At 72.6% G+C, this 95,647-nt stretch carries 83 protein-coding genes and 1 tRNA gene; 24 read left to right on the forward strand and 60 right to left on the reverse strand.

The genetic code is table 11. The features are described from left to right. Positions 1–315 precede the first annotated feature (315 nt). Positions 316–2,091, reverse strand: a complete 1,776-nt coding sequence (locus IG88_RS0120295) for a S9 family peptidase (protein WP_051851988.1) — start codon at positions 2,089–2,091, stop codon at positions 316–318. Between the two features lie 260 nt (positions 2,092–2,351). On the opposite strand from IG88_RS0120295, the gene IG88_RS0120300 reads away from it, so the two are divergent. Continuing rightward, a complete protein-coding gene (locus IG88_RS0120300; protein ID WP_199807478.1) occupies positions 2,352–3,206 on the forward strand; it encodes an SURF1 family protein in 855 nt (284 codons plus the stop codon). Positions 3,207–3,264: 58 nt separating this feature from the next. Here IG88_RS0120300 and IG88_RS0120305 read toward each other — a convergent pair whose 3' ends face one another. The 4 genes from IG88_RS0120305 to IG88_RS0120320 form a co-directional block, all read right to left on the reverse strand. Beyond that, on the reverse strand, positions 3,265–4,251 hold the full coding sequence (locus IG88_RS0120305) for a hypothetical protein (protein WP_107452237.1): 987 nt from the start codon (positions 4,249–4,251) through the stop codon (positions 3,265–3,267). 404 nt (positions 4,252–4,655) lie between these two features. Beyond that, entirely contained in the window at positions 4,656–5,228 is a 573-nt protein-coding gene (locus IG88_RS0120310) for a SigE family RNA polymerase sigma factor (RefSeq protein WP_030401374.1), read from the reverse strand. A 519-nt stretch (positions 5,229–5,747) separates the two neighbouring features. Next, positions 5,748–6,833, reverse strand: a complete 1,086-nt coding sequence (locus IG88_RS0120315; RefSeq protein WP_031042981.1) for an aspartate-semialdehyde dehydrogenase — start codon at positions 6,831–6,833, stop codon at positions 5,748–5,750. Then, positions 6,833–8,110, reverse strand: coding sequence for an aspartate kinase (locus IG88_RS0120320; protein ID WP_031042983.1), 1,278 nt, complete (start codon positions 8,108–8,110; stop codon positions 6,833–6,835). Before IG88_RS0120320 ends, IG88_RS0120315 begins: the two co-directional genes overlap by 1 nt. Positions 8,111–8,411: 301 nt before the next feature. Here IG88_RS0120320 and IG88_RS0120325 point away from each other — a divergent pair, with 301 nt between their 5' ends. Next, positions 8,412–10,595: an FG-GAP repeat domain-containing protein gene (locus IG88_RS0120325; RefSeq protein WP_031042984.1), complete on the forward strand. Its 2,184-nt coding sequence runs from the start codon at positions 8,412–8,414 to the stop codon at positions 10,593–10,595. A gap of 283 nt (positions 10,596–10,878) precedes the next feature. Here the strand turns inward: IG88_RS0120325 and IG88_RS0120330 are convergent, their stop codons facing one another. From IG88_RS0120330 to IG88_RS0120340, 3 genes are all read right to left on the reverse strand, one after another. Next, positions 10,879–11,538 carry a DUF5063 domain-containing protein gene (locus IG88_RS0120330; protein WP_031042986.1) on the reverse strand — a complete coding sequence of 220 codons (660 nt, stop codon included), beginning with the start codon at positions 11,536–11,538 and terminating at the stop codon, positions 10,879–10,881. Continuing rightward, entirely contained in the window at positions 11,531–12,130 is a 600-nt protein-coding gene (recR, locus tag IG88_RS0120335; RefSeq protein ID WP_031042987.1) for a recombination mediator RecR, read from the reverse strand. Before recR ends, IG88_RS0120330 begins: the two co-directional genes overlap by 8 nt. Before the next feature lie 98 nt (positions 12,131–12,228). Further along, on the reverse strand, positions 12,229–12,573 hold the full coding sequence (locus IG88_RS0120340; protein ID WP_063760631.1) for a YbaB/EbfC family nucleoid-associated protein: 345 nt from the start codon (positions 12,571–12,573) through the stop codon (positions 12,229–12,231). A 295-nt stretch (positions 12,574–12,868) separates the two neighbouring features. Between IG88_RS0120340 and IG88_RS0120345 the strand changes: the two genes are divergently transcribed. Continuing rightward, positions 12,869–13,624: an SLATT domain-containing protein gene (locus tag IG88_RS0120345; protein WP_031042989.1), complete on the forward strand. Its 756-nt coding sequence runs from the start codon at positions 12,869–12,871 to the stop codon at positions 13,622–13,624. 37 nt (positions 13,625–13,661) lie between these two features. Here IG88_RS0120345 and IG88_RS0120350 read toward each other — a convergent pair whose 3' ends face one another. Next, the gene (locus tag IG88_RS0120350) at positions 13,662–15,920 is read right to left on the reverse strand and encodes a protein kinase domain-containing protein (RefSeq protein ID WP_031042991.1); all 2,259 of its coding nucleotides are present in this window, start codon (positions 15,918–15,920) and stop codon (positions 13,662–13,664) included. 192 nt (positions 15,921–16,112) lie between these two features. On the opposite strand from IG88_RS0120350, the gene IG88_RS0120355 reads away from it, so the two are divergent. The 3 genes from IG88_RS0120355 to IG88_RS0120365 all read left to right on the forward strand — a co-directional run bounded on the left by IG88_RS0120355 (position 16,113) and on the right by IG88_RS0120365 (position 19,053). After that, positions 16,113–17,468, forward strand: a complete 1,356-nt coding sequence (locus tag IG88_RS0120355; protein ID WP_031042993.1) for an aspartate aminotransferase family protein — start codon at positions 16,113–16,115, stop codon at positions 17,466–17,468. Between the two features lie 125 nt (positions 17,469–17,593). After that, entirely contained in the window at positions 17,594–18,286 is a 693-nt protein-coding gene (locus tag IG88_RS0120360; protein ID WP_031042996.1) for a GntR family transcriptional regulator, read from the forward strand. 116 nt (positions 18,287–18,402) lie between these two features. Beyond that, entirely contained in the window at positions 18,403–19,053 is a 651-nt protein-coding gene (locus IG88_RS0120365; RefSeq protein WP_031042998.1) for a hypothetical protein, read from the forward strand. Positions 19,054–19,122: 69 nt separating this feature from the next. On the opposite strand, the gene IG88_RS0120370 is transcribed toward IG88_RS0120365, so the two are convergent. The 3 genes from IG88_RS0120370 to IG88_RS0120380 form a co-directional block, all read right to left on the reverse strand. Beyond that, positions 19,123–19,323 carry a hypothetical protein gene (locus IG88_RS0120370; RefSeq protein ID WP_031043001.1) on the reverse strand — a complete coding sequence of 67 codons (201 nt, stop codon included), beginning with the start codon at positions 19,321–19,323 and terminating at the stop codon, positions 19,123–19,125. A 59-nt stretch (positions 19,324–19,382) separates the two neighbouring features. Beyond that, positions 19,383–19,874, reverse strand: coding sequence for a DUF3515 family protein (locus IG88_RS0120375; RefSeq protein WP_031043003.1), 492 nt, complete (start codon positions 19,872–19,874; stop codon positions 19,383–19,385). 145 nt (positions 19,875–20,019) lie between these two features. Then, a complete protein-coding gene (locus IG88_RS0120380) occupies positions 20,020–21,303 on the reverse strand; it encodes an adenylosuccinate synthase (RefSeq protein ID WP_031043006.1) in 1,284 nt (427 codons plus the stop codon). 185 nt (positions 21,304–21,488) lie between these two features. Between IG88_RS0120380 and IG88_RS0120385 the strand changes: the two genes are divergently transcribed. Continuing rightward, positions 21,489–22,379, forward strand: a complete 891-nt coding sequence (locus IG88_RS0120385; RefSeq protein WP_031043008.1) for a diacylglycerol kinase family protein — start codon at positions 21,489–21,491, stop codon at positions 22,377–22,379. A 6-nt stretch (positions 22,380–22,385) separates the two neighbouring features. Here IG88_RS0120385 and IG88_RS0120390 read toward each other — a convergent pair whose 3' ends face one another. Both IG88_RS0120390 and IG88_RS0120395 read right to left on the reverse strand, forming a co-directional pair. Continuing rightward, positions 22,386–22,979, reverse strand: coding sequence for a Uma2 family endonuclease (locus tag IG88_RS0120390; RefSeq protein ID WP_031043011.1), 594 nt, complete (start codon positions 22,977–22,979; stop codon positions 22,386–22,388). Positions 22,980–23,058: 79 nt separating this feature from the next. Further along, positions 23,059–23,565 (reverse strand): GbsR/MarR family transcriptional regulator, encoded by a 507-nt coding sequence (locus tag IG88_RS0120395; protein ID WP_031043015.1) that lies wholly within the window; start codon positions 23,563–23,565, stop codon positions 23,059–23,061. Positions 23,566–23,653: 88 nt separating this feature from the next. On the opposite strand from IG88_RS0120395, the gene IG88_RS0120400 reads away from it, so the two are divergent. From IG88_RS0120400 to IG88_RS0120415, 4 genes are all read left to right on the forward strand, one after another. Beyond that, complete coding sequence (locus IG88_RS0120400; RefSeq protein WP_031043021.1) at positions 23,654–24,571, forward strand: ABC transporter ATP-binding protein; 918 nt, start codon at positions 23,654–23,656, stop codon at positions 24,569–24,571. Continuing rightward, positions 24,568–26,187, forward strand: a complete 1,620-nt coding sequence (locus IG88_RS0120405; RefSeq protein WP_031043023.1) for an ABC transporter permease — start codon at positions 24,568–24,570, stop codon at positions 26,185–26,187. Before IG88_RS0120400 ends, IG88_RS0120405 begins: the two co-directional genes overlap by 4 nt. Positions 26,188–26,365: 178 nt before the next feature. Beyond that, the gene (locus IG88_RS0120410; RefSeq protein WP_031043025.1) at positions 26,366–26,830 is read left to right on the forward strand and encodes a cupin domain-containing protein; all 465 of its coding nucleotides are present in this window, start codon (positions 26,366–26,368) and stop codon (positions 26,828–26,830) included. Between the two features lie 108 nt (positions 26,831–26,938). Next, positions 26,939–27,226: a hypothetical protein gene (locus IG88_RS0120415; RefSeq protein WP_037836301.1), complete on the forward strand. Its 288-nt coding sequence runs from the start codon at positions 26,939–26,941 to the stop codon at positions 27,224–27,226. Here the strand turns inward: IG88_RS0120415 and IG88_RS0120420 are convergent. The 21 genes from IG88_RS0120420 to IG88_RS43790 all read right to left on the reverse strand — a co-directional run bounded on the left by IG88_RS0120420 (position 27,209) and on the right by IG88_RS43790 (position 49,978). Beyond that, the gene (locus IG88_RS0120420) at positions 27,209–28,450 is read right to left on the reverse strand and encodes a cytochrome P450 (RefSeq protein ID WP_031043028.1); all 1,242 of its coding nucleotides are present in this window, start codon (positions 28,448–28,450) and stop codon (positions 27,209–27,211) included. The genes IG88_RS0120415 and IG88_RS0120420 overlap by 18 nt on opposite strands. 196 nt (positions 28,451–28,646) lie before the next feature. Continuing rightward, positions 28,647–29,330 (reverse strand): response regulator, encoded by a 684-nt coding sequence (locus IG88_RS0120425; protein ID WP_031043031.1) that lies wholly within the window; start codon positions 29,328–29,330, stop codon positions 28,647–28,649. After that, positions 29,327–30,754, reverse strand: a complete 1,428-nt coding sequence (locus tag IG88_RS0120430; RefSeq protein ID WP_031043033.1) for a sensor histidine kinase — start codon at positions 30,752–30,754, stop codon at positions 29,327–29,329. Before IG88_RS0120430 ends, IG88_RS0120425 begins: the two co-directional genes overlap by 4 nt. Before the next feature lie 17 nt (positions 30,755–30,771). Next, positions 30,772–31,458 (reverse strand): response regulator, encoded by a 687-nt coding sequence (locus IG88_RS0120435; protein WP_031043044.1) that lies wholly within the window; start codon positions 31,456–31,458, stop codon positions 30,772–30,774. Next, positions 31,455–32,867 carry a sensor histidine kinase gene (locus IG88_RS0120440; RefSeq protein ID WP_031043047.1) on the reverse strand — a complete coding sequence of 471 codons (1,413 nt, stop codon included), beginning with the start codon at positions 32,865–32,867 and terminating at the stop codon, positions 31,455–31,457. Before IG88_RS0120440 ends, IG88_RS0120435 begins: the two co-directional genes overlap by 4 nt. Continuing rightward, positions 32,860–34,065: an acyltransferase family protein gene (locus IG88_RS0120445; protein WP_031043049.1), complete on the reverse strand. Its 1,206-nt coding sequence runs from the start codon at positions 34,063–34,065 to the stop codon at positions 32,860–32,862. The genes IG88_RS0120440 and IG88_RS0120445 overlap by 8 nt, the downstream gene beginning before the upstream one ends. Next, a complete protein-coding gene (locus tag IG88_RS0120450; RefSeq protein ID WP_031043051.1) occupies positions 34,058–35,047 on the reverse strand; it encodes an alpha/beta hydrolase in 990 nt (329 codons plus the stop codon). Before IG88_RS0120450 ends, IG88_RS0120445 begins: the two co-directional genes overlap by 8 nt. 536 nt (positions 35,048–35,583) lie before the next feature. Beyond that, complete coding sequence (locus IG88_RS0120455; RefSeq protein ID WP_031043053.1) at positions 35,584–36,489, reverse strand: alpha/beta hydrolase; 906 nt, start codon at positions 36,487–36,489, stop codon at positions 35,584–35,586. 221 nt (positions 36,490–36,710) lie between these two features. Then, positions 36,711–37,952 (reverse strand): kynureninase, encoded by a 1,242-nt coding sequence (gene kynU, locus IG88_RS0120460; RefSeq protein WP_031043056.1) that lies wholly within the window; start codon positions 37,950–37,952, stop codon positions 36,711–36,713. Beyond that, positions 37,945–38,760 carry a tryptophan 2,3-dioxygenase gene (locus IG88_RS0120465; RefSeq protein ID WP_031043059.1) on the reverse strand — a complete coding sequence of 272 codons (816 nt, stop codon included), beginning with the start codon at positions 38,758–38,760 and terminating at the stop codon, positions 37,945–37,947. Before IG88_RS0120465 ends, kynU begins: the two co-directional genes overlap by 8 nt. Before the next feature lie 145 nt (positions 38,761–38,905). Then, positions 38,906–39,319: a DUF3151 domain-containing protein gene (locus IG88_RS0120470; RefSeq protein ID WP_031043062.1), complete on the reverse strand. Its 414-nt coding sequence runs from the start codon at positions 39,317–39,319 to the stop codon at positions 38,906–38,908. A gap of 218 nt (positions 39,320–39,537) precedes the next feature. Beyond that, complete coding sequence (locus IG88_RS0120475; protein WP_031043065.1) at positions 39,538–41,007, reverse strand: MFS transporter; 1,470 nt, start codon at positions 41,005–41,007, stop codon at positions 39,538–39,540. A 74-nt stretch (positions 41,008–41,081) separates the two neighbouring features. Then, positions 41,082–42,113, reverse strand: a complete 1,032-nt coding sequence (gene fbaA, locus IG88_RS0120480) for a class II fructose-bisphosphate aldolase (RefSeq protein WP_031043068.1) — start codon at positions 42,111–42,113, stop codon at positions 41,082–41,084. A gap of 235 nt (positions 42,114–42,348) precedes the next feature. After that, on the reverse strand, positions 42,349–42,897 hold the full coding sequence (gene pyrE / locus IG88_RS0120485) for an orotate phosphoribosyltransferase (protein ID WP_031043070.1): 549 nt from the start codon (positions 42,895–42,897) through the stop codon (positions 42,349–42,351). 10 nt (positions 42,898–42,907) lie between these two features. Next, positions 42,908–43,705: an aldose epimerase gene (locus IG88_RS0120490; protein WP_031043072.1), complete on the reverse strand. Its 798-nt coding sequence runs from the start codon at positions 43,703–43,705 to the stop codon at positions 42,908–42,910. Positions 43,706–43,881: 176 nt separating this feature from the next. Next, positions 43,882–44,706: an SRPBCC domain-containing protein gene (locus tag IG88_RS0120495; protein WP_031043074.1), complete on the reverse strand. Its 825-nt coding sequence runs from the start codon at positions 44,704–44,706 to the stop codon at positions 43,882–43,884. A 52-nt stretch (positions 44,707–44,758) separates the two neighbouring features. After that, entirely contained in the window at positions 44,759–45,499 is a 741-nt protein-coding gene (locus IG88_RS0120500; protein ID WP_051851986.1) for a response regulator transcription factor, read from the reverse strand. Continuing rightward, on the reverse strand, positions 45,496–46,656 hold the full coding sequence (locus tag IG88_RS0120505; protein WP_031043080.1) for a sensor histidine kinase: 1,161 nt from the start codon (positions 46,654–46,656) through the stop codon (positions 45,496–45,498). Before IG88_RS0120505 ends, IG88_RS0120500 begins: the two co-directional genes overlap by 4 nt. Positions 46,657–46,914: 258 nt before the next feature. Beyond that, entirely contained in the window at positions 46,915–48,558 is a 1,644-nt protein-coding gene (locus IG88_RS0120510; RefSeq protein WP_031043083.1) for a polyamine aminopropyltransferase, read from the reverse strand. A 177-nt stretch (positions 48,559–48,735) separates the two neighbouring features. Then, entirely contained in the window at positions 48,736–49,272 is a 537-nt protein-coding gene (locus tag IG88_RS0120515; RefSeq protein ID WP_031043086.1) for a DUF2617 family protein, read from the reverse strand. A 397-nt stretch (positions 49,273–49,669) separates the two neighbouring features. Next, entirely contained in the window at positions 49,670–49,978 is a 309-nt protein-coding gene (locus IG88_RS43790) for a hypothetical protein (protein ID WP_199807479.1), read from the reverse strand. A gap of 199 nt (positions 49,979–50,177) precedes the next feature. Here IG88_RS43790 and IG88_RS0120520 point away from each other — a divergent pair, with 199 nt between their 5' ends. Further along, on the forward strand, positions 50,178–51,368 hold the full coding sequence (locus IG88_RS0120520; RefSeq protein ID WP_031043088.1) for a pyridoxal phosphate-dependent aminotransferase: 1,191 nt from the start codon (positions 50,178–50,180) through the stop codon (positions 51,366–51,368). Positions 51,369–51,446: 78 nt separating this feature from the next. On the opposite strand, the gene IG88_RS0120525 is transcribed toward IG88_RS0120520, so the two are convergent. The 3 genes from IG88_RS0120525 to IG88_RS0120535 all read right to left on the reverse strand — a co-directional run bounded on the left by IG88_RS0120525 (position 51,447) and on the right by IG88_RS0120535 (position 55,351). Further along, positions 51,447–51,983: a YbjN domain-containing protein gene (locus IG88_RS0120525; protein ID WP_030401418.1), complete on the reverse strand. Its 537-nt coding sequence runs from the start codon at positions 51,981–51,983 to the stop codon at positions 51,447–51,449. Between the two features lie 168 nt (positions 51,984–52,151). Beyond that, a complete protein-coding gene (gene clpB, locus IG88_RS0120530) occupies positions 52,152–54,749 on the reverse strand; it encodes an ATP-dependent chaperone ClpB (RefSeq protein ID WP_031043094.1) in 2,598 nt (865 codons plus the stop codon). A gap of 266 nt (positions 54,750–55,015) precedes the next feature. Beyond that, positions 55,016–55,351 (reverse strand): hypothetical protein, encoded by a 336-nt coding sequence (locus IG88_RS0120535; protein ID WP_031043097.1) that lies wholly within the window; start codon positions 55,349–55,351, stop codon positions 55,016–55,018. A 252-nt stretch (positions 55,352–55,603) separates the two neighbouring features. On the opposite strand from IG88_RS0120535, the gene IG88_RS0120540 reads away from it, so the two are divergent. After that, positions 55,604–56,617: a hypothetical protein gene (locus IG88_RS0120540; protein ID WP_063760632.1), complete on the forward strand. Its 1,014-nt coding sequence runs from the start codon at positions 55,604–55,606 to the stop codon at positions 56,615–56,617. 20 nt (positions 56,618–56,637) lie between these two features. Next, on the forward strand, positions 56,638–57,630 hold the full coding sequence (locus tag IG88_RS0120545) for a helix-turn-helix transcriptional regulator (RefSeq protein ID WP_031043102.1): 993 nt from the start codon (positions 56,638–56,640) through the stop codon (positions 57,628–57,630). On the opposite strand, the gene IG88_RS0120550 is transcribed toward IG88_RS0120545, so the two are convergent. The 6 genes from IG88_RS0120550 to dnaK form a co-directional block, all read right to left on the reverse strand. Continuing rightward, positions 57,593–58,624: a helix-turn-helix transcriptional regulator gene (locus IG88_RS0120550; RefSeq protein ID WP_031043105.1), complete on the reverse strand. Its 1,032-nt coding sequence runs from the start codon at positions 58,622–58,624 to the stop codon at positions 57,593–57,595. The genes IG88_RS0120545 and IG88_RS0120550 overlap by 38 nt on opposite strands. A gap of 148 nt (positions 58,625–58,772) precedes the next feature. Then, positions 58,773–59,864, reverse strand: coding sequence for a sugar ABC transporter substrate-binding protein (locus tag IG88_RS0120555; RefSeq protein WP_420712092.1), 1,092 nt, complete (start codon positions 59,862–59,864; stop codon positions 58,773–58,775). A gap of 287 nt (positions 59,865–60,151) precedes the next feature. Beyond that, on the reverse strand, positions 60,152–60,607 hold the full coding sequence (locus IG88_RS0120560) for a heat shock protein transcriptional repressor HspR (RefSeq protein WP_031043111.1): 456 nt from the start codon (positions 60,605–60,607) through the stop codon (positions 60,152–60,154). A gap of 5 nt (positions 60,608–60,612) precedes the next feature. Beyond that, positions 60,613–61,806: a molecular chaperone DnaJ gene (dnaJ, locus tag IG88_RS0120565; protein ID WP_031043114.1), complete on the reverse strand. Its 1,194-nt coding sequence runs from the start codon at positions 61,804–61,806 to the stop codon at positions 60,613–60,615. Positions 61,807–61,848: 42 nt separating this feature from the next. Beyond that, the gene (gene grpE / locus IG88_RS0120570) at positions 61,849–62,523 is read right to left on the reverse strand and encodes a nucleotide exchange factor GrpE (protein WP_031043116.1); all 675 of its coding nucleotides are present in this window, start codon (positions 62,521–62,523) and stop codon (positions 61,849–61,851) included. After that, positions 62,520–64,373 carry a molecular chaperone DnaK gene (gene dnaK, locus IG88_RS0120575; RefSeq protein WP_031043118.1) on the reverse strand — a complete coding sequence of 618 codons (1,854 nt, stop codon included), beginning with the start codon at positions 64,371–64,373 and terminating at the stop codon, positions 62,520–62,522. Before dnaK ends, grpE begins: the two co-directional genes overlap by 4 nt. A 356-nt stretch (positions 64,374–64,729) precedes the next feature. Here dnaK and IG88_RS0120580 point away from each other — a divergent pair, with 356 nt between their 5' ends. From IG88_RS0120580 to IG88_RS0120590, 3 genes are all read left to right on the forward strand, one after another. After that, a complete protein-coding gene (locus IG88_RS0120580; protein WP_031043119.1) occupies positions 64,730–67,012 on the forward strand; it encodes a (Fe-S)-binding protein in 2,283 nt (760 codons plus the stop codon). Between the two features lie 160 nt (positions 67,013–67,172). Then, the gene (locus IG88_RS0120585; RefSeq protein ID WP_051851989.1) at positions 67,173–68,498 is read left to right on the forward strand and encodes an FG-GAP repeat domain-containing protein; all 1,326 of its coding nucleotides are present in this window, start codon (positions 67,173–67,175) and stop codon (positions 68,496–68,498) included. Positions 68,499–68,649: 151 nt separating this feature from the next. Next, positions 68,650–69,591 carry a Yip1 family protein gene (locus tag IG88_RS0120590; RefSeq protein WP_031043126.1) on the forward strand — a complete coding sequence of 314 codons (942 nt, stop codon included), beginning with the start codon at positions 68,650–68,652 and terminating at the stop codon, positions 69,589–69,591. A gap of 90 nt (positions 69,592–69,681) precedes the next feature. Here IG88_RS0120590 and IG88_RS0120595 read toward each other — a convergent pair whose 3' ends face one another. Next, entirely contained in the window at positions 69,682–70,179 is a 498-nt protein-coding gene (locus IG88_RS0120595; RefSeq protein WP_031043129.1) for a phosphoribosyltransferase, read from the reverse strand. A gap of 28 nt (positions 70,180–70,207) precedes the next feature. Beyond that, a complete protein-coding gene (gene dcd / locus IG88_RS0120600; RefSeq protein ID WP_030401434.1) occupies positions 70,208–70,783 on the reverse strand; it encodes a dCTP deaminase in 576 nt (191 codons plus the stop codon). A 523-nt stretch (positions 70,784–71,306) separates the two neighbouring features. On the opposite strand from dcd, the gene IG88_RS0120610 reads away from it, so the two are divergent. After that, positions 71,307–71,377 (forward strand) — tRNA-Gly (locus IG88_RS0120610). A 116-nt stretch (positions 71,378–71,493) separates the two neighbouring features. Here the strand turns inward: IG88_RS0120610 and IG88_RS0120615 are convergent. Both IG88_RS0120615 and IG88_RS0120620 read right to left on the reverse strand, forming a co-directional pair. Then, a complete protein-coding gene (locus tag IG88_RS0120615) occupies positions 71,494–72,099 on the reverse strand; it encodes a lytic polysaccharide monooxygenase auxiliary activity family 9 protein (protein ID WP_031043151.1) in 606 nt (201 codons plus the stop codon). A 717-nt stretch (positions 72,100–72,816) separates the two neighbouring features. Beyond that, a complete protein-coding gene (locus IG88_RS0120620) occupies positions 72,817–74,085 on the reverse strand; it encodes an MFS transporter (RefSeq protein WP_031043153.1) in 1,269 nt (422 codons plus the stop codon). A gap of 97 nt (positions 74,086–74,182) precedes the next feature. Between IG88_RS0120620 and IG88_RS0120625 the strand changes: the two genes are divergently transcribed. Continuing rightward, entirely contained in the window at positions 74,183–74,563 is a 381-nt protein-coding gene (locus IG88_RS0120625) for an ArsR/SmtB family transcription factor (RefSeq protein ID WP_031043156.1), read from the forward strand. 120 nt (positions 74,564–74,683) lie between these two features. Here the strand turns inward: IG88_RS0120625 and IG88_RS0120630 are convergent, their stop codons facing one another. From IG88_RS0120630 to IG88_RS0120645, 4 genes are read right to left on the reverse strand one after another with little or no spacing between them, the layout of a single operon-like run. Beyond that, positions 74,684–76,033: a DUF4407 domain-containing protein gene (locus IG88_RS0120630; RefSeq protein ID WP_031043159.1), complete on the reverse strand. Its 1,350-nt coding sequence runs from the start codon at positions 76,031–76,033 to the stop codon at positions 74,684–74,686. Then, complete coding sequence (locus IG88_RS0120635; protein ID WP_037836307.1) at positions 76,023–77,522, reverse strand: hypothetical protein; 1,500 nt, start codon at positions 77,520–77,522, stop codon at positions 76,023–76,025. The genes IG88_RS0120630 and IG88_RS0120635 overlap by 11 nt, the downstream gene beginning before the upstream one ends. Before the next feature lie 5 nt (positions 77,523–77,527). Beyond that, entirely contained in the window at positions 77,528–79,774 is a 2,247-nt protein-coding gene (locus IG88_RS0120640; protein ID WP_031043164.1) for a hypothetical protein, read from the reverse strand. A 28-nt stretch (positions 79,775–79,802) separates the two neighbouring features. Continuing rightward, entirely contained in the window at positions 79,803–80,561 is a 759-nt protein-coding gene (locus IG88_RS0120645) for a hypothetical protein (protein WP_031043166.1), read from the reverse strand. A gap of 328 nt (positions 80,562–80,889) precedes the next feature. Here IG88_RS0120645 and IG88_RS0120650 point away from each other — a divergent pair, with 328 nt between their 5' ends. Next, positions 80,890–81,423, forward strand: coding sequence for a Pycsar system effector family protein (locus tag IG88_RS0120650; RefSeq protein WP_031043167.1), 534 nt, complete (start codon positions 80,890–80,892; stop codon positions 81,421–81,423). 10 nt (positions 81,424–81,433) lie between these two features. Here the strand turns inward: IG88_RS0120650 and IG88_RS0120655 are convergent, their stop codons facing one another. Together IG88_RS0120655 and IG88_RS0120660 are read right to left on the reverse strand one after the other, a co-directional pair. After that, on the reverse strand, positions 81,434–82,132 hold the full coding sequence (locus IG88_RS0120655; protein WP_031043169.1) for a Crp/Fnr family transcriptional regulator: 699 nt from the start codon (positions 82,130–82,132) through the stop codon (positions 81,434–81,436). Between the two features lie 165 nt (positions 82,133–82,297). Beyond that, positions 82,298–83,206 (reverse strand): ion transporter, encoded by a 909-nt coding sequence (locus IG88_RS0120660; RefSeq protein ID WP_031043170.1) that lies wholly within the window; start codon positions 83,204–83,206, stop codon positions 82,298–82,300. Between the two features lie 285 nt (positions 83,207–83,491). On the opposite strand from IG88_RS0120660, the gene IG88_RS0120665 reads away from it, so the two are divergent. The 4 genes from IG88_RS0120665 (at position 83,492) to IG88_RS0120680 (ending at position 88,965) form a co-directional block, all read left to right on the forward strand. Then, positions 83,492–84,703, forward strand: coding sequence for a serine hydrolase domain-containing protein (locus IG88_RS0120665; protein ID WP_031043171.1), 1,212 nt, complete (start codon positions 83,492–83,494; stop codon positions 84,701–84,703). Then, entirely contained in the window at positions 84,700–86,268 is a 1,569-nt protein-coding gene (locus tag IG88_RS0120670; RefSeq protein WP_031043172.1) for an alpha/beta hydrolase, read from the forward strand. Before IG88_RS0120665 ends, IG88_RS0120670 begins: the two co-directional genes overlap by 4 nt. 135 nt (positions 86,269–86,403) lie before the next feature. Beyond that, entirely contained in the window at positions 86,404–88,017 is a 1,614-nt protein-coding gene (locus tag IG88_RS0120675; protein WP_051851987.1) for a hypothetical protein, read from the forward strand. Positions 88,018–88,188: 171 nt separating this feature from the next. After that, complete coding sequence (locus IG88_RS0120680) at positions 88,189–88,965, forward strand: polysaccharide deacetylase family protein (RefSeq protein ID WP_031043174.1); 777 nt, start codon at positions 88,189–88,191, stop codon at positions 88,963–88,965. 19 nt (positions 88,966–88,984) lie between these two features. Here the strand turns inward: IG88_RS0120680 and IG88_RS0120685 are convergent, their stop codons facing one another. The 6 genes from IG88_RS0120685 to IG88_RS0120715 all read right to left on the reverse strand — a co-directional run bounded on the left by IG88_RS0120685 (position 88,985) and on the right by IG88_RS0120715 (position 95,562). Further along, complete coding sequence (locus IG88_RS0120685; RefSeq protein ID WP_031043175.1) at positions 88,985–89,650, reverse strand: potassium-transporting ATPase subunit C; 666 nt, start codon at positions 89,648–89,650, stop codon at positions 88,985–88,987. A gap of 5 nt (positions 89,651–89,655) precedes the next feature. Further along, entirely contained in the window at positions 89,656–91,788 is a 2,133-nt protein-coding gene (gene kdpB / locus IG88_RS0120690; protein ID WP_031043176.1) for a potassium-transporting ATPase subunit KdpB, read from the reverse strand. Continuing rightward, positions 91,785–93,449, reverse strand: coding sequence for a potassium-transporting ATPase subunit KdpA (kdpA, locus tag IG88_RS0120695; protein WP_031043177.1), 1,665 nt, complete (start codon positions 93,447–93,449; stop codon positions 91,785–91,787). Before kdpA ends, kdpB begins: the two co-directional genes overlap by 4 nt. 7 nt (positions 93,450–93,456) lie before the next feature. Further along, positions 93,457–93,546 carry a K(+)-transporting ATPase subunit F gene (gene kdpF, locus IG88_RS38820; protein ID WP_007451765.1) on the reverse strand — a complete coding sequence of 30 codons (90 nt, stop codon included), beginning with the start codon at positions 93,544–93,546 and terminating at the stop codon, positions 93,457–93,459. Between the two features lie 220 nt (positions 93,547–93,766). Beyond that, a complete protein-coding gene (locus tag IG88_RS0120710; RefSeq protein WP_031043178.1) occupies positions 93,767–94,555 on the reverse strand; it encodes an ABC transporter permease in 789 nt (262 codons plus the stop codon). Further along, complete coding sequence (locus IG88_RS0120715; protein ID WP_199807480.1) at positions 94,552–95,562, reverse strand: ATP-binding cassette domain-containing protein; 1,011 nt, start codon at positions 95,560–95,562, stop codon at positions 94,552–94,554. The genes IG88_RS0120710 and IG88_RS0120715 overlap by 4 nt, the downstream gene beginning before the upstream one ends. Positions 95,563–95,647: the final 85 nt, after the last annotated feature.

Below are 95,647 nucleotides of genomic sequence, written 5' to 3' on the forward strand. Positions count from 1 at the left end.
CCCCTCCGCCCCCTGGACCCCCGGCCTATGCCCACCCACCACCCGACTCGGTCGGCCAGGAAGCCACCCCCGAAGACCGGCCCGGACGCCCGAGAAGGCACCCCGAACCGACTCGGGCGGCCAAGCCCCGTCCCGGCTCGGGCGTCCGAATGACGCCCCCAGCCCCGGGCCCCGTCAGCCCTGCGGTGCGCCTGTTCCCGGCTCGGGCGATCGAGCGGCAGCGCCGTCGCGGGTCGGGGGGTCGAGTGGCGTGGCCGGTTTTGGTGGGGGGAAGGGGGGAGGGGCTTGCGGAGCTGGTGCCGGGAGCCGGGAGGGCTAGCTCTGCGGCAGGTGTCTCCTTGCGAAGTCCAGTTCCAGGGACACCTGCTTGATGCGTTCGTCGACGACCAGGGAACCGTGGCCCGCGTCGTAGCGGTAGACCTCGTGGACGGCGCCCCTGGCCTTGAGGCGGTCCACGTAGTTCTCCACCTGGCGGATCGGGCAGCGGGGGTCGTTGACGCCGGCGGAGATGTACACCGGGGCCTTGACGTCGTCGACGTAGGTCAGCGGGGAGGACGCCTCGAAACGCTCGGGGACCTCCTCGGGGGTGCCGCCCAGCAGGGTGCGGTCGAGGGCCTTGAGGCCCTCCATCTCGTCGTGGTACGCCGTGACGTAGTCCGCGACCGGCACGGCCGCGATCCCCAGCGTCCACGCCTCGGGCTGGGTGCCGATGCCGAGCAGCGTGAGGTAGCCGCCCCAGGAGCCGCCGGTGAGGATCAGTCGCTCGGGGTCCGCGAGGCCCGAGGTCACCGCCCACTCGCGCACCGCCGCGATGTCCTCCAGCTCGATGAGGCCCACCCGGTGCTTGAGGGCGTCGGTCCAGGCGCGGCCGTACCCGGTGGAGCCCCGGTAGTTGACGCGGACCACCGCGTACCCGTGGTCCACCCAGGCAGCCGGGCCCGCGGCGAAGGCGTCGCTGTCGTGCCAGGTCGGGCCCCCGTGGATGTCGAAGACCGTCGGGAGCGGACCAGCCGCCCCCGCCGGCTTCTGGACCAGGGCGTGGATGCGGCCTCCGGGCCCCTCCACCCACACGTCCTCCACCGGGACCGAGCCGGGCGACTTCAGGCCGGGCGGGTCCAGGACGACGTGGCCGGTGGTGGAGCGGACCGCCGACGGCTCGGCGGCCGAGGACCACAGGTACTCCACCGTCCCGTCGGGGCGGGCCGTGGCCCCGGAGACGGTGCCCGCGGGGGTGTCGATCTGCGTCAGTCCGCGCTCGGCGAAGTCGTAGCGGAACAGCTCGCTGCGGGCCTCGAAGCCGTGCACGATCAGCAGGGCGGAGCCGTCCGGGTACCACTCGGCGCTGACGTCGCCGGGCAGTTCCAGGGCGAGGTCGGTCTGCTCGCCCGTCGCCACGTCCCACACCAGGGGCTCCCAGCGGCCCCGGCGCTGGTGGCCGATGAGCAGGCGGGTGTCGCCGTCGACCGGCGCGAAGCCCAGGACCTCAAGGCCCAGCTCCTTGCTGCCGCCCTCGGTGTCGTCCAGCTCGGCGACCTTGCTCCCGTCGGGACGCAGGACGCGCAGCGCCGAGTGCATCGCGTCGCCGTGCTCGGTGTGCTCGATCGCGATCAGGGAGCCGTCGTGGGAGAGGTCGCCGACGCCCGCCGACTCGCGGTGCCGGTAGATCTCCGCCGGAGGGCCGCCCGCGTACGCGAGGTGGATCGTCGTACCGTCCTCGTCCGTCGAGCGGCCGATCACCGCGGTGCGCCCGTCCCGGCCGAGGGCGAGGCCCGCCGGGTAGGAGGGGGCCAGGCCGGGCACGGCCGGCTCGTCCGCGCCGCCCGCGAAGGGCTGGCGCCGCCAGACGCCGAACTCGTCGCCGTCCTTGTCGTCGAACCACCAGATCCATTCGCCGTCGGGCGCGAGCACCCCGTCCGTCGTGCCGTTGGGCCGGTCCGTGACCTGGCGCTGCTCGCCGCTCGCCCGGTCCCAGGCGTACAGCTCGTACGTCCCCGTCGCGTTCGACACGAACAGGGAGCGGTCCGGGGCGTCCTCGGCCCAGTCGGGCAGCGACACCCTCGGCGCCCGGAACCGCTTCTCCCAGTCGGGCATCGGCCCGTCGTCCCGCGTGCGCCGCCCGTCCGCGCCCCGCTCGTCCCCGTTCCCGTCCACGTCCATGTCCACGGCCGCGTCCACGTCCGGCGGCACGGGCCCGTTGCTCTCAGTCATGGCCCCATACTGCCCCGACCGGGCGACATCGCGCTGAAGAGATCCCCAGCCTGTGGACAACCCCCTCCGCCCGCCCCTCCTCCCCCCACGTTTTCCACAGCCCCGCTGCGGGGCCACGCGGCGCGCACCGTACCGTGGTAGGCGTGTACCGGTTTCTGCTGACGCCCCGATGGTGGGGGATCAACGTCTTCGTCGTCCTGGCCATCCCCTTCTGCATCTTCATGGGTTCCTGGCAGCTCGGCCGGTTCGAGGACCGGGTGCAGGACCACGAGACCGCCACCACCCAGCAGGAGTCCGGCCGCCGGGAGGCGGCGCGCCCGCTGGCCGAGATGCTGCCCGTGGACAAGGCGACGGTCGGCAGGCAGACCACGGTCACCGGCCGGTACGACGATCAGTTCCTGGTCCCCGAGCGGAAGCTGGACGACCGCACGGGCTTCTACGTCCTCACCCTCCTGCGCACCGACGGCGGCGAGGCGCTGCCCGTCGTGCGCGGCTGGCTGCCCGGCGAGCCCGACCCGGCCAGGGCCCCCGCCCCGCCCGCCGGCGAGGTCACCGTCACCGGATCGCTCCAGGCCGCCGAGTCACCCGGCAGCAACGGCGTCAGCGGACGCTCGGGCTGGCCCGACGGGCAGACCGGCTCGATCAGCGCGGCGACCCTGCTGAACCTGGTGTCCTACGACGTCTACGACGCGTGGGTCACGCTGAACGAGGGCGACTCCGGGATGCGGGCCGTGCCGGTGAGCGCGCCGCAGAACACGGGCCTCGACCTGAAGGCGTTCCAGAACCTGGGCTACACCGCCGAGTGGTTCGCCTTCGTCGGCTTCGTGATCTTCATGTGGTTCCGGCTGCTGCGCCGGGAGCTCGAACTCGCCCGCGACGCGGAGCTGGGCCTGGCCCCCGAGGACGAGCAGCCGGACGGACAGGGCGATCAGCCGGACGGTCGGGACGAGGAGAGCGGGGACAAGGCCGGCGGGGACAAGGCGGGACTGGTCTCCTGACCGGCCCTCGGAGTCACGCCCCCCAGTCCGTCTCCTGACCGGCCCCCGGCCCCCGGCGTCACGCGCCCGAGTCCGCCAGCAGTCCCGTCCAGTACACCGTCCCGGTGCACGCGTTGGGCACCGTGGCCGTCGCGGAACCGGAGCCGCCCTCGGGGGTGTACGTCACCGACACGCTTCCCTCGGCAGGGCCGTCCGCGGTGAGCAACTGGGGCGCGGGCGCCGCCTCGCCGCCGCCCCCCGCGGCGCCGCCGCCCGAGGCGGCCGTGTCGTCGCTGGGCGAGGGGTCGGGCGAGGGTCCGCCGGTGCCGCCGCCCGTGGGACCGCCGGTGGTGGGGCAGGTCTCGGACGGCACCCACGCGAACCGCACCTCGTACGCGGCGCCCGCGGCCAGCGTCAGCGAGGGCGCCTCCAGTGAGGGGTCGGGCAGCCCGGCCGCGGCGTCCCCGGCGGCGTGCCGCGCGGTGCCGACCCGGGCGGCGTCCGCGGCGCCCAGCGTGGCGGTGACCACACTGCCGGGGCCGGTGACCGTACAGCCGCCCGGGGAGACGTTGGTGACCCGGAAGGAGCCGTAGACCACGCCCGTGGAGTCGGGGGCCGCGGTGCCGGCGACGGCCGGGGCGAGCGAGCCCGGCGCACAGACGGGCACGTCGGCGGGGCTGCTGGCGCTGGGGACGTCCGAGGGGGACGAGCCCGTCGCGGCGCCGCTCTTCTCGCCGCCCGGCGTCTCCTCGGGACCGGCCTTGTCCTTGCCCTCCGGGGCGTCCCCCGAACCGGCGACACCGCTCTGGCCGCCGGCCGGGTCCTTGCCCTGGGAGACGCCGCCCTGGGCCTGTGAGGCGTTGCCTGCGACGGACGGGTCGGCTCCCGCGCCGGTGGAGTTGGAGACGTGCACGAGGGCCGGGACCGCCGTGCCGAGGAAGAGGACGGCGGCGGCCGCGCCGACGGCGGCCTGGCGCTTGCGGGCCCGCCGGGCGGGCACGGCCCGCCGCAGGTGCTCCAGGGTGCCCTCACTCGGCTCGATCTCGCCGACCGCCCGCCGCATCATCGCGCGCAGGACGGCCGCCTCGTCGGCGGCCGGTCCGTCGGGCCCCCCGACATCGGAACCGCGCTCGGCGGGCCCCCGGGCGTCGGAACCGCGCCCAGCAGGCCCCCCGACATCGGAACCACGCCCAACAGGCCCCCCAACGTCGGAACCACGCCCAGCGGGTCCCCCGGCGTCGGAGCCGTGCTCGGCAGGCCGCCCGGCGTCGGAGCCGTGCTCGGCGGGGCCCCGGGCGTCGGGGCCGTGCTCGGCGGGGCCGTGGTTCACAGTTCCGTTCCCAGCGTGCGTCTGCTCGTGCTGCTCCCGCCCTCCCGGACCGGCGGGCGCATCGTGCTCCCCGGGGGCGTCGTGTCCCCGGTCGGCGCCGTGTCCCCCGTGGCCGTCCGGGCGCGCGTCGTTGCCGTCGCTCATGCCGGTGCCTCCATGGCCACCCTGAGCGCCGCGATCCCGCGCGAGCCGTACGCCTTGACCGAGCCCAGGGATATGCCGAGCGTCTCGGCGACCTGGGCCTCCGTCATGTCGGCGAAGTAGCGCAGGACCAGCACCTCGCGCTGGCGGCGCTGCAGTCCCTTCATCGCCTTGATCAGGGAGTCCCGCTCCAACTGGTCGTAGGCGCCCTCCTCCGCGCTCGCCATGTCCGGCATCGGCTTGGACAGGAGCTTGAGGCCGAGGATGCGGCGGCGCAGCGCCGAGCGGGAGAGGTTGACCACCGTCTGACGCAGGTACGCCAGGGTCTTCTCCGGGTCCCGGACGCGTTTGCGCGCCGAGTGGACGCGGATGAAGGCCTCCTGGACCACGTCCTCGCAGGAGGCGGTGTCGTCGAGGAGGAGGGCGGCGAGGCCGAGCAGCGAGCGGTAGTGCGCCCGGTAGGTCTCGGTGAGGTGGTCGACGGTGGTGCCCGCCGCCACCTCCTCGGCGCCGTCGCGCTCGTTCGTCATGCGGGCCGGCCGCGCTGCGGGCATGGGCGCGATCACCGGCATGCCACCGGCCGGCCCGGCCACACGGGGACGGACGGACCGGGCGGGCGGGACGGGCGGACGCAGTGCCGCTCCCCGTACCCCTGCGGTGAATTCGAGAACCTCTGCCACGCCAGTTGGACTCGTCCGCCCCCGTGAGGGTTGTACGTGCCGGACGTCACGTTCCCGCGTCCGCCGGTCCGCCGCCCGGACGGTCTCCCGGGCAGCCACCCGCCTGACGGTGCGTCATAGGCCCTCATCGTCCGCTCTTCCCCTATGTCCCGTGTGAACGGGCGTCCCCACGCCCGTCTCCGGCGTCCCCACGCCGGACCACGCGCCCCCGCGCCCCCGAAGGGGTGCCCGCAAAGACGCTCCCCGCCGCTCGCGCGGTTGCGGAGGGCGGGGAGCAAATCCTCTGACGGCACGGGTGCCGGGTACAAGTAGTCCGGACCAACTTCCGGATCACATCCCGTCCGGGAATCCTACAAACGAAACCCACAACGGCCAGGGCTTTCGCCCCGACGATCCATAGTTGACCGGGAGTCAGGAGAACTCGGCCGCCACCAGTTCCGCGATCTGCGCCGTGTTCAGCGCGGCGCCCTTGCGCAGGTTGTCCCCGCAGACGAAGAGTTCGAGCGCGGTCGGGTCGTCCAGGGCCCGGCGCACCCGGCCCACCCAGGTGGGGTCGGTGCCGACCACGTCGGCGGGCGTGGGGAACTCCCCCGCGGCCGGGTCGTCGAAGAGTACGACGCCGGGCGCGGTGGCCAGGATCTCCCGGGCGCCCTCGACGCTGACGTCGCCCTCGAAGCGGGCGTGCACGGTCAGGGAGTGCGTGGTCACGACCGGAACCCGTACGCAGGTCACGGCGACCGGCAGGTTCGGCAGCCCGAGGATCTTGCGGGACTCGTCCCGCACCTTCATCTCCTCCGAGGACCAGCCGTCCTCCCGCAGCGACCCGGCCCACGGTACGACGTTCAGCGCGACCGGCTCCGGGAACGGCCCGGTGTCGTCGCCGACGGCCCGCCGCAGGTCGCCGGGGTGGGTCCCCAACTCGGTCCCGGCCACCAGCGACAACTGCCGGCGCAGCGTCTCCACGCCGTCCCGCCCGGCCCCGCTGACCGCCTGGTACGAGGAGACGACCAGCTCGCGCAGACCGAACTCGGCGTGCAGCGCGCCCAGCGCCACGATCATGGACAGCGTCGTGCAGTTCGGGTTGGCGACGATCCCGCGCGGCCGCATCCGCACCGCGTGCGGATTGACCTCGGGCACGACGAGCGGCACGTCCGGGTCCATCCGGAACGCGCCCGAGTTGTCGACCACCACCGCGCCCTTGGCGGCGGCGAGGGGCGCCCACTGGGCGGCGACCTCGTCGGGCACGTCGAACATGGCGACGTCGACCCCGTCGAAGGCCTCCTCGGACAGTGCGACGACCTCGACCTCCTCCCCGCGCACGGCCAGCTTGCGGCCGGCCGAGCGCGGGGAGGCGATCAGGCGGATGTCGCCCCAGACGTCCGCGTGCTGGGACAGGATCTGGAGCATGACCGAGCCGACGGCACCGGTGGCGCCCACGACGGCGAGCGCGGGCCTGCCGGTGCGGCCGTCCCGGCCACGGTCCTGCGTACCGGACATCAGCGTCCGGTGCCTCCGTAGACGACGGCCTCGTCACGGTCGGAATCGAGCCCGAAGGCGGTGTGCACGGCGCGCACGGCCTCGTTCACGTCGTCCTTGCGGGTGACGACCGAGATGCGGATCTCGGAGGTCGAGATCAGCTCGATGTTCACCCCGGCGTCGGAGAGCGCGGTGAAGAAGTCGGCGGTGACACCGGGGTTGCTCTTCATGCCCGCGCCGACCAGCGAGATCTTGCCGATCTGGTCGTCGTAGCGCAGCGAGTCGAAGCCGATGCCCGGGCGGTTCTTCTCCAGCGCGTCGATGGCCTTGCGGCCCTCGCTCTTGGGCAGCGTGAACGAGATGTCCGTCAGGCCCGTGGAGGCGGCGGACACGTTCTGCACGACCATGTCGATGTTGACCTGGGCGTCGGCGATGGCGCGGAAGATCGCGGCGGCCTCGCCCGGCTTGTCGGGCACCCCGACAACCGTGACCTTGGCCTCGGAGGTGTCGTGCGCGACTCCGGAGATGAGGGCCTGCTCCACGTGCTTTTCCCCTTGCTTGATCGGCTCGCTGCTGACCCACGTGCCCTGCAGTCCGCTGAAGCTGGACCGCACGTGGATCGGGATGTTGTACCGGCGGGCGTACTCCACGCAACGGTGGAGCAGCACCTTGGAGCCGGAGGCAGCGAGCTCCAGCATGTCCTCGAAGGAGATCCAGTCGATCTTCTTCGCCTTCGGCACCACGCGCGGGTCGGCGGTGAACACGCCGTCGACGTCGGTGTAGATCTCGCAGACGTCCGCGTCGAGCGCGGCGGCGAGGGCGACGGCCGTGGTGTCGGAGCCGCCGCGGCCCAGCGTGGTGATGTCCTTGCTGTCCTGGCTGACGCCCTGGAAGCCGGCGACGATGGCGACGTTGCCCTCGTCCACCGAGGTGCGGATGCGCCCCGGCGTGACGTCGATGATCCGGGCCTTGTTGTGGACCGAGTCGGTGATGACTCCGGCCTGGCTGCCGGTGAACGACTGGGCCTCGTGACCCAGGTTTTTGATCGCCATGGCCAGCAGCGCCATGGAGATGCGCTCTCCGGCGGTCAGCAGCATGTCGAGTTCACGTCCGGCAGGGATGGGGGAAACCTGCTCGGCGAGATCGATCAGCTCGTCCGTCGTGTCGCCCATCGCGGAAACGACGGCGACCACCTGGTTGCCGTTCTTCTTCGCTTCCACGATCCGCTTGGCGACGCGCTTGATGCCTTCGGCATCGGCTACGGAGGAGCCTCCGTACTTCTGCACGACAAGGCCCACGTGCGCTCCTCGCTCAATCCGTCTCTTTCCGCACGTACGTATATGTACTGCGGTCGGCTCATTTTACCGAGCGTCCGGATTTCCCCCCTGCGGTATCGCATGGTGAGACCCGGGTACTCGCTCAGGCTGGCTCATGCCCAGGGGGAGGCGGGTCACTCGGGAAAGTGCGGTGTGTCACACGTTCACAAGTGCCTTCCCGCCACGGGGAAAGGCGACTTGGTTGAACGTGCAACCCTTGGGCCCGGTGGTGAGTCTGAGGGCTGTGGCGCGCGGTGCGCCACGTCCGAGGAGGATCACCGCCTTGTCTCACGCACGCCCGTGGCGCGGACGGCTCGCCGTCGCCGCTTCCGTCGTTCTCGCCACCGCCGTCGGCGCCGGGCTTCCGGCCCTTCCGGCCGCGGCGGCTCCGCCGGCCCAGCAGACGGTCACGGCCGCCACGGCCACGTTCCCGGTCCACCACAAGATCGTGGCCGTCACCGCATCGGGGTACCTGACCTGGGACGACACCAGGAACGACCGGGCCTGGGTGCGGGCCTCGGACGGCGCCGTGACCGATCTGGCCGACAGCCTGCCCATGCAGGCCACCGGGTACGGCGACCTCGTGGCCGTACAGCCGCGCCGCGACACCGCGGAACTGCTGGACGTGGCCACCGGCCACAAGGTCTTCGACATCTTCGTCCAGCCGGCCGCCGGTCTCGGCTACGCGGGCGCCGCGGGCCAGGCACTCTTCAGCACGGACAGCAGCGCGCCCGCGGGCGCCGACCTGTTGATGCACACCAAGGACGCCGGCCCGACCCCCGTGACCGGCCTCCCGGCCGACGCCACCGACCGCCGGGTCAGGCCCGGAACGTCCGCGCACGCACTGGTCACCTACACGAGCGGCGGGAAGAAGTACTGGGGACTGCTCGACCTCGCGACCGGCGCCGTGACGGAGACCGGCCTGCGCGACGAACCGTCCGGCGACGGCGACATCGCCGTCTCCGAGGACTACGTCGCCTGGGTGGAGTACGGCGCGGAGCGGACCAGCATCGTGGTCCGCACGCGTGCCACGGGCGGGACCCAGCGGGTCAGGATGCCTGCCTGGACGCCCCGTGGCCTCCGGATCGGCCTCCAGGGCGACCACGTGGTGCACGGCGACCCGGGCGGCCTGACCGACGCCGACGAGAGCGTCCTGCACGACCTGACCGCCCGCGACCTGAGGACCGGTGTCGCCACCAAGCTGCTGGACCACCTCACCTCCGCCGCCGTCTCCCCCGACGGCGTCCTCTACGTGCGCGGCGGCACCGTCGCCCAGGGCGAGGGCGTCTACCGCATCGGCTCCGACGCCGACGGCACCCCGGTCGCGGCCATGGTCGCGAGCACCGGCGAACCGACCAGGCTCACGCTCGTCGGCCAGAACGTCCCCCCGGTGGTCGACCTCGACCGCGACGGCGGCCGGGTCAAGCTGCGCTGGACGCTGTCGCGGGACAACGCGGAGCTGTGGGTGACGCTGCGTCACAGGAACTCCGGGAAGACCGCGCAGGCTGTGTTCTACGGGCCCGAGCCGACGGACTTCACCTTCGACTGGCGGGGCGACGTCGAGCACATGTCGGCCGACGCGCCCAACGGCGACTACACGTGGGAGATTTCGGCCCGCCCGCGCAACGGCATCGGCCCGACCCTGACCGCCTCCGGCTCCTTCGAGGTCGTGCGGGCGGCCGCGCCGCACGACTACACGGACAACGGCAGCCCCGACCTCCTGACCCGCGACGCGTCCGGCCGCCTGTGGCGCACCGACTCCTACTTCCGCCCGCTGGACGGGCAACTGTCCCGCGCCTCGGAGCAGAAGCTCGTCGGCGGCGGCTGGAGCACCTACGACCGCATCGAGGCGGCCGGCAACCTCGGCGGCGCCGCCCACGGGGACCTGGTCGCCCGCGACAAGGCCGGCGTCCTCTGGCTCTACCTGAGCAAGGGCGACGGCACCTTCGCGCCCCGCACGCGGATCGGCGGCGGCTGGAACACCTACGACAAGATCACCGCGGGCAGCGACCTCACCAACGACGGGCGGGCCGACCTCCTGGCCACCGACAAGAGCGGTGTCCTGTGGCTCTACAAGGGCACCGGCGACTGGCGGGCCCCCTTCGCCGCCCGCACCCGGGTCGGCGGGGGCTGGGGCGTCTACAACGACCTGACGGCCACGGGCGACCTCGGCGGCGCCGCGACCGGCGATCTCGTCGCCCGCGACAAGGCCGGCGTCCTCTGGCTCTACCTCGGCAAGGGTGACGGCACCTTCGCGCCCCCCACGCGGATCGGCGGCGGCTGGAACACCTACCGGCATCTCGTCGGCATCGGTGACGCCAACCACGACGGACGCCCCGACCTGTACGCCTACGGCCCCGAGTCCACGCGCTACTACCCCGGCACCGGCGACTGGCACGCCCCCTTCGGCAGCGGGCAGCCCGACACCGTCCTCGACACGTACCCGGACCACACGGCCGTTTCCTGACCTCGGGGAAGCCCGGGGTGTACTCCTGGCGGCGCCCGGGCAGGTGGCGGCGCGGGAGTGGCCGCCGGGCGGGCAGCGGCTCGGGGGGCCGGCGGGGGACGCCGACCGTCAGCCACGTCGGCGTCCGGCGCTGGAGGGAAACACGCGGCCGCTGCGCTGGTACAGCGTGCCGACGGTCACCGCGCCGTACGTGTGCCCCGTGCGGCTGCGGGCCGCGCCGGCATGACGCGAGGGCGGAGAGGCCGTACGGGCGGAGCGGCGTGAGTCCGCCGGGCGGACCGCGTCACGTGACCGGGCGCAGCCCCAGCGGGCCCGCGATCTCCCGCACCATGACGTGGCCGGCCTCCGTCTCCAGGGCGTCGTCACCGAGGTCCTGGTCGGTGTCGAGGCCGTCCAGCTCCTCCAGGGGCTGGTTCAGGCGGACGTGGGCGACGACCGACTGGAGGGCGCGCAGGGTCGCGGAGGCGGTGGAGCCCCAGTTGGAGAAGTAGGAGAACTGCCACCACCACAGCGCCTCCGTGGTGCGGCCGGCCTTGTAGTGGACCATCCCGTGGCGCAGGTCGGTGATGACGTCGGTGAGGTCGTCGGAGATGCGGGCCGGGACCGGGGCCCGGCGCGGCTCGTAGGGGTCGAAGACCTCGGAGTAGACGTCGATCGGTTCGAGGATGCGGGCCAGGTTCTCGCGGAGCTGGTCCACGTCCTGCTCCGGTCCGGGGTCGGGCTCGTAGCGCTCGTCGGGGACGATGTCCTCGTGGGCGCCCAGGCGGCCCCCGGCCAGCATGAGCTGGGAGACCTCCAGGAGGAGGAAGGGGACGGCCGAGTCGGGCTCGTCGCCCTTCGCCACCTCGGTGACGGCGACCAGGAAACTCTCGATCTGGTCGGCGATCTGGACCGCGAAGTCGTCCGGGTTCTGGTCGGTCGCGTGCAGCGTGGCGTCAGACATCTAGGAGTCGTCTCCCCTCGAAGGCACGGCCGAGGGTCACCTCGTCCGCGTACTCCAGGTCGCCGCCCACCGGGAGGCCGCTGGCCAGGCGGGTGACCTTGAGGCCCATGGGCTTGATCATGCGGGCGAGGTACGTGGCCGTGGCCTCGCCCTCCAGATTCGGGTCCGTGGCCAGGATCAGCTCCGTGACGGTGCCGTCCGCCAGGCGGGCCAGCAGCTCACGGATGCGGAGGTCGTCGGGGCCGACCCCGTCGATCGGGCTGATCGCGCCACCGAGCACGTGGTAGCGCCCGCGGAACTCGCGGGTGCGTTCGATGGCGACGACGTCCTTCGGCTCCTCCACCACGCAGATGACGGAAGGGTCGCGCCGGGTGTCGCGGCAGATGTTGCACTGCTCCTCCTGCGCGACGTTCCCGCAGGTCGCGCAGAAGCGGACCTTGGCCTTCACTTCCATGAGGGCCTGGGCGAGCCGCCGTACGTCGGTCGGCTCGGCCTGCAGGACGTGGAAGGCGATCCGCTGCGCGCTCTTGGGACCGACGCCGGGCAGCCGCCCGAGTTCGTCGATGAGGTCCTGGACCACGCCTTCGTACAACGGACTGCCGTCCTTCCTGAGGTTCGTGCACTACGTACGGTAGATGGATCCGGGCGGTCTGAGGAAGGCGAACCGGGAAAGGGCCGGTTCCGCCCGGCTCAGAACGGCAGGCCGGGGATGCCGCTGCCGCCGCCCAGGCCCTGGGCGAGCGGGCCGAGCTTCTGCTGCTGGAGGTTCTGCGCGTTCTCGTTGGCCGCCTGGACGGCGGCGACGACCAGGTCGGCGAGGGTCTCGGTGTCCTCGGGGTCCACCGCCTTCGGGTCGATCACGAGGCCGCGCAGCTCGCCGGAGCCGGTGACCGTGGCCTTCACCAGGCCGCCGCCCGCCTGGCCGTCGACCTCGGTCCGGGCCAGTTCCTCCTGGGCCTTCGCCAGGTCCTGCTGCATCTTCTGGGCCTGCTGCAGCAACTGCTGCATGTTGGGCTGGCCACCACCGGGGATCACGTTCAGCTCCCATCACGTCCGGTCACGACGGTTTTGCCGTTCGGCACGAGCCTACGTGGTCCGGGCGGCCCTCGCCCCAGCACTCTTTCGAGTGACGCTGTCGAAGCCCTATACCTGATCAACGCCCTCTTCCGGGCGGAAAAGCGGCGGAACCCGGCTCTTCGCCACCCATTGGGCGGTAGGAAGGGTTCCGGCGCGAGGTTCCGGCGCAGGGTTCCGGCGCGGGGTTCGGCGTACGAGTCCTCGCGGACGGCGGGCGGTACGGCGAGCAGTGGCGAGCAGTAGGGAGTGCCGGGTGGGTCAGCCGGAGATGCAGCCCGAGGGGCCGCCGCAGCACGGGCGGAACGGCGAGGGGGCGGCCGGGACGCGGCCGGGCGACCTGACCGGGCGGGCGTTTCCCCTCGGGGACTGGACACTGCCCGCCGAGCGGCTGGACGAGCTGTACCGGTGGGTGGAGCGGGGCGCGCTGGACACGGCGGCCTGGTATCTCGCGGACCGGGTGTGGAAGCGGCGCGGTGCCGTGCTGCTGCGGGGCGGGGCCGCGGTGGGAGCCGTCGCCGGGGCGGCGCTGCCGCTGCTGGACCTGTCCGGGGCGCTGGGCGGGGTCGCGCGCTGGGGGTATCTGGCGCTGCTGTGGGCGGTGGCGTGCGTGGCCGGTGACCGGTACTTCGGGGTCACGTCCGGCTGGATGCGGGACGTGGCCACGGCGCAGGCGGTGCAGCGCCGGCTCCAGGCGCTCCAGTTCGACTGGGCGTCGGAGAGTGTGCGGGAGGTGCTGGGTCCGGCCGAGGGCACGGCGAGCGAGGCCGCGGAGCGGTGCCTGCTGGTACTGCGGCGGTTCTCCGAGGACCTGACGGAGCTGGTGCGGGCGGAGACGGCCGACTGGATGGCGGGCTTCCGGACGGGACCGGCGCCCCTGGGCCCGCACGGCGCGGCGGCCGACGGTCACCGCGCGGAGGGCGGGGGCCCGGGCACCGGGCGGTTCACCGTCCCGCCGCAGAACGGCACCCGCCCGAACATGCCCCGCCAGCGCCCGCCGGAGCCCCGGTGACCCCCGGCGGGATCGCGCCCCCCGCACGGGCGGACGCTCAGCGACGGGTGTAGACGAGGGACTCGCCGGTGTCGTCGTTGGTGCGCTGGAGGCTGCCGTCCGGCAGCAGGGTGACCGTGGAGGACCCGCCCGGGGCACAGCTCGCGGGCGGGCCCGTCCTGACCTCGGACGGACCGAGCCGCAGCGGGCCGTCGGTGCCCGGCTCGGCGGCGAGGGAGGCGTCGAAGACGCAGTGATAGGTGCCGGTGTCCGTCGGGCCGTCCGCCACGAGGGTCATCACCGTGTCGCCGACCTCGCCCTGCGCGATGGTCAGGCTCCGGGGGTGGGAGCCGGAGGCGTTGTCGATGGCGGTCGCCCACTCGCCCACGTAGGCGGCCGGGACCGTGCCCTCGTCGGCCGCCGGAGCGGTCGAACCGGCCGAGGGTCCGGACGGGCCGGGGTCCTGGGGTGCGCCGGTGGTCCGTCCCGGAGTGGGGTCGCCACCCGCGCGGTGGTCGCCGTCGCCGCGCATCAGGGCGTAGACGGCACCGCCCGCGCCCAGCGCGACCACCAGGGCGACGACGATCAGCAGCGCGGTGGTACGGGCGCTGCGCGGCGGCTCGTACGGGCCGTACGGCTGCGGCGGCCCCTGGGGCGGGGTCGCACCGACGCCCCCGCCGTACGGGTGCTGGTACCCGGGGTGCGGGGAGCCGGGGTACGCCGCGTCGGGCCCCGGGACGGACGCGTGGGCGTGGGCGGCCGACGGGGACGCCGGCGGGCTCTGGCCCGCGACGAGGGTGGGGCGGTGGTCCAGCGGGGCACCACCGCTCCCCGGCTCCCGCGGCGGAGGCGGACTCCCCGGCACCGCACCGGCCCCGGGAACGGCACCCACGCCCCCGGCGCCCGCGTCTCCAGTGCCCGCCTCCCCGCTGCCCGCCTCCCCGGTGCCCGCGGCACGGGGGTCCACGCCATGGGCCACCCCACCGTCGATCCGGGCACCGCCGACCTGCACACCGCGGGTCCCGGCACCACCGGGCACCGCCCCGCCGGGCACACCCGCACCCGGCACCGCACCACCGGACACACCCGCGCCACCCGGCCCTCCACCACCAAACCCCGCACCACCAGCCCCAGCAACACCAGCCCCCGCACCGCCAGCACCCACCCCACCGGACACACCAGCACCCGGCACCGCCCCGCCGGGCACACCCGCACCCGGCACCGCACCACCGGACACACCCGCGCCATCCGGCCCCCCGCCACCAGGCCCCGCACCACCCGGCACCCCGCCGCCACCCGGCACCGCACCCCCCGCACCAGCGGCCGCCGAGACCGCAGCGGCCCCTGGCGTCCCCGTGGCCCCCGGTGCCCCGGGGGTGTCGTCGGGTCCCGGGGCTTCGGGGTTCTCCGTGTCGAGGAGGCGGACCGCGTGGCGGCCGAGTTGGGCCACCAGGGCGCTGGGCAGCCACGGGTCGCGGGAGCGGCCGTGGGTGACCGTGTCCTGCGCGCCCGTGCGCTCCAGGAGTTCGGCGAGACCCGGCCGCGCGGCGGGGTCCTTCCGCAGGCAGTCCCGGACCAGGTCGGCGATGCCCTCGGGCACACCCTCCAGGTCGGGCTCCTCCTGCGCTATGCGGAACATCAGCGCGTGCACGCCGCTGGTCGCCGTGCCGAAGGGCAGCTTGCCCGTGGCGGCGTAGGTGAGGACGGAGCCGAGGCAGAAGACGTCGCACGCGGGCGTGACACGGTCGCCCTGCACCTGTTCGGGCGCCATGAAGCCCGGCGAGCCCACGAGCGCGCCGGTGCGCGTGACACCGCCGTCGGTCACCGTCTCCAGGGCGCGCGCGATGCCGAAGTCGATGACGCGGGGGCCGTCGATGGTGACCAGGACGTTGGACGGCTTGAGGTCCCGGTGGACGATCCCGGCGGCGTGGATGTCCTGGAGGGCGTGGGCGAGACCGGCCGCCAGCGTGCGCACCGACCGCTCCGGCAGCGCGCCGTGGTCGTGCCCGACGACCTGCTGGAGGCTCGGCCCCGCGACGTACCCCGTCGCGACCCACGGCACCGCGGCCTCGGTGTCCGCGTCCAGTACGGGCGCCGTCCAGTACCCGCCGACCCGCCGCGCGGACTCGACCTCCTGCCGGAAGCGCTCCCGGAACTCCTCCACCGCGGCCAGTTCCTCGCGCACCAGCTTCACGGCGACGGTGCGCCCGCGGTCCGAACGGGCCAGGTAGACGTGGCCCATGCCGCCCGCCCCCAGCCGCCCCAGCAGCCGGTAGGCCCCGATGTGCTGTGGGTCCCCGCCCCCGAGCTTCCGCATGCGGCGCCGCCTTCCCCCCGATCGTGAGCAACAGGGCGAGGATAGTGCGGGGCCGGCCGCCGGCAGCGCGGGCTTCCTCCACGGTTCCGTAACGGAGCGCCCGCGTGCGTCGACAACCTGTCGTGGAAAGCTCCCGACCGCAGACAGGACGCCGATTCCGTTTCCGCATCGCGGACATCTACCCTCGGCCGCATGACCCCTCAGCCCTCCCCCCAGACCGGCGCCGCCGTGAAGGCCGCGGACCGCGCGCACGTCTTCCACTCCTGGTCAGCGCAAGAGCTGATCGACCCGCTCGCCGTCGCCGGCGCCGAGGGGTCGTACTTCTGGGACTACGACGGCAAGCGCTACCTCGACTTCTCCAGCGGGCTCGTCTACACGAACATCGGCTACCAGCACCCCAAGGTCGTCGCCGCGATCCAGGAGCAGGCGGCGAGGATGACGACCTTCGCCCCCGCGTTCGCCGTCGAGGCGCGCTCGGAGGCGGCCCGGCTGATCGCCGAGCGGACCCCCGGCGACCTGGACAAGATCTTCTTCACCAACGCCGGCGCCGACGCCGTCGAGCACGCCCTGCGCATGGCGCGGCTGCACACCGGACGCCCCAAGGTGCTCTCCGCGTACCGCTCGTACCACGGCGGCACCCAGCAGGCGGTCAACGTCACCGGTGACCCGCGCCGCTGGGCCTCCGACAGCGGCACGGCCGGGGTCGTGCACTTCTGGGCGCCGTTCCTGTACCGCTCGCGCTTCTACGCCGAGACGGAGGAGCAGGAGTGCGCCCGGGCACTGGAGCACCTGGAGACGACGATCGCCTTCGAGGGCCCGGGGACGATCGCCGCGGTCGTCCTGGAGACGATCCCGGGCACGGCGGGGATCATGACGCCGCCCGCCGGATATCTCGCCGGGGTGCGCGAGATCTGCGACAAGTACGGCATCGTCTTCGTGCTCGACGAGGTCATGGCCGGTTTCGGGCGGACGGGCACGTGGTTCGCGGCCGACCTGTACGACGTCGTGCCGGACCTGATGACCTTCGCCAAGGGCGTGAACTCGGGCTACGTGCCCCTCGGCGGCGTCGCGATCTCCGGCGAGATCGCCGCGACCTTCGCCGAGCGGCCCTACCCCGGCGGACTGACCTACTCCGGGCACCCGCTGGCCTGCGCCGCCGCCGTCGCCACGATCAACGTCATGGCGGAGGAGGGCGTCGTCGAACACGCGGCGCGGCTCGGTGCCGAGGTCGTAGCACCGGCGCTGCGGGAGCTGGCCGAGCGCCACCCGAGCGTGGGCGAGGTGCGCGGCACCGGCATGTTCTGGGCGCTGGAGCTGGTGAAGGACCGGGAGACCCGCGAACCGCTGGTGCCGTACAACGCGACCGGGCAGGCGGCCACGCCGATGTCCGCGTTCGCCGCCTCCGCCAAGGCCCACGGGCTGTGGCCGTTCGTGAACATGAACCGCACCCACGTGGTCCCGCCGTGCAACATCACCGAGGCGGAGCTGAAGGAGGGCCTCGCCGCCCTGGACACGGCACTGTCCGTGGCGGACGAGTACACACAGTAGGCGGAAGGGGCCGAGGGGTCCGAGCGCGTAGGGTTGCGTGCTCGTACACGGTAGACATGTGTACGAGCACGCCCCCGGACGACGCCTTGCGCGACGCCCCGCACGCGACGAGGAGACGCCCGCCCATGCCCGGCCCCCGCGGTACCGGTGCCGTCACGCGCAGCACCCTGCGGCAGCAGATCGCCGACGCGCTCCGCGACGAGGTGCTGGCGGGGAGGCTCCAGCCGGGGCAGGAGTTCACGGTCAAGGAGATCGCCGAGCAGTACGGGGTGTCGGCGACGCCCGTGCGCGAGGCCCTGGTCGACCTGTCCGCGCAGGGGCTCCTCGACGCCGACCACCACCGCGGCTTCCGCGTCCACGAGTACTCGGTCGACGACTTCCGCGGCATGATCGAGGCCCGCAGCCTGGTGACCGACGGGATGTTCCTCGCCCTCGCCGCGGACCTGCCGGACCCGGGCGACCCGCGCGTCGCCCTCGCCCTCGCCGGGGTCCGGCGCCGCGGCGAGGAGGCCCAGCGCGCCGCCGCGGCCGGTGACCTGACCGTCCTGATCGGCTACGACCTGCGCTACTGGCGCGAGCTGGCCGCCCTGTTCGGCAACCCCTACCTCTCCGACTTCCTGCACCGGCTGCGCGTGCAGAGCTGGGTGTGCACGGTGCAGCACCTGCGCCGGCTCGGCGAACTGCGCGGCGCGCTGTGGTCCGGGCACACCGAACTGGTCGACGCCCTCGCCCACCGCGACGTCCCCGGCGCACGCGCGCTCGTCGACGCGTACAACGCCCACTCGCTCGGCCTCATCGAGGGGCTCACCGCCGGATGACCAAGGCCGGACGTGTCGTGGTCCGGCCCCAGATGGGTAAGGGACCTGCACGCAACGCGCCCCGGCGCACACCGACTACGCTGCCCTGACCACCGTGCTGTGTGAGGAGCCCTCTTTTGGCCTGTGACCTGTGGCTGGTACCGCTCGTCGACGTTTTGTGCCACACGCCGGACAACCCGTTCGCCGAGGAACTCGCGCAGTACGACAAGGTGCTGGCCGAGGCCGGGCTGCCGCCGGTGCCGGTGTACCAGTACATGCCGGGCCTGTCCGGCGAGGTCGCCCCGGTGGCCGGTTTCGACTACGACGCCCTGCACTTCCTGCGCCGGGCGCACCTCCTCCAGATGTGCGGCCTGCCGGTGACCCCGGTGGACGAACTCGGCGGTGACTACGAGCAGTTGCTGGAGATGTTCGAGTCGACGGCCCAGCAGTCCCACCTCGTGTGGCACTACGACCACGCGGGCGCCTACGTCCCGGTCGACTTCCCGCACCCGCTCGCCGACGACGAACTCCTCGCGGGCGGAGGCCCCCTGGGCTCCTCGCACCGCCTGCTGCGGGAACTGGAGGCCGTCGCCCCGGCCCTCGGCATCGACCCGGCCAATCCCCCGGCCGCGCCGCAGCCGCCGCTCGCCCCGACGGAGCTGGAGGAACCGGCCGTGCCCGGACCGTACGACTCCAGCCCGTTCGCCCGGGAGCGCCATGTGTGGCTCGGTCTGCACGCGGCGGCGACCCGGAGCCTGGCGCAGGGATCGATGATCGTCTTTAGCTGACGGGAACAGTCCGTTACGACCTCCACGACCGCGCTACGGCCTCCACGGCCTCCACGACCGTCATGGCCTCTACGACACCAGTGTGATGCCCGGCGGCCACAGCACCCCGGCGGCCAGCAGCAGCGCCGGTCCCAGGTGGACCGGGCACACCCGCAGCGGCGGCCGCAGGTGCCGGGCGACCTCGAAGCGGACCGGGTCGCCGCAGTCGTCGGGCCCGTTCTCGCCGCCGTACGGGCCCCGGCAGCGGGCGGTGCTGTAGCGGTCGGTCATGCACCAGATCCGACACCACCGGGCCCGCGGACGCCCGGTGGAGGGGGCCGAACGCAGGGCTACAGGACGGTGTCGGCGTCCTCCAGGCCGATGCACTTGCGCTCCTGCGGGAGCCACTTCACGGCGGGGTCCAGGGTGGCGAGGATGCCGCCCACCTCCTCGCGCGGGCCGGAGTAGGTGAACTCCACGGCCGGTGAGCGGCCGTAGGTGCGCAGGACGCTCACGCCGTCGCTCTTGAGCCGGTCCTCGTCCAGGACCCAGTCGACACCGTCCGCGGTGACGCAGAGGTTGACGTTCGGCTGCAGTTCCTCGGCGCCGCAGCGGAAGACGGCCTTCTGTCCGCCCCAGGACGCCACCGCGTTGCCGAGGGCCCAGTCGCGCGAGGCGCCGGGTATGTCGTCGGGGAGGCGGGAGACCACCTTGTCGCACTTGGGGTCGTCGGCGTGCGGGGCCGCGGAGACGCGGTGGCCGTCGACGTAGAAGGCACCGCCGGTCACGGCGACGGCGGCCACGGCCAGCCAGATCCACGTCCGGGTGGTGGGCTTCCGCATGTTCCGCTCGCTCCGTGCTGTACGTCCACTGAATGGCCCTGAGGCTGCGGCCAGCGTATCCGCCGTCCCGATGCCGACGGCCGGGGCCCCGTGCGGGGTCCCGGCCGTCGGTGTGCGTGCGCGGTGTGCGGTGCGCCGGCGGGTCCTACAGGAACGAGTTGATCTCGATCGTCTCGTCCCGGCCCGGGCCGACGCCGATCGCGGAGATCGGCGCGCCGGACATCTCCTCCAGCGCCCTGACGTACGCCTGGGCGTTCTTCGGCAGGTCGGAGAAGGACTTCGCCTTGGTGATGTCCTCGCTCCAGCCGGGCAGCGTCTCGTAGACCGGCTTCGCGTGGTGGAAGTCGGACTGCGAGTACGGCAGCTCCTCGACGCGCTTGCCGTCGATCTCGTAGGCCACGCAGACCGGGATCTGCTCCCAGCCGGTGAGGACGTCGAGCTTGGTGAGGAAGAAGTCGGTGAGGCCGTTGACGCGGGTGGCGTAGCGGGCGATCACCGCGTCGAACCAGCCGCAGCGCCGGTCGCGGCCGGTGGTGACGCCGCGCTCGCCGCCGATGCGGCGCAGGGCCTCGCCGTCCTCGTCGAACAGCTCGGTCGGGAAGGGACCGGCGCCGACGCGGGTCGTGTACGCCTTGAGGATGCCGATGACCCGGCTGATCTTCGTCGGGCCCACGCCGGCGCCGGTGCAGGCGCCGCCCGCGGTCGGGTTCGACGAGGTGACGAAGGGGTACGTGCCGTGGTCGATGTCGAGCAGCGTGCCCTGGCCGCCCTCGAAGAGGACCACCTTGTCGTCGTCGAGGGCCTGGTTGAGGACCAGGACGGTGTCGGCGACGTAGGGGGCGAGCTTGTCCGCGTAGCCCAGCAGCTCCTCGACGACCTGGCCGGTGGCGATGGCGCGGCGGTTGTAGAGCTTGGTGAGCATCTGGTTCTTGACGTCGAGCGCCGCCTCGACCTTCTGGGTGAGGATCGACTCGTCGTAGAGGTCCTGGACCCGGATGCCCACGCGGTTGATCTTGTCGGCGTACGTGGGGCCGATGCCGCGCCCGGTGGTGCCGATCTTGCGCTTGCCGAGGAAGCGTTCCGTCACCTTGTCGACGGTGACGTTGTACGGCGTGATGATGTGGGCGTTGCCGCTGATCAGGAGCTTGGACGTGTCGACGCCTCGCTCGTTCAGCCCGCTCAGCTCGGAGAACAGGACCGACGGGTCGACGACGACACCGTTGCCGATGACCGGCGTGCAGCCGGGGGAGAGGATCCCGGAAGGGAGCAGGTGGAGGGCGTACTTCTGGTCGCCCACGACTACCGTGTGGCCGGCGTTGTTGCCGCCCTGGTAGCGCACCACGTAGTCGACGGAACCACCGAGCAGGTCCGTCGCCTTTCCCTTGCCTTCGTCACCCCACTGAGCACCGAGCAGCACAAGTGCGGGCACGCGCGTACACCCCTTCCGGGCGGGGCATGTCCATGGTCGAGGGCGTATGCGACGGGTTTCCGCCACGTACACCGCGACCGTCGTTGGCCGCCAACCGTCGGACCGGGTGCCCCGGAATAGACGAAGCCCCTGGCGCAACAGCGCAAGGGGCTCTTGCACAAAGATGCTACCCGAGGAAGCGAGGCATGGCCGAGGTGGCGACTTCCGCGAGCTCTTCCGCGAACCCTTCCGCGAGGTCCGACCAGCTCCTGGTGGTCGTCGATCCGGCCGCCCGGCGGCTGGACGGGGAGTCCGTCCGGATCGCCAAGGACGTGCTCAGCGCGGGTGCGTCGCACACGAAGGTGTGTCTGCCGGACGGTCCGGAGGAGTTCGCGCGGGCGCTCGGGCGGCGCGGTTCGCGGCGTCCGGTGGTGGTCGGCGACGACGGTGCGCTGCTGCGGGCCGTGGCCCTGCTGCACCGGCAGCGGGAGCTGGCGGGCTGCGCGCTGTCGGTGGTGCCGGTCGGCCCCGCGCTCGGCCTCGCCCGGTCCCTGGGCCTGCCGACGGGGGCGGTGGCGGCGGCGCGGGCCGTCCTCGACGGCGCGGAACGGCGCCTGGACCTGCTCGTCGACGACAGCGACGGGGTGGTGCTGGGGGCTGTGGGGATTCCGCCGGTTCCGGTGCCGGTGCAGGAGGACGGGGGCCCCGGTCCGGGGGCGCTCCGCCCCTGGCTGCGGACCTGCCAGTCGCTCGTCCGGACGCTGGCGTCCTCGCGTCCGGCCCGCACGGCCGCGGCACCGGGCGCCGCCGGTCCGGTCCGGCTGCGGGTGGAGGTCGACGGGGTGACGCTGGTGGACCTCCACCAGCCGGTGGAGGCGCTGACGGTGATGCCGGGCGGCGGAGGGGTGGCCGTGGTGGAGGCGCGGCCGCTGTCGGTGGGCGCGCAGGCGGCGCCGCTGACGGCGAGCGGACGCACGGTGACCGTGTCGGGGGCGCACTTCCGGTACCGGGCCGACGCGGTGGTGTGCGGGCCGGTGGGGACACGGACGTGGGTGGCGCGGGAGGGGGCTTGGGGGCTGATGCTGCCGGCGGGGTAGGGCTGGTCAGGGGGCCGTGAAGCCGGCGGTGTCGAGCAGGCAGTCGAACGGGGCGGGGATCGGGAGCTTCTCGCCGAACGGCTTGGTGAAGCGGACCTCGTAGATCCCCTCGGGGGTGGGGGAGCCGTGGACGATGGCCTGCTCCTCCTGCATGTCGAGGACCAGGTAGACGGGAATGCCGGCCCTGGCATACACCCTGACCTTGTCGGTCAGGTCATTGGTTCGGGTGGCAGGGGAGGTCAGCTCGGCGACGAAGGACAGGGCCTCACCGTCCAGATGGCGGCTCTCGGTCTCGAAAGCCCGCTCGTGCGCCACGTGGATGTCCGGTCCGTAGGCGCACCCGTCTCCCGGGAAGACGTAGAGGAACGGCCCTCGTTCGATCACATGCGATTCGGGAAGGTGCGCCTCCAGTTGCTCGCACACCCGGCGCATGACCAGGAGGTGGTACCCCTTCGACCACGGCGACGCGACGATGCTCCCCCTCATGATCTCGGCCCGGTAGCCGTCGGGTACGACCAGTTCGTCGAGGGCCACCAGCAGTTCCTCGAAGCTCTGGTACTCAGTGCCGCTCATCGTCGGTCGCTCCGCCATGACAGTCATGATGCGCCCTCCCCTTGATGCGGACCCGCGACAACTCAGCGCAGTGGTCCGGCTACGCCGAAGTGACCCGCTTCTACGATCACCGCCACCCCCGCCCGAACCGCTCCTCCCGGTGCACCCGCCAGCGTTCCATCATCGCCGCGATCTCCCCGTCCACGAACTCGAAGAAGGCGAGCGTCTCGGCCATGCGCCGGCCCGCCGGGGTGTCGGCGCCGAGGCTGGCAACGCCCTCGCGCAGGGCGCTCTCCCAGCGCTTGAGCACGGCCTCGCGGTTGGTGAGCGCCTCGTACCACTGGTTGCTGTGCACCCGGTAACGCTCCCGGCGCGAACCCGGTTCACGTTCGCGCGCGACCATGTGCTGCTGGGAGAGGTAGCGCACGGCGCCGGAGACGGCGGCCGGGCTGACCCGCAGGCTCTCGCCGAGTTCCGCGGAGGTCAGGGAGCCCGAGTCGGAGGCCAGCAGGGCGGCGAAGACCCGGGCCGGCATGCGCTGCATCCCGGCCTCGACGAGCTGGGCCGCGAAGCCCTCCACGAACTTCGACACCGCCTCGGGGTCGCGCCCCGCCTCCGCTGGTTCCGTCGTCATCCGTCGATCATCCCTCACCCGGCGCGACCCCTCATCCTGACGGTTTCTTAACTTCACAAATTTCTGAAAGAAGCGTACGTTCCGAACCATGACGAAGGCAATCAGCGTCTCCGGTCTGCACAAGGCGTTCGGACGCACGCACGCGCTGGACGGTCTCGACCTGGAGGTCGTGGCCGGCGAGGTCCACGGGTTCCTCGGGCCCAACGGAGCCGGCAAGTCCACCACCATCCGGGTCCTGCTCGGCCTGCTGCGCGCCGACTCGGGCGCCGCCCGGGTGCTCGGCCGCGACCCGTGGGCGGACGCGGTCAGGGTGCACCGGCGGATCGCGTACGTCCCCGGCGACGTGACGCTGTGGCGCAACCTCTCCGGCGGCGAGGTCATCGACCTCTACGGCCGCCTGCGTGGCGGACTGGACACCCGGCGCCGCGCCGAGCTGGTCGAACGCTTCGAACTCGACCCGACCAAGAAGGGCCGCACCTACTCCAAGGGCAACCGCCAGAAGGTGGCCCTGGTGGCCGCCTTCGCCTCCGACGTCGACCTGCTGATCCTCGACGAACCCACCTCCGGACTCGACCCGCTGATGGAGGAGGTCTTCCAGCGCTGCGTGGCGGAGGAGCGCGAGCGCGGCCGGACGGTGCTGCTCTCCTCCCACATTCTCAGCGAGGTCGAGGAGCTGTGCGACCGGGTCAGCATCATCCGCAAGGGGCGGACCGTCGAGAGCGGATCGCTCGCCGACCTGCGCCACCTGACCCGGACCAGCGTCACCGCCGAACTCGCGGGCGCCCCGAACGGCCTCGCCCGCCTGCCCGGCGTCCACGACCTCGACGTCCGGGGACACCGCGTCCGGCTCCAGGTCGACACCGACAAGCTGGACGCCGTCCTGAGGTCGCTGAGCGAGACCGGCGTGCGCTCGCTGACGTCGACGCCGCCGACGCTGGAGGAGCTGTTCCTGCGGCACTACCAGGCCGAAGGCACGGAGTCCGGTGCGGAGGTGACGGCCCGATGACCGCCACCGCCGACGCCACCGCCCCGGCCTTCGCGGCCCGTTCCGGCGGCTCGCGCCAGCTCGCCGGCACCGGCACGCTGCTCCGCTTCGCCCTGCGCCGTGACCGTGTGCTGATCCCCGTCTGGGTCGGGGTGAACGCGCTCATGGTGCTGTCCATGCCGGGCACGATCAAGGGCCTGTACGGCACCGCCGCCGAACGCGCCGACCTGATGCGGCAGATGGAGACCAACTCCTCGCTGCGCGCACTGGTCGGCCCCGTCTTCGACGACGGTCTCGGCGCGCTCACCGCCTGGCGCGTCGGCCTGTACGCCGGTGCGCTCGCCGCCGTGATGAGCCTGCTGATCGTCGTACGGCACACCCGCGACGAGGAGGAGAGCGGACGGCAGGAGGTCGTCGCCTCCGGCATGGTCGGCCGACGGGCCCCGTTGACGGCGGCGCTGCTCACGGCGGCGGTCGCCAACGCCGCCCTGGCCCTGCTGGTCGCCGCCGGACTGGCCGGGCAGGGGGCGGCCGGCGCGCTCGCCCTCGGTCTCGGGGTCGCGGCCGTCGGCATGCTTTTCGCGACCACGGCGGCGATCGTCGCCCAGCTCACCGAGAGCGCACGGCTGGCCCGGGGGCTGACGGCGGCGGTACTGGGCGGCGCCTTCGTACTGCGGGCGGCGGGCGACTCGGCGACGGACGACGGCTCGTCGGTCCTGACCCGGGTGTCGCCGCTGGGCTGGCTGGAGAACGTGCGGGCCTTCGCGGACGAGCGGTGGTGGGTGCTGTTGCTGATCGCGGTCGCTGCCCTGGCGCAGGGGACGGTGGCCTACGCCCTGGCCGGGCGCCGGGACCTCGGGATGAGCTTTCTGCCGACCCGGCCGGGACCGGCCGCCGGGCGCCTGGGTTCGGCCGGCGCACTGGCCTGGCGCCTGCAGCGGGGCGGCGTCCTCGGCTGGAGCATCGGCTTCCTCCTCGCCGGTGTCGTCTACGGCGGGATGACGGAGGGGGCGGCGGATCTGGTCGGGGACAACGAGCAGGCCCGCGAAATCATCGAGCGGATGGGCGGGCAGGCCGGGCTCACCGACGCGTTCGTGTCGGCGATGGTCGGCATGCTCGGGCTGGTCGCCGCGCTGTACGTCGTGGCGTCGGTGCTGCGGCTCGGCGGCGAGGAGACCTCCGGGCGCGCGGAACCGGTGCTCGCGGGCGCGGTGGGCCGACTGCGGTGGGCCGCGGGACACCTGGTGATCGCCTTCGGCGGTGCGGCCCTCATCATGCTGCTCGCCGGGCTCGGTTTCGCCGCCGGGTACGGGCGGGACCTCGGGCCGATCCTGGGCGCGTGCCTGGTCCAGCTCCCCGCGGTGTGGGTGATCGGCGGTGCGGCGGTCCTGCTGCACGGGCTGCTGCCCCGGGCGGCGGTGGCCGCGTGGGCCGTCGCGGGCGCCGTACTGCTGCTGGGGTGGGTGGGACCGGCGCTGGACGTGCCGCAGACCGTACTGGACGTGTCGCCGTACGGGCACCTGCCGAAGCTGCCGGGCGGGGAGATGAGCTGGCCGCCGGTGCTGGTGCTGCTCCTGATCGCGGCGGCACTGGTGGCGGCGGGGCTCGCCGGGCTGCGGCGGCGGGACCTGACGTGACACCCCACGGGCCGGACCTACCCGCGAATTCCGGACAGATCCATCCGCCCTTCTTGCGCGGGGGCATCGCACCAGAAATAGTTTTAGTTGAACGATGAACTACAGAGCCGGTCGGTCGGTGTCACCCATGATCGGCCGGTCCTGCCATCGCCCGTGCGTGGAGAGAGGAAGTACCCACATGAGCATCGCGCTCGTGCGCAACCCCGGCGAAGGCACGAACTACCGCTACTACGACAGCGTTCAGGAACAGGTCGTGTCGAACGCCGAGACGGACGGAGTGGTCAGCGTCATACGGCTGTCCATGCGCCGGTCGGACGCTCCGCCGCTGCACGTCCACAGCCGCGAGGACGAGAGCTGGGTGGTGCTCTCGGGCCACGTCCGCTTCTGGGTGGGGTCGGCCTCGCTCGACGCGTGCGACGTCCACGACGCCGGGCCGGGCGCCTACGTCTTCGGCCCCCGCTCGGTCCCGCACACGTTCCAGCCGCTCACCCCGACGGCCGAGGTACTGGTCCTCAACAACCCGGGTGCCATCGAGGGCTACTTCCGCTCGGTCGGGCACGCCGACGCACGCCACGACACCGACCACGTGGACGGCCTCGCCGCATACGGGGTGGCCCTCCTGGGCGATCCGCCCCGCCCGTAGCGCGTGCCCCGCGCCTGCCGCTCCCCCGCCCTCCGTGCGCGGTGATCGGCCCCCGGCGAAACCGCTGCGGGGGGCACGGGCGTCCTGTGGGGCATGAGGCGGGACGCGATGACGTGTGGCGGGTGCCTGGTGAGCCTGGCGGGCGCCGTGGGCGCCGTATGGCTGTGGGGGGCCTCGGACCGCACGCAGCGGCATCTGGGCAACGAGTTCGAGAACAACGGACAGGACCTGGGCGCCGCCCTCACCGAGCTGCCGTTCGTCTTCCTCGCCGGAGCCCTCGTGCCCGCCGTGGTCTGGGGACTCGGCGCCTGGGTGCTGGGGCGGCGCCGGTCCTCGGAGCCGTCGGCGTCGCCCCGGTCCCCGGAGGTCTCGGAGTCCTCAGAGTTCCACGCGTAGCTCCGTCAGTCCGCGCATCACGAAGTTCGGCCTGCGTTCCGGTTCCGCCGCCAGGCGCAGCGTGGGGGCCCGCTCCAGCAGCGACGTCATGGATGCCGCCAGCTCGATGCGGGCCAGCGGGGCGCCGATGCAGTAGTGGATGCCGGCGCTGAAGGAGATGTGGGGGTTGTCCCGGCGGGTGAGGTCGAGGCGGTCCGGGTGGGTGAAGACCGCCGGGTCGTGGTTGGCGGAGCCGAACAGCATCGCCACCTCGGCACCGCGCGGGATCGTCGTCCCGTCGATCTCGATCTCGTCCAGGACCCAGCGTTCGAAGAGCTGGAGCGGGGTGTCGTAGCGCATCAGCTCCTCCACGGCCGACGGGACGAGGGAGTGGTCGGCGCGCAGGGCCGCCAGTTGGCCGGGGTTGCGGAAGAGGGCGAGCCAGCCGTTGGTGGTGGCGTTCACCGTGGCCTCGTGACCGGCGTTCAGGAGCAGGACGCAGGTCGAGATCATCTCCTGCTCGGTGAGGCGGTCGTCGTCCTCGTCGTGCGCCGCGATCAGGCCCGAGATCAGGTCGTCGCCGGGGGCCTTGCGACGGGCCGCGATGAGGGTGCGCAGGTAGTCCGAGAAGTCGAGGGACGCCCGGACCGCCTTCGCCGCCGTCTCCTCGGACGGGTTCAGCTCGTACATCCCGCAGATGTCCGCCGACCAGGGGCGCAGGGGCGCGCGGTCGGACTCCGGGATGCCCAGCATCTCGGCGATCACGGCGACCGGCAGCGGCTCGGCCACGTCCGTCAGCAGGTCGCCGCCGCCCGCCGCCACCAGCCGGGAGACCAGGTCGCCGGCCAGTGCGTGCACGTACGGCCGCAGGCGTTCCACCGTGCGCGGTGTGAACGCCTTCGACACCAGGCGCCGGATACGGGTGTGGTCCGGCGGCTCCAGGTCGAGCATGCCGTGGTCGTTCAGCGTGTGGAAGGGCTCGTGCTCCGGCCGGGGCGGGGTGCGCCCGAACTCCTCGTGCGTGAAACGGTGCTGGTAGGTCCGCCCGAGGCGGCGGTCGCGCAGCAGCGCCGAGACGTCCGCGTGGTGCGGGACCAGCCACTGGTCGCTCGGCTCGTAGTAGAGCACGCGTCCGCGTGCCCGCAGCTCGGCGAAGGCGGGGTACGGGTCGGCGACGAACGCCGGGTCCCACGGGTCGAACGCGGGGCCGGACTCGCGAGGGGCGTCGGATGCGGCAGCCGTCATGGACGGACGATAGATCCTGGACCGGGCCGGTGCCCAGAGCCGACCGGGGACCGGGACGGGAGGACCAGGGGCGCGGGACGACCAGGAGGGGGTGGGACGACCAGGGGGCGGCATCTGGTTATGCCGCCGTCCCTCGTTCTGCCCCTCGACCCTGCCCCTGCCCGCCGGGGAGGGGACAGTGACGGTGCGGCGGCGGTCAGCCCGGGGTCACCAGCCGCGCCTCGTAGGCGAAGACGGCCGCCTGGGTGCGGTCACGCAGGCCCAGCTTCACCAGGATGCGGCTGACGTGCGTCTTGATCGTCGACTCGGCGACCACCAGGCGTTCGGCGATCTCCGAGTTGGACAGGCCCTGCGCGATCAGGACCAGGACCTCCGTCTCGCGCTCGGTCAGGTCGCCGTACGCCGCCTGCGCCGAGGGCATCAGACGCGGGGTGTCGGACAGCCTGGAGAACTCGGTGATCAGACGCCGGGTGACCGACGGGGCGAGAAGGGCCTCGCCGGCCGCCACCACCCGGACGCCGTCCGCGAGCCGGCGGGCCGAGGCGTCCTTGAGGAGGAAGCCGGACGCGCCCGCGCGCAGCGCCTGGTACACGTACTCGTCGAGGTCGAAGGTGGTGAGGACCAGCACCTTCGACGTGCCGTCCGCCGCGACGATCTCCCGCGTCGCCTCGATGCCGTTCAACTCGGGCATGCGGATGTCCATCAGCACGACGTCCGGGGCCAGCTCGCGGACCTTGGCCACCGCCTCCCGGCCGTTGACCGCCTCGCCGACGACCTCGATGTCCGGCATCGCGTTCAGCAGGACCGAGAAGCCCTCGCGCACCATCATCTGGTCGTCGGCGATCAGCACGCGGATCGTGCGGTCGGTGCGGTCGGTCATGCCGCGTCCTCGCTCCGGTCGGCGGCGACCGGCAGGAACACCGCCACCTCGTACCCTCCGTCGTCGGTCGGGCCCGCCGTCATCTCTCCGTTCAGCATCGAGACGCGCTCGCGCATGCCGGTGATGCCGTGACCGGCGCCGGGCGACGGTTTGACCAGGGTGTTCCGCGGGACGGCGGTGTTGACCACGCGCAGGCCCAGGCCGCCCAGGACATAGGAGACCTCGACGCGGGCCGTCGCCCCGGGCGCGTGCCGCAGGCTGTTGCTGAGAGCCTCCTGCACGATCCGGTACGCCGACAGCTCCACGCCGGGCGGCAGCTCGCGCACCGCGCCGGTCACCGCCTTGTCGACCGTCAGACCGGCCTCGCGCACATTGGCGAGCAGGGCGTCCAGGTCGGCCAGCGTCGGCTGCGGGGCGTCCGGGGCCTCGTAGTCCTCGGCGCGGACGACGCCCAGGACCCGGCGCAGCTCGGTGAGGGCCGCCACCGCGTTCTCCCTGATGGTGGCGAAGGCACGCTCCAGCTCCTCCGGGGGATTCTCCACCCGGTAGGGCGCGGCCTCCGCCTGGATGGCGACCACCGACATGTGGTGGGCGACGACGTCGTGCAGCTCGCGGGCGATGGTGGTGCGCTCCTCGAGCAGGGTGCGGCGGGACCGCTCGTGCGCGGTCACCGTCCGCTGGGCGGTCACCTCCCGCCGGGCGTTCTGCCGTATGTGCCAGAGGCAGACGACGAGCAGGGCGAACGCGGACGTCACCAGCATCGGCCCGCCGTTCGTGTAGTAGTACGTCCCGCCGAAGAAGGCGTCCGCGAGGAAGGAGTACACCGCGGTCAGGACCCACATCCAGACGGCGGTGCGGGGCCGGGTGCGCAGTGCCACGACGACCAGCACCGTGAGGTGGCAGACGAACGCGCCCGGCATCCAGGGCCAGTCCCACCCGTCGCCGTTGACGAACGCGATCAGCGGGGTGGCGGCGAGGGACATCCAGAACGCGCCTACCGGCCGGACCAGGGTGGCGAGCACCGGGACGGCGCACAGGACGCCGGACAGCAGGGCCGGCAGGTCGCCGCCGGGCAGGCTGCCTCCCACCGAGCCGACGACCAGGGCGACGAACGCGAGCGCACCCACCACAGCGTGCGGGAGGTAGCGCGCGTCCGACCGCAGCCGGCCGGGCAGGCGGCGGACGAACGGTCCGTCGGTGTGCCGGGGCGGCAGGCGGCGGTAGGCGAAGGGGTCGTGGAACAGGTCCTGGTGCAGCCCCCGCAGGGAGGTCCGGGCCAGCCGGTACTCCTGGCTGCGGAACCCGCCCTCGTGCTGCTGGTGCGTCGTCTCGGTCACGCTCACACGGTAGGCCGACCGGGAGTGGCCGGTCGTCCCCGTGGAGAGGGGTTCTCCGGCGTCCCTCTCAAGTACTACGCGGGCCATGACGCGCGCCCAGCCCCTCAGTACCCGGAGGGGCGCACCAGCCCCGACTCGTACGCGAACACCGCCGCCTGGGTGCGGTCCCTGAGGCCCAGCTTCACCAGGATCCGGCCCACGTGGGTCTTCACCGTCTGCTCGGCCACCACCAGACGCTGGGCGATCTCCGCGTTCGACAGGCCCTGGGCGATGAGGGCCAGCACCTCCGTCTCCCGCTCGGTCAGCTCGCCGACGCGGGCCTTCAGCGGCGCGCGCGGGCGGTCGTCCAGCCGGGAGAACTCCGCGATGAGCCGCCGCGTGATCCCCGGGGCGAGCAGGGCGTCACCGGCGGCCACCACCCGGACCGCCTCGGCGAGCTGGTCGGCGGACGCGTCCTTCAGGAGGAAGCCGGAGGCCCCCGCCCGCAGCGCCTCGTACACGTACTCGTCGAGGTCGAAGGTGGTCAGCACCAGCACCCTGACCTCCGGGGTCGCCCCGGTGATGCGCCGGGTGGCCTCGATGCCGCCCAGCTCCGGCATCCGGATGTCCATCAGGACCACCTCGGGCGCCAGCTCGGCGACCTTGGCCACGGCGTCCAGGCCGTCCACGGCCTGCCCGATCACCTCGATGTCGGGCTGGGTGTTGAGCAGCACGGTGAAACCCTGCCGGACCATCTGCTGGTCGTCGGCGATCAGCACGCGGATCACACGGCCGTTGCCGCTGGTCGTCATGGGGAGTCGTCCTCGGTGGAAGGGGCGGTGGGAGAAGTGGTCACGGGGGCGGTGGGAGAGGCGGCGGCGGGGGCGGTGGGCGGCTCGGGGCCGTCGGACGGCAGGAACGCCGCCACCTGGTAGCCGCCGTCCGGCATCGGGTGGGCCGTCAGTGTGCCGTCGAGCATCGCCACCCGCTCCCGCATGCCGAGCAGCCCGTGCCCGGCCCCCTGCGAGGGCGCGGGCGCGCGCTTCGGCCGGGTGTTGGAGACCTCCACGCGCAGTCCGATCGGAAGGTGGGTGAGGTGGACCCGGGCGCTCGCGCCCGGCGCATGCCGCAGCACGTTGCTGAGCGCCTCCTGCACGATCCGGTAGGCCGACAGCTCCACGCCGGGCGGCAGGGGCCTGCGCGTCCCACTGCTGCCCGTGGTGACGGGCAGGCCGGCGGCCCGGATGTTGTCCACCAGCGCGTCGAGCCGGTCGAGGGTGGGCTGCGGGGCGTGCGGGGCGGCGGCACCCCCCTCGGGTGCGTCCGGCGCGGCCGGGTGCTCGGCGCGCAGCACGCCCAGCACCCGGCGCAGCTCGGTGAGTGCCTCCAGCGCGTTCTGCCGGATGCCGGCGAGGTTCTCCTTCAGCTCGTCCGGCGGGTTCTCGACGAGGAGGGGCGCGACCTGGGCCTGGATGGAGATCACCGACATGTGGTGCGCCACCACGTCGTGCAGCTCGCGCGCGATGCGGCCGCGCTCCTCCAGCAGGGTCCGCCGGGCCCGTTCCTCGGCGGTGAGCGAGGTCTGCTGGGCGAGTTGGGTGCGGGCCTCGCGACGGCCCCGCAGGGCGATGCCGAGGACGACGACGACCGTGAACAGGATGACGGCGAGCTGGCCCGTCGGCTGGTAGCTCACCGCGCCCACCACACCCTGCACCAGGTAGGTGGTGAGCGCGCTCAGGGCCAGCGCCTCCAACGACACGCGCGTACGCACCCGCAGAGCGAGCAGCAGCAGGACGAACATGTGCCCGATGAGCCCGGCAGCCGTCCAGGGCCAGGTGAACGCGTCGCCGCCCGTCACCATCGCAGCCCGCACCGCGGAGGCCCCCACCAGCATGGCCGCCGTCGACAGCCACCAGGCCGCAACCGGCCGCCACAGGGCGAACACCGTCGCACCGGCCTGGACGCAGGCGATCACGAAGCCGAAGCCCGGATCGACCCCGCCGTTGTCCCCGAGCTGGGCGGCGTCGCCCAGCAGCACCCCGAACGCCGCCAGGCACACCAGCCCGTGCGGGACCCGGCGCAGCCGCGCCGACGGCGGCAGCGGGTCGGCCCGCCAGGTCCACAGGTCGTCGCGGAGCACGCGCAGCCCGCGTCCGGCCCGGGCCCGCGACCGGTCCCGCTGCCGTCTCCCCCATCGCGTCACGGGCTCCACCCTAGACATGGCGCGCCCCCGCCGCGGTCGCCCGGCGCCGAGGGCGGTGGGCCCGCACGACCCGGGCCCGGCGCCGTCCTCCGCCGTGCTCGCAGGGGCGGAAGGTGGCCCGGCAGCCCGCCAGGACCAGGGCGAACACCGGCAGCCACAGGAGCCGCGCCGCGACCCAGTCCAGGCCGTCGGGGAGCGTGTGCAGGCCGGGCAGACGGCCCGCGAGGAGACCGGTGGCCGTGGTCGCCATCAGCGCCGTCTGGTGCCAGAGGAAGATCGTCATCGCGGAGAGATTGACCAGCGCGATCGCCGCCCAGGCCACGGGAGGCCGCATCGCACGGCGCAGCCGCTCGCGCAGCAGCAGGGCGAGCCCGCACTGGGCCAGGCCGAAGGTGACGGCGGCCAGGGTCGGCGGGTTGAGGTTCGACACGGACGCGCCGGGGACCCCGACCATCGACGCCGGGTAGCCCGCCCAGGCGACGAGCGCCGCGGTGGCCGCCGCGCCGCCGGTCAGCAGGAACCAGCCGGCGCGGCGCCGGTCCAGTTCGCCGCGGGTCCAGGCGGCGCCGAGGGTGTAGGGGACCAGCCAGCCGGCCGCCAGGTTGACCCAGCCGAGCCAGGACGGGGCGCCGAGCCCGAACCGCAGCAGGTCCACGTGGAGGACGACGACCAGCGGCCAGAGCGGGTGCAGCCGGGTCAGCAAGGGCGTCGCGGCGGTCAGTGCCGCGAAGACCAGCAGGAACCACATCGGGGACAGCGCCAGCTTCACCAGCGTGTGGACGGTCGTGAACTCCGCGCCCGTCAGCAGGAGCAGAGCGGCCGTCACCGTCCACAGGCCGAGGACGGCCAGGACCGGCCGGAAGAGCCGGGACAGCCGGGCCTTCAGCCACCGGCCGTAGGACTCTCCGCGGGCACGGGCCGACGCGTATCCGCGGGTGGCGACATGACCGCCGACCAGGAAGAACACGGCGAGGGTCTGGAAGACCCAGGAGACCGGAGCCAGCCAGGGCATGCCCTGGAGCGGGCTGGCCGCGTGCAGGCCGGTGCCGTCGGCGACCAGGGCCGTCACCAGCCAGTGCCCGAGCACCACCCCGAGGATGGCGAAGGCACGCAGGGCGTCCACGGCACGGTCCCGCTCGGGGGGTGTGGCGGCGTCGACGCGGGCGGCGGCGGCACGCAGCGCGCCGCGCGGGAGCGCAGGGGCCGGGTCAGCCATGGGTCACCTCCGTGGTCCGGCCCAGGGCGATCCGGGCCAGGTTCGTCAGGGAGCGGGAGCCGGTGTCGAAGTAGTCGCTGTGGCCGCCCTCGCCGGCGTCGAAGACCCGGGCGCCGAAGTCCGGGGAGACGGGGTCGGTGCCGAAGCCGACGGTGGTGCCGAACAGGCCGACGCTGACGTGCGGAACGTGCTCCACCCAGTCGCCGGCGCCCCGCCCCGCCCATATCCGGGCCTCGGCGTGCAGACCGGCGGCGGTGTCCGAGCCGGTGCCGGGGCTGCCGACCAGGGCGATGTCGGAGACGGCCAGGCCGTGGGCGGCGCGGGCGCAGACCACCGAGCCGTAGGAGTGGCACAGGAGGGAGAGGCGCGTGTCGGGGCCGGTGATGCGGCGCAGGTCGGCGACCAGGTCGCGCAGCTCGGGGGCGGCCCCGTCGGCGCGGTCGGTCGTGACGACGGTGGTGCTGACGGTGCCCGGTGTCGCGTAGCCCAGCCAGGCGACGACGGCGGTACGGGTCCCCGCGGGAGCCTCGGCGACGAGCTGCCGGTGCAGGGCGAGGGCGGCGGCGCGAAACCGGCCGTAGGTGTCGATGCCGGTGTCGGAGCCCGGGACCAGTACGGCGACGCGGTCGGCGTGCGCCAGGTCGCCGAGGACCTCGGTGACCTGCCCCGCGCCCCGGCCGTCGAAGGCGAGGAGGTGGCGGGACGGGTCGGCCAGCGAACGGTCCGCCGCCGCGCGGTCGCGGTCGCCGTGGTCGGCGGCCATCCGGGCGGCCCGGTGCGCGTTGGCCCGGTTGGCGGCGTAGGTCTCCGCCAGCGTGGTCGCCGTCGGGGCGGCGAGCACGGCGGGGGCCGGGGCGGGGGTCTGGGGCCGCGCGGCGCCGGAGAGGGGGAGCACCACGGCGCCGGTGATGAGTGCGGCGCAACCGACGCGGTGCCACCGGCCCGCCCGCCGCCGCCAACGTACCGTCGTCCCCGGCCTCATGGCCCCTCCCCTCCGGCGCGACCGCCCATCGGACGCGTCTTGCAGGGGAAGTTATGAATCGGGCCGGGTAACCCGCGTCCCGCCAGGGAACTCACCTGGCGGGTAGCTCTCAGGTATTACGGGTACGACAGGCACCGCTCGCCGGCCGGCCACATGCCCGCCCGCGGGCGCGTCGGCCCGTGGTAGCGCCCGCCTGACCAGAGAACAGCTCATGGGCCCGTCGGCCCGCGAAACCGCCCGTGGACCCGCAGCCCGTCGGCCCGCAGAACCCCCATGACCCGTCGGCCCGCAGAACCCCCGTGGCCCGTCGGTCGGCCGGCGAAACCACCCGTGAACCCGCAGCCCGTCAGCCCACAGAACCCCCATGACCCGTCGGTCGGCCGGCGAAACCACCCGTGAACCCGCAGCCCGTCAGCCCACAGAACCCCCGTGGCCCGTCGGCCCGCGGAACCCCCCGGTGGGCCGTCGGCACTGAAACCGCCGGTGGTCCGTCGGCCCGCGAACCCGCCGGTGGCCCCGTCGGCCGACCGAGCGGCTCACCAGGCCAGCTGGGCGATCTCCTCCGCCACCACCGCGCAGGCGTCCGCCGCCGGGTCGATCAGCGGGTAGTGGCCGACGTCCTCCAGCAGTGTCACCCCCACCACCTCCCCGGCCCTGGCCGCCGCGTCCGCATACGCCTCGGCGACCGCCTGCGGGACGTCCACGTCGGCGCGGCCCTGCACGAGGGTCGTCGCGATCCCGGTGGGCAGCAGCAGGGCGGGGTCGGCATACGGCCGCCGCTCGGCGAACAGCTCGCCGCCCCCGAGCAGTTGCCGCGCCGCACCACCGCACACGTCGAGCTTGTCGGCGACCTCGAAGTCGGCGATCGGCGCGAGCGCGACCACGCCACGCAGGGGCGCCGGGCGGTCGGTCCGCCACGGGGCGTCGGCGGGCAGCAGGTGCCGGGCGGCCGCCCACAGCGCGAGGTGGCCGCCGGCGGAGTGGCCGGTGAGTACCGTGCGGCGGGCGTCGGCACGCGGCAGGTGCTGCCGGACCAGCTCCGGGAGCGCGTCCAGCGCGGCGGCCACGTCGTCGAACGTGTCGGGCCAGCGCCCCGCTACGGGCCCCCCGGTGCCCGTCCCGGCACCGTCCCCCTCCGCCCCGCGCCGGTACTCCACGCTGGCCACGGCGAAGCCCCGCCCGGCCAGGAAACCGGCGAACGGGCTGATGTGGCGCCGGTCGTACGGAGCCCGCCACGAGCCGCCGTGCAGCACCACCACGACGGGAACGGCCTCGCCCGGCCCCGCAGCGCCGCGCGGCGCGTAGAAGTCGATCACCTGGTCGGGGTGGTCGCCGTAACCGGCGGTGGAGTCGGGCTCGGCCGCCGGGTGGGAGAAGGCCGACTTCTCCTCCGCCGCGTTCCTCGCGGCAGCGGTGCCCGGTTCTGCGGCGGCGTCCGGCATGCTCAACCTCTCAGCGACGAAACGGTGTTGGCGGACCAGGGGAGTGATATCGGCCGTTGGCGGGACGTTATCAGGCCGGTGACGTGCGCGGACATGGGGATGTGACGCTGGGTGAGGACCGGAACGACCCGTCCGGCCCCCACCCGTGCCCCGGCCCCACCCGACCCGTGACCCGGCCCCACTCGTAATCCGGCCCGGCCCGGCGCGCCCCGGTCCGCGCCTCAGTCCGCCAGCGTCCGCCCCAGCACCCGCGCCGCCCGCTCCACGTCCGCGAAGCCGACGTACAGCGGGGTGAAGCCGAAGCGCAGTACGTCGGGGGCGCGGTAGTCGCCGACCACCCCGCGCTCGATCAGCCGTTTCATCACCTCGCCCGCGTCCTCGCAGCGCAGCGCGACCTGGCTGCCCCGCTCGGCGTGCGCCGCCGGCGTCACGGACTCCACGCGGCCGTCCGGGACGTACGCCCCGACGCAGCGCAGGAAGAAGTCCGTCAGCGCCAGCGACTTGGCCCGCACCGCCGCCACCGAGACCCCCTCCTCGTCCCACACGTCCAGCGCCGCCTCCAGGGCGAGCAGGGAGAGGATGTCCGGCGTGCCGACCCGGCCCCGCACCGCGCCGGAGGCCGGGGCGTAGTCGGAGCGCATGCCGAACGGCTCGGCGTGCGAGTTCCAGCCCGGCAGCGGGGAGTCGAAGCGGGGCTGGAGGTCGCGGCGCACGTACAGGTAGGCGGGCGAACCGGGGCCGCCGTTGAGGTACTTGTACGTGCAGCCGACGGCCAGGTCCACGCGGTGCTCGTCGAGCCCGACCGGCAGCGCGCCCGCGCTGTGGCACAGGTCCCAGACGACGTACGCCCCCGCCCGGTGCGCCGCGGCCGTGAGCGCGGGCAGGTCGTGCAGCCGGCCCGTGCGGTAGTCGACGTGGTTGAGCAGCACGGCGGCGGTACGGCCGCCCCGGTCCGCCAGCACCGACGGCACCTCGGCCGGGGTCACCGGACGCAGGGCACACCCCGTCATCCGGGCCGCCGACTCGGCGATGTACCCGTCCGTGGGGAAGGTGGTGGCGTCGACGAGGATCTCGTCCCGGACCGGACCGGCCCCCGCACCGCCACGACCGTCCTCCCGCGCCATGCGCACCGCGGCGACGAGCGCCTTGAAGACGTTGACGCTGGTCGAGTCGCCGACGACGACCTGTCCGGCCGCCGCGCCGACCAGCGGAGCGATCCGGTCGCCGACCCGCTCGGGCGCGGTCCACCAGCCGCTCTCCTCCCAGGACCGGATGCGCAGCTCGCCCCACTGGCGCCGTACGACGTCCGCCACGCGCGCGGGGACGTGCGCGGGAAGGGCGCCCAGGGAGTTGCCGTCGAGGTAGGTCACGTCGTCCAGGACGAACCGCTCGCGCACCGCGGCCAGCGCGTCGGCGGCGTCCATCAGCTCCGCCTCGCCCGCGAGGCCCGTCGGCTCAGACATACGACCGCGCCGTCCACAGCTCGGGGAACACGTTGCCCCGGGCCCGCTTCTCCAGCCAGGCCACGCCCGCGGAGCCGCCCGTGCCGGTCTTGGCGCCCATCGCGCGGCGGGTGGCGACCAGGTGGTCGTTGCGCCAGCGCCACACCAGCTCGGCGACGTCGGTGAGGGCCTCGCCGAGGCGGGCCAGCTCGCCGTTCTGGTCGCCGGAATAGACGTCCGTCCAGGCGGCCTCCACCTCGGGGGACGCCTCGTACTTCTGGGTGACGTCGCGCCGGAGCACGGCGTCCGGAATGCCGTACCCGCGCCGGGCCAGCAGCCGGACCACCTCGTCGTACAGGCTCGGCTCGTGCAGCGCCTTCTCCAGTTCCGCGTGGACGCGGGGGGCGCCGCGGTGCGGGACGAGCATGGACGCGGACTTGTCGCCGAGCAGGAACTCCAGGCGGCGGTACATCGCCGACTGGAAACCCGAACCCTCGCCGAGGGCGGACCGGTAGGAGTTGAACTGGGCCGGGGTGAGCTGCCCCAGGGGCGTCCAGGAGGCGTTGAGCGCCTCCAGTTCCCGCACGGAGCGCTTGAGCGCGTCGGTCGCCACCGGGATCCGGTCCTCGCGCAGGGCGCGGGCGGCGGTCTCCCACTCGTGGACGATGACGGTGAACCACAGCTCCATGACCTGGGTCGTGACCAGGAAGACCATCTCTCCGGGATCGTCGGAGAGGGTGTGCTGGAGGTGGGTGAGCACGTCCGCCTTGACGTAGTCCTCGTACGGCGTGCTGCCCTCGAAGTCGAGATTCGGGGCGTCGTGGGACATCGCTGTCTCCTGAAGTGCACGGGTAGCGGTCCGCCCTGCCGTTACCGGCACGGGGCCCCGGTCCCCAACGGCATCCTCCGCAATCGTCCCAGGAAACCGCAAGGCCCGCCCGCGCACGGCGGACGGGCCAGGACGTACGCCGGGGTCAGCCCAGCACCTCGGCCGCGCTCGGCGAGGAGTCCTTCAGGAACTCGCTGCAGCGCTCGTACTCCTCCTTCTCGCCGATCGCCCGGGCGGCGCGGGCGAGGGCGTGCAGGGCGCGCAGGAAGCCGCGGTTCGGCTCGTGCTCCCAGGGCACCGGGCCGTGCCCCTTCCAGCCGCTGCGGCGCAGGGCGTCGAGGCCGCGGTGGTAACCCGTACGGGCGTACGCGTACGACTCCACGACGCTGCCCCGCTCGAACGCCTCGTCGGCCAGCCGGGCCCAGGCGAGCGAGGACGTCGGGTACTTCGCGGCGACGTCGGCGGGGGAGGTGCCGGCCGCCAGCAGCTCGCGCGGGCCGGGGTCGTCGGGGAGGTGGGTCGGGGGCGGTCCCCCGAGCAGGTTCTCGTGAATGGCCATGGCACAAGTCTGCGGCATCGCCGGGGACGGCCGGACGGGGCTGTCGGTGCGGTGCGGTGCCGGGAGGGTGGGGCGCCGGGTGCGGGTGCGGGTGCGTTGCCGGGTGCGGGTGTGTTGTGGCTGGGCGCGCAGTGCCCCGCGCCCCTGGGGGTGCTTGAGTTCTGGTGGTCGGCGCGTCGGGGCGTCAGGGCGTCGGGCCGAGGAGGGGGTGCCCTGCGTCACCTCTCGTGCGCGGTTCCCCGCGCCCCTTGCTCCAGTGGCGGCACCGTCACCGAGCCGTGCGTGCGGCATTCGGGCCGGGCGCAGTCCGGGGCCGGGCGGCGTACCGTCGTGAAGGCGATCGCGGAGCCCGCGACCAGGACACCGGCGCAGATCAGCATCGCCGGTCCGAACGCGTCGTCGAACGCCCGGGGCGAGCGGTAGGCATCCTCCCCCATGCCGGTGAGCAGCGGCAGCGCGGCGACCGCGACGAGCCCCGCCGCCCGGGCCGCCGCGTTGTTGATGCCGCTGGCGAGCCCGGCACGCGCGGTGTCCACGGCGGCCAGCACGCTCGCCGTCAGCGGCGCGACCAGCGTGACCATGCCGAGGCCGAGCACCACCAGGGCGGGCAGCACGTCGGCGGCGTAGGAGGCGCCCGGGCCGACCCGCAGCATCAGCACCATCCCGGCGGCGCACAGCAGCGGGCCGGCGGTGAGCTGGAGGCGCGGTCCGAGCCGCTCGGCGAGTTGGCCCGAGCGGGCGGAGAGCAGCAGCATCAGGACGGTGGTCGGCAGCAGGGCCGTACCCGCGGCCAGCGCGGACCAGCCGACGACGACCTGGAGCTGGAGCGCGGCGAGGAAGAAGAAGCCGCCGAAGGCCGCGTACACGCACAGGGTGACCACGTTGACCGCCGTGAACTGGCGGGAGGAGAAGACGTCCAGCGGCATCATCGGGTCCCCGCCGCGCCGCTCGACGAGGACGAACGCCACGGCGGCCACCGCTCCGGCCACCGCGCTGACCGCCACCGCCCAGGACGCAGTGCGGGCCTCGATCAGGGCGTACGTGAGCAGCGCCAGGGCCGCCGCGCACAGGGCCGCGCCGAGGACGTCGAAGCGCGTGTGGGCGCGCTCGTCGGAGGACTCCGGTACGTGCCGCAGCGCGATCGGGGCACACAGCAGCGCCAGTGGCACGTTGAGCAGGAAGACCCAGCGCCAGCCCGCGCCGTCCACGAGCCAGCCCCCGAGGAACGGCCCCACGGCCGCGCCGACGCCCCCGAACCCGGACCACAGGCCCACCGCCCGCCCCCGGTCGTCGGCGTGGAAGGAGGCCTGGATCAGGGCGAGCGAACCGGGCGTGAGCAGCGCGCCGCCGACGCCCTGGAGGGCACGGGCGGCGACCAGCACACCGGCGTTCGGGGCGAGGCCGCACAGCAGGGACGCGGCGGCGAACCACAGCACGCCGAGGACGAAGATCCGGCGGCGGCCGAACCGGTCGCCGAGGGCGCCGCCGAGGAGGATCAGCCCGGCCAGCGTGACCATGTAGGCGTTGACGGTCCACTGCAGGGCGGCGAGGTCGGCGCCGAGGTCGCGGCCGATGTGGGGCAGCGCGACGTTGACGACGGTCGAGTCCAGCAGCGCCATGCTGGAGCCGAGGACGGTGGTGAGCAGGATCCACTTGCCCTGCGACGAGGCCAGCCGGACATCGGGCATGCCCCCAGGTATACAGCGAGCCCGGCGCCGAGGACGCCGGGCTCGTGCGTACGGCCGTGCCGGCCGGCCGGGTGCTACTTGATCTTCTGACCCGCCGAACGCAGGTGGCCGCAGGCCTCGACGACGCGCGCGGCCATGCCGGCCTCGGCCAGCTTGCCCCAGGTGCGCGGGTCGTAGGTCTTCTTGTTGCCGACCTCGCCGTCGACCTTGAGGACGCCGTCGTAGTTGCGGAAGACGTGGTCGGCGACCGGACGCGTGAAGGCGTACTGGGTGTCGGTGTCGATGTTCATCTTGACCACGCCGTTCTCCAGCGCGGTCGCGATCTCCTCGGCGGTGGAGCCGGAGCCGCCGTGGAAGACGAAGTTGAACGGCTTGCTGCCGGCCGGCTGGCCGTACTTCGACGCGATGCCCTCGTTCAGCTCCTTGAGCAGTTCGGGGCGGAGCACGACGTTGCCCGGCTTGTAGACGCCGTGCACGTTGCCGAAGGACGCGGCGAGCAGGTAGCGGCCCTTCTCGCCCAGACCCAGCGCCTCCACGGTGCGGACCGCGTCGTCGACCGTGGTGTACAGGGAGTCGTTGATCTCGTGGGAGACGCCGTCCTCCTCGCCGCCGGTCGGGGTGATCTCGACCTCGAGGATGATCCTGGCGGCGCGGGCGCGCTCCAGCAGCTCCTGGGCGATGGCGAGGTTGTCGGAGAGGGTCTCGGCGGAGCCGTCCCACATGTGCGACTGGAAGAGCGGGTTGCGGCCGGCCTTCACGCGCTCCTCGGAGACCGCCAGCAGCGGGCGGACGTACCCGTCGAGCTTGTCCTTCGGACAGTGGTCCGTGTGCAGGGCGACGGTGACGTCGTACTTCTCGGCGACGATGTGCGCGAACTCGGCGAGGGCGACGGCGCCGGTCACCATGTCCTTGTTGTGCTGGCCGCCCAGGAACTCGGCGCCGCCGGTGGAGATCTGGACGATGCCGTCGCTCTCCGCCTCCGCGAAGCCGCGCAGGGCCGCGTGCAGCGTCTGGGAAGAGGTCACGTTGATGGCCGGGTAGGCGAACTTTCCTGCCTTCGCCCGGTCCAGCATCTCGTTGTAGACCTCGGGAGTTGCGATGGGCATCTGTCCGCTCCTTGTATGTGCGGGTGGGCGTGCTGGTGCTTATGGCCCTGACCTAGGACTGGGGGGCGACGTCATCGTCGGCCCCATCCTTCCAGACCGGACGGGAATACCCGAGTGGGGCCCGGTCCCGTCTCGGCCCCTGGTACTCCGGGTACGTCCGGTGCCCCAGGAGCCGCTGGAGCCCCTGGAGCCGCTGGAGCCCCTGGAGCCCCTGGAGCCCCTGGAGCCCCTGGTGTCAGTCCAGGCCCAGCTCGTCCTTGTCGTACGCGTACAGGTACGGCACCCCGGCGCCGTCCTGGATCTTCTCGCCGGCCCCGGTGGCCCGGTCGACGATCGTCACGACGGCCACCACCTCGGCACCGGCCTCGCGCACGGCCTCGACGGCGGCGAGCGGGGTGCCGCCGGTGGTGGAGGTGTCCTCGACGACCAGGACGCGGCGGCCCTTGATGTCGGGGCCCTCGACGCGCCGCTGCATGCCGTGGGTCTTGGCGGTCTTGCGGACCACGAACGCGTCCAGCGTGCGGCCGCGCGCCGCGGCGGCGTGCATCATGGCCCCGGCGACCGGGTCGGCGCCCAGGGTCATCCCGCCCACCGCGTCGTACTCGAGGTCGGCGGTCAGGTCCAGCAGCACCTGCCCGACGAGCGGCGCGGCCTCGCCGTCCAGGGTGATGCGGCGGAGGTCGACGTAGTAGTCGGCCTCCAGACCCGAGGAGAGGGTCACCTTGCCGTGCACCACGGCCTTGTCCTTGATCTGCTGCAGCAGCGCGCCGCGTACGTCCGTCATGTACGCCAGCTTAAAGGCGGCGCCAGGCCCAGGTGGCCGTGGCCTCCAGCGGCTCCAGCAGCGTGACCAGGCGCGGGAGGGTGTTGAGGCCGTTGGGCGGCCCGGTCTGCGGCTCCACGCAGACGGCGGCCTCCTGCTCGTCGTAGACCACGACCCACTGCTCGGGGCTGGTCACCCTCAGCTCCAGCCGCCCCGGCCAGGTCAGCGTGACGTCGACGCCGTCGGGCATGCCGAAGCAGTCGTCCCAGGGGCCGGGCTTCGGCTCGACGCGGTTGCCGGTGGGGAGGTGGTCGTCGCCGCGCTCCTCCTGCCAGGCGGGGTCGAAGGCGATCTCGGCGCCCGCGCCGCTCCCGCCGTCGAGGGTGCGGTTGAACCAGGGGTGCCAGCCGATCTGCGCCGGGAAGGACGAGTCGTACGTCTCCACGGCCATCGTCAGCGTCAGCGCGTCCTCGGCCAGGGCGATCACCTGGGTGACGCGGCCGGTGTAGGGCCAGGGGTCGACGAGGTCGTAGGTGAGCACCGCCTCGTCCCCGCTGACCCGGGCGGTGCGCCAGGCGGCGTCGCGGGCGGTGCCGTGGATGGCGTGCGGCGGGGAGTTCAGGGGCATCTGGTGGACCACGGCACCGTCGCTGAAGCGGCCCTCGCGGATGCGTCCGCACCAGGGGACCATCGGGAAGCACCCGTACCGCTCGCCCTGGCGGAGCAGCTCCGTACCACCGACCCGGAGCCCGCCGATCCGTCCACCGTTCCCCGGCAGCACGGTCGCCTCCGCGTCACCCGCGGTCAGCGTGATGGGTTCGTTGCTCACGCGACGACCCTACTGGGCCGATCGGACCCGCCCCACCCGGCCGGCCGCCGGGAGGGCCGGGTCCGTGAGGCAGAGCCGTCGGGCAGGTCCGCGGGGCCGGTTTGGCCGGTCGTCTCTGGGGCGGGCCCCCGCGGCGGTCCACGCGGTCCGCGAGCCGGGGGTGGGAGCCGTGAGGTTCAGCGGCGTTTGCGCAGGGCGCGGCTCACCACGATCGCGGAGGCCACGACCAGGGCCGCCGCCGGGGCGGCCCAGCGGAGCGGGGCGCCGACCGCGCTCGGCTGCGGGGCGGGGACGGGAGCGTACCGGCCGCGCGGCGGGGCGTGGTCCACCTCCTCGGCGCTGCGGCCGATCATCGTGCGGCGCGCGTGCGCGGCCTCGGCGGGGGGCTGGACGACCGGCTCGTCGGCGGCGTACGGCGCCTCGGCCGTGTCCTCGTCGTCCGCGTTGCCGTCGTTGCCTTCGTTGCCGTCGTTGTCCGCGTCGTCCTCGTCCTCGTCCGTGGCCATGAGGGAGGGCGGGGGGACCTCCGTGTCGAAGACGGAGGTGGGGCGCGGCTCCGGCTCCGGCTCCGAGGTCGTCTGCGCCGCGGTGCCCAGGTTCTCCGCGAACCGGGTCAGCAGCCGCGTCGCGGCCGACCCGACCGACTCCCCCGGCAGTTCCGTGACTCGGCCGTCCGCGGTGGCCGTCCCGCTGAACGCGAGGGTGGCGCCGCCGTCGGTGTCCCGCGCGCGGAGGGACAGCGCGAGCGTGACCGTGCCGCTGCCGCGCGACTCGGTGGCGTCGCCCTCGACGACGTACGTGCCGTCCTCGCGCGCGGACAGGCGCAGCGAGCCCCGGTAGGTGATGGAGTGACTGCCGATGCGCACCTTCAGCCGGCCCGCGACGGGCTCGGCACCGGCGTCCTGCTGGAGCCCCGGAACCGCACGGGCGACCCGGACGGGGTCGGCCAGCACCTCCCTGAGCCGCTCGGCCGGAACCGGAACGAACACCTCATGCTCCATGTCACGGCACCCTACCCAGCGGGCGCCCGGCGCACCCCCCGTCGGGGCAAACTCACCCGCCGCCCGCGCCGCCCGGCGTCACCAGTCCCGTCTCGTACGCGACGACCACCGCCTGGGCCCTGCTGGTCAGGCCCAGCTTGGCCATCGTGCGGTTGAGGTGGGTCTTGACGGTGGCCTCGCTGATGAACAGGCGGTCGGCGGCCTCGGCGTTGCTCAGACCACGGGCCACCAGCTCCAGGACCTCGGCCTCGCGGCCGGTCAGCGCCGTCAGCTCGGGCGGCGGACCGGCGTCCGGGGCGTCGGTGCGCCCCGCCTCCGTCATCCGCGTGAACGCCTCCACCAGACGCCGGGTGACCACGGGCGCGAACAGCGCGTCGCCGCCGTGCACCGCGGTGATCGCGGCCAGCAGCCGCTCGGGCCCGGCGTCCTTGAGCAGGAAGCCACAGGCGCCGGCCCGCAGGGCGCCGTACACGTACTCGTCGAGGTCGAAGGTGGTCAGGACGAGGACGCGGGGCGCGGGATCCGCCGCCTCGGCGATGATCCGCTCGGTGGCCTGGATGCCGGTGAGGCCGGGCATGCGGATGTCCATCAGGACGACGTCCGGCCGGGTCCGCGCGGCCAGCGCCACCGCCTCGGCCCCGTCGGCCGCCTCGCCGACGACCTCCATGCCGGGGGCGGCGCGCAGCAGCGCGACGAGGCCGCTGCGGACGAGGAACTGGTCGTCGGCGACGAGCAGGCGTATCGGCCGGGCGGCGTCGTGGTGCGGGTCCGGCGGGCGGTCTGCGTCGGTCATTCCCCGAGGGTGTCTCCCCGGCGTGCGGCTTGTACCGGCGTCGGCAGGGTCAGGCGCACGCCGAATCCACCCCCGCTGCGCGGGCCGACGGCGATCGTCCCGCCGTAGAGCTTGGCCCTCTCCCGCATCCCGATCAAGCCGTGTCCGCCCCGCTCCGCAGGTCTGACCGGATCCCGCCCCTCGGGCGGCCCACCGTCGGTCACCGACACCGTCACCTCGCCCGCGCGGTAGGCGAGTTCCACGGCGGCGTCCGCGCCGGGCGCGTGCTTGAGCACGTTGGTGAGGGCCTCCTGCACCACCCGGTAGACGCACAGTTGGACGCCGGGCGGCAGGGGGCGCGGCGTGCCGGTGACGCGCAGCCGGACGTCCACGCCGCCGGTGCGCACCCGGGCGGCCATCTCGTCGAGTTGGTCGAGGCCGGGAGCGGGCGCGCCGTCCGCTCCCTGCACGCCGTCGGCCCGCAGCAGGCCCAGCATGCGGCGCAGTTCGGCCAGGGCCTCGCCGCTGGCGCCCTCGATGGTGTCCAGGGCGTCGCGCGCGGTGGGGGCGTCGGAGTGGAAGACGAAGCGGGCGAGTCCGGCCTGGACGTTGATGACGGCGATGTGGTGGGCGACCACGTCGTGCAGTTCGCGGGCGATCCGCACCCGTTCCCCGGCGACCTCGCGCCGGGCCCGGTCGGCCTGTTCGGCCCGCAGCCTCAGCGTCAGCTCGCCCGTCCGGCGGGCCACGTACCCGAACCGCCACAGCACCAGCGGGAACCCCACGGCCTGTCCCACCACCGAGGCCATCGACCCGGTGCCGCCGAGCGCCCCGGCGTAGATCCAGACCCCGGCGAGCAGGACGGCGCAGAGGGCGGCGGTGCGGTCGGGGCGCAGGGAGGCGACCGTGTAGACGGCGAGCATGGGGCCGAAGGAGCCGACGACGGGCCAGTAACCGAGGGTGACGTAGACGGCCCAGCAGGCGTGGACGGCGAGACAGACGGTGACGGGGGCGCGGGTGCGCAGCACGAGGGGGAGGGTGAGCAGGGCGACGAGCGTCCAGGCGAGCGGGTCGAGCGCGGGCCACCCCTGGGCGACGGCCTCGGTGCCGAGCAGGACCGCCACGGTCGTCAGCGCCGCGGCGATCAGGCCGTCGGCCGCCAGGGGGTGCAGGCGCATTCCCGCAGCGTAGGTCGGCCCGCCCTGCCTCGCGTCATCCTTCTGCCGTACCGCGGAAGTTGCAGGAACCGGACGGTTACCGCGCCGGGTGGGGCCCGGTCTCCACCCACCGCCGGATTCCGGCACGCGCGGGGCGGCCGTAGGTTCTCGGTGCGAACGATCCACAGGGGGTGCGGCGGCGCGTCCCGTACTTGGGGGAGGGGCGGGCCGCCGTACGGGGTGTGGACGGTCGCGGTCAGCGCGCCCCGCGCGCCGGGCTCAGTACCGCGGATGCACCAGCGTGGAGGCCGGCAGCCCGGGGACCCGGGTGCGCTCCGCGTCGCGGGCGTCCCGGGCCAGGGTCTGCGGCGTGAGGGTGCGCGGGCGGGGTCCGTCCGGGTCGAGGCGCAGCGCGGGGGGCGTGCGGGCGGCCAGGAGAAAGCCCCAGCCGCGGGGGGCGCGCAGGGCCGCGGCGGTGCCGTCGGGGCCGGACGCGGGGCCGGCCCGGACGCGATAGGCGACGGCCGGCAGTCCGGCCGCGCGGAGGGTGGCGTCCACCGTCCAGAAGGCCCGGGGCTGCGCCGGGACGGGGCCCGCGTGGACCACCAGCCGCCCGTCGGGGGCGAGCACCCGCCGCAGCAGGCCGTAGAACTCCTGCGAGTACAGCTTCGTACTGGCCGTGGCGGCCGGGTCGGGCAGGTCCGAGATCACCACGTCGTACGTGGCGGAGGGCGTCGACCGCAGCCGGCGGAAGGCGTCGCCCGTGCCGACGTGGACGCGCGCGTCGCCGTACACGTGCCCGTTGAGGGCGGACAGGCCCGGGTCGAGCCGCGCCAGCCGGGCCAGTTGGGGATCGGGCTCGACGACGTCGACGCGGCGCACGCCCCGGTGGCGCAGCACCTCCCGTGCGGCGAGGCCGTCGCCGCCGCCGAGGACGAGCACGCGCGCGTGGGGGCCGTTCATGGCGGGGTGGACCAGCGCCTCGTGGTAGCGCCGCTCGTCGCTGCCGCGCACCCGCAGCCGGCCGTCCAGGAACAGGTCGAGGGGCCGCCCGTCGGTGTCGCCGGTGAGGACGACCTCCTGCACGTCGGTCTGCACGGCCACGCGGACGTCCTGGCCGTACATGGCGTGCCGGGCGGCGCGTTCGAAACCGTCGGCGAGGACGGTCGCCGTGACCAGGAGCGCGAGGACGACGACGTTGGCGGCCAGCAGCAGCCGGCGTGCCCGGCGGGTCAGGTCCCGCCGGAACAGGCCGAGGACGAGGGCGGCGCCGACGGCCGCGTTGACGGTGCCGGTGAGCAGCGCGCCGGTGAGCTGACCGAGGAAGGGCAGCAGGACGAACGGGAAGGCGAGGCCGCCGACGAGCGCACCGACGTAGTCCGCGGCGAACAGGTCGGCCACGGCACCGCCCGGGTCCTGTCGGCGCACCCGCTGGATCAGTTCCATGAGCAGCGGCACCTCGGCGCCGATCAGCACGCCGATGACCAGGGAGAAGACGACGAGCAGGATGCGCGGGCCGTCGGCCCACAGGCCGCCCCAGCCACCGGTCCAGGCGAACACGGCGTACAGCACCATCGCGCTGGAGCCGCCGACGAGGGCGAGCCCGGACTCGAGCGCGCCGAAACCGGCCGCCGCCAGCCCGCGCAGCCGCTTGGCGGCGAGCGAGCCGATGCCCATGGCGAAGACCATGACGGACAGGACGACGGACGCCTGGGTGACGGAGTCGCCCATCAGGTACGAGGCGAGTGCGACGAGTTCGAGTTCGTAGACGAGCCCGCAGGCCGCGCACACGAACACACCCGCCAGTACCAGGAACCGCCCGACGGCCGGCCGGACGGGCAGCCGCGCGGGCGCTTCGGGTCCGCAGGGGCCGCCCCAGGACGGCGGAGTGCCGGGCGGGGCGGGCGCGTGCGGTTCGATCACGCAGTGACGTTACGTCACACCGGCACCACACTTCGTCACCCACACGTGTGAAACTCGGACTCTTTCGGACACCAGAGGTTTATCCGGCCCTTACTCGCACACGTCCGGCCCTTACTCACACACACGCCCGGCCCCTTGCTCACACACGCCCGGCCCCCGCCCATCCGGCCGCGCGGCTCACCCCGCCGACCGGCTGAGCTGCGCGGCCGGCGTTCGCACGCCCACCCGGGTCCGGGTCGCCACCAACTGGCCGTCCTGCGGGTAGGCGTGCCAGGTCCGCCAGTGCACCTGTCCCTCGTGCCGCTGGGCCAGCAGCGCGGTGAAGGCGTGCGGGCTGCCCGGGAAGACCCCGGCCAGGCCGTGCGGATGGTCGGAGACCAGGGCGAGCAGTTCCTGGGCGCGCCCGGCGAAGGAGCCCGGCGTCAGCACCTCCACGCGGGCGGCGAACTCGTACTCCCAGTCGCCCACCCGCTTGGCGACGCCGAGCGGGAGGGGGGTACTGCTGCCCGGGATGCACGCCACCGTCTCCGAACAACTGCCCCCCTCCTCCTCGAGCAGGACTTGGTGGGAGGCGCCCAGCAGCCTCAACTGCAGTTTGGCGTCCGTCAGTTCGACGTCGAGACAGGCGAGCGCGGGCAGCGGCTCGCGCCCCAGGGCCCAGGCCAGGTCGGCGGCGCTGGTGTCGGTGTAGGCGGTTGTCAGGGTCGTGAGCATGGATCGGCTCCGCAAGCACACAAGGAGAGGAAGGTGTGGGGCCTGCGCATCCGGGGCACTGCCGGGGATGCGGCCCGCTCAGCCCAGTCGGCCGGTCAGGAGGGGGGTCAACAGGTCGTCCGAGGAGCTGCGTTGATGAACAAGAGCGAACCATGAACGGTGGTGCCGCCACAGCGTTTTTACCCAACTTCGTGGCGTTTCCATCCCTCAGGGGGCTCAACAGCTCAATTGTTCAACCATGGCGCACACCCCGCCCGCGCGGTGTGCGCCGGCACGTGCGAGCGCCCACCGGCGGTGTGGCCCCGGCGGGCGCTCTTCCTGGGGGCGCGGGACCCGGCCCCAGGAGCGGGCCCCGTGGAGGGGATGCGGTCCCCCGCAGGAGCTCAGCTGCCCCGTGTCAGCTGCCCCCGCCGCATCCGCCGCCGCCCCCTCCCCCGCAGGACGACCCGCCTCCGCAGGACGAGCCGCCACCGCAGGAGTGGCCCGAATGGTGGCCGCCCGAGGACGAGTCGCCCCCGTCACCGGCCCACCAACTGTCACCGCCGCCGCTGCCGCCGCTGTCGCCGCCGCCCACGGTCCCGGCCGCGCTCCCGCCGGACCGGCGCGGCCCCCTGCCGCTCCTCGTCCGCACCGGGCGCGAGGGGCGTCGCCGTACCACGAACGCCCTGATCACCAGGGCTGCCACCACGAACAGGATGATGCCCATGACCACGGCTCCACCCTCCTTCCGTCCGGGCCCTCGCCCGGACTTCCCCCGAAGCAGTCCCCCGTCGGACGCCTCGCCGCGTATCGGTTTCCTGTGGTTCACGCTGTGAAGCTCGCCTGCGTGAACGGGAGATGCCCGCCGCCGCGGCGGCCCAAAGCAGAGTTGAGGAAGTCCAGAGCTTCGGCGCAGGATGACCGCCATGACCTCGATGAGCTCCAGCGCCCGCCCCCTCCTGAACCGCCGGCTCGCGGAGTTCGGGACGACGATCTTCGCCGAGATGTCCGCCCTGGCGGTGAAGACCGGGGCCATCAACCTCGGCCAGGGATTCCCCGACACCGACGGCCCCGAGGAGGTCCGCGAGGCCGCCGTACGGGCCCTGCGCGACGGGCGCGGCAACCAGTACCCGCCGGGCCCGGGCGTCCCCGAGCTGCGCGCCGCCGTCGCCGGCCACCAGCACCGCCGCTACGGCCTGGCCTACGACCCCGACACCGAGGTCCTGGTCACCGCCGGCGCCACCGAGGCCATCGCCGCCGCCCTGCTGGCCCTGCTGGAGCCCGGCGACGAGGTCGTCGCGCTGGAGCCGTACTACGACTCGTACGCGGCCTGCGTCGCGATGGCGGGCGGCACCCGCGTGCCGGTGACGCTGCGCCCGCACAAGGGCGCGTTCCGCCTGGACCTGGACGAGCTGCGCGACGCCGTCACCGACCGCACCCGCCTGCTGCTGCTGAACACCCCGCACAACCCGACCGGCACGGTCCTGACCCGCGAGGAGCTGGCGGCGGTCGCCGAGCTGGCCGTGGAGCGGGACCTGCTGGTGGTGACCGACGAGGTCTACGAGCACCTGGTCTTCGACGGCGCCGAGCACGTCCCGCTCGCGACCTTCCCGGGGATGCGCGAGCGCACGGTGAGCATCGGGTCGGCCGGCAAGACGTTCTCGTTCACCGGCTGGAAGGTCGGCTGGGTCACCGCCGCGCCCGCCCTGCTCACGGCGGTCCGCTCGGCCAAGCAGTACCTGACGTACGTCAGCGCGGGCCCGTTCCAGTACGCGGTCGCCGAGGCGCTGGCGCTGCCGGAGTCGTACTTCACCGCCTACCGGGACGACCTGGAGGCCAAGCGGAACCTGCTGGCCGCGGGGCTGGCCGAGGCCGGGTTCGGCGTGTACCGGCCCGCCGGGACCTACTTCGTCACCACCGACATCCGCCCGCTCGGCGAGAGCGACGGCTTCGCCTTCTGCCGCTCGCTGCCCGAGCGCGCGGGCGTCGTCGCCGTCCCCAACGCGGTCTTCTACGACCACCGGGAGGCGGGCGCGCCCTTCGTCCGGTTCGCGTTCTGCAAGCGGACCGGGGTGCTGGAGGACGCGGTGCGGCGGCTGAAGACCCTCGCGGGCTGAGCGGCCCACCGGTACGACGAGAGCCCGGACACCCGCGCTGCGGGGCCGGGCTCTCCTGGACTCAGCCGCGGGGGCGGGCTACTCGCCGTCCTCGTCGGACGGCTTCTCCGCCTCGTTGACCTCCTGCTCCAGACCGAGCTGCTCCACGAGCCACCGGTCGAACTCGATGGCCGCCCGCACCCAGCTCACCGTCGAGGAGACGAAGTGCTCCAGGCTGACGCCCATGCCGATCAGCATCTGCGCCTCGCCGATCAGGCGGACCGTGCCGTCGTCGTGGGTGTGGGAGTACACCTTGGGCCACAGGGTGCGCCGGTTCCAGTCGTCGACCGACTCGAGGAGCTGGGGCTTCTCGTCGATCTTGTGGGGCCGGTCGTAGAACGTCCGCACCGAGAAGACCTGCTGGTCGCCCTCGCCGCGGAACATGAAGTACGTGCGGAACTGCTCCCAGGGCGCCGCGAGGTCGCCCTCGTCGTCGACGACGTACTTCAGCTCCATCTGCTCGAGGAGCTGCTTCACGAGATCCTGATCCGGGACGACGGGGCCCGCCGGTCCTTGGGGCTGCGGCTCGGGCTGCTTGCCCCCGAAGTTCGGAATCGAGGACGGGTCGATGCTCACCGTGAATTTCCCTTCGTACGGATCTGGCCATCCTCCCCCATCCGGGGAGGGGCGTGGCAAGCCCGCCGCGGGCCTGTCAGCCCTGGGCTGACTTGATCCGACCGGTCGGGTACCCCCGCGGGGCCCCGGCAACCCGCGGGGGCGGGCCGCCGGGGGCGGACGGGGCGGCTACAGCGTCTTGCCGCTCGCCGGGCCCACGATCAGCTCGTCGCCGAAGCGGTCCACCCGGACCGCGTCGCCGTCCTTGATCTCGCCGGAGAGGATCTCCCGCGCGAGCCGGTCGCCGATCGCGGTCTGGACGAGGCGGCGCAGCGGCCGGGCGCCGTAGGCCGGGTCGTTGCCCTCCTCCGCGAGCCAGGCGAGCGCGTCCTCGGTGACGTCCAGGGTGAGGCGGCGTTCGGCGAGGCGCCGGGCGAGGCCGTCGATCTGCAGCCGCGCGATGCGGCTCAGCTCGTCCTTGCTGAGCGCCGAGAAGACCACCAGGTCGTCGAGCCGGTTGAGGAACTCCGGCTTGAAGGAGGACCGCACCACCTCCAGGACCTGCTCCTTCTTCTCCGCCTCGCCGGCGATCGGGTCCACCAGGTACTGGCTGCCCAGGTTGGAGGTGAGCACCAGGATGGTGTTGCGGAAGTCGACGGTGCGGCCCTGCCCGTCGGTGAGGCGCCCGTCGTCCAGCACCTGGAGCAGGATGTCGAAGACCTCCGGGTGCGCCTTCTCCACCTCGTCGAGCAGCACGACCGTGTACGGGCGGCGCCGCACGGCCTCGGTGAGCTGGCCGCCCTCCTCGTACCCGACGTACCCGGGCGGCGCGCCGACCAGCCGGGCCACGCTGTGCTTCTCGCTGTACTCGCTCATGTCGATGCGGACCATGGCCCGCTCGTCGTCGAAGAGGAAGTCGGCGAGCGCCTTGGCCAGCTCGGTCTTGCCGACACCGGTCGGGCCGAGGAAGAGGAACGACCCGGTCGGCCGGTCGGGGTCGGCGATCCCGGCCCGGGAGCGGCGCACGGCGTCGGAGACGGCCCGTACGGCCTCGGTCTGCCCGATGAGCCGCTTGCCCAGCTCGTCCTCCATCCGCAGCAGCTTCTGCGTCTCGCCCTCCATGAGGCGCCCGGCGGGGATGCCGGTCCAGGAGGCGACGACGTCGGCGATGTCGTCGGCGCCGACCTCCTCCTTGACCATGGTGTCCCGGGCGACCTCCTCCTCGGCCTCGGAGGCGGCCTCGAGGTCGCGCTCCAGGGTGGGGATCTCGCCGTACAGCAGCTTGCTGGCGGTGTCGAAGTCGCCGTCGCGCTGGGCGCGTTCGGCCTGGCCGCGCAGGTCGTCGAGCTTCTCCTTCAGCTCGCCGACCCGGTTGAGGGACTTCTTCTCCTTCTCCCAGCGGGCGGTCAGGCCGCGCAGCTCCTCCTCCTTGTCGGCGAGGTCGCGCCGCAGCCGCTCCAGGCGTTCGAGGGAGGCGGCGTCGGTCTCCTTGCCGATCGCCAGTTCCTCCATCTTCAGCCGGTCGACGGCGCGCTGGAGTTCGTCGATCTCGACGGGCGAGGAGTCGATCTCCATGCGCAGCCGGGAGGCGGCCTCGTCGACGAGGTCGATGGCCTTGTCGGGCAGGAACCGGGAGGTGATGTACCGGTCGGACAGGCTCGCGGCGGCCACGAGCGCGCTGTCCGCGATCTGCACCTTGTGGTGCGCCTCGTACCGGCCCTTGAGCCCGCGCAGGATCGCGATGGAGTCCTCGACGGTGGGCTCGGCGACCAGCACCTGCTGGAAGCGGCGCTCCAGGGCGGGGTCCTTCTCGATCCGCTCCCGGTACTCGTCGAGGGTGGTGGCGCCCACCATGCGCAGCTCACCGCGCGCGAGCATCGGCTTGAGCATGTTCCCGGCGTCCATGGCGGAGTCCCCGCCGGCGCCGGCGCCGACGACGGTGTGCAGTTCGTCGATGAAGGTGACGACCTGCCCGTCGGAGTCCTTGATCTCGGCGAGGACGGTCTTCAGCCGCTCCTCGAACTCGCCCCGGTACTTGGCCCCGGCGACCATGGCCCCCAGGTCCAGCGCCACCAGCCGCTTGTCCTTAAGCGACTCGGGCACGTCCCCCTTGACGATCCGCTGGGCCAGCCCCTCGACGACGGCGGTCTTGCCGACGCCGGGCTCGCCGATGAGCACGGGGTTGTTCTTGGTCCGCCGGCTCAGCACCTGCACGACGCGCCGGATCTCCTGGTCCCGGCCGATGACGGGGTCGAGCTTCCCGTCCCGCGCGGCGGCGGTGAGGTCGGTACCGAACTTCTCCAGGGCCTTGTACTGGCCCTCGGGGTCGGGCGTGGTCACCCGGCGCCCTCCCCTCGCCTTGCGGAAGGCCTCCTGCAGCTTCTTCGCACTGGCTCCCTGCCCCTCCAGTACCTCACCGGCCGCGCCGCCCTTCGCGGCGATGCCGAGGAGCAGGTGCTCGGTGGAGAGGTACTCGTCCCCGAGTTCCTTGGCGCGGGCCTGGGCGTCGGCGACCACGGCGAGCATCTCACGGCTGGGTTGCGGGGGCGCGACGGTGGACCCGGTCACGCTGGGCAGCCCGCCGACGATGCGCTCGGCGCCGGAGCGCACGGCCGCGAGGTCCGCCTCGACGGCGGCGAGCAGGTCGGTGATGTTCTCGTTGTCCTGCCCCTGGAGCAGCGCAAGGAGCAGGTGGGCGGGGGTGAGGTCGGCGTTTCCCTCGGTCACGGCCCGGCTGCTGGCGGCGTTGATGGCGTCCCGGCTCCGGTTGGTCAGCTCGGCGTCCACGTTCTGGCTCTCCTCCTCGCGTAGTGCTGACCCGTCCAGCGTACACAAAGTTGAGCCTGACCCACTCAAGGCAGCGCCCGGCCCCCTCCCCACGGACTGCCGCCGGTCTGACCGGGCACACCCCCGCACCTTTTCGGCCAGCCGCGAAACCGCCGGGTGTCATGAGATGTCCACGCATACGACAGCGGCGTCACCGTGTTCAGGTCACGGTGACGCCGCTGCCGGGGGGAAGCACCTGAGCGATCTGTTACGACGGGGGAATCGCGTCAGGCACTGCGGGGGGTGGCCGAGATGGTCCTCACTTCCGGGACCTCCGACTGCTCGAGCCGGTGGTCCCGCTGGTCCAGGTTCACAAAGATCATTCCGTACCGGATGGCACACCTCACAGGCTGCGGCGCCCCCCGAGGCCGCCGCAGACACCGGTACGCCCGCACGTCGCCGTCCTCGTCCAGCGTGACGACGACCGGCTCGCCGAAGACGGTCACCATCAGGGAGTCACCGGCGTGCGGGATCGCGGTGACCAGGTCGATGAAGTGCCAGCCGGAGCGGTAGGCGGTGGCCATTTCCCGGCGGAAGGAGCGGTCGTCCGGTGGAGTGCTCACATCAACCCCCCGAGTTCACAACAATCGACGGCCAGTGACTGTCCGCCCGGACATCACCGTTCGCACCCGCGTAGCCAGTAAGTACTCCGAAGGCCGCGACGGCGGAGAGGGCGGCAGCAAGCACCGAGCGAACCAGTCTCTTGCGCATGGTCGACTTCGTCCTCACTCGTAAGTCTCCTCTTCCCCCGTCTGATAAGACGATGGCTCATTCCAACACGTCATGGCCACACAATCGGTGCATCATGTTCCTGCATGTTCAGGACCCTGGGGGGTGGAGATTTCGTGGCAGAACGTTCCAATCGGGCACATCCCCATGGGGTGACCGAACTGTGCGACGAAGGGACCCGGCTTTACGCGGATGCCCTGCGTATAGGCAGGATCGCCCGCGCGGACATCGAATCCGCACCCTGTCTGATGGAGTTCGCGCTCCTGCACCCGGACCCGGACGACGTGGACTGGTTGCGCCCGGTGCAGCCGTCCGTTGCCCTGGCCCAGCGTCTGCACCCCATCGAACGGGACATCGCGGAGCGACGCCGGCTCTCCGTCGCACTGGCGGAGGCATTCGATCCCTTCATGACCCTCGGCGCCCAGCCGGTGACGAGCGAGCACTCGATAACGGTGCTGGAGGGCAGCGACCGCATCAACACGGCCCTCAATCTGGCCACAGCCCAGTGCCGCACCGAGATGCTCACGATCCAGCCCAGTGACGACCGCTTCTCCGAACGCAGTCTGGCCCAGGGACTGGAAAGGGACAAGCCGCTCCTGGAACGCGGCGTACGCATCCGCACTCTGTATCAGCACACGGCGCGCTATAGCCCGCAGAAGATCGCCTACGTCGCCCAGCTGGCTATGGGCAAGGCCGAGTACCGCACGATCGACGAGGTCGTGGAACGTCTCATCGTCTGCGACGAAACCGTCGCGTTCATCCCCACCCGCGACGACCAGCAGGTCGCGCTGGAGCTGCGCAACCCAGGACTGGTCCGTTATCTGATCAAGGTCTTCGAGTTCATGTGGAGCCGGTCCGTGCCCCTGAGCGCCGGTGCCCCGTACGAGCCTGCGCCGGGCGGTATCACCGACATTCAGTACTCCATCGCCAAGCTCCTGGTCGAGGGCCACGTCGACGAGGCCATCGCTCGGCGCCTGGGCATGAACGTGCGCACCTGCCGGGCGCACATAGCCAAGCTGGCCCAGGCCCTCGGCAGCGGCAGCCGGGCCCAACTCGGCTTCCTCATAGCCCAGTCCGGGATCCTGCAGCACGACGACTGAGCCCGACCGGAGGACCCCGTATGACGGCAGAGGCGTACATGCCACACACCGAACACGGTCCCGACGAGCTGTGCCCCGCGGGGGCGCTGCTGTACCAACGCGCTTTGGACGAGGGGCAGATCACGGTGGCCGAGGCCACCGCGACACCCTGCCTGCTCGACTTCGGGCTTGTGCAGCCGTCCCTCGACGCCCCGGACCGGCTGGACCCCGTAGCACCGATCGTCGTACTGCACCAGTTGCTGCGCGCGTCGCAGGAGCGCATCGCCGACGAACGTCGCCGAGAAGAACGCCTGACCGAGACCTTCGCAGCGCTCATGCGCACTTCGTCCCAGTCGCCCACCGGGGAGGCCTCCACGCTCAGGCTGCTCAGCAGCAAAGAGCGCATCGACCGGACCATAGGTGACGTCATGGCCGTCGCCACTGATCAGGTACTGACCATCCAGCCCCACAGCACGCACATCGGCCCACACCCTCGCGTGCACGAGGCGGCGTTGGCACGGGACCAGGCACTCCTCGACCGCGGCGGTCGTATCCGCACCCTCTACCAGCACACGTTGCGGCACGCTCCCACCGTGCTCGCCCGCTATGAGCTACTGCGCGGCGACGTGGAAGCCCGCACTCTCGACGAAGTCACCGAGCGGCTCATCATCGTCGACCGTACCGTCGCCTTCATACCCGCCAGCGCCGACCGCTCGCTCGCCCTCGAAGTCCGCCACCCCGCCCTCATCGCCTACTTCGTCAACACCTTCGACCGCCTCTGGCACCTCGCCACCCCCATGCACCCCCAAGCCGTCCACCAACCCACCCTCAACGGCATCACCCCCCGCCAACGCGCCATAGCCGCCCTCCTCATCGAAGGCCACACCGACAGCGACATCGCCGACCGCCTCGGCATGAACGTCCGCACCGCCCGCGTCCACATCGCCAAACTCGCCGCCACCCTCGGCAGCGAGAGCCGCGCCCAGCTCGGGTACCTCATCGGGCAGTCGGGGATTCTCGACCGGGAAGGATGACGGGGGCGGTCCGCGGGGAGCCGTCCAGGCCGGCCTGGGCTATGCGGACGCCCAACTGCGTGCGGCTGGCCGCGCCCAGGGTCTCCGAGAGGCGGGCGATGTGCGCACGCGCTGTGCGGACGCTGATGCCGAGGCGTTCCGCGATCACCGCGTCCTGGTGGCCCTCCGCGAGGAGCGCCGCGATGGACTGCTCGCGCAGGGAGATGCCCTCGATGCCGGTGTCGGGGAGCGGCGCCGTCAGGGGGATCGCCAGGCGCCACAGCCGCTCGAAGACCGTGACCAGGTAGGCGATCAGCGCGGGGTGGCGCAGTTCCAGGGCCATCGTGCGGTCGGTGTTGGCGGGGATGAAGGCCACCGTGCGGTCGAAGAGGATGAGGCGGTCGACGACCTCGTCCAGCGTGCGGGCCTCCACCGCGTCGCCCATCAGCTCCAGGTAGTTGAGCAGGCCCTGGCCGTGCCGGGCCACGTGCGTGTACAGGTCCCGCATCCGCACCCCGCGCCCGCGCAGCGCCAGCGCCCGGTGCAGCCCCTCCGACAGCTCGTGCTCGCGCCGGATGCCGCCGGGCTGGACGGTGAGCACCTCCGTCGTACAGGCCCGCGTCGCCTCGTCCATCGCGGCCTGGATGCGGGACAGGCCGTCCAGGACCCGGATCGCCGTTCCCTCCGGGCCGGCCGGGGGCTGGAGCGGCCTGCCCAGACCGGCGTACCACTCGAAGGCCTCCACGGCCGAACCCACCCGCCGCTGGCTGGCGCTGACCTCCTCCTGGACCCCGCGCAGCAGCCGCGTCATCACCTCCTGCGGGGAGGTCGGCACCAGCCAGTCCATGTCGTCGGGGTCGGGGTGCAGCAGGGCCAGTTCGAGCAGGCAGGGGACCTGGTCGGCATCACGGCGCGGCACCCTCCCGCGCCGTACGGCCCGGGAGTACACGCGGTCCCCGGCCGCGCACAGCCGGTCGGCCCCGTGCGGGTGCTCCTGAGCCCCGTGCCCGGCCATCGCCCATTCCACCCCCGGTTCCGGCTCTTCCGCAGCGCAACTATGCGCGGCCGGGACCGGCTCCGCAACACGGCTCCGCCCGGGGCGGGAAGCGAAATGGGCCGGTTGGCAACCGAATACCCGGTCCGGGTGAGCGGGGGCGCGCGGGCTACTTCAGCCCGGCCTCCGCGCACGCGTCCGCGTACTTGGCGGTGCAGATGTCGGTCACCTTGTAGAACCCGTCCGCGACAACCGTGTCCTCGATGTTGTCCTTGGTGAGGGCCACGACGGGGACGAGCTGGGCGGGGATGCCCTTGTGGGTGGGGCTGTCGACCTTGTCGCGGGCGAGCGCGTCGAACTGGATGTCGCGGCCCTGGACCCGCGCCACGGCCATCTCCGCGGCGTTCTCGGCCTCCTGCGGGTACGACTTGTACACGCTCATGTACTGCTCGCCGGTGACGATCCGCTGCACCGCGGCGAGTTCGGCGTCCTGGCCGGTGATCGGGGGCAGGTCGGTGACGCCCGCGTCCTCCAGGGCCTTGATGATGCCGCCGGCCATGCCGTCGTTGGCGGAGTAGACCCCCGCGATGTCGTCCTTGCCGATCTTCTTGATCGCCTCGGTCATGTTCGCCTCGGCGTTCTCCGGCTTCCAGTCCTTGGTGTCGAAGGACTGGGCGATCGTCACCTTGCCGTTCAGCTCGGACAGCGCGCCCGCCTTGAACTGCTTGGCGTTCGGGTCGGTGGAGGAGCCGTTCATCATGACGACCTTGTCGGAGCTGGACGGGTCGCCGCCCAGCGCCTCGATGAGGGAGCGGCCCTGGACCTCGCCGACCAGTTCGTTGTCGAAGGAGATGTAGGCGTCGATCGGGCCCTCGGCCAGCCGGTCGTAGGCGATCACGGGGATGCCGGCGTCCTTGGCCTTCTGCACGCCGTCCGCGATGGCGTGCGCGTCGACCGCGTCCAGCACGATCACGTCGACCTTGTCGCTGACCATCTGCTGCAGTTGCTCGGCCTGCTTGGTGGCGCTGGCCTCGGCGTTGGCGTACTTGACGTTGCCCTCGTCGCGCGTGAGCTCGCCGAGCTTCGCCTTGAAGAAGGGGTAGTCGAACAGCTCGTAGCGCGTGTTCTCCTTCTCCGGCAGCAGCAGGCCGACGGTGATGTCGTTGCCCTTGGCCGGGCTCGCGTCGCCGCTGTCCTCCGACGCTCCCAGCGCACCGCAGGAGGCCAGCGAGAAGGTCAGCAGGCACGCGGCCACGGACATGGCGGTACGACGAGGACGGCTACTCACTGCGCTTGCCTTCCGACACACGGGTGTGGTTGGTGAACCGGGTGGACCTGGTGACCCGGGTGACCCGGGTGGCCCGGGTGCCTCCGGTGGCCCCCTGAGACCCCGGCGACCCCCGGTGAACGAAGCCAACGCCGTCTTCACCAAATCGTCAAGAAGTACTAGACCAATGAGACTGCACCGTTGTGAACCAGCCCCGGAGGACGGATGGGTCCTCCGGGGCTGCCGATGCTGTTTTCCCTTGTGCCGCCAGGGCGCCGCGGTCAGTCCGCGGACTGTCCGTGGCGCTTGGGGCGCCAGACCACCAACGCGCTGGTCTGCTGTACCTCTTGGTAGGGGACCAGGTCACGGCGGTACGACGCGTGCACCGCGGCCTCGCGCTGACGCATCGCCGTGGCCGCGCCGTCGAGCGCGGCGGACAGCTCCACCACCCGGGCCTGGAGCGCGGCGACCTGGTTCTCCAGCTCGATGATGCGCTTGATTCCGGCCAGGTTGATGCCCTCGTCCTGCGACAACTGCTGGACCTGCCGGAGCAGTTCGATGTCGCGGGCCGAGTAGCGCCGGCCGCGGCCGGCGGTGCGGTCCGGGGAGACCAGGCCGAGGCGGTCGTACTGCCGCAGCGTCTGCGGGTGCAGTCCGGAGAGCTGGGCCGCCACCGAGATGACGTAGACCGGGGTGTCCTCGGTCAGTTCGTACGGATTGCGTCGACGACCGTCCATTCCCGTCAAGCTCCCTTCGCGGCCTGGAACAACTCCGCCCGCGGATCCTCGCCCGCGGTTGCCTCGCGATACGCCTCCAGCGCGTCACGAGCCTTCCCCGTCAGGTCCTTCGGAACACTCACCTCCACGGTGACCAGGAGGTCCCCGCGGGTGCCGTCCTTGCGGACCGCGCCCTTGCCCCGGGCCCGCATGGTGCGGCCGCCCGGCGTGCCCGCCGGAAGCTTCAGCGTGACGGGCGGACCGCCCAGGGTCGGGACCCGGACCTCGCCGCCGAGGGCCGCCTCGGCGTAGGTGACCGGGACGGTGACGGTGAGGTTGTCGCCCCTGCGGCCGAAGACGGGGTGCTCCTTGACGTGCACGACCACGTACAGGTCGCCCGCCGGACCGCCCCGCTCGCCCGGCGTGCCCTTGCCGCGCAGCCGGATGCGCTGCCCGTCCGAGACCCCGGCGGGGATACGGACCTGCATCGTCCGCGAGGACTTGGCGCGCCCGGAGCCCTTGCAGACGTCGCAGGGGTCCTCGGCGATCAGACCGCGGCCCTTGCAGTCGGGGCACGGGTCGGTGAGCGAGAAGCCGCCGCCCGAGCCCCGGGCGACCTGCCCGGTGCCGACGCACGTCGGGCACACGCGCGGTGTGCCGTTCTTGTCGCCGGTGCCCGAACAGGCCTTGCAGGGGGCCTGCGAGGACATCCTGAGCGGCACGGTCGCGCCCTCGATCGCCTCGGTGAAGCTGAGGGTGACCTCGGACTCGATGTCCTGACCGCGCCGCGGCTGCGTACGCGTGCCGGCGCCCGGTCCACCGCCGGTGCGGTTGAACAGGCCGCCGAAGACGTCCCCGAGGCCGCCGCCGAAGCCGCCGGCGCCCTGGCCCCCGCCCTGGGCGCCGCCCCCGAAGAGGTCGCCCAGGTCGAAGTTGAAGGTGCCGCCGCCGCCCGCGCCCGGTCCCGGCCGGAAGCCGCCGTTGCCGAAGAGGCTGCGGGCCTCGTCGTACTCCTTGCGCTTCTTGGGGTCACCGAGGATGTCGTTGGCCTCGGAGATCTCCTTGAAGCGCTCCTCCGCCCTGACGTTCCCCTTGTTGGCGTCCGGGTGGTTCTCGCGGGCGAGCTTCCGGTACGCCTTCTTGATCTCGGCCTCGGTGGCGTCCTTGGGGACGCCGAGAACCTTGTAGTAGTCCTTCTCGATGAAGTCCTTCGTGCTCATCCCCGACGTCCCTCCTCTCGCGCCCTGCTGCTCACTTCGAGCTCAGCCCTCGTCCGGGCCACCGCTCTCCTTGTGCGCGCCGTCGTCCTTCGGCTCGGCGTCCTGCGCCTCGGCGGCGTCCTCGGCCGGCTTGACCGTCTGGGTGCCCGGCTGCGGCTCGGCGACCGCCACCCGCGCGGGGCGGATGATCCGTTCGCCGATCCGGTACCCGGGCTGCAGGATCGCCACGCAGGTCGTCTCGGTGACGTCCGGTGCGTAGGAGTGCATCAGGGCCTCGTGGATCGTCGGGTCGAAGGGCTCGCCCTCCTTGCCGAACTGCTGGAGGCCCATCTTGGCGATGACCGTCTCCAGCGAGTCCGCGACCGACTTGAAGCCGCCGACCAGTTCGCCGTGCTCCTGGGCGCGGCCGATGTCGTCGAGGACGGGAAGCAGCTCGGACAGGAGGTTCGCCACGGCGACCTCCTTGACCGCGACGCGGTCCCGCTCGACCCGGCGGCGGTAGTTCTGGTACTCGGCCTGGAGCCGCTGGAGGTCGGCCGTGCGCTCGTTGAGCGCCGTGCGCGCCTGGTCCAGCTGGGCCACCAGGCCCGCGTTCTCACTCGCGTCCCCGGCCGGGGCCGCCCCCTCTTCGGAGGCGGCCTGCGGCTCGGCGGCGTCAGGGGTGGCGCCAGAGGGGACGTCGGGCTTCTCGTCGAAGCCCGGGGTCTCCTCGGTCACGCCGCACCGTCCTTGCGCTCGTCGTCCACGATCTCGGCGTCGACGACGTCGTCGTCGGCCTTGTCACCGGCCTGGGCGCCCGCACCGGGGGCCTCGCCGCCGGCGGCCTGCGCGGCCTGGGCGTCGGCGTACATGGCCTGGCCCAGCTTCTGCGAGACGGCGGCGACCTTCTCGGTGGCGGTGCGGATCTCGGCGGTGTCCTCGCCCTTGAGCTTCTCCTTCAGCTCGGCGACGGCGGACTCGACCTCGGTCTTCACCTCGCCGGGGACCTTGTCCTCGTTGTCCTTGAGGAACTTCTCCGTCTGGTAGACGAGCTGCTCGCCCTGGTTGCGGGACTCGGCGGCCTCGCGGCGGGCGTGGTCCTCCTCCGCGTACTTCTCGGCCTCCTGGCGCATCCGGTCGACCTCGTCCTTCGGCAGCGAGGAGCCGCCGGTGACGGTCATCTTCTGCTCCTTGCCCGTGCCCAGGTCCTTCGCGGTCACGTGCATGATGCCGTTGGCGTCGATGTCGAAGGAGACCTCGATCTGCGGGACGCCGCGGGGCGCCGGCGGCAGACCGGTCAGCTCGAACATCCCGAGCTTCTTGTTGTACGCCGCGATCTCGCGCTCGCCCTGGTAGACCTGGATCTGCACGGAGGGCTGGTTGTCCTCGGCGGTGGTGAAGATCTCCGAGCGCTTGGTCGGGATCGTCGTGTTCCGCTCGATCAGCTTGGTCATGATGCCGCCCTTGGTCTCGATGCCGAGGGACAGCGGGGTGACGTCGAGCAGCAGGACGTCCTTGACCTCGCCCTTGAGGACACCGGCCTGGAGCGAGGCGCCGATGGCGACGACCTCGTCCGGGTTGACGCCCTTGTTGGCCTCCTTGCCGCCGGTCAGCTCCTTGACGAGCTCGGCGACGGCGGGCATACGGGTGGAGCCACCGACGAGAACGACGTGGTCGATCTCGGAGAGCTGGATGCCGGCGTCCTTGATGACGTTGTGGAACGGCGTCTTGCAGCGCTCCAGCAGGTCGGAGGTGAGCTGCTGGAACTGGGCGCGGGTGAGCTTCTCGTCCAGGTGCAGCGGGCCCTCGGCGGACGCCGTGATGTAGGGCAGGTTGATCGTGGTCTCGGTGGACGAGGACAGCTCGATCTTGGCCTTCTCGGCCGCCTCGCGCAGACGCTGGAGGGCCATCTTGTCCTTGGCCAGGTCCACGCCGTGGCCGGACTGGAACTGCTTGACCAGGTAGTCGACGACGCGCTGGTCCCAGTCGTCACCACCGAGGTTGTTGTCGCCGTTGGTGGCCTTCACCTCGACGACGCCGTCGCCGATCTCCAGCAGCGAGACGTCGAACGTACCGCCACCGAGGTCGAAGACCAGGATGACCTGCTCGTCCTTGTCCAGGCCGTACGCCAGCGCGGCGGCGGTCGGCTCGTTGACGATGCGCAGGACGTTGAGGCCCGCGATCTCACCGGCCTCCTTGGTGGCCTGGCGCTCGGCGTCGTTGAAGTACGCCGGGACGGTGATGACCGCGTCGGTCACCTTCTCGCCCAGGTAGGACTCGGCGTCCCGCTTCAGCTTCTGCAGCACGAAGGCGCTGATCTGCTGCGGGTTGAAGTCCTTGCCGTCCAGGTTGACCTTCCAGTCGGTGCCCATGTGGCGCTTGACCGAGCGGATGGTCCTGTCGACGTTCGTGACCGCCTGGCGCTTGGCGACCTCGCCGACGAGCACCTCACCGTTCTTGGCGAAGGCGACGACGGACGGCGTGGTCCTGGCGCCCTCGGCGTTGGTGATGACGGTGGGCTCGCCGCCCTCCAGAACGCTGACGACGGAGTTAGTCGTGCCCAGGTCGATGCCGACCGCACGTGCCATGGTGAATAACCTCCAGCGACTTGAGTGGAACAGGCTCAAGTGTGCATGACGCCCGGCACCGGGTCAACAGAGGTGAGCCGGGCAGACTCAACTCTTATCCGTTCCTTACGCGCAACGACGCGCTGAGCTGCGCATTTGCGCCACCACCGGCTCGACGGACCGGAAAAATCCCCCACGGGGAGGACGCGCCGCCCGGCACCTCCGGCCCCGGCGGGTCAGGGTGGCCTCAGCGACGCAGATCACCGCACGTCCGACTACAGTGCGGCAGACGATGGGGGTAGTCTCGAACGGACTGATTAAGTTACCGCTTAGTAATACCGCCCCCTCGTAACCTCGCAGGCCCGAGGAGCCCCCAAATGCAACTCGCCGCGATCATCGTGTCGCTGGTCCTGATCGTGGTCGGCGTCGCACTGTTCGGCCGCGCCGTCCTGCAGATCGTCACCTACATGCGGCTGGGCCAGCCGGTGCCGGCCGGAACGCGGACCAACGACCCCGTGGACCGCACCGTCACCGTGGTCAGGGAGTTCCTCGGCCACACCCGGATGAACCGCTGGGGCATCGTCGGTGTGGCGCACTGGTTCGTCGCGGTGGGCTTCTTCTCCCTGCTGCTGACCATCGTCAACGCCGTCGGCCAGCTCTTCCGGGCCGACTGGATCCTCCCGGTCATCGGCGACTGGGCGCCGTACAACGTCTTCGTCGAGTTCATCGGCACCATGACCGTGCTCGGCATCCTGGCCCTGATCGTGATCCGGCAGCTCAGCCACCCGCGCAAGCCGGGCCGCAAGTCCCGCTTCGCGGGCTCCAACTTCGGCCAGGCGTACTTCGTCGAGGCCGTCATCCTCGTCGTCGGCGTCTGCATCTTCATGCTGCACGCGCTGGAGGGGGCCCTCCACCACGTCGACGGTTACGAGGCGTCGTTCTTCATCTCGTACCCGGTCGTCTCCGCGCTCCGGGGCATGGAGCTCGGCACGCTCCAGAACCTCGTCTACTTCTTCGCCGGGCTGAAGATCGCGACCTCCTTCATCTGGATGATCACGGTCGCCCTGAAGACCGACATGGGCGTGGCCTGGCACCGCTTCCTGGCCTTCCCGAACATCTGGTTCAAGCGCGACGCGAAGGGCGGCACCGCCCTCGGCGCGCTCCTGCCGATGACCTCGGGCGGCAAGCCGATCGACTTCACCGACCCCGGCGACGACGACGTCTTCGGCGTCTCCCAGGTCGAGCAGTTCTCCTGGAAGGGCCTGCTGGACTTCTCCACCTGCACCGAGTGCGGCCGCTGCCAGTCGCAGTGCCCCGCCTGGAACACCGGCAAGCCGCTCTCCCCCAAGCTCCTGATCATGTCCCTGCGCGACCACGCGCACGCCAAGGCCCCCTACCTGCTGGCCGGCGGCGGCAAGACCATGGAGGGCGAGGAGAAGGCGTCCGAGGAGCAGCTCGCCGGGGTCCCGGCCGCGGCCCTCGCGGAGGCCGAGCGCCCGCTGATCGGCACCCTCGAGGAGCAGGGCGTCATCGACCCCGACGTCCTGTGGTCCTGCACCACCTGCGGCGCCTGCGTCGAGCAGTGCCCGGTCGACATCGAGCACGTCGACCACATCGTCGACATGCGCCGCTACCAGGTCATGATCGAGTCGGCGTTCCCGTCCGAGGCGGGCACGATGCTCAAGAACCTGGAGAAGAAGGGCAACCCCTGGGGCCTGGCCAAGAAGCAGCGCCTGGAGTGGCTCAAGGAGCTGGACTTCGAGGTCCCGGTCGTCGGCAAGGACATCGAGGACCTCACCGAGGTCGAGTACCTGTACTGGGTCGGCTGCGCGGGCGCCCTGGAGGACCGCGCCAAGAAGACCACCAAGGCCTTCGCCGAGCTGCTCCACATCGCGGGCGTCAAGTTCGCGATCATGGGCGGCGACGAGAAGTGCACCGGCGACTCCGCCCGCCGCCTGGGCAACGAGCCCCTGTTCCAGGAGCTCGGCATGGAGAACGTCATGACCCTCAACGCCGCCTTCGGCGAGGAGATGGACGACGACGGCAAGGTCACCGAGGAGTCCCGCAAGCCGAAGTCGGCGAAGAAGATCGTCGCCACCTGCCCGCACTGCCTCAACACCCTCGGCAACGAGTACCCGCAGCTCGGCGGCGACTACGAGGTCGTCCACCACACCCAGCTCCTCCAGCACCTGGTCGACGAGGGCAAGCTGACCCCGGTCACCCCGGTCGAGGGCATCATCACCTACCACGACCCCTGCTACCTGGGCCGCCACAACAAGATCTACACGCCGCCGCGCGAGATCATCGCCGCCGTCCCGGGCGTCCGCAACGAGGAGATGCACCGCCACAAGGAGCGCGGCTTCTGCTGCGGCGCGGGCGGCGCGCGGATGTGGATGGAGGAGCGGATCGGCAAGCGCATCAACAACGAGCGCGTGGACGAGGCCCTGTCGGTCAACCCCGACATCGTCTCGACGGCCTGCCCGTTCTGCCTCGTCATGCTCACCGACTCGGTCAACGGCAAGAAGAACGACGGCAAGGCCAAGGAGTCCATCCAGGTCGTCGACGTCGCCCAGCTCCTGCTGGACTCCGTCAAGACCCCGGCCGACCCCACCGGCGAACCGGAACCGGAGAACGAGCCGACGCCGGAGCCGGTGAAGTAGCCGCCGGTGAAGTAGCCCCTCCGGCCGCGTCCTCGACCGACACCCCCCGGGTTCCGTGCGAACCGGACCCGGGGGGTGTCGTCGCATCTCGAACACGTGCATCATTGCCCGGTCGTTGTCACCGGTGCCGGTGATACGGGTCGATACGGACGAGGTGAAGGTGCCCCCGCGAAAAAGCACCAGAAGCACGAAAAGCGCCAGAAACACCACCCTGGCCGGCACGGCCGCCGTCGGCTGCCTGCTGCTGCTCACGGCCTGCGGCCACGGCCCGGCCCACGCGGCCAAGGACGCCGCCCCCACCCCCGTGCGCGCCGCCGGGGCCCCCGCCCCACTGCCCGTCCCGCGCGGCACGGGCAGCGAGGTCCCGGACGACTTCAACGGCGACGGCCACCGCGACCTCGTCCTCGACGACCTGGTCAAGGCGGAGAGCCACGCCGACGACGCGGGCATCGGCATCGTCTACGGCTCGTCCCGCGGACTGGTGCCGGGAGCCCGGCAGTTGCTCACCCCGGAGAAGTACGCGGCGCCGGTGGGCGGCCGGACGCCCGCCGTCTTCGAGGCGGAGGCGAGCTGCGACCTCGACGGCGACGGCTTCACCGACCTGGTCGTCACCACCGACCCGCCCTACGACGGCCAGGGCCGTCCCCCGGTCCCCCTCCAGATCCTCTTCGGCTCCCCGTCGGGCCCGGCCGGCCGCGCGGTCCCGCTCGTCGTCCCCGACAAGGCCCGCTACGGCAACGACTGGCCGGAGCGTCCCGTGTGCGGCGACTTCGACGGCGACGGCGCCGCGGACCTGGTCCTCCACGCCTCCGCCGGCCGCCTCAGCCACCTGCGCGGCCCCTTCACCCGCAAGGGCGCCCCGCAGCGGGCCGACGCGCCCGTCCGGTCCCCCGGCGAAGCACCGACCGGCCCCGCCGCCGACGTGAACCGCGACGGGTACGACGACCTGGTCGTCCGCGCCTCGGCGGGCCCCGGCAAGGCGTTCGTCGTCCTGGGCGGCCCCGACGGCCCGACCCGCACCGGGGCCGCCCTCCCCGCCGGCGTCGACGTCGCCCTGGGGGCCTTCGGCAGGGGCGAGGCGCTGGACGCGGCCGTGGGCACCCCGGACGCCACGGCGCTGCGCTACGACCTGCCCACCGCCGCCCGGGGCACCCTCCGCGCCCCGGGTTCGACGCTCGACGCCGCCGACCTCGACGGCGACGGCCTGGGCGAGCTGGTCTCCAGCGGCTCCGGAGTACGGGTGTACCCCGGTCGCGGGGCGGGCCCCACGACCCGGGGCGCTGTCGCGGTCCGGCCGGCGGCGCCGGGCACGACGCGGGTGCTGGCGGCCGCCGACTTCGACGGCGACGGCCTCGCCGACCTCGTGCTGCGCACCCACCGGGGCGACACCCGGGACACCGTCGAGGTCCACCGGGGCTCGGCGAAGGACCTGGTGACCGCGGAGCCCTCGGTCACCTTCTCGACGGCGCAGTTCCTGACCCCGTAGGGGGCCGGCCGGGAGCCGGGCGGTTCCCCGCCGGTCCGCCTCGGGGAGGCCTCGGGGAGCACCCGTAGGGGATGTCACAGCTCGGCCGCAAAGGTCCCCCGAACGGCCGGACCCCGCACGTCACTCTCCGGGACCAGGTACGTTCGAAGGCGTGGCTGGATTCAGGATCGGACGCGGCCGGGACAACGGCGCTCCACACGCGCAACCACAACGCCCGCCGTACGGACAGCAGGCGCCCCAGGGACCGTCGTACGGCGGTCCGGCGACGCCTCGGCAGCCGTACCCGCAGCCTCCGTACGGGGGTGGCGCCCCCGGCGGCTCCCCGTGGCCCCAGGCACCCGGCGGCGGCCACGGCGGCGGACACGGGGAGCCGGAGTACTTCGGTGACGGCGGTTACGGCCCCGGAGGCCACGGCGGGCACCCCCAGCAGGCCCCGTACGACCCGTACGCGGCCAACAACCCGGGCCACACCCAGGCGTTCACGGTCGACGACCCCTACAACCAGGGCGACACCTACCGCGCCGGTTCCGCCCCGGCCCCCGGCCCGGTCGGCCCCCGCCTGCACTGGAAGGACCTCCTGAAGGGCGTGATCCTCGCGCCCAACCAGACCTTCCTCCAGATGCGGGACTACGCGATGTGGGTCCCGGCACTCGTCGTGACGTTCCTCTACGGCCTGCTGGCGGTCTTCGGCTTCGACGGCGCCCGCGAGGACGCGATCAACGCCACCCTCTCCAACGCCATCCCGATCGTCCTGACCACGGCGGTGGCGATGGTGCTGAGCGCCTTCGTCCTGGGCGTGGTCACCCACACCCTGGCCCGCCAGCTCGGCGGCGACGGCGCCTGGCAGCCCACGGTCGGCCTCTCCATGCTGATCATGTCCCTCACGGACGCCCCGCGCCTGGTCGTGGCGATGTTCGCGGGCGGTGACGCGCCCTTCGTCCAGATCCTCGGCTGGGCCACCTGGGTCGCGGCCGGGGCCCTGCTGACCCTGATGGTCAGCCGCTCCCACGACCTGCCCTGGCCGAAGGCGCTCGGCGCGTCCGCGATCCAGCTGATCGCCCTGCTGTCGATCGTGAAGCTCGGCACGTTCTAGCGGGCCGCCGGCCGCAGGCGTACGGAAGGGCCCCGGTGTGTGACGCACACACCGGGGCCCTTCCTTCCGTACGCCGGGCCGCCTCGCGGGTCAGGCGTCGAGCACCTGCCCGTCCCGCCGCACGACGGGAGGCAGCACGGACCACGGGAAGTTGATCCACTCGTCGGTCCGCTTCCACACGTACTCGCACTGGACGAGGGAGTGCGACTTCTCGTAGATCACCGCGCTGCGGACCTCGGCGACCGTGTCGAGGCAGAAGTCCCGCACCAGCTTGAGCGTCTTGCCGGTGTCGGCGACGTCGTCGGTGATGAGGACCTTCTTGTCGGAGAAGTCGATGACGTTCGGGACCGGCGCGAGCATGACGGGCATGTCGAGGGTGGTCCCGACCCCGGTGTAGAACTCCACGTTCACGAGGTGGATGTTCTTGCAGTCCAGCGCGTACGCCAGCCCGCCGGCGACGAAGACTCCGCCGCGGGCGATGGAGAGCACTATGTCCGGCTCGTACCCGTCGTCCGCGACGGCCTGCGCCAGCTCGCGCACGGCGACGCCGAACTGCTCGTAGGTCAGATTCTCCCGAACATCACTCATGCGCGCGTCCCGCCTGCGATCTTGCCGCTCATACCTGGGTCCGATGGAAGTTGAGGTAGGACCGGGAGGCGGTCGGCCCCCGCTGGCCCTGGTAACGGGACCCGTAACGCTCGCTGCCGTACGGGTGCTCGGCCGGCGAGGTGAGCCGGAACATGCAGAGCTGCCCGATCTTCATACCCGGCCACAGCTTGATGGGCAGCGTCGCGAGATTGCTCAGCTCCAGCGTCACGTGCCCGGAGAAGCCCGGGTCGATGAACCCGGCGGTGGAGTGCGTGACGAGCCCGAGCCGCCCGAGCGAGCTCTTGCCCTCGAGCCGCGACGCCAGATCGTCGGGGAGGGTGATCACCTCGTACGTACTGGCCAGCACGAACTCCCCGGGGTGCAGGATGAACGGCTCGTCGCCCTCCGGCTCCACGAGCCGGGTCAGATCCACCTGCTCGACGGAGGGGTCGATGTGCGGGTACCGGTGATTCTCGAACACCCGGAAATAGCGGTCGAGGCGCACGTCGATGCTCGACGGCTGCACCATGGAGTCGTCGAACGGATCGATCCGCACCCGACCGGAGTCGATCTCGGCCCGGATGTCCTTGTCTGAGAGAAGCACGCACCGAGGATACGCAAGGCGCGCGGAACAGCGACAACCGCCGCCGCGCCGCGCGCCAGGACCCGCTCTGCGTGTGTGCTGCCGCTCCCGCGCTACCGCTTCTGCGCACCCACGGGCACGGCACTCCGCAGCCGCGCACACCGCGGACATCGGACGAGCCGGCCGGGGCCGAGTCGCTCGGCCTGCTGCATCGGGAACGAGGTGGCGGTGAACACGTGCCCATCGGCACAGCGGACGACGGTGCGCTCCATCAAGTCCTTCAAGTCCCTTCCCCAAGAGCCGCGTCTGGCTTACTACCCTGACGACAAAAGCCACAGTACGGGATCAAAGAGACGACTCTCCAGGCGGCACTCCGCCCTCCCACGCACCCTCACCGGCGGCCCCACGGTACGCCCCAACCCCCGCCCGCCGCAGCCGCATCCACACCCCGGAACGACCGCCGGCCCCACGGTGCGAACACCGGGGGCCGGGCATGGGGTAGAGTGAGCGAGCGTCCAGACACCGGCCGCGGTCGGCGTCTTTCGCGGGTGTAGTTTAATGGTAGAACATCAGCTTCCCAAGCTGAGAGCGCGAGTTCGATTCTCGTCACCCGCTCTACACGAAACCCCAGGTCAGCGACCTGGGGTTTGTGTTTTGCCACTGCCTGTTGTCGTCCTTCGCGCGTCGTGCGCTCGACAGTCAGGCCGGTACCTTGTGCGGCGCTGCCCGGCTCAGCCGAAGTTCACGTCGCTGCACCACATGTAGGCCTGGTCGAGGTGCGAGGCCTGCCAGATCACGAACATGATGTGGTGTCCGGTGTAGCCGGAGGTCTGGACGGGGAACGTGATGTCCTGCGCCGGGGCGAAACGGCCGGTCTGCGTGATGAAGTCGAGGTTGCCCCAGCCCAGTGTCTGGGTCTTGGGGTCGAAGCCCTGCTTGCTCACGTAGACCTTGAAGTAGTCGGCACCGTGGGACGCCTGGTCGTACAGGTGGACCGAGAAGTTGTTGCCGACGGTGGTGGCCTTCCACTGCCCGGGCTTGTCCAGGCTGGCGTTCCTCGAGAGGTTGTTGCTGCAGAGCGTCCCGTCGGGGGTCTGCGCCTGGAACTGGCCACCGAGGCCGTCGCGGAGCGCGCTCATCCAGTTCCACATGGTGTCGGGGTTGGCCTGGAAGGCCTGCCAGCACATGGGATCTTCGGTCTGCATGGCCGGGTCCGTGTGGTTGCTGCCCCACGTCTTCCAGCACTGGTACGCCCGGGAGGCGGGGTCGACGATGGTGCCGTGAGCCTGGGCGGGGGCCGACCAGGTCAGTGCGCCGGCCACCAGGGCGAACAGCATGACGAGCGCCTGGAGAGGGCGACGGAGGGGCGAGCGCGAACGCCCGGTTAACGGACTCTGTGTGCGCATGTGGGGGGAACTCCTTCCAGTTGCAAGGCTGTTATGGGAGCGCTCCCAACGGTAGGACCTCCGGGTGAAATGTCAACGAAACGCACAAAGTTGATCACAGCGGCGGGCAACGAGCCGGGAATCGCCGGGCCTTTCAACTCACCTTCGCCGAGCGAGACGTCAGCTGTGAACCGCTGTGAACCTGCCACGGCGGCACCGGGACGTGCCCGACCGAAAGGGCCCGCCCTCTCATCCGGAGGAGCCTCGTTCCGCCAAGAGGCCGCGTCGATGCGCGGCCTCGTAGATCCGGACCAGCAGGAGAGCGCCTGCCTCCACGACCGGGTCCGCCCGGTTCCCGGCAGGCCCCGGAGTGCCCGTACGGGCGGACGAGCGCGGGTCACGCGGCGCGACCCGACGCGCACGACTGGTACAGCGCACGGCGTCTGCGTTTCTTGTTGGCCAGGCCGGTGACCGGGTGCCGTACCACCTGGCCAGCCATTCCTTGATGGCGGCCGAGGTGGCGGCGGCGTTGCGCTGCAGTGCCGGGTCGTGTCCCGCGTCAGGGATGATCTTGGTGTCGGCTTGGGGCCGGCAGGGTGGGCGCGCGGCTCGGCGGGGGCGAAGAAGAAGAGGTCGGGTCCGCCCACGACCGCCGACGTGGCCGGACGGTCACGCGGGCTCTGGCACCCGGCGGTGACCGGCGAGCACCACGAGTCCGCCGATGACGGCCAGGCCCATCAGGACGGTGCCGAAGAGAGTCGCCCCCGTGGGCAGTCCCACGGCGTCCATGAGGTAGCCCGTGGAGACCGGGAGCAGGCCCGCAGGGATGTAACCGCCCACGTTCAGCGCGGCGTTGGCCTCGGCGAGCCGCTGCGCCGGGACGGTGGAGTTGAGCAACGAGAGGCCGCCGAGCTGTCCCATGCCCTGGCCGGCCCCGGCCAGCAGTGCGGAGGCGACGAGCAGGGGGACCGACGAGGCGTGTACGGCGGCGACCAGCGCGGCCATGCTGACGGTCGTACTGATCGCACCGGCGGTCAGGATGGTGCGCCGGCGCAGCTTCTGCACGGCGAACTGGACGCCGGTGGCGGCGAGGAACATGGCGAACGCCACGGCTCCGGAGAGGATCCCGCTGGCGGTGCCGAGCAGTTCGGTCAGCAGCGTGGGACCGAGCGACAGCACGAAGGACGTGGCGGTGATGCCGGGGGCGAACACCGCGATGCCCAGGGCGAGGTGGATGCCGTTGCCGTGCGGTACGCCGGGCACACGCACCCAGGCGCCCTTCCCGGGCACGGCGGGACGGCGTACGGGCATGCGAAGGACGGTGAGGACCGCCGTGGCCAGCAGGATCGCCTCGACGACGAAGACGGTGACGGTGGGCGCCGGAAGCGTCTCGGACAGCAGGCCGGCGAGCAGCGGCCCCAGGCCGGCCCCGAAGACCATCGCGCACGAGGCAAGCAGCGCGGCCAGCCGCTTGCGCTCGGGGCCCGCCACGTCCGTCACGGCGGCCATGCCCGCGGAGACGACGGTGCCGACGGCGATCCCCGTGAACAGACGGGCGACGATCAGCGCGGCCACCGTCGTGGCCGTCGCGAAGATCACGCAGGCGGCCAGGGCGAGGGCGAGGGCGGGCAACAGCACCGGTTTGCGTCCCAGCCGGTCGGAGACGACACCCGAGACGAGCAGCGAGCCGAGCAGCCCGACGATGTAGAACGCGAAGACGACGGTCAAGGTGCCCTTGGAGAAACCGATGTCGCGCTGCCACAACATGTACAGCGGCGTCGCCGCGTTGGACAGGACGAAGACGGCGGTGACCGGCCACGCCGCCAGCCACACCCACCAGGTGGGCGTGCCTGCCGCGGGCCGCTCCGGCTGCGCGGGGCTCGCGGGGCGTTGCCTCTCGTCCACCGCATCGGGGGACACGGTCCGACTCTCCGACATGGGTGCTCCCTTCGGCAAGCTCAGTACGACTTCATTCGAACTTAGCATGCAGTACGATTGAACTCGTACATGAGATTCACGGTTTAGGGAGCCACCCATGTCGTCCACGGCTCAAGAGGTGCCGGTCGTCAAGGAGCTGCCGGAACCCGAGGGGCTACCGGAACCGCTGCCCGAGCCGGCGGTCGAGGACTTGCGCCTGGAGACGGTTCTGGCGGCGTTGAGCGATCCACTGCGACTGCGGATCGTGCGCAAGCTCCTTCTGGAGTCCGAGGCGTTCGACCACTCCTGCGGCTGGTTCGGCCTCGACCGCCCCAAGTCCTCCCTCACCCACCACTTCAAGGCCCTGCGCGAAGCCGGCATCACCCGCCAACGCCAGTACGGACTGGAGCGCCGCAGCCACGTCCGCGTCGCCGACCTCAACGCCCGCTTTCCGGGACTCCTGGCCCTGGTGGCGGCCTGGACACCGGACACGCCGTGAACTGACGGCACATCGGGGCGAGACGTCCGCAGCGGCCATCGGCCTGGCCGCGTGGAACGAGCTTCCGTGCGCTCCCCCGGCGCGACTTCGACCACCCGCCGAACGCGCAGGGCGCCGGGCTCAGGCTCGCCGCGTGCGCAGCAGGCGTTCCGTTCTGGCGTCCAGCTCCGCGCGCTCCCGGGCCGCGCGTTCCGCCTGGGCCGTGCGGTACCGGTGTTCCAGGGCCCGCGTGCGGTCACCGGTGTCCAGCTCGACCCGGTGGCGCTGCACCTCCTGCTCCATCCGCGCGCACTCGTGCCGTACCTGGAGCTCCTCGGCGTGCAGGCGGCGGCCGGCCTCGAAGCTGGCGCCGAGGAGGGTGTCGTACGTCGTGCTGCCGCTCATGAACTTGGCCAGGACCGGCAGGGCGTCGAAGCCCAGGAGCAGCAGGTGCAGGACGATCGTCAGGAACAGCGCGAAGCCGTCCGAGCCGGCCACCTCCTTCAGGCCGTGCGCCCGGGTCAGGATGCCGCCCGTGTCCAGGTCGGCCGCGCGTTCCCGCGTCTTGGTGTCGATGGCCCGCTGGAGCAGCGGCTGGTAGGTCTCCGCGGCCTTGCTCTTCTTCTCCGCGAGGCGCCGGCCCTCGGCCCGCAGCTCCGCGAGCTGCTTCTCGTACGTGCCGATCCTGCTGTTCCCGCGGTACGTCGAGGAGTCCGCGCGGGCCCGTTCGCAGGTGATGGTGACGTCCCTGACCCCGCCCCGCCAGATCCAGTTGTCCCGGCCGCACAGCTCCTGCTCGGTCGCCATCTTCTCCCTGAGCGTCTTGTTGACCGACGCCACCTGCGCCTCGAGGGTCTTGGTCCGGGACTCGTTGCTCGCTGTCTGCTCGGCCAGTTCCGCCGGCGAGCCGGCCACCTTGAGCTGGTAGCGGCGGCACTCCGGGCGGTCCGCCGTGGAGGCGCCGTCCGTCGGGTTGCAGGCGACCAGCATGCCCCGGTAGCCGGCGACCTTCTGGTCGTTGCCGACGGCGATCTCCTGGCGGATCTCCTTGTCGAAGATCTGGAACAGGATCGGCTCCGCGATGAACAGGCCCAGCAGCACGGAAAGCAGCAGGCGCAGGCCGAGCGACCACTTCTTGACCGCCGTGCCGTGGGTGCTGGAGACCAGCCAGCTGTCCATCACCAGGACCACCCAGAACCAGACCGCCGCCACCGCGAACACGGCGAGAAGCGGCAGGTCCGAGCGGAAGCTGCCGAGCGCGAGGGCCATGGAGAGGGCGCCGACCACGGCCGTGTTCAGGACGATCGCGCCGTACCAGGTGTAGCGGGTGCGCTCCTCGGGCACCCACGCGAGCAGCTCCTCCCGGATGCCGATCAGGCCGCGCAGCCGGGCGGCCGGGCCGGTGGCCGGCGGGAGCGGGCGGACGGAGCCGCGGTCGTCGTAGTCGGTCCGCGTGCTGTCGGACGGGCGCAGCGGGGTGTCAGTGGCCAAGGCTCGCCTCCGAGTCGGTGCCCCCGAGGTCGAGGTCGCCGTCGTCGTCGTAGTCGATGTCGATGTCCGGGTCGCCGCGGCCCCGGTCCGGCCGGTCACCCCGCTCGGGCACCTTGGCGGCGCCCTCCAGCTCACCCTTCGCGTCCCCCTGCGTCATCCCACGCCCGTCGGCGCTCTGCTTGTACGGCACGTCGCCCACGCCGTTGATGAACTCGCCCGCGTCGCGCGTCACGCTGTCGAACAGGCCCCGTTCGATGGCCTGCCTGCTGAGCTGGGCCTTCACGTCGAGTACGTCCTTGGCCCACTCCCGCTCGTGGCTCTGGAGCCGCTCGGCGTCGGCGCGTTCCTCCTGGCGACGGCGCAGCGCGTCCTCGTGCTCCAGGTCCCAGCGGCGGGTCTCCTCGCGACGCCGGTCCGCCGCGTCCTCGCGTTTCTCGGCGCGGTTCAGCTCGTACCGCCGGTCCTCGCGCTCCAGGTTCCAGCGTTCGTCCTCCCGGTCGAAGGACCGCCGCTGGAGGTCGGCCTCGCGGTCGGTCTGCTTGCGGCTGTCCAGCCGTTTGGCGAGTTCGTCGGCGGTGATGTCGCCGTTGCGCCAGGCCAGGAAGTCGGCGGCGCTCGGGTCGGCGCCGATCAGCGCGAAGTCCTCCCCGAGTTCGGCGCGTGTGAAGCGGTTGCGCTGGGCCTGCTGGGCGAGTTCGTACTGCTGCTGTTCGGCGCCGGCTTCGCGCTCGTAGCGGCTGCGCAGCGTCTCCTCCTCCTGCCGGTGGTGTTCCTTGCGCAGGGCGGTGGTGTTCCGCAGCTCCTCGCGCCTGATCTCCAGCTCGGTCTCCAGCAGGGCCCGGCGCAGCGCCGCCTCCTGCTCCCGCTCCTCCCGCTCCCGTGTCCATTCCAGCTTGCGGCGGTCCTCGTCCTCCTTGGCGAGGGCGTCGGCCAGCTCCGTCGGCGTGAGGACCTCGACCACTCCGTGCCGGGCGCGCAGCCCGGACAGCACCGCCGGACGCATCTCGTGGTAGGCGGTCAGCCGGGCGTCGATGCGGTCGCGGACGGCGAGCGAGTCGACGATCGGCCGGTCGCTGCCCTCCTCGACGAATCCGGGCACCGCCCGCAGATGGGCCAGGAGCAGCGCCTCCACGTCCGTGACCCCGTCGCGCACGACCGCGCACGGGTCGGTGACGGTGCAGTAGAAGGTGGTCCGTACGGTGAAGTCGCCGGCCTCGGCGGACGGGATGCGGGTCTCCACCTCGACGGGCACCTCGACCCGCCGGTCGACGACCGTGACCGAGCTGGCCGCGACCACCGTGGGGTCGTCGGACCGCAGTTGCCCGTGGTCCTCGACGTATTGCTCGCCGACCCGGAAGACCCGCACCTGGTGCGCGGCGACCCGGGGCAGTTCGTCCTCGTCCCGCATCACGCGCCGGCTCAGAAGGCCGCCGCGCCTGGCGGCACGTCCGTACTCGCGCTGCTCGACGAGCGGGTAGTTCTCTGCCATACCTGTCAGTCCTCCGTGCTCAGTACGGCGTCAAGGAAGGTGTCGGTCAAGTGAGCCGGAGCGGCTGCGTCGGCGCGGTTCCCGGCCGGTTCCAGGACGGCCCGCAACGCCGGGCGTTCCTCCGGGCGCAGGGCGGCCCCGACGGCCGCGCCGAAGTCGGCGGCGACCCGCTCGGGGTCCTCGGACACGGCGGACAGTGCCCGCAGGGTGGCCCGCACCCCCTGCAGGGCGCGGGCCCGGCGCGGCAGGTTGCCCAGTACGCCCGCCCACAACTCGCCGATTTTCTCGGTCTGTTCGGGGTGGTGGACCAGTACGTCGGCGCAGACCGGGCGGCCTGTACGCGCGTCCCGCGCCCGCAGGACGGTCAGCGTGGTGTCGAGGATGCCGTCCTTGAGGTGACCGGCCAGCGTGTCGCGCAGGGCGCGCAGCCGGTAGGCGAGCGGCCGGAACACCGCGCCGGTGTCCTGCCGGCACTCCGCGAGTACGGCGACGAGCCCGGCCAGCGCGAACGCCGCCTCCGCGCCCCGGCCGCCGTGCCGGCCGGCCAGCCGCAGCAGCGTGTGTACGGCGTCCGTGGGGAAGCGCACGCCGAGGGCACCGCTGAACGCGGCGACCGCCGTCGACCGGAGCTGCGGATCGTACGAGCGCGCCCAGCCGCGGGCCACGGTGAGCGCCACGGCGGCGAGGCTCTCGTCGAGGCACATGCACTGCAGCACCAGCGTGGCGGTGGACCGCCCGGCGGAGCCCGCGACGCCGGACGCCCAGGGGTGCAGATAGTTCTCGGCGACCTCGTCGAAGGCGGACGGGGTGAGCAGCGCCAGCCCCTGGGCGACGGACAACTGCATCTCCAGGCCGGCCCGGCCGCTGCGCAGCAACTCGGTCAGCCAGTCCCGGACGCCGTTCCAGTACGCCGTCGAGCGTGTGGCCCACAGTTCCCGCAGCACCCACTGCCGGTACTGCGGGTGCGGGAAGACCAGCGCGGTACGGGTGAGCGCGCCGCTCTTGCGCTCCTCGACGGCGACGAGACTGTTGCGGGTCAGCGACAGGCGCCGGTCGGCGGCGCGCCGGGCGGCCTCGGCCGCCGCCGCCTCGTCCACCGGCTCCGGGAACGCGGGGGCCACCCATTGCTCCAGCCACTGCTGGCAGGTCTCGAAGTCGCGGTAGCCGGCACCGGTGACGAAGGCGAGCGTCGTGACCTCGGCCCACTCCTGCGGCGAGCGGTCCTCGGCGAACCAGTCGCGCACGGGTGCCGCCGCGCCGCTGCCGCACTCCCTCCACACCACGTCGGGCTCGTCGCCCCGGCCGATCCGGTCGGCTGCCGCGACGACTTCCGCGATGCGGCATCCGGCGGGGATCAGCTCCACGGAGCGCTCGACGGTTTCCGGGGCGCACCGCGCGCGCGTGAGCCGCACCCGCAGCACGGCCGCCAGGTCCGGTATCTGCCAGGGCACATGCCGTACGGACTCGGGGGGCCGCCCCTGCACCTCGTGCACGGTCGTCACCACCAGGTGCGCCCCGTGCTCACGCACGGTGTCCCGTACGCGCCGCCAGTCGAAGTCCGCGCTTCCGGACGGCTTCTCGTGCATCCGGTCGAGCAGCACGTAGCCGACGCCCTTCGTGAACTCCACGCGCCCGTTGGCGAGTTCCTCCAGGCTGCGGCCCGGCGAGAGCACCACGTACTCGCTGCCCCCGGCGGCGGTGGCGACCAGCGCCACCGCCGCCGCGCGCTTGCCCGTGCCGGGTGGACCGACCAGGACGACCACCCCGTCCCGCTGGAGAGCCGTCACGGCCTCCTCGAAGCAGGCGGGCTCGACGTACGAGGCGAGCACGGCGTCCGCCTCACCGGCATCGAGCCGCCCGACGGCACGGCGGCGGGCGTTGGCGGAGTCGGCGACACCGATGCCGAAGTGGATCTCCGGGGCGTCCAGGGCGCCGAGGAAGTACTGGTTGACGTTGTTGTGGTGCACCTGGCCCGCGGAGGCCCGGGCTTCCTCTCCGGCCTTCTTCCGCCCCACGGCGTCACCTGTGTCCTCGCCGTCCGGGGCGGCGGCCGCGCCGGCCTCCCCGGGCTGTGCGGACTCCCCGGAGTCCTGCGGTTCCCGGGGTTCCTGCGGGCCGCTCTCGCCGTCGGCTGCGGCCGTGGGGCCGACGGGCCCGGGCGTCGCCGTGTGCGCCGGACCGGACGTTTCCGGGGCCGTACCGGCGGGCCGGGTGCCGGCCTGGCCGGCCTGTTCGCTCTCTTGCTCGTCCATCCTCAGCCGTCACTCGGTTCCGTCGGATTCAGTTGTGGATCCCGAAGACGACGCGCTCGGCGTGAATAGTTCCGTGATTGACGGTAACTGCCGTCTGTCCTGGGGCAGTTGGCGCATTCACGGGGCGTGCGCCGTCGGCTTCACCACCCCCGCCGCCGGCGCGGACGCCGTCTGCGTCACCCGTGGAGCCGCCGTCCGGAACCAGCTCCCGCGGGTCCGCCCCCGGCACCCAGATCCACGCCCGCCCCGTGTACTCCTTCTCGGCGACCCGCACCTCGTGGAACTCCCGCGCCCGGAAGGTCGTGTACGCCTCGCGCACCACGTCGTTGAAGACGGTCGCGGAGACGGCGACCGCCAGACAGGCGTCCGGGACCGCGGCCAGGGCCGACCGCAGCACCGCGCTGTCCAGGATCCGTCCGATCTCGACGGGTGCCCGGCCCACGAAACCGTTCGGCGCCGACGACGCCGTGCCGAAGTGCACGGCGGCCCTGAGCCGGAGCCACGCCTCCGGAAGCCGGCCGTGGTTGAAGGCCCGCAGGCCGGCGTCGAGCCGGCGCATGAACGGGTCGACGAGGGCGGGTTCGGAGGACCCGTCCGGCAGGACCGCGAGCACCGAGTCGCCGCCCACCTGCGTGTCCCAGCGCTCCCGGTCGAGGCCGGCCGTGTCGGCGGCCTCGGCGAGCAGCCGCGGGATCGCCTCCTGGAACTGGCGTTGCGTCAGTACGTCGACGCCGCCGTACCCCTTGGCATCGACCGCCAGCAACAGTCTGCGACCGAACGTTCCCATGATCGAACTCTCCGCTCGTTTCCTTGGAGTCCCGCTCCGTGACCGTGCGTCCAGGGCACGCGCTGGACACACCGGCGTCCGCTCCCCCGACACCGCGGACGCCGGCACGCCAGTCGTACACGCCGCACGAACGGTCAGACCCCGTCGAAGTACGGGATGCGGGAGGGGGCGGAAACATACTGCGGCTGCCGGGAGTTACGGGCCGGTACTCCTGCGGCGAGGTCGATTACCGGTCAGTGCGGGATCCCGCACAAATGAGGGATCCCGTCGCACGGACCGGTGCTTACTGGTGTCCCGGCCGGATCGCCTGACCGCAGGAGGAACGCGTATGCCGCCCACCGGTACCGACCCGGAGCACCGTCCTGAGCAGTACATGTTCGGCGCCCTGCAGGCCACGCACCAGCACGCCGACACCAAGGCCGGGATCCTGGCCGCCGCACAGGCCGCGCTGGTCGGCACCGCGGGCTCCTGGAGCGGACAGGCCCTGCACATCGCGCAGAGCGGCGGTGTACGGGGCGTAGTGACCGGAAGTCTGCTGCTCCTGTTCCTGTCCGGACTGCTCGGCGGCGTCGCGTCCCTGGCCGCGGCCCTGCGGCCCCGGGTACTGCGTCCGGGCGGCGTCAACCACTACAGCTTCGCCCACCTCGCGACCGGGCCGGACATCCTGCCGCCGGCCGGCCACGGCGACGAGGAGAAGCGGCTGCGCCAGGAGTCGCTGGGCCTGGAGTTGTCGAGCACGATCCGCTTCCTGGCGCGGGTGGCCGTGCGCAAGTACCGGTGCCTGACGGCGGCGGTGCTGTGCACGGCGGCGATGGGCGTCAGCGCCGGGCTGCTGGTGGCGGCCCGCCCGCTGCTGGCCTGACGGCCCGGCGTCAGTCCTGGGGCAGGTCCGCCACCTGCTTGAGCCGGGCGAGGTCCCGGATCGTCGTCGAGCGGTACCCGGTCTCCAGCAGTCCGCCCAGGCGCAGTTCCCTGAGTCCCTTGTGGACCGTCGTCTCGGCGGCGCCGGTGAGCGCGGCGAGTTCCGGCTGGGTCAGGCGGCAGCCGACGACCACTCCACCGTCCGCCGGCCGGCCGTAGGCGGTCGCCAGTTCCACCAGCAGCCGGGCCAGGCGGACCTTGGCCGGGTAGCCGCGGAAGTCCAGGCGTCGGCGGTTGGCCCAGCGCAGCCGGTCGGCGATGATCCCGGTCAGGGCCACGGACACCTCCGGCCGCCGCATCAGCAGTTCGTGCAGCGCGCCGGGCTGGAGGATCCGCGTCGTCATCGGGCCGCAGGCCGTCACGGTCGCCGAGCGCGGTGCCGAGCCGTCCACAGCCGCCATTTCGCCGACGGTGTCACCGCCTACGCGGACGGCGAGAAGCGAGGTCTCGCCGTTCTCCACGCGTGCGGTCACCTTGGCGAAGCCGGAGAGCAGCAACAGGGCGTGCCGGTCGGTCGCACCCTCGCTCAGCAGTACGTCACCGGCCTCGAACCGCTTGCGCACCCCCAGTTCCAGCAGATCCTGCCGCGCCTGCGGCGACAGCACCCCCAGCAGACTTCGCGCGGGCCATTCCACGGAGCTGTACGGCATGAGCGGTCCTCCCCGGCTCGACGGACACCCGCAGATCCTGCCCTCTGCCTTCCGCCCCGGCGACCGGTCCACGCAATCGGCGCCTTCCTCAAGTCGTCCTGTCCGGTTTTGCCCGCGTGGCAGCCGTCACCGGTCGGGCACTTCGGTGCTCGTCCAAACCGTGGGTCATTCGCGTCTCTGCGCGGTCGGGATCCGGCGGCGGGTGCCGTCCGCCGGGGGCGGCGGCGTCCGGACCAGTTCGCGTTCGAGCTCGTCCAGGGCCCGGCGGGCCTCCTCGATGCGGTGGGCCAGTGGCGAGCGCTCGGCGGGTTCCGCGGTGGGCCGGGGCTCCGACGTGGCCGCCCCGTCCATCGCGCGGGCCTCGTCGAGGGAGGTGATGACGACACCGATGAGGACGTTGACGAGGACGAAGGAGGCGAGGAGTACGTAGGAGCCGTAGTAGAGGAGGCTCCAGCGGGAGATGTCCAGGCCGCCGTGGACGGCGTCGCCGATGCCGTCCAGGGTCATCAGGAGGAAGAGGGTGAGCACGGCGCGGCCGATGGAGCCGTAGTGCTCGGGATCGTGGCTGCCGAAGAAGACCCAGCCCACCATCGCGTAGACGTACAGCAGCAGTGCGCCGACGAGGAGGAAGCTCAGGGTGCCGGGCAGGCTGCGGACCACCGCCACGAGCACGATGCGCAGTTGGGGCAGGAAGCGGGCGGTCCGCAGGACCCGGGCCAGGCGCAGCAGCCGCAGGACGGTGGTGTTCTCGCGCACGACGGGCAGGAACGCGCACAGGACCACGGCCAGGTCGAAGAGGTTCCACGGGTCCTTGAAGAAATCTCCGGGACGATCGGCGTGCGCGGCCAGACGCAGCACGATCTCCACGGTGAAGGCGGCCAGGCAGACGTGCTCGGCCAGCCGTAACCAGTGGTGCCAGGCGGCGACGATCCCGGAGTAGGTCTCGGCGCCGAGGAGCGCGGCGTTGGCGAGGATCAGGGAGAAGACGGTGACCGCGAACCAGCGGGCCTGGACGACAGCCGTGCAACGACGGGCCAGGACCGCTCGGGCACGGGAGAACTGCTGCTGGGGCATGTGCTGCCCTGCCTCCTTCACATGGCGCGACTCACCGCTCGCCCACTCGCCGATGAGGGGCCGATGCGGTGAGCGATCACGCCGCAGGAGGTTTTCTACAGCACTGTAGACAGCGGTGGACGGGACGGTCCGGTCACCGGCCGCCGCCGGACCCGTACCGGTACCAGCACGAGGCCGCCGCCGTCCAGGGGGACCGTGCCCGCCTTCGGCTCGGGTGGGCCTCAGGCCCGGAGCACCTGCCTGCCGTAGCGACCGCGGGGGCCCGCGCTCCTACTGTGGCGTGGCATGCCAACCTTCTTATCCCCTTCGCGGACCCGCAGGCGTTTCGGGCTCCTGGCACTGGTGACGGCCACCGTGCTGGCCGGTGTACCCGCGGCGGCCGCGCGGGCGTCGGGCTCCGCCGCGGGCGACGACTGCGGCGGGCGCGAGCAGACCCGCCGGGCGCTGCGCGTCCTCACCGACCACGACGGCATCACCGGGGCCGCGGTCCTGGTGACCGACCCCGCCGCCGACGGGCCCTGCGGGCGCTGGACCGAGAGCGCGGGGACGGCGGACCTGCGCACCGGACGCCCGATGACCGCCACCGACCGGCTGCGCGTGGGCAGCGTGACCAAGACGTTCACCGCGGCGCTCGTCCTCCGGCTCGTCGCCGAGCACAAGCTCTCGCTGGACGAGCCCGTCGGCCGGCGGCTGCCCGGGCTGCTCGACGGGCCCGGCCACGACGGGCGCCCCATCACCGTGAGGCAGTTGCTGCAGCACACCAGCGGACTGCCCGACTACCTCGACGCCCCCGAGTGGGCGCACCCCGAGCGGCTGCGGTACCGGCACTTCGAACCGCGCGACCTCGTCGGGCGGGCGCTCGAACTGCCGCGCCCGCCGCAGGACACCTGGCACTACGCCACCACCAACTACCTCGTCCTCGGCCTGCTCGTCCGCGAGGTGACCGGCCGCAGCGCCGAGGCGGAGATCGAACGCCGTTTCATCAAGCCGCTGGGGCTGCACGACACGTACTGGCCCGGTGACGGCACCCGTGTCCGGGGGCCGCACTCGCGCAGCTACTTCACCCGCGCCGACGGCGACCGCGTCGACGGCACCGACTGGAACATGACCTTCGCCGGTGCGGGCGGCGCCCTGGTCTCCTCGCCGGGCGACCTGACGCGGTTCGCCACCGCCCTGCTCGACGGCCGGCTGCTGCCCCCGGCCCAACTGGCCGAGATGCGGCGCACGGTGGCGGCCGACCCCGACCGGTTGTGGCCGGGCGGCCGCTACGGGCTGGGCCTGATCTCGACGCCGCTGTCCTGCGGCGGGGCGTGGTGGGGGCACGCCGGCACGGTGCCCGGCGGTCACCGGGCGCTGGTCGCGGTCGGCCCCGGGGGCCGGAGCGTCGCCGTCGCCCTGAACACGGTGCCCGGCACGCTCCCGGCCGAACTCGATTTTCTCGACGTCGTCGACACGTCCCTCTGCGGGGACGGGACTTCGGAAAGGACGCACCCATGAACGGCTCCCTGTACCGGCTCGCCTCACGCACCGCGACGGGGGTCGCCCTGTGCCTGGCCGGTGCGCTCACCCTCACCGCGTCGCCCGCGGCGGCGCACGGGCCCGGCCCCGCGACGGCCGGCGCCGACCCCCTCGCCCGCTACCACCGGCAGCACCTCGACTGGAAGAGCTGTCTGCTCGGGCCCGACGACGAGATGGGCAAGGAGCTCCAGCAGGCCGGCGCCCAGTGCGCCGACGTCACCGTCCCGTTGGACTACGACGCACCGGACGGCCGCACCATCACCGTCGCGATCTCCCGGATCCGGGCCACCGGCACCGCCCGCCGCGTGGGCGCGCTGCTACTCAACGGCGGTGGCCCCGGCGGCCAGACCATCGGCGACCCGCCGTGGGTGCGCGCGGCGATGAAGCAGGTCGGTGAGCGCTACGACGTGGTGGGCGTCGACCCCCGTTTCGTCGGCCGCAGCACGCCGCTGGACTGCCACTGGCCCACCGGCTCCTTCATACGCGGCGCGGGGTCCGGCCGGGCGGGATTCGACCGGTCGGTGACCGTGGCCGAGGACCTCGCCGACCGCTGCCGGGCCGCCGCCGGCGACGTCCTGCCGTACGTCACGACCCGGAACACCGCGCGCGACATGGACGTCGTGCGCGCCGCGCTCGGCGAGCGGCGGATCTCCTACCTCGGGTACTCGTACGGCACCTACCTCGGCCAGGTGTACGCCACGATGTTCCCCGGCCGCACCGACCGGGTCGTGCTCGACGGCGTCGTCACCGCCGACCGCTACAACCCCCGGCTGCTGCGCGGGGCCGAGCCCGCCAACCGGCACGCGCTCCGGGGCTGGGCCGCCTGGGCGGCCGCCCGCGACGCCGACTACGGACTGGGCCGTACGCCGGGGCGGGTGCTCGCGGCCGTGGAGCGGATCCAGGCGGCGGCCGGGCGGACGCCCCTGCGGGTCGGCGGGTACCGGGTGGACGACCAACTGCTGCCCGTGGTCCTCCTCAACGGTCTCTCGCAGGACAACGACGCCGCCTACGCCGATCTCGCCCGGGCCGTACGGGACCTGCGCCGCGCCGCGGACGGCCGCACGGTCACGCCCTCGCCGTGGCTGGCCGCCGCGCTCGGGTTCGTGCTGACCGGGTCCGACTCCGCGTACGGCAGCGCCCAGACGGCGATCCTGTGCGGGGACGCCCCGGCGCCGCGCTCCCCCGGGGTGTACTGGCGCGACGTCCAGCGCTCCCGCGCGGCGTACCCGCTGTTCGGTCCCGTCACCAACAACATCGGCCCCTGCGCCTTCTGGGACCCGCCGCGCGAACGGCCCACCACGGTCCGCGACGACCTCCCGGCCCTGCTGGTGAACGCGACGGGCGACCCGCGCACGACCTACGACAACGCGCGGTCGCTGCGCCGCACGTGGCCCTCCTCGCGCCTGGTCACCCTCCGCGGCGCGGACCAGCACGCCGTGTACGGCGTCTTCGGCAGCGCGTGTGCCGACGCGGCGGTCAACAGCTACCTGGCCACCGGCCGGCTGCCGGCCACCGACGTCACCTGCGACCGGCCCTCCGGCTGAGGACGGCGGACCGGCCGACCGGCCGGCCGGCGGACAAGTCGCGCACAAGGGGCCAGTTGCCGGCAGCCTCGCGGGCCGGAACACTGCCGGGTGCCGTACGGGCGGGCGGGGCACGGCCGGTGGCATCCTGCGCCCATGAGCGTCGGCGAGGAAGTGATCTGCCGCTCCGGCCGCACCCGCCCCCTGCGGATCGTCGCCCGGGCGGGCGCGGCCGGGGCCGTCCTGGCCGCGGGACGCCTGGTGTACTCGGGCACACTCGTGGACTGGTGGGTGGCCGGCGGGCTGCTGGCCGCCCTGGTGGGTGCCGGAGCGCTCCACACGGCCACCCTGGAGGTGCGCGCGGACGCGTACGGCGTGCACACCGGCTCGCGGTTGCGGCGCCGCCGGAGCGTTCCGTGGCACGACGTCGCCGACCTGCGCGTGCACATCCAGTACGGGAGGCACGGGGAGAAGTACCACCGCGCCGGTGTGCTGACCCGGGACGGCCGGACGCGGCGGCTGCCCCTCCCGCTGTCCGTGTCCGCCGAGGACCGGCCGGACTTCGACGCGACGCTGGACGCGCTGCGGGCACTGCACCGCCGGTACGGGGAACCGGAGTCGGACCACCTCGTCGTCCTCTCCAGGCACACCGCCGGGCGCGGGGTCGCCGTGCCCGTGGTCCTGTGCGTGCTGCTGCTCGCGGGCGCGGGGCCGGCCGCGTGGTTCGTGCCGGTCACCGGGGCGACGAAGGAGGCGTGGACGTCGGCCGTCCCGTGCCCCGCGGGCACGCCGCCCGCCGAGCGCCGCGAGTGCCTGACCACCGTGGACGCGGTGATCGCGCGGACCGAGGCGAGCGGGGGGAAGCAGGCCGGCCGACTGTACTTCGCCGACGGCCGGCCCGTGGACCGGATCGCGGTGACCCGGCAGGCGGCCCAGGAGTTCCGGGCGGGCGACCGGGTCGAACTCACCCTGTGGCGCGGCCGGGTGAGGGTGGTCGCCGGGGAACACCACGTGTGGCGGGAGTACTTCTCCGGTGCCGGACCGGTGGCCGTCCTCGCGGCCGGACTCGCCCTCGCCGCCGGCTGGCCGGGCGCCCGGGTGCTGGTGCACCGGCGCGGGCGACGGCTTCCCGACGACGAGGTGCTGCCGTCGGTGCTGCCGTTCCTGGGCGTCCTGGCCGTCACGGCGCTGTGGCTGCTGCCGCTGTGCTACCTCCACCCCCTCGGGCTCCCGGCCTCGGCCGGGCCCCTCGCATGGGCGGCGGCGGGGATGCTCGGCACGGCGGGCCTCCTCGTCCTGGCCTGGCGTGCCACCCGGGTCCGGACGCCCCGTCCGGCCGCGGCGCCGGAGGAGGGAAGGGCCGGTGAGGACGTGTTCCTCGCCGCGCGGTTCCTGGAGAGCACCGACTACAACCCCGACCGCTTCGGCACCCACGTCGTGTTCGGCGGCGGCCCGCCCGCGGTCGTTCCCCACTCCGGCCCGGGCCGGTTCGCGGCGCGGGAGATCCCGGTGCGGCGGCTGTCCGCGGGGCGCGTACGGCGGTTGCGGGGCGGCGACGGCGAGGCCGTACCCCGCGGCTGGCACGTGGCCGAACTCGACGACGCGGGCCGGCCCGTCCGCCTTGCCGCCGCCCCGGCCGACCTGACCCGCGTCCTGCGCGCGCTGGCCGCGGCGCGGGCGTCGGCGGACACGGCGTCCCCGGAGACGGCGCCCGCCCGGCCCGCGTCCGGCGGGACCGCGCCCACCGGGACGGCGCCCACCGGGACCTGACGGGCCGTGACAACCGCCCGGCACCGTGTCGGGTTGTCCGCGAACTCCCCCGGAATTGTCCGTGATCGGTAACGGGCGGATCCCCCGGCCGGTTCCTGCCGTCCTGTCATGTGGTTCCCGGCGCGAGCGGGGACCGGCGGCGAGGAACTACGCGAAGGCGGGGCGGCGGACATGGCGCGGCACGGTGCTGGACGGGGCTGGTACGGCAAGGTGGTCGGGGCGGCACTCGGTGTCACGGTGCTCGCCGTCGGGGCGTCGGTGTGGACCGCGCAGGCCGACTCCGCCGGCGACGGTGCGACGCCGCAGGTGTCCGCGCCGGCCACGCCGGGCAACGACGCCTCGCCGGTCGACGTCGGCATCGCCCACGCCTCGGACGCGGGACCGCGCGGCGTCAACATCACCATCGACGACGGTCCCGACCCCGCGTGGACGCCCCAGGTGCTCGACCTGCTCGAGGAGTACGGGGTGAAGGCCACCTTCTGCATGACGGGGCTCCAGGCCAAGGCCCACCCCGACCTGGTGAAGGACGTCGTCGCGGCCGGGCACCGGCTGTGCGACCACTCGGTGTCCCACGACACGGCCATGGACAAGAAGTCCGAGGCCTACCAGTCCAAGGAGATCCTCGACGCCGAGCGCATGATCACGGAGGCCTCGGGCGGCGTGCGGCCGATGTACTACCGGGCCCCCGGCGGGGCCTTCACCCCCTACAGCCGCAAGCTCGCCGCCTCCCGGGGCATGCGTCCGCTGGGCTGGAACGTGGACACCAAGGACTTCGAGCGGCCGGGCACGGACGCCATCGTCGCCACCGTCCAGCGGGAGCTGCCGAACGGGCCGACGATCCTCTTCCACGACGCGGGGGGCGACCGCACCCAGACCGTCGAGGCCCTGCGGCAGGTCCTGCCCTGGCTCGACGAGCAGGGGTACTCCTTCGGGTTCCCGGTGCGCTGACCCGTCCGGCGGCGGCGCCTCAGTGCCGCCGGAGTTCCCTCAGCGCGATGTTCAACTCCAGTACGTTGACGCGTGGTTCGCCGATGAAGCCGAGGGTGCGCGGGGTGGTGTGCGCGTCGACGAGTTCCTGGACGCGCGCGACGGGCAGGCCGTTGCGCTCGGCGACCCGGCGCACCTGGAGACCGGCGTACTCGGGGGAGATGTGCGGGTCCAGGCCGGAGCCGGAGGAGGTGACGGCGTCCGGGGGCACGTCCGAGGGCCGTACGGGGTGGCCGGGCACGGAGTTGTCCCGGACGACGGCCGCCTTGGCCTCCTTCACCCAGCGGACCAGCTCCGCGTTGTCGGCGGAGCGGTTGGTCGCGCCGGAGAGGATCAGTTCGTAGCGGGTGTTGACGCTGTTGGTGCCGAGGCCGTTCCGCGGACGGCCCTGGAACCACTTGAGGTCGGGCTCGGGAGTCTCCTGGCCCTCCTTGAGCGGAAGGTCGTACGACTGCCCGATGAGGGAGGAGCCGACGACCTTGCCGTCCGCCTCGATCTCGGAGCCGTTCGCCTTGCCGGGGAAGAGGCCCTGGGCGACGCCGGTGACCGCCAGGGGGTAGACGACGCCGGTGACCAGGGTCAGGACGAGCAGGGCGCGCAGGCCCGCGCCGAGCAGCCGGGCGGTGTTGATGACGGGGATCTTCATGGGGATCAGCCGATTCCGGGGATGAGCGAGACGAGCAGGTCGATGATCTTTATCCCGGCGAACGGGGCGACCAGGCCGCCCAGGCCGTAGACGGCCAGGTTGCGGCGGAGCATCCGGTCGGCGCCGACCGGCCGGTAGCGCACTCCCCTGAGGGCGAGCGGGACCAGCACGACGATGATCAGGGCGTTGAAGATCACCGCGGAGAGGATCGCGGAGTCGGGCGAGGACAGGCCCATGACGTTGAGCTTGTCCAGGCCCGGATGGACGGCCGCGAAGAGGGCCGGGATGATCGCGAAGTACTTGGCGACGTCGTTGGCGATCGAGAAGGTCGTGAGCGCTCCCCGGGTGATCAGGAGCTGCTTGCCGATCTCGACGATCTCGATGAGCTTGGTCGGGTCGGAGTCGAGGTCGACCATGTTGCCGGCCTCCTTGGCGGCCGACGTGCCGGTGTTCATCGCGACACCGACGTCCGCCTGGGCCAGCGCGGGCGCGTCGTTGGTGCCGTCGCCGGTCATCGCGACGAGCTTGCCGCCGGCCTGCTCCCGCTTGATCAGGGCCATCTTGTCCTCGGGGGTGGCCTCGGCGAGGAAGTCGTCGACGCCCGCCTCTTCGGCGATCGCCCGGGCCGTCAGCGGGTTGTCGCCCGTGATCATGACGGTCCTGATGCCCATGCTCCGCAGTTCCCCGAACCGCTCGCGCATGCCCTGCTTGACCACGTCCTTGAGGTGGACGACCCCGAGGACGCGGGCGCCGCGCCCGTCCTCGACCGCGACGAGCAGCGGGGTGCCGCCCGCCGCGGAGATGCGCTCCACGGCCGCGTCCGCGTCCTCGGCCACCGTGCCGCCCCGCTCCCGGACCCAGGCGACGACGGAGCCCGCCGCGCCCTTGCGGACCTTGCGGCCGCCCACGTCCACACCGGACATACGGGTCTGGGCGGAGAACTGGATCCATTCGGCACCGGCGAGTTCGCCCTCGTGGCGCGCACGCAGTCCGTACTCCTCCTTCGCCAGGACGACGATCGAGCGGCCCTCGGGCGTCTCGTCGGCCAGCGAGGAGAGCTGGGCGGCGTCCGCGACCTCGGCCTCGGTGCTGCCGCGCACCGGCACGAACCCGGCGGCCTGCCGGTTGCCGAGCGTGATGGTGCCGGTCTTGTCCAGCAGCAGGGTGGAGACGTCACCGGCGGCCTCGACGGCGCGGCCGGACATGGCCAGCACGTTGCGCTGGACCAGCCGGTCCATGCCCGCGATGCCGATGGCGGAGAGCAGGGCGCCGATCGTGGTCGGGATCAGGCAGACCAGCAGCGCCACCAGTACGACCGTCGTCAGTTCGGTGCCCGCGTAGCCGGCGAAGGGCGGGAGGGTGACGCAGGCCAGCAGGAAGACGACGGTCAGCGAGGCCAGCAGGATGTTGAGCGCGACCTCGTTGGGCGTCTTCTGCCGGGCCGCCCCCTCGACCAGGTTGATCATCCGGTCGATGAAGGTCTCGCCGGGCTTCGTCGTGATCCTGACGACGACCCGGTCGGAGAGCACCTTCGTGCCTCCGGTCACGGCGGACCGGTCGCCGCCCGACTCACGGATGACGGGTGCCGACTCACCGGTGATCGCCGACTCGTCGACGGAGGCGACGCCCTCGACGACGTCGCCGTCGCCCGGGATGACGTCACCGGCCTCGCAGACCACGAGGTCGCCCACGCCCAGCCCGGTGCCGGGCACCTGCTCCTCGCGCCCGTCGACGAGGCGGCGGGCGGCGGTGTCGGTCTTGGCCCTGCGCAGGGTGTCGGCCTGGGCCTTGCCGCGGCCCTCGGCGACCGCCTCCGCGAGGTTGGCGAAGAGCACGGTCAGCCAGAGCCAGGCGCTGATGGTCCAGCCGAACCAGTCGCCGGGGTCCTTGAAGGAGAAGACGGTGGTCAGGACGGAGCCGACGAGGACCACGAACATGACGGGCGACTTCACCATCACCCGCGGGTCGAGCTTGCGGAAGGCCGCGGGCAGTGACGTGAGCAGTTGCTTGGGATCGAAGAGGCCCGCGCCGACGCGGCCCTCGGCGGCCTGGTGCCCGGTGGATGCGTCGCCGCGCGGCGCCCGGGTCGGGGTGGCTGTGGACATCGTGTCCTCGTGCTCGTGCGTGTCGGTGGTCATGACGCCAGTCCTTCGGCGAGGGGGCCCAGGGCGAGCGCCGGGAAGTAGGTCAGGCCGGCGATGATCAGGACGGCGCCCACGAGCAGGCCGGTGAACAGCGGCTTCTCGGTGCGCAGGGTGCCCGCGGTGGCCGGAACGGGCCGCTGCTCGGCCAGTGATCCGGCGAGCGCGAGGACGAACACCATCGGCAGGAAGCGGCCGAGCAGCATGGCGAGGCCGAGGGTGGTGTTGAACCACTGGGTGTCGGCGTTCAGACCGGCGAAGGCCGAACCGTTGTTGTTCGAGGCCGAGGTGTAGGCGTAGAGGATCTCGGAAAAGCCGTGCGCCCCGCTGTTGGTCATCGAGTGGGCGGGGGTGGGCAGGGCCATGGCCGCGGCGGTGAGGGTCAGGACCAGCGCCGGGGTGATCAGGATGTAGCAGGCCGCGAACTTCATCTCGCGGCTGCCGATCTTCTTGCCCAGGTACTCCGGCGTGCGCCCGACCATGAGCCCCGCGATGAACACCGCGACGACCGCCATGACCAGCATGCCGTAGAGCCCGGAGCCGACCCCGCCGGGCGCGATCTCGCCCAGCATCATGCCGAGCATCGTGATGCCGCCGCCGAGACCGGTGAAGGAGGAGTGGAAGGAGTCCACCGCGCCGGTCGAGGTGAGGGTGGTGGACACCGCGAAGAGCGACGAGCCGCCGATGCCGAAGCGGAGTTCCTTGCCCTCCGTCGCACCCCCGGCCGCCTGGAGCGCCGGGCCGTGGTGGGCGAACTCGGTCCACATCATGAGGGCGGTGAAGGAGAGCCAGATGACGCCCATCGCGCCGAGGATCGCGTAGCCCTGGCGCACCGAGCCCGTCATGACGCCGAAGGTCCGGGTGAGCGCGACCGGGATCAGCAGGATCAGGAAGATCTCGAAGAGGTTGGTGAACGGGGTGGGGTTCTCGAAGGGGTGGGCCGAGTTGGCGTTGAAGTAGCCGCCGCCGTTGGTGCCCAGCTCCTTGATGACCTCCTGGGAGGCGACCGCACCGCCGTTCCACTGCTGCGGGGCGCCCAGGAACTGGCCGACCTCGTGGATGCCCGAGAAGTTCTGGATGACCCCGCAGGCCACCAGGATCACCGCGCCGATCACGGCGACGGGCACCAGGACGCGGACGACACCGCGCACCAGGTCCGCCCAGAAGTTGCCGAGTTCACCGGTGCGGGAGCGGGCGAAGCCGCGCACCAGGGCGACGGCCACGGCGATGCCGACGGCGGCCGAGACGAAGTTCTGCACGGCCAGGCCGGCGGTCTGCACGACGTGGCCCATGGCCTGCTCGCCGTAGTACGACTGCCAGTTGGTGTTGGACACGAAGGACGCGGCGGTGTTGAACGCCTGGTCCGGGTCGATGGAGGCGAAGCCCAGCGAGCCGGGCAGCACGCCCTGGAGCCGCTGGAGCAGGTAGAGGAAGAGGACCCCGGCGAGCGAGAAGGCGAGGACACCGCGCAGGTAGGCGGGCCAGCGCATCCGGGTGTCCGGGTCGGCACCGATGGCCTTGTAGATCCACTTCTCCACCCGCCAGTGCGTGGTGGAGGAGTAGACCTTGGCCAGGTGGTTGCCGAGGGGGACGTGGGCGAGCGCCAGCGCGGCCAGGAGGGCGAGCATCTGGAGCACGCCGGAGAGGACGGGGCTCATACGGCGCTCAGAACCTCTCCGGGTGGATCAGGGCGAGGACGAGGTAACCGAGCAGGGCGACGGCCACGATCAGGCCGACGACGTTCTCCGCGGTCACAGCTTCGTCACCCCCTTGGCGACGAGGGCCACGAGCGCGAACACCGCGAGCGTGGTGACGACGAAGGCCACGTCGGCCATCGCGAGCTCCTAGTGAGGTTCGGAAGAGAAGCTGACAGAGAGATGACAGCCCGCTTCTGACCCGTTTCGACCGCTGTTGACGGCTTCCATACGGCGACGCGCTCGCCTTTGACACCTCTCTGACGAACCTCGGGCCCGGACTACTTCCCCTGGCGGTCGAAGACCGACTTGGACCAGAGGTGGCCGAGCGTGCAGAGGGCCACGCCCCAGGCGAGGGCGAGCCAGCCGTTGTGGCCGGTCTCCGTGCCGAGGAGGAGGCCGCGCAGGGTCTCGATGGCGGGGGTGAAGGGCTGGTACTCGGCGATCGGCTGGAACCAGCCCGGCATGGCGTCGATGGGCACGAAGGCGCTGGAGATGAGCGGCAGGAAGATCAGTGGCAGCGCGTTGTTGCTGGCGGCCTCCGCGTTCGGGCTGATCAGGCCCATGCCGACGGCGATCCAGGTGAGCGCCGTGGCGAACAGGGCGACCAGTCCGAAGGCCGCGAGCCACTCCACGGGGGTGGCGTCGGTGGAGCGGAAGCCGATGGCCGCGGCGACGGCGCCGACGAGGACCACGCTCAGGACCGACTGCACCACGCTGCCGATGACGTGGCCGACGAGGACCGAGCCGCGGTGGATGGGCATGGTGCGGAAGCGGGCGATGATCCCCTCGCTCATGTCGTTGGCGACGGAGACCGCGGTGCCGATCGTGGTGGACCCGATGGTCATCAGGAGCAGGCCCGGCACGAGGTAGGCGATGTACGCGGAGCGGTCGGGGCCGCCGCCGATGCCGGCGCTCATCGTGTCGCCGAAGACGTAGACGAACAGGAGCAGGAGCATGACCGGGGTGAGCAGGAGGTTGAGGGTGAGGGAGGGGTAGCGGCGGGCGTGGAGCAGGGTGCGGCGCAGCATGGTGGAGGAGTTGCGCGCGGCGAGGGTGAGGTTGCTCATCGGGTCGTCTCCTTGGGCTGGTCGGTCTGTGCGGGGACGCCGGTGCCGCCGGTGAGGGCGAAGAAGACGTCGTCGAGGTCGGGGGTGTGGACGGTGAGTTCGTCGGCGTGGAGGCCGGCGGCGTCGAGGCGGTCGAGGACGGAGCGGAGGTCGCGCTGGCTGCCGTCGCTGGGGACGCGCAGGGTGAGGGTGTCGTCGTCGCGGGTGCCGTGGGGCAGGGCGGTGGCGGCGTCCCGGTAGGTGTCCGGGTGGGTGAAGCGGAGCCGGACGTGACCGCCGGGGACCAGTCGTTTGAGTTCTTCGGCGGTGCCTTCGGCGGCGATGGTGCCGTTGTGGAGGACGGCGATGCGATCGGCGAGCTGGTCGGCTTCTTCGAGGTACTGGGTGGTGAGGAGGACGGTGACGCCGCCGGTGACGAGTTCGCGGATGATCTGCCACATGGTGTGGCGGGAGCGGGGGTCGAGGCCGGTGGTGGGTTCGTCGAGGAAGATGATCCGTGGGCTGCCGACGAGGGTCATGGCGATGTCGAGGCGGCGTTTCATGCCGCCGGAGTAGGTGGCGGCGGGCTTCTTCGCGGCTTCGGTGAGGCCGAAGCGTTCCAGCAGTTCGGCGGTGATCCTGCGGCCCTCGCGCCGGGGGATCAGGTGCAGGTCGGCCATGAGGAGCATGTTCTCCTCGCCGGTGATCAGGCCGTCGACGGCGGAGAACTGCCCGGTGACCCCGATCGCGGCCCGCACGGCCTGCGGGTCGGCGGCGAGATCGTGGCCCGCCACCTGGGCCTGCCCGCCGTCGGCGGAGACCAGGGTGGAGAGGATCTTGACGGCGGTGGTCTTGCCGGCGCCGTTGGGCCCGAGCAGCGCGAACACGGACCCGGCGGGGATGCGCAGGTCGACACCGTCGAGGACGGTCTTGTCGCCGTACGACTTGCGCAGACCCACGGCGGAGACGGCGGCGGCCGCCTGCGGGCCGGCCTCCGGAATGGTCGTGGGCATGACAGATGAAGGCATGACGCCCTCCCGTTCGAAGGAGTGAAGTGGACGATGACGGGGCGTGGAACAGGGACGGGGCGAAGAGGCGGGGGGGGAAGAGGCC

It is taken from the genome of Streptomyces sp. NRRL F-5650, from assembly GCF_000721365.1.
GTDB lineage: Bacteria > Actinomycetota > Actinomycetes > Streptomycetales > Streptomycetaceae > Streptomyces > Streptomyces ardesiacus.

Bases quoted from the DNA above. Each gene is read 5' to 3' on its own strand.
- IG88_RS0120295 (WP_051851988.1), bottom strand. From the start codon at position 2,091: ATGCCCGACTGGGAGAAGCGGTTCCGGGCGCCGAGGGTGTCGCTGCCC.
- IG88_RS0120305 (WP_107452237.1), bottom strand. From the start codon at position 4,251: ATGATGCGGCGGGCGGTCGGCGAGATCGAGCCGAGTGAGGGCACCCTG.
- IG88_RS0120310 (WP_030401374.1), bottom strand. From the start codon at position 5,228: ATGCCGGTGATCGCGCCCATGCCCGCAGCGCGGCCGGCCCGCATGACG.
- IG88_RS0120315 (WP_031042981.1), bottom strand. From the start codon at position 6,833: ATGTCCGGTACGCAGGACCGTGGCCGGGACGGCCGCACCGGCAGGCCC.
- IG88_RS0120330 (WP_031042986.1), bottom strand. From the start codon at position 11,538: ATGTCTGACGCCACGCTGCACGCGACCGACCAGAACCCGGACGACTTC.
- IG88_RS0120350 (WP_031042991.1), bottom strand. From the start codon at position 15,920: ATGCGGAAGCTCGGGGGCGGGGACCCACAGCACATCGGGGCCTACCGG.
- IG88_RS0120355 (WP_031042993.1), top strand. From the start codon at position 16,113: ATGACCCCTCAGCCCTCCCCCCAGACCGGCGCCGCCGTGAAGGCCGCG.
- IG88_RS0120360 (WP_031042996.1), top strand. From the start codon at position 17,594: ATGCCCGGCCCCCGCGGTACCGGTGCCGTCACGCGCAGCACCCTGCGG.
- IG88_RS0120370 (WP_031043001.1), bottom strand. From the start codon at position 19,323: ATGACCGACCGCTACAGCACCGCCCGCTGCCGGGGCCCGTACGGCGGC.
- IG88_RS0120375 (WP_031043003.1), bottom strand. From the start codon at position 19,874: ATGCGGAAGCCCACCACCCGGACGTGGATCTGGCTGGCCGTGGCCGCC.
- IG88_RS0120385 (WP_031043008.1), top strand. From the start codon at position 21,489: ATGGCCGAGGTGGCGACTTCCGCGAGCTCTTCCGCGAACCCTTCCGCG.
- IG88_RS0120390 (WP_031043011.1), bottom strand. From the start codon at position 22,979: ATGACTGTCATGGCGGAGCGACCGACGATGAGCGGCACTGAGTACCAG.
- IG88_RS0120395 (WP_031043015.1), bottom strand. From the start codon at position 23,565: ATGACGACGGAACCAGCGGAGGCGGGGCGCGACCCCGAGGCGGTGTCG.
- IG88_RS0120400 (WP_031043021.1), top strand. From the start codon at position 23,654: ATGACGAAGGCAATCAGCGTCTCCGGTCTGCACAAGGCGTTCGGACGC.
- IG88_RS0120405 (WP_031043023.1), top strand. From the start codon at position 24,568: ATGACCGCCACCGCCGACGCCACCGCCCCGGCCTTCGCGGCCCGTTCC.
- IG88_RS0120410 (WP_031043025.1), top strand. From the start codon at position 26,366: ATGAGCATCGCGCTCGTGCGCAACCCCGGCGAAGGCACGAACTACCGC.
- IG88_RS0120415 (WP_037836301.1), top strand. From the start codon at position 26,939: ATGACGTGTGGCGGGTGCCTGGTGAGCCTGGCGGGCGCCGTGGGCGCC.
- IG88_RS0120420 (WP_031043028.1), bottom strand. From the start codon at position 28,450: ATGACGGCTGCCGCATCCGACGCCCCTCGCGAGTCCGGCCCCGCGTTC.
- IG88_RS0120425 (WP_031043031.1), bottom strand. From the start codon at position 29,330: ATGACCGACCGCACCGACCGCACGATCCGCGTGCTGATCGCCGACGAC.
- IG88_RS0120430 (WP_031043033.1), bottom strand. From the start codon at position 30,754: ATGGCCCGCGTAGTACTTGAGAGGGACGCCGGAGAACCCCTCTCCACG.
- IG88_RS0120435 (WP_031043044.1), bottom strand. From the start codon at position 31,458: ATGACGACCAGCGGCAACGGCCGTGTGATCCGCGTGCTGATCGCCGAC.
- IG88_RS0120440 (WP_031043047.1), bottom strand. From the start codon at position 32,867: ATGTCTAGGGTGGAGCCCGTGACGCGATGGGGGAGACGGCAGCGGGAC.
- IG88_RS0120445 (WP_031043049.1), bottom strand. From the start codon at position 34,065: ATGGCTGACCCGGCCCCTGCGCTCCCGCGCGGCGCGCTGCGTGCCGCC.
- IG88_RS0120450 (WP_031043051.1), bottom strand. From the start codon at position 35,047: ATGAGGCCGGGGACGACGGTACGTTGGCGGCGGCGGGCGGGCCGGTGG.
- IG88_RS0120455 (WP_031043053.1), bottom strand. From the start codon at position 36,489: ATGCCGGACGCCGCCGCAGAACCGGGCACCGCTGCCGCGAGGAACGCG.
- kynU (WP_031043056.1), bottom strand. From the start codon at position 37,952: ATGTCTGAGCCGACGGGCCTCGCGGGCGAGGCGGAGCTGATGGACGCC.
- IG88_RS0120465 (WP_031043059.1), bottom strand. From the start codon at position 38,760: ATGTCCCACGACGCCCCGAATCTCGACTTCGAGGGCAGCACGCCGTAC.
- IG88_RS0120470 (WP_031043062.1), bottom strand. From the start codon at position 39,319: ATGGCCATTCACGAGAACCTGCTCGGGGGACCGCCCCCGACCCACCTC.
- IG88_RS0120475 (WP_031043065.1), bottom strand. From the start codon at position 41,007: ATGCCCGATGTCCGGCTGGCCTCGTCGCAGGGCAAGTGGATCCTGCTC.
- fbaA (WP_031043068.1), bottom strand. From the start codon at position 42,113: ATGCCCATCGCAACTCCCGAGGTCTACAACGAGATGCTGGACCGGGCG.
- pyrE (WP_031043070.1), bottom strand. From the start codon at position 42,897: ATGACGGACGTACGCGGCGCGCTGCTGCAGCAGATCAAGGACAAGGCC.
- IG88_RS0120495 (WP_031043074.1), bottom strand. From the start codon at position 44,706: ATGGAGCATGAGGTGTTCGTTCCGGTTCCGGCCGAGCGGCTCAGGGAG.
- IG88_RS0120500 (WP_051851986.1), bottom strand. From the start codon at position 45,499: ATGACCGACGCAGACCGCCCGCCGGACCCGCACCACGACGCCGCCCGG.
- IG88_RS0120505 (WP_031043080.1), bottom strand. From the start codon at position 46,656: ATGCGCCTGCACCCCCTGGCGGCCGACGGCCTGATCGCCGCGGCGCTG.
- IG88_RS0120515 (WP_031043086.1), bottom strand. From the start codon at position 49,272: ATGCTCACGACCCTGACAACCGCCTACACCGACACCAGCGCCGCCGAC.
- IG88_RS43790 (WP_199807479.1), bottom strand. From the start codon at position 49,978: ATGGGCATCATCCTGTTCGTGGTGGCAGCCCTGGTGATCAGGGCGTTC.
- IG88_RS0120520 (WP_031043088.1), top strand. From the start codon at position 50,178: ATGACCTCGATGAGCTCCAGCGCCCGCCCCCTCCTGAACCGCCGGCTC.
- IG88_RS0120540 (WP_063760632.1), top strand. From the start codon at position 55,604: ATGTTCAGGACCCTGGGGGGTGGAGATTTCGTGGCAGAACGTTCCAAT.
- IG88_RS0120545 (WP_031043102.1), top strand. From the start codon at position 56,638: ATGACGGCAGAGGCGTACATGCCACACACCGAACACGGTCCCGACGAG.
- IG88_RS0120550 (WP_031043105.1), bottom strand. From the start codon at position 58,624: ATGGCCGGGCACGGGGCTCAGGAGCACCCGCACGGGGCCGACCGGCTG.
- IG88_RS0120555 (WP_420712092.1), bottom strand. From the start codon at position 59,864: ATGTCCGTGGCCGCGTGCCTGCTGACCTTCTCGCTGGCCTCCTGCGGT.
- IG88_RS0120560 (WP_031043111.1), bottom strand. From the start codon at position 60,607: ATGGACGGTCGTCGACGCAATCCGTACGAACTGACCGAGGACACCCCG.
- dnaJ (WP_031043114.1), bottom strand. From the start codon at position 61,806: ATGAGCACGAAGGACTTCATCGAGAAGGACTACTACAAGGTTCTCGGC.
- dnaK (WP_031043118.1), bottom strand. From the start codon at position 64,373: ATGGCACGTGCGGTCGGCATCGACCTGGGCACGACTAACTCCGTCGTC.
- IG88_RS0120580 (WP_031043119.1), top strand. From the start codon at position 64,730: ATGCAACTCGCCGCGATCATCGTGTCGCTGGTCCTGATCGTGGTCGGC.
- IG88_RS0120595 (WP_031043129.1), bottom strand. From the start codon at position 70,179: ATGAGTGATGTTCGGGAGAATCTGACCTACGAGCAGTTCGGCGTCGCC.
- IG88_RS0120615 (WP_031043151.1), bottom strand. From the start codon at position 72,099: ATGCTGTTCGCCCTGGTGGCCGGCGCACTGACCTGGTCGGCCCCCGCC.
- IG88_RS0120620 (WP_031043153.1), bottom strand. From the start codon at position 74,085: ATGTCGGAGAGTCGGACCGTGTCCCCCGATGCGGTGGACGAGAGGCAA.
- IG88_RS0120625 (WP_031043156.1), top strand. From the start codon at position 74,183: ATGTCGTCCACGGCTCAAGAGGTGCCGGTCGTCAAGGAGCTGCCGGAA.
- IG88_RS0120635 (WP_037836307.1), bottom strand. From the start codon at position 77,522: ATGGCAGAGAACTACCCGCTCGTCGAGCAGCGCGAGTACGGACGTGCC.
- IG88_RS0120640 (WP_031043164.1), bottom strand. From the start codon at position 79,774: ATGGACGAGCAAGAGAGCGAACAGGCCGGCCAGGCCGGCACCCGGCCC.
- IG88_RS0120645 (WP_031043166.1), bottom strand. From the start codon at position 80,561: ATGGGAACGTTCGGTCGCAGACTGTTGCTGGCGGTCGATGCCAAGGGG.
- IG88_RS0120650 (WP_031043167.1), top strand. From the start codon at position 80,890: ATGCCGCCCACCGGTACCGACCCGGAGCACCGTCCTGAGCAGTACATG.
- IG88_RS0120655 (WP_031043169.1), bottom strand. From the start codon at position 82,132: ATGCCGTACAGCTCCGTGGAATGGCCCGCGCGAAGTCTGCTGGGGGTG.
- IG88_RS0120660 (WP_031043170.1), bottom strand. From the start codon at position 83,206: ATGCCCCAGCAGCAGTTCTCCCGTGCCCGAGCGGTCCTGGCCCGTCGT.
- IG88_RS0120665 (WP_031043171.1), top strand. From the start codon at position 83,492: ATGCCAACCTTCTTATCCCCTTCGCGGACCCGCAGGCGTTTCGGGCTC.
- IG88_RS0120670 (WP_031043172.1), top strand. From the start codon at position 84,700: ATGAACGGCTCCCTGTACCGGCTCGCCTCACGCACCGCGACGGGGGTC.
- IG88_RS0120675 (WP_051851987.1), top strand. From the start codon at position 86,404: ATGAGCGTCGGCGAGGAAGTGATCTGCCGCTCCGGCCGCACCCGCCCC.
- IG88_RS0120680 (WP_031043174.1), top strand. From the start codon at position 88,189: ATGGCGCGGCACGGTGCTGGACGGGGCTGGTACGGCAAGGTGGTCGGG.
- IG88_RS0120685 (WP_031043175.1), bottom strand. From the start codon at position 89,650: ATGAAGATCCCCGTCATCAACACCGCCCGGCTGCTCGGCGCGGGCCTG.
- kdpB (WP_031043176.1), bottom strand. From the start codon at position 91,788: ATGACCACCGACACGCACGAGCACGAGGACACGATGTCCACAGCCACC.
- kdpA (WP_031043177.1), bottom strand. From the start codon at position 93,449: ATGAGCCCCGTCCTCTCCGGCGTGCTCCAGATGCTCGCCCTCCTGGCC.
- IG88_RS0120710 (WP_031043178.1), bottom strand. From the start codon at position 94,555: ATGAGCAACCTCACCCTCGCCGCGCGCAACTCCTCCACCATGCTGCGC.
- IG88_RS0120715 (WP_199807480.1), bottom strand. From the start codon at position 95,562: ATGCCTTCATCTGTCATGCCCACGACCATTCCGGAGGCCGGCCCGCAG.